The sequence below is a fragment of the Shewanella sp. P1-14-1 genome, from assembly GCF_001401775.1.
Classification (GTDB): Bacteria; Pseudomonadota; Gammaproteobacteria; order Enterobacterales; family Shewanellaceae; genus Shewanella; species Shewanella japonica.
Genome location: NZ_LKTL01000001.1, coordinates 1 through 115343 on the forward strand (window position 1 = coordinate 1; position 115343 = coordinate 115343).

The 115343-nt window shown below is 41.5% G+C and carries 92 protein-coding genes and 1 other RNA gene (1 of these 93 running past the window's edge); 47 read left to right on the forward strand and 46 right to left on the reverse strand.

The features are described 5' to 3' along the window. Nucleotides 1-501: 501 nt before the first annotated feature. The 5 genes from AN944_RS00005 to AN944_RS00025 all read right to left on the reverse strand — a co-directional run bounded on the left by AN944_RS00005 (nt 502) and on the right by AN944_RS00025 (nt 5259). Nucleotides 502-933, reverse strand: coding sequence for a GNAT family N-acetyltransferase (locus AN944_RS00005; protein ID WP_055022529.1), 432 nt, complete (start codon nt 931-933; stop codon nt 502-504). Nucleotides 934-1425: 492 nt separating this feature from the next. Then, nucleotides 1426-2286: a penicillin-insensitive murein endopeptidase gene (gene mepA, locus AN944_RS00010; RefSeq protein WP_055022530.1), complete on the reverse strand. Its 861-nt coding sequence runs from the start codon at nt 2284-2286 to the stop codon at nt 1426-1428. A gap of 197 nt (nt 2287-2483) precedes the next feature. Beyond that, nucleotides 2484-2876 (reverse strand): ribosome recycling factor family protein, encoded by a 393-nt coding sequence (locus tag AN944_RS00015; protein ID WP_055022531.1) that lies wholly within the window; start codon nt 2874-2876, stop codon nt 2484-2486. An 18-nt stretch (nt 2877-2894) separates the two neighbouring features. Further along, nucleotides 2895-3455 carry a sugar O-acetyltransferase gene (locus AN944_RS00020; protein ID WP_055022532.1) on the reverse strand — a complete coding sequence of 187 codons (561 nt, stop codon included), beginning with the start codon at nt 3453-3455 and terminating at the stop codon, nt 2895-2897. 250 nt (nt 3456-3705) lie between these two features. After that, nucleotides 3706-5259: an ammonia-forming cytochrome c nitrite reductase subunit c552 gene (locus tag AN944_RS00025; RefSeq protein WP_055022533.1), complete on the reverse strand. Its 1554-nt coding sequence runs from the start codon at nt 5257-5259 to the stop codon at nt 3706-3708. An 833-nt stretch (nt 5260-6092) separates the two neighbouring features. On the opposite strand from AN944_RS00025, the gene AN944_RS00030 reads away from it, so the two are divergent. From AN944_RS00030 to AN944_RS00055, 6 genes are all read left to right on the forward strand, one after another. After that, complete coding sequence (locus tag AN944_RS00030; protein ID WP_055022534.1) at nt 6093-6743, forward strand: DedA family protein; 651 nt, start codon at nt 6093-6095, stop codon at nt 6741-6743. Nucleotides 6744-6952: 209 nt separating this feature from the next. Beyond that, on the forward strand, nt 6953-7780 hold the full coding sequence (locus tag AN944_RS00035; protein ID WP_055022535.1) for a mechanosensitive ion channel family protein: 828 nt from the start codon (nt 6953-6955) through the stop codon (nt 7778-7780). Between the two features lie 207 nt (nt 7781-7987). Beyond that, nucleotides 7988-8695 carry a tRNA (guanosine(18)-2'-O)-methyltransferase TrmH gene (gene trmH / locus AN944_RS00040; protein WP_055022536.1) on the forward strand — a complete coding sequence of 236 codons (708 nt, stop codon included), beginning with the start codon at nt 7988-7990 and terminating at the stop codon, nt 8693-8695. Between the two features lie 571 nt (nt 8696-9266). Further along, nucleotides 9267-10016: a DAPG hydrolase family protein gene (locus AN944_RS00045; protein ID WP_055022537.1), complete on the forward strand. Its 750-nt coding sequence runs from the start codon at nt 9267-9269 to the stop codon at nt 10014-10016. Nucleotides 10017-10290: 274 nt separating this feature from the next. Further along, on the forward strand, nt 10291-10929 hold the full coding sequence (locus tag AN944_RS00050) for a TetR/AcrR family transcriptional regulator (protein ID WP_055022538.1): 639 nt from the start codon (nt 10291-10293) through the stop codon (nt 10927-10929). Nucleotides 10930-11492: 563 nt separating this feature from the next. Beyond that, nucleotides 11493-13925, forward strand: a complete 2433-nt coding sequence (locus AN944_RS00055) for a S8 family serine peptidase (protein ID WP_055022539.1) — start codon at nt 11493-11495, stop codon at nt 13923-13925. 102 nt (nt 13926-14027) lie between these two features. Here AN944_RS00055 and AN944_RS00060 read toward each other — a convergent pair whose 3' ends face one another. From AN944_RS00060 to AN944_RS00080, 5 genes are all read right to left on the reverse strand, one after another. Further along, on the reverse strand, nt 14028-15284 hold the full coding sequence (locus AN944_RS00060; protein WP_055022540.1) for a HAMP domain-containing sensor histidine kinase: 1257 nt from the start codon (nt 15282-15284) through the stop codon (nt 14028-14030). Continuing rightward, nucleotides 15281-15988 carry a response regulator transcription factor gene (locus AN944_RS00065; protein ID WP_055022541.1) on the reverse strand — a complete coding sequence of 236 codons (708 nt, stop codon included), beginning with the start codon at nt 15986-15988 and terminating at the stop codon, nt 15281-15283. Before AN944_RS00065 ends, AN944_RS00060 begins: the two co-directional genes overlap by 4 nt. A gap of 164 nt (nt 15989-16152) precedes the next feature. Further along, on the reverse strand, nt 16153-19347 hold the full coding sequence (locus AN944_RS00070; protein ID WP_055022542.1) for an efflux RND transporter permease subunit: 3195 nt from the start codon (nt 19345-19347) through the stop codon (nt 16153-16155). After that, nucleotides 19347-20645, reverse strand: a complete 1299-nt coding sequence (locus AN944_RS00075) for an efflux RND transporter periplasmic adaptor subunit (RefSeq protein WP_055022543.1) — start codon at nt 20643-20645, stop codon at nt 19347-19349. Before AN944_RS00075 ends, AN944_RS00070 begins: the two co-directional genes overlap by 1 nt. Then, nucleotides 20642-22042, reverse strand: coding sequence for a TolC family protein (locus AN944_RS00080; RefSeq protein WP_055022544.1), 1401 nt, complete (start codon nt 22040-22042; stop codon nt 20642-20644). The genes AN944_RS00075 and AN944_RS00080 overlap by 4 nt, the downstream gene beginning before the upstream one ends. Nucleotides 22043-22196: 154 nt before the next feature. On the opposite strand from AN944_RS00080, the gene AN944_RS00085 reads away from it, so the two are divergent. Next, a complete protein-coding gene (locus AN944_RS00085) occupies nt 22197-22805 on the forward strand; it encodes a hypothetical protein (protein WP_055022545.1) in 609 nt (202 codons plus the stop codon). Between the two features lie 178 nt (nt 22806-22983). Then, a complete protein-coding gene (locus AN944_RS00090) occupies nt 22984-24036 on the forward strand; it encodes an NAD(P)/FAD-dependent oxidoreductase (RefSeq protein ID WP_055022546.1) in 1053 nt (350 codons plus the stop codon). 194 nt (nt 24037-24230) lie between these two features. On the opposite strand, the gene AN944_RS00095 is transcribed toward AN944_RS00090, so the two are convergent. From AN944_RS00095 to AN944_RS00110, 4 genes are all read right to left on the reverse strand, one after another. After that, entirely contained in the window at nt 24231-24872 is a 642-nt protein-coding gene (locus AN944_RS00095) for a LysE family translocator (RefSeq protein ID WP_197495551.1), read from the reverse strand. A 235-nt stretch (nt 24873-25107) separates the two neighbouring features. Then, complete coding sequence (locus AN944_RS00100) at nt 25108-25356, reverse strand: DUF3297 family protein (RefSeq protein ID WP_055022548.1); 249 nt, start codon at nt 25354-25356, stop codon at nt 25108-25110. Between the two features lie 228 nt (nt 25357-25584). Beyond that, the gene (locus tag AN944_RS00105; protein ID WP_055022549.1) at nt 25585-26103 is read right to left on the reverse strand and encodes a hypothetical protein; all 519 of its coding nucleotides are present in this window, start codon (nt 26101-26103) and stop codon (nt 25585-25587) included. Between the two features lie 63 nt (nt 26104-26166). After that, nucleotides 26167-26916 (reverse strand): helix-turn-helix domain-containing protein, encoded by a 750-nt coding sequence (locus tag AN944_RS00110; RefSeq protein ID WP_055022550.1) that lies wholly within the window; start codon nt 26914-26916, stop codon nt 26167-26169. 496 nt (nt 26917-27412) lie between these two features. On the opposite strand from AN944_RS00110, the gene AN944_RS00115 reads away from it, so the two are divergent. The 5 genes from AN944_RS00115 (at nt 27413) to AN944_RS00140 (ending at nt 32797) form a co-directional block, all read left to right on the forward strand. Further along, nucleotides 27413-28237, forward strand: coding sequence for a cytochrome c3 family protein (locus tag AN944_RS00115; protein WP_055022551.1), 825 nt, complete (start codon nt 27413-27415; stop codon nt 28235-28237). 10 nt (nt 28238-28247) lie between these two features. Continuing rightward, complete coding sequence (locus AN944_RS00120) at nt 28248-28799, forward strand: hypothetical protein (RefSeq protein WP_055022552.1); 552 nt, start codon at nt 28248-28250, stop codon at nt 28797-28799. Between the two features lie 242 nt (nt 28800-29041). Further along, a complete protein-coding gene (locus AN944_RS00130; RefSeq protein WP_055022554.1) occupies nt 29042-29461 on the forward strand; it encodes a hypothetical protein in 420 nt (139 codons plus the stop codon). 114 nt (nt 29462-29575) lie between these two features. After that, the gene (locus AN944_RS21805) at nt 29576-30352 is read left to right on the forward strand and encodes a heavy metal-binding domain-containing protein (RefSeq protein WP_235530815.1); all 777 of its coding nucleotides are present in this window, start codon (nt 29576-29578) and stop codon (nt 30350-30352) included. Nucleotides 30353-30886: 534 nt separating this feature from the next. Further along, nucleotides 30887-32797: a methyl-accepting chemotaxis protein gene (locus tag AN944_RS00140; protein ID WP_055022556.1), complete on the forward strand. Its 1911-nt coding sequence runs from the start codon at nt 30887-30889 to the stop codon at nt 32795-32797. Between the two features lie 179 nt (nt 32798-32976). Here AN944_RS00140 and AN944_RS00145 read toward each other — a convergent pair whose 3' ends face one another. The 5 genes from AN944_RS00145 to AN944_RS00165 all read right to left on the reverse strand — a co-directional run bounded on the left by AN944_RS00145 (nt 32977) and on the right by AN944_RS00165 (nt 37128). Continuing rightward, on the reverse strand, nt 32977-33759 hold the full coding sequence (locus AN944_RS00145; protein WP_082419813.1) for a glycoside hydrolase family 11 protein: 783 nt from the start codon (nt 33757-33759) through the stop codon (nt 32977-32979). Nucleotides 33760-34361: 602 nt separating this feature from the next. After that, a complete protein-coding gene (locus tag AN944_RS00150) occupies nt 34362-34730 on the reverse strand; it encodes a DUF333 domain-containing protein (RefSeq protein ID WP_055022558.1) in 369 nt (122 codons plus the stop codon). A 73-nt stretch (nt 34731-34803) separates the two neighbouring features. Further along, a complete protein-coding gene (locus AN944_RS00155; protein ID WP_055022559.1) occupies nt 34804-35235 on the reverse strand; it encodes an HPP family protein in 432 nt (143 codons plus the stop codon). A 96-nt stretch (nt 35236-35331) separates the two neighbouring features. Beyond that, nucleotides 35332-36045 (reverse strand): YrhK family protein, encoded by a 714-nt coding sequence (locus AN944_RS00160; RefSeq protein WP_055022560.1) that lies wholly within the window; start codon nt 36043-36045, stop codon nt 35332-35334. 444 nt (nt 36046-36489) lie between these two features. After that, on the reverse strand, nt 36490-37128 hold the full coding sequence (locus AN944_RS00165) for a trimeric intracellular cation channel family protein (protein ID WP_055022561.1): 639 nt from the start codon (nt 37126-37128) through the stop codon (nt 36490-36492). Between the two features lie 487 nt (nt 37129-37615). Here AN944_RS00165 and AN944_RS00170 point away from each other — a divergent pair, with 487 nt between their 5' ends. The 16 genes from AN944_RS00170 to AN944_RS00245 all read left to right on the forward strand — a co-directional run bounded on the left by AN944_RS00170 (nt 37616) and on the right by AN944_RS00245 (nt 62344). Continuing rightward, nucleotides 37616-38590, forward strand: coding sequence for a methylenetetrahydrofolate reductase (locus tag AN944_RS00170; RefSeq protein WP_055022562.1), 975 nt, complete (start codon nt 37616-37618; stop codon nt 38588-38590). Between the two features lie 314 nt (nt 38591-38904). Continuing rightward, the gene (locus tag AN944_RS00175; RefSeq protein ID WP_055022563.1) at nt 38905-40428 is read left to right on the forward strand and encodes a DUF3360 family protein; all 1524 of its coding nucleotides are present in this window, start codon (nt 38905-38907) and stop codon (nt 40426-40428) included. A 486-nt stretch (nt 40429-40914) separates the two neighbouring features. Beyond that, nucleotides 40915-41367: a hypothetical protein gene (locus AN944_RS00180; protein ID WP_055022564.1), complete on the forward strand. Its 453-nt coding sequence runs from the start codon at nt 40915-40917 to the stop codon at nt 41365-41367. Between the two features lie 80 nt (nt 41368-41447). After that, nucleotides 41448-41948: a Na+/H+ antiporter subunit E gene (locus tag AN944_RS00185; RefSeq protein WP_055022565.1), complete on the forward strand. Its 501-nt coding sequence runs from the start codon at nt 41448-41450 to the stop codon at nt 41946-41948. Beyond that, entirely contained in the window at nt 41948-42244 is a 297-nt protein-coding gene (locus AN944_RS00190; RefSeq protein ID WP_055022566.1) for a monovalent cation/H+ antiporter complex subunit F, read from the forward strand. Before AN944_RS00185 ends, AN944_RS00190 begins: the two co-directional genes overlap by 1 nt. Then, nucleotides 42241-42582, forward strand: coding sequence for a monovalent cation/H(+) antiporter subunit G (gene mnhG / locus AN944_RS00195; protein WP_055022567.1), 342 nt, complete (start codon nt 42241-42243; stop codon nt 42580-42582). Before AN944_RS00190 ends, mnhG begins: the two co-directional genes overlap by 4 nt. Before the next feature lie 29 nt (nt 42583-42611). Beyond that, complete coding sequence (locus tag AN944_RS00200; RefSeq protein ID WP_268788254.1) at nt 42612-43604, forward strand: Na(+)/H(+) antiporter subunit B; 993 nt, start codon at nt 42612-42614, stop codon at nt 43602-43604. Beyond that, nucleotides 43585-43947, forward strand: a complete 363-nt coding sequence (locus tag AN944_RS00205; RefSeq protein WP_055022568.1) for a cation:proton antiporter subunit C — start codon at nt 43585-43587, stop codon at nt 43945-43947. Before AN944_RS00200 ends, AN944_RS00205 begins: the two co-directional genes overlap by 20 nt. Then, nucleotides 43947-45425, forward strand: a complete 1479-nt coding sequence (locus AN944_RS00210) for a monovalent cation/H+ antiporter subunit D family protein (protein ID WP_055022569.1) — start codon at nt 43947-43949, stop codon at nt 45423-45425. Before AN944_RS00205 ends, AN944_RS00210 begins: the two co-directional genes overlap by 1 nt. Then, on the forward strand, nt 45422-46912 hold the full coding sequence (locus AN944_RS00215) for a monovalent cation/H+ antiporter subunit D family protein (protein ID WP_055022570.1): 1491 nt from the start codon (nt 45422-45424) through the stop codon (nt 46910-46912). The genes AN944_RS00210 and AN944_RS00215 overlap by 4 nt, the downstream gene beginning before the upstream one ends. After that, entirely contained in the window at nt 46902-47252 is a 351-nt protein-coding gene (locus AN944_RS00220; protein ID WP_055022571.1) for a hypothetical protein, read from the forward strand. Before AN944_RS00215 ends, AN944_RS00220 begins: the two co-directional genes overlap by 11 nt. Further along, on the forward strand, nt 47239-48939 hold the full coding sequence (locus AN944_RS00225) for a Na(+)/H(+) antiporter subunit D (RefSeq protein WP_055022572.1): 1701 nt from the start codon (nt 47239-47241) through the stop codon (nt 48937-48939). Before AN944_RS00220 ends, AN944_RS00225 begins: the two co-directional genes overlap by 14 nt. Nucleotides 48940-49246: 307 nt before the next feature. Continuing rightward, on the forward strand, nt 49247-49720 hold the full coding sequence (locus tag AN944_RS00230; protein WP_055022573.1) for a Fur family transcriptional regulator: 474 nt from the start codon (nt 49247-49249) through the stop codon (nt 49718-49720). 494 nt (nt 49721-50214) lie between these two features. Next, nucleotides 50215-59199, forward strand: a complete 8985-nt coding sequence (locus AN944_RS00235) for a choice-of-anchor U domain-containing protein (protein WP_055022574.1) — start codon at nt 50215-50217, stop codon at nt 59197-59199. A gap of 258 nt (nt 59200-59457) precedes the next feature. Continuing rightward, nucleotides 59458-60138, forward strand: coding sequence for a response regulator (locus AN944_RS00240; RefSeq protein ID WP_055022575.1), 681 nt, complete (start codon nt 59458-59460; stop codon nt 60136-60138). Next, the gene (locus AN944_RS00245; protein ID WP_055022576.1) at nt 60107-62344 is read left to right on the forward strand and encodes a tetratricopeptide repeat protein; all 2238 of its coding nucleotides are present in this window, start codon (nt 60107-60109) and stop codon (nt 62342-62344) included. The genes AN944_RS00240 and AN944_RS00245 overlap by 32 nt, the downstream gene beginning before the upstream one ends. Nucleotides 62345-62930: 586 nt before the next feature. Here AN944_RS00245 and AN944_RS00250 read toward each other — a convergent pair. The 4 genes from AN944_RS00250 to AN944_RS00265 form a co-directional block, all read right to left on the reverse strand. Beyond that, a complete protein-coding gene (locus AN944_RS00250) occupies nt 62931-65045 on the reverse strand; it encodes a TonB-dependent siderophore receptor (RefSeq protein WP_055022577.1) in 2115 nt (704 codons plus the stop codon). An 805-nt stretch (nt 65046-65850) separates the two neighbouring features. Continuing rightward, complete coding sequence (locus tag AN944_RS00255) at nt 65851-66429, reverse strand: hypothetical protein (RefSeq protein WP_055022578.1); 579 nt, start codon at nt 66427-66429, stop codon at nt 65851-65853. Beyond that, entirely contained in the window at nt 66426-67352 is a 927-nt protein-coding gene (locus AN944_RS00260) for a hypothetical protein (RefSeq protein ID WP_055022579.1), read from the reverse strand. Before AN944_RS00260 ends, AN944_RS00255 begins: the two co-directional genes overlap by 4 nt. Before the next feature lie 459 nt (nt 67353-67811). Beyond that, nucleotides 67812-68792, reverse strand: a complete 981-nt coding sequence (locus tag AN944_RS00265; protein ID WP_055022580.1) for a hypothetical protein — start codon at nt 68790-68792, stop codon at nt 67812-67814. A gap of 522 nt (nt 68793-69314) precedes the next feature. Here AN944_RS00265 and AN944_RS00270 point away from each other — a divergent pair. The 7 genes from AN944_RS00270 to AN944_RS00300 all read left to right on the forward strand — a co-directional run bounded on the left by AN944_RS00270 (nt 69315) and on the right by AN944_RS00300 (nt 75440). Next, a complete protein-coding gene (locus AN944_RS00270) occupies nt 69315-69836 on the forward strand; it encodes a hypothetical protein (RefSeq protein ID WP_055022581.1) in 522 nt (173 codons plus the stop codon). 279 nt (nt 69837-70115) lie between these two features. After that, on the forward strand, nt 70116-70481 hold the full coding sequence (locus AN944_RS00275) for a hypothetical protein (RefSeq protein WP_055022582.1): 366 nt from the start codon (nt 70116-70118) through the stop codon (nt 70479-70481). A 69-nt stretch (nt 70482-70550) separates the two neighbouring features. Further along, nucleotides 70551-71108 carry a DUF2726 domain-containing protein gene (locus tag AN944_RS00280; protein WP_082419815.1) on the forward strand — a complete coding sequence of 186 codons (558 nt, stop codon included), beginning with the start codon at nt 70551-70553 and terminating at the stop codon, nt 71106-71108. A 92-nt stretch (nt 71109-71200) separates the two neighbouring features. After that, a complete protein-coding gene (locus AN944_RS00285; protein WP_055022583.1) occupies nt 71201-72508 on the forward strand; it encodes a hypothetical protein in 1308 nt (435 codons plus the stop codon). Between the two features lie 514 nt (nt 72509-73022). Further along, complete coding sequence (locus AN944_RS00290; RefSeq protein ID WP_055022584.1) at nt 73023-74342, forward strand: hypothetical protein; 1320 nt, start codon at nt 73023-73025, stop codon at nt 74340-74342. Further along, nucleotides 74339-74662, forward strand: coding sequence for a hypothetical protein (locus AN944_RS00295; RefSeq protein ID WP_055022585.1), 324 nt, complete (start codon nt 74339-74341; stop codon nt 74660-74662). The genes AN944_RS00290 and AN944_RS00295 overlap by 4 nt, the downstream gene beginning before the upstream one ends. A gap of 13 nt (nt 74663-74675) precedes the next feature. Beyond that, the gene (locus tag AN944_RS00300) at nt 74676-75440 is read left to right on the forward strand and encodes a hypothetical protein (protein ID WP_055022586.1); all 765 of its coding nucleotides are present in this window, start codon (nt 74676-74678) and stop codon (nt 75438-75440) included. Between the two features lie 316 nt (nt 75441-75756). On the opposite strand, the gene gcvP is transcribed toward AN944_RS00300, so the two are convergent. From gcvP to AN944_RS00330, 6 genes are all read right to left on the reverse strand, one after another. After that, complete coding sequence (gene gcvP / locus AN944_RS00305) at nt 75757-78660, reverse strand: aminomethyl-transferring glycine dehydrogenase (RefSeq protein WP_055022587.1); 2904 nt, start codon at nt 78658-78660, stop codon at nt 75757-75759. Between the two features lie 177 nt (nt 78661-78837). Continuing rightward, the gene (gcvH, locus tag AN944_RS00310) at nt 78838-79227 is read right to left on the reverse strand and encodes a glycine cleavage system protein GcvH (protein ID WP_055022588.1); all 390 of its coding nucleotides are present in this window, start codon (nt 79225-79227) and stop codon (nt 78838-78840) included. 253 nt (nt 79228-79480) lie between these two features. Next, the gene (gcvT, locus tag AN944_RS00315; RefSeq protein ID WP_055022589.1) at nt 79481-80575 is read right to left on the reverse strand and encodes a glycine cleavage system aminomethyltransferase GcvT; all 1095 of its coding nucleotides are present in this window, start codon (nt 80573-80575) and stop codon (nt 79481-79483) included. A gap of 231 nt (nt 80576-80806) precedes the next feature. Beyond that, nucleotides 80807-82018 (reverse strand): FAD-dependent oxidoreductase, encoded by a 1212-nt coding sequence (locus AN944_RS00320; protein ID WP_055022590.1) that lies wholly within the window; start codon nt 82016-82018, stop codon nt 80807-80809. 52 nt (nt 82019-82070) lie between these two features. Beyond that, nucleotides 82071-83411, reverse strand: a complete 1341-nt coding sequence (gene ubiH, locus AN944_RS00325; protein WP_082419817.1) for a 2-octaprenyl-6-methoxyphenyl hydroxylase — start codon at nt 83409-83411, stop codon at nt 82071-82073. Between the two features lie 76 nt (nt 83412-83487). After that, nucleotides 83488-84063 (reverse strand): UPF0149 family protein, encoded by a 576-nt coding sequence (locus tag AN944_RS00330; RefSeq protein WP_055022591.1) that lies wholly within the window; start codon nt 84061-84063, stop codon nt 83488-83490. Between the two features lie 542 nt (nt 84064-84605). On the opposite strand from AN944_RS00330, the gene AN944_RS00335 reads away from it, so the two are divergent. The 5 genes from AN944_RS00335 (at nt 84606) to AN944_RS00350 (ending at nt 91414) form a co-directional block, all read left to right on the forward strand. Next, the gene (locus AN944_RS00335) at nt 84606-84911 is read left to right on the forward strand and encodes a cell division protein ZapA (RefSeq protein ID WP_055022592.1); all 306 of its coding nucleotides are present in this window, start codon (nt 84606-84608) and stop codon (nt 84909-84911) included. A gap of 57 nt (nt 84912-84968) precedes the next feature. Then, a non-coding RNA gene (gene ssrS, locus AN944_RS21305) (6S RNA) lies at nt 84969-85151 on the forward strand. A gap of 328 nt (nt 85152-85479) precedes the next feature. Then, nucleotides 85480-86931: a glycerophosphodiester phosphodiesterase family protein gene (locus AN944_RS00340; RefSeq protein WP_055022741.1), complete on the forward strand. Its 1452-nt coding sequence runs from the start codon at nt 85480-85482 to the stop codon at nt 86929-86931. A gap of 58 nt (nt 86932-86989) precedes the next feature. Continuing rightward, nucleotides 86990-89473, forward strand: a complete 2484-nt coding sequence (locus tag AN944_RS00345) for a hypothetical protein (protein ID WP_055022593.1) — start codon at nt 86990-86992, stop codon at nt 89471-89473. A 54-nt stretch (nt 89474-89527) separates the two neighbouring features. After that, nucleotides 89528-91414, forward strand: a complete 1887-nt coding sequence (locus AN944_RS00350) for a hypothetical protein (RefSeq protein ID WP_055022594.1) — start codon at nt 89528-89530, stop codon at nt 91412-91414. A gap of 55 nt (nt 91415-91469) precedes the next feature. Here the strand turns inward: AN944_RS00350 and AN944_RS21585 are convergent, their stop codons facing one another. Further along, the gene (locus AN944_RS21585) at nt 91470-91619 is read right to left on the reverse strand and encodes a hypothetical protein (RefSeq protein WP_160319064.1); all 150 of its coding nucleotides are present in this window, start codon (nt 91617-91619) and stop codon (nt 91470-91472) included. Between the two features lie 257 nt (nt 91620-91876). On the opposite strand from AN944_RS21585, the gene AN944_RS00355 reads away from it, so the two are divergent. Next, nucleotides 91877-92452, forward strand: a complete 576-nt coding sequence (locus AN944_RS00355) for a 5-formyltetrahydrofolate cyclo-ligase (RefSeq protein WP_235530821.1) — start codon at nt 91877-91879, stop codon at nt 92450-92452. Nucleotides 92453-92548: 96 nt separating this feature from the next. On the opposite strand, the gene AN944_RS00360 is transcribed toward AN944_RS00355, so the two are convergent. The 7 genes from AN944_RS00360 to AN944_RS00390 all read right to left on the reverse strand — a co-directional run bounded on the left by AN944_RS00360 (nt 92549) and on the right by AN944_RS00390 (nt 101406). Continuing rightward, nucleotides 92549-93841: an O-acetylhomoserine aminocarboxypropyltransferase/cysteine synthase family protein gene (locus AN944_RS00360; RefSeq protein WP_055022742.1), complete on the reverse strand. Its 1293-nt coding sequence runs from the start codon at nt 93839-93841 to the stop codon at nt 92549-92551. Nucleotides 93842-94028: 187 nt separating this feature from the next. Further along, nucleotides 94029-94754: a dihydromonapterin reductase gene (folM, locus tag AN944_RS00365; protein WP_055022596.1), complete on the reverse strand. Its 726-nt coding sequence runs from the start codon at nt 94752-94754 to the stop codon at nt 94029-94031. Nucleotides 94755-94869: 115 nt separating this feature from the next. After that, a complete protein-coding gene (gene folE, locus AN944_RS00370) occupies nt 94870-95514 on the reverse strand; it encodes a GTP cyclohydrolase I FolE (protein ID WP_055022597.1) in 645 nt (214 codons plus the stop codon). A 67-nt stretch (nt 95515-95581) separates the two neighbouring features. Beyond that, nucleotides 95582-95938, reverse strand: a complete 357-nt coding sequence (gene folX / locus AN944_RS00375; protein WP_055022743.1) for a dihydroneopterin triphosphate 2'-epimerase — start codon at nt 95936-95938, stop codon at nt 95582-95584. A gap of 129 nt (nt 95939-96067) precedes the next feature. After that, on the reverse strand, nt 96068-99136 hold the full coding sequence (locus AN944_RS00380; RefSeq protein WP_055022598.1) for an efflux RND transporter permease subunit: 3069 nt from the start codon (nt 99134-99136) through the stop codon (nt 96068-96070). A 67-nt stretch (nt 99137-99203) separates the two neighbouring features. Then, nucleotides 99204-100319, reverse strand: coding sequence for an efflux RND transporter periplasmic adaptor subunit (locus AN944_RS00385; protein ID WP_235530816.1), 1116 nt, complete (start codon nt 100317-100319; stop codon nt 99204-99206). A 1-nt stretch (nt 100320) separates the two neighbouring features. Next, nucleotides 100321-101406, reverse strand: a complete 1086-nt coding sequence (locus tag AN944_RS00390; protein WP_055022599.1) for an efflux RND transporter periplasmic adaptor subunit — start codon at nt 101404-101406, stop codon at nt 100321-100323. 141 nt (nt 101407-101547) lie between these two features. Here AN944_RS00390 and AN944_RS00395 point away from each other — a divergent pair, with 141 nt between their 5' ends. Then, complete coding sequence (locus tag AN944_RS00395) at nt 101548-101937, forward strand: thiol-disulfide oxidoreductase DCC family protein (RefSeq protein ID WP_055022600.1); 390 nt, start codon at nt 101548-101550, stop codon at nt 101935-101937. 3 nt (nt 101938-101940) lie between these two features. After that, complete coding sequence (locus AN944_RS00400; protein WP_055022601.1) at nt 101941-102801, forward strand: SDR family NAD(P)-dependent oxidoreductase; 861 nt, start codon at nt 101941-101943, stop codon at nt 102799-102801. Between the two features lie 62 nt (nt 102802-102863). Here the strand turns inward: AN944_RS00400 and mdh are convergent, their stop codons facing one another. Further along, the gene (gene mdh, locus AN944_RS00405) at nt 102864-103799 is read right to left on the reverse strand and encodes a malate dehydrogenase (protein WP_055022602.1); all 936 of its coding nucleotides are present in this window, start codon (nt 103797-103799) and stop codon (nt 102864-102866) included. 316 nt (nt 103800-104115) lie between these two features. On the opposite strand from mdh, the gene argR reads away from it, so the two are divergent. Continuing rightward, nucleotides 104116-104586, forward strand: coding sequence for a transcriptional regulator ArgR (argR, locus tag AN944_RS00410; protein ID WP_055022603.1), 471 nt, complete (start codon nt 104116-104118; stop codon nt 104584-104586). Nucleotides 104587-104704: 118 nt separating this feature from the next. Here argR and AN944_RS00415 read toward each other — a convergent pair whose 3' ends face one another. The 6 genes from AN944_RS00415 to AN944_RS00440 all read right to left on the reverse strand — a co-directional run bounded on the left by AN944_RS00415 (nt 104705) and on the right by AN944_RS00440 (nt 111220). Then, a complete protein-coding gene (locus AN944_RS00415) occupies nt 104705-105643 on the reverse strand; it encodes a Dyp-type peroxidase (protein ID WP_055022604.1) in 939 nt (312 codons plus the stop codon). 109 nt (nt 105644-105752) lie between these two features. Further along, complete coding sequence (locus AN944_RS00420) at nt 105753-106781, reverse strand: ABC transporter ATP-binding protein (RefSeq protein WP_055022605.1); 1029 nt, start codon at nt 106779-106781, stop codon at nt 105753-105755. Nucleotide 106782: 1 nt separating this feature from the next. Continuing rightward, nucleotides 106783-108414 carry an iron ABC transporter permease gene (locus AN944_RS00425; protein WP_055022606.1) on the reverse strand — a complete coding sequence of 544 codons (1632 nt, stop codon included), beginning with the start codon at nt 108412-108414 and terminating at the stop codon, nt 106783-106785. Nucleotides 108415-108467: 53 nt separating this feature from the next. Next, a complete protein-coding gene (locus tag AN944_RS00430; RefSeq protein ID WP_055022607.1) occupies nt 108468-109487 on the reverse strand; it encodes a Fe(3+) ABC transporter substrate-binding protein in 1020 nt (339 codons plus the stop codon). Between the two features lie 322 nt (nt 109488-109809). Next, on the reverse strand, nt 109810-110559 hold the full coding sequence (locus tag AN944_RS00435) for a ferredoxin--NADP reductase (RefSeq protein WP_055022608.1): 750 nt from the start codon (nt 110557-110559) through the stop codon (nt 109810-109812). A 58-nt stretch (nt 110560-110617) separates the two neighbouring features. Beyond that, nucleotides 110618-111220, reverse strand: a complete 603-nt coding sequence (locus tag AN944_RS00440) for a DUF5610 domain-containing protein (RefSeq protein WP_055022609.1) — start codon at nt 111218-111220, stop codon at nt 110618-110620. Between the two features lie 292 nt (nt 111221-111512). Between AN944_RS00440 and AN944_RS00445 the strand changes: the two genes are divergently transcribed. Further along, nucleotides 111513-112994 carry an FMN-binding glutamate synthase family protein gene (locus tag AN944_RS00445; RefSeq protein ID WP_055022610.1) on the forward strand — a complete coding sequence of 494 codons (1482 nt, stop codon included), beginning with the start codon at nt 111513-111515 and terminating at the stop codon, nt 112992-112994. 213 nt (nt 112995-113207) lie between these two features. After that, the gene (locus AN944_RS00450; protein WP_231919181.1) at nt 113208-113408 is read left to right on the forward strand and encodes a hypothetical protein; all 201 of its coding nucleotides are present in this window, start codon (nt 113208-113210) and stop codon (nt 113406-113408) included. 97 nt (nt 113409-113505) lie between these two features. On the opposite strand, the gene AN944_RS00455 is transcribed toward AN944_RS00450, so the two are convergent. Both AN944_RS00455 and AN944_RS00460 read right to left on the reverse strand, forming a co-directional pair. After that, on the reverse strand, nt 113506-113754 hold the full coding sequence (locus AN944_RS00455; RefSeq protein WP_055022612.1) for a hypothetical protein: 249 nt from the start codon (nt 113752-113754) through the stop codon (nt 113506-113508). Between the two features lie 138 nt (nt 113755-113892). After that, on the reverse strand, nt 113893-115343 hold the 3' portion of the coding sequence (locus tag AN944_RS00460; protein ID WP_055022613.1) for an ABC transporter ATP-binding protein/permease. Its footprint extends 337 nt past the window's final position; the window shows 1451 of its 1788 coding nt (coding positions 338-1788); the start codon falls outside the window, past its right edge; its stop codon occupies nt 113893-113895.

Below are 115343 nucleotides of genomic sequence, written 5' to 3' on the forward strand. Positions count from 1 at the left end.
GATGTAGAGGTCTCTACAACCTTTTATCAATAACTTTAGATTCAACAACTTATCAAATAACTAGAAGTTTATCGAGCGTAAATCAGCCAATTTTTACTCTCTTTACTCAAGAATCATTCGTGTAAAATTATAACTGTATATCTATTTAGTATTTTAAAGTCAGATATAGTGTGCAATTGATTAGAAAATTTAAGGTGATATTTTCGCTCTCCGTCACATGAGTTTCTCTTGCTAACTCATCTTCTATTTCCAAACTGAGTTTGAAAATAAAGAGAACACCGCGACGTTAATCCAAACGGAGTTTGGAAATCCAGTGTGAAATCCATATGTCTAAAACTGATATTAACTAAGTGCCATGACGTTGATTTTTTGTTCAAAATAGCATACAAACCTTAGGGCAATTGTCAGTCAAATCATAACAACATTCGTGTATACGGAAACGCCCAAAGTTATTAGCTTTGGGCGTTTCTTCTTACAAATTTGGTTACAACAAACCGAGCTTTAAAGTGTCATATGCAGAATTGGAAAAGGTTTTCCCATATCATCGAGTGGCGATCGCGAAACGACTTTAAACCCCATATGCTCGTAGAAGCCTACTGCCTGTGGGTTTTGTTCATTAACATCGACCTTGGTTGCACCTAACTGCTCTAGTGCGTATTGCAGTAGCACTTTACCAACGCCTTGCCCTCTTGCCTCGTTTAAGATGAAAAGCATTTCAATCTTTGAGTCGTGGATACCCACAAAACCTTGTATTGAACCCGTTTCATTTTTAACACATCTTAACGTGACAGTAGGAAAAGCCTGCTCAATGATAATAGGTTTAAAAAATTCAATGTCTGCTTCTGTTATGAAGTCATGCGTAGCTCGGACTGAGTTTTCCCAAACATTAAGCATTTCTGCGTAATTTTCGGGAAGCACATTTTGTACAATCATTATGGTTTCTCTATCGTTGACTGAAATTTATGTGCAGCCGCGAGAGTGTATTTTATCGACAAAATAGATAACCGTCCATGTACTATCGACTTTGCTTGTGTCGACTTTGCTTTTATTCGGCAATAAACCAAGCATCATCGCAGCAGTGAATAGCAACGCTTTCACAGATTGAAGTGGAAACTGATTGAGGCAAAAACAGAATTAGCACAGCAAACAAAGAGCAAAGCTAAATACACCCTCACAGGAACTCTTTCGCCATCTTGTTCATTTCGTCTTGTCTATCTCTTCTTGCCTATTTCGAGAGTTGTTACTTTCGCCGTACTATCAATAAAGAGTGAAAAAGCCGAAGCGACATGGCTGATACAAAAAGGGGGAAGTTGGGTCACTCTTCGACGTACACTTAACAAAAGAGGGGGCGAAGCACTGCGACGTTGACTTGTTCAAATGGCCAATAAGGCATAACGCGCCACCATACATTGCTAAGCCTCTTTATTACGGCGCTGCCCATGTTAATGGTTCACACTGCTGGGGTTTAACTTGTAGTGGTTTGGGTTTGCGTGGTGAAGGTTTATCAAGCTCCTTTTTAGGCGCTGATTTAGCGGTGTAAAATTGTTGTTTCCACCAAGCGATATCTTCACACCCATGACCTGGGTTTATCGGCTTTTGCGCCTTACAGTCTGGATTATCTTTGGGGCAGTTAAGGCGAACATGCATATGTGCACTATGCCCCCACCAAGGGCGGACTTTATTAAGCCAAGCATCATCAGCTTGTGTGCGCTCATTACACAGCTGCTGTTTGATTGCACCATTAACAAATATTCGTGCAACTTGTGGATCTTGAGCAGCAACTTTTATCATCAGTTTATGTTGTGGGTTCCAAGCAGCGGTATCGATTGCGAACTCTTGGTTATCTACCACAGTCAGCGCACGCGGCGATTTAAGCTCAGCTTTACTAAGCGGCTTCTCAGTTAGTCTCAGCCAGATATCAACATCTAAACCAATCTGATGACTGCTATGGCCATAATCAAACTGGCCACCACGGGGCATCGACATATCCCCCACTAGAATTTGCTCAATCCCTTCACCTTGCAATTGAACAGCATATTGCTGCACAAAGTTCACCAAATTCGGATGACCATAATATCGATCTCGTTGCGGCCTAATCACTTGAAACCCTTTGCCTGATAAGGGCAAAGCTTCTGCGCCAGATAAACAGCCATTTGCATACTCGCCAATAGCTGCAGCGGGCCCTTCAAATGGTGTTTTAGTATGCTCCCAAGGATTAAAGCGTGCCTGAACATTTAAGCTCGCCATAAGTAGCATCAAAATAATAACAACAGAAAAATACCGCATAACGACTCTCTTTTATTTGGACATTAGGCAAGGTACTAGCAAGGCTCAAAGCTAGGTTAAACTTCAGTTTTATAAGTGTAGAGGGGAATCACAAGAAGGTGGATACTGTTTGATAAAAATTAATAGAAGATTGCTATAGCAGACCATAAAGCAAGTCGAAATAACAATGAAAAAAGCTGTCAAAACGTTTTGCGCAGTTACCAAGTATCCGCTTCAAATCTGGCAGTTCTAGCCTGCACTTCGGTACATTGCGTTTGCTGGATAAGCTCTGCAAGCGTAATACTAGGGGTTTCGGTGATTAATCGGATCAGTTTAGCTTCTAAAGGTTCCAGTTTATCGGCATGCACAATTAACGCCGCTGATATTTTCTTACTCAGGTAGGCAAAGGATTCTTGGCTTACTGAGTTAAGTTGACTATTAAAAGATTGAACCTTAATCGCCTCTCCTACTAGAGCCCAGTTTCTTGAACGGCGCACGCGCTTAAGCTCACAATGATGCTCAACAGCTATCACTTTTGCTTGATTAACACTCTCTCTGCCGATGCGATGAATAAGCGAAGGCAGTGAAATAGTGATAGCGTCTTTATGCATAGGATTTAGATTTTATTCTTAAGTGTTATTTTCAGATAAATGTCGAATTAACTTAGCAGGGGTGCCACCATAGAGGCAATCTGCAGGCACATCTTTTGTCACCACAGAGTTTGCAGCAATCACTGAACGAGCGCCAATTGTCACCCCTTGATTGATAATTGCATTACCACCAATCCATACATCATCTTCAACCACAATAGGTAAACAATGGGTCTGCCATTGCTGGCGCTGACGATAATCTAAATCATGGCTTGCCGAGTAAAACTGAGTATTCGGCCCGACAAGGACATTATTCCCCAGCGTGATAAAACTGCCATCAAGCATGGTGACATTAAGATTAATAAAGCTGTTATCACCTATTGAAATCGTTTTACCAAACTCACATGAAAAAGGTGAACGAATGACACTGCCTTCACCAAAGTGAGCAAATAAGCGCTTAAATAGCCCAAGGCGACTTGCGTCATCAACGGTCTGATTAAGCTCTACTAACATCAAGGTTGCATCATCACGCATGGCATTTAATTCTCTATCGCCACCATTAAATGCCTGACCCGATGTCATTTTTTTAAACTCGCTCATGTTAATCCTTCGTCAGTCAATTATTTACCTTTCATCACTTTCAAAGATAATACTTGGGAATGGGTCGAGATGCTTTCAGTTTGTGTGAATTTAGCGACATACCTAAACTTTTTGAGATAAGAGAATCGTGTTTTTGAAGATAAAAAAATGCCAGTCAATTTACATCGACTGGCATTAGGCTGTAACAGTATTTGATTTGAACGGTGATAGTGGAGTGTCTATGTATTCAAATCACACTGTCTAAACTTAATTACTTAAGTTCAGCTGGCCATTCTTTCTCAACGCGTTTTTCTAGGAACAATGCTTTTGACGCTTTCATTGCTTCTAAGTCTAAACCGACAAGAGGTTGAACCTTCTCTTTAGTGTCGTATTTAGTCGCATCGTACTTGTACTCAGGCGCATACTTCTTCAATAACGCATTTGCTTCAGTTAATGCTGCATCTAGGATGGCATTAGACTTCTCAAGTAGGCGAATTGCTTCTTCAGGGTTATGAGCATGGATACCATGAGAGGCTGTTGCGCTATCCCAGAACCATTGCGCATTTCTGACTTTAATCAGTAAGCTATTCATTTCACCTGCTAGTGGTGTTTTCGCTTTTAGCGCAGCTTCATAGTTCGCTTTAGCTTCAGCAATACCTTTATTCGCTTCTAAACCTTCAACGCCATTGGCAGCCCAAATAGCTTGTGCTTTGAAGTGAACTTCAGTCAAACGAGGGTCGGTACCGTCAGCTTCAAAACGTAGCTTGTTGATTTCAGCTTTACGCTCAGCAAAGATTTCTTTGAAGTCAGCACCATCATGACAGCCGATACAGCTTTTCGGTAATGTATCTGCTTCAAATGTCACTTTATGGTTCGAGTACTTAGTCCCTTTGTCGTTTGTTGCTTTTGGCATATGACACGTCGTACAACCAAACTCTAAATGGTTATCCATAGCGTGTTCGGTACGATCCATCATGTTCTCATACTCTGGATGTTGTGCTTTAAGCATTGGTGCACCAGATACGGCATTAGTCCAATCTTTAAAGCCACGGCTATCAAAGTAAGCGAGTTGCGCTTCAGCTGCAAAACCTTCATATAAACCGTCTGTTCCTGTGTAACCAACAAACTGTTTGTAGTCTGTTTTCTCACCTGGCACCCAGTAATCCATTGGGTATTTCACTTTCTTTTCATCAGTACCATCGAAGTAGTACTCAACATGACACTGGGCACAAGTTTGGCTTGCTTGCATCGTTGCATCTTGCTTAGAAAACTCTTTACCAATGGCTTTCATTGCACGGTCAGCATAAGGACGGCTAAGACGTAAGTCTTCTTTACCTAACTCATGACAATCCGCACAACCAATGGTGTTCGACATTTCGTGGCCCCAAGTAGACCATGCATTGTCTGAAAACTTGCCTTCACCCACTTCATCATACATGCGTGCTACATCAGGGGTTTTACATGACCAACAACTTGCAGCCATTGCTTCACCGACCATTTTTCCATCATGGCCGACCATTGGATGGCCTACACGTAAGGTTTTAATGATATCTGTTAGCGCAAAGTGATGACCACGTGCACGGTTGTAGTCTTTAGCGAAACCATACCCAGCCCAAGCACTCACGAGATTTGGATTACTGGCAAGTAAGTCGTCAAGTTTGCCTGATGCTGGCGTGCTTTCTTCTGTTTCAGCCCAAGTTTTATATTGTTCTGGGAAAGTTTTTTGCCAGTTTTCACTTTTATATAAATCAACTTCGCCAGCAACACTATAGCCAGTAAATGCGGTAGTAAGCATTACTGCAACAGCTAGTTTTCTTAATTTCATCATCATTCCTCATTAGGATTATTATATTTATGCTGGCATTGTTATCCCCTACAATTACCAAACACATTTTAAATACTCTCGTTAAAGCAATTAGTGCTCTTAGAGATTTTTTAAAATTTAAAAATCTAAAATATTTAAAACAATTATTATCATAATGAGCTAGGTGAAACAGGGCTTTGCTATATTAATGTGACTCCCTACAAACCAACGCTATTTACTTGTCTCAGTTCAAATTTTTACCTCTAAAAGAGATACCCCTTTAGGGGTAAAGTTTGCTGATAAATTCAAAATGGCCGTGCCTAACTTTCAACCTATTAAGGTAAAAAAACAGCAATAACGTTTAGCTGAAGCTGAAAACAAAATAAAACAAATTGAAAAAACATTAAAAAACAAAAGCTTAAATTTATTCAAAATAATATAATTAAAATTCACTCGAATCTTAAATGGCTAACAGTTAGCACATTTTTACCTCACAAAAATCATTTAAATATAATCAAGATCAAGTTAAACAACCTATCTAACTTGCATTATTTTCAGAAAATAAAATTACTAGATCACTAAGCTTAATTTAACCTTAAATATAAATTAATTATCATTTCAGCTTATATTATTAACAGCAAATTTAGCAAAAAATATAATAAAAGAACCTAATTTAGTATCAGTAAACAATAACAAAATGACACATTCGTTAATGGTTACGCTGTATAAAGATGACCGTTATTTAATATAAAAAAACGATATTGAGTGATACCCTAGACAATTAATATTTTCCCTAATATGCCAATGTCTTCACTATTTATTTGCTTGGCTTAAATATAATTTAAGGATAGTTAATGTTTGATGTACTGCTTTCAATTTGGCATCAAGATTTTGATGCTTTAATGGAAACTGTTTCGATATATCACTTAATGTTGATATTAGCGTTAATCTTATTTCTAGAATCAAGCTTTGTATTCTTACCCCTTCCCGGTGATGGTCTAGTGCTATTTGTTGGCGGCTTAGTCGGTTTAGGTGTTGTTGAGCTGCAATTGGCCATCGCATTACTGACCGTTGCTGCGGGTCTAGGCTCCTTTATTGCCTATATGCAAGGACGATGGCTGTCACACCACCCTATGGTCAACAAAATCGAGAAAGGACTACCAGACAATACCTTACAGCGGGCATCTGATTTACTCGAGAAGTATGGCTTCCTCGCACTGTTTTTTTCACGGTTTATACCTTTTGTGCGGGTACTCACTCCAATGCTAATGGGGATCAGAAAGCTTGGCGTTAAACGCACTGTATTAATGAGCGTTACCAGTGCACTGATATGGACTACAACCCTGTTATTTATTGGTCAATGGGTAATGAATAACCCCCTGTTGAGTGACTATCAAGAAACCTTAAATAAAGCATTTTTAGTGGTGAGTATGAGCTTAATGCTATCAGCTACTGCAGCCATGGTGTTTCGTTTTTCAAAAAAGTCTAAAAGTCATAATCAATGATTTCTACTGATTGTCTAAAGCAAAAGTATTAGCGTAAAGCGCTTGTCATCACATATAGCACAGGGTTGTGCTAAGCTTCATTTGATATCAATAATATCAAGTCATTAGCTTGAAATAACTTGCCTAACTAGCAGCTCAGTTATGTTCAATCCAATACCGCATATTTGTTGAATCTAAGGTAAGTATCCCTTTTATGCAGGAGGCATTAAATGCAAGACTATGTGAGTCAAATCGATATTAATCAATATTTGCCCATCATCATCGATGGCGGGATCAATGTATTACTCGCTGCGCTTATACTCATCGTTGGCCTATATGTCGCTAACAAAGCAAGCGCAATTATTAATAAAATTGGTGAGAGCTACGATAAACTCGACAACACCCTATTTCGTTTTTTAGGCAGTGTCGCTAAGTATGTCATTCTTGCATTTGTGGCCATTGCCGTATTAAACCGCTTTGGGGTACAAACCGCATCCATTGTTGCCTTATTAGGTGCAGCAGGTTTGGCAGTTGGCTTAGCACTGCAAGGGACGCTGTCTAACTTAGCTGCCGGCGTTATGCTGTTATTATTCCGCCCTTATAAAGTGGGCGACTTTATTAGTGCAGCCGATCGATTCGGTAATGTTCAAGAAATTGATTTATTCACAACCATTCTTAAAACCTTCGATAATCAGCATATTATTGTTCCTAACAGCCAAATTTGGGGTGCGCAAATCGTTAACCATTCATTCCATGATATTCGTGGTGTGGATATGCATTTTGGCGTGGCTTACAAAGAGAATACCGATGAAGTAAGAAAAGTGATTGATGCAGTGCTTGCCGCTCATCCTCATGTGTTACAAGACCCAGCTCCTTTTGTTGAAGTTGAAACCCTCAATAACAGTTCAGTGGATTTTCTCGTAAGGCCATTTTGTCATGGTGAACACTACTTTGACATCTTGTACTCGATCCCTGAGCAGGTTAAAAAAGCCCTTGATGAAGCGGGAATCGAAATTCCTTTCCCACACAGAAAAGTCATTATTGAGAAAGAAAAATAGTCAATTAGCGGTTATCATTAACGAGCAAGCGCCTATAGCCTTGCTCGTTTTCTATTTATCATAACTTGCTATTGTTACCCCTTGAGCCTCAATCCTTCGCTTAAAGCACATTTCAGTCGAGTTTATCGCCGTTTTAACGTTATAATCCCTGCGCAAAAAATCGTGATAACGATTCATCCTATTATTCAAAGAAGTAGAAATAACCCCATGACGCCAGAACGTTTAGCCCGCATCAATGAAATGCTTGATAACCGCCAAGTCGACCTCACTGTGTGTCTCGATAAGGTTCATAAAACCAATAATATCGCTGCTACAGTTCGCACTGCCGATAGCGTAGGTATTCATCAAATTCATGCTGTCATGCCAGAAGATTCATTATGGGTGTCGGGTAATACATCGTCAGGTAGTCACCGCTGGGTTAACACGATTAAGCATGTAACTTATCAAGAAGCGTATCAGCAGTTTAGAGCACAGGGAATGCAGGTATTAGCGACGACATTTTCAGACACTGCCGTGGATTTTCGTGAGATTGATTACACTAAACCGACGGTAATTGTACTGGGTAACGAACGAGATGGTGTTAGCCAAGAAGCAATTGACTCCGCCGATCAGCATATCATTATTCCTATGGTAGGCATGGTGCAATCACTGAATGTCTCTGTTGCTGGTGCTTTGATCATGTATGAGGCGCAGCGTCAACGCCAAGAGGCTGGACTGTATAATAACAGGCAATTAGACCATGAATATTGCCAAACTAAGTTATTTGAGCAAGGCCACCCTGTTTACGCTAAAGCCTGTCGAAGAAAGAATATTCCTTACCCAGCGATAGATGAATTAGGACAAATCAGTGCTGATGATGACTGGTGGGATCGCATGCGCGCTCCCGATCCAGAAGCGCTAGATACTGAAGCTTAAAGAATAGTGGTTTAAGCCTTATATTTTATGTTGAGTTCAGCTCACTCGAATGCAGCTTATTTTTATATGTCGATATCTCATAAAATAAGCTGCAGATAGTCACTGCCATAAAACCCGATTTACCTAGCCTTCTCATTTCCCTAATCTTGTCATTAACTTAACCTTGTTGCAGCTTTCTTCTGCATATTCAATATCAATCAACCTATACAAAAGAATACAACCCTTCACCTTAATTATGTAATTAGCTTAGGCTTTTCCGTCAGTGATGTTGAATGGGATTTACAGTAGTCGTTATGCTGATTTGATTTTCAGTAAATCTAGAGTGGTTAAATCTAAAGTTGCCAAATAACAAAAAGTAATAACTAACGTTTAATCAATAATATAAATCTAAATGTTGATTCATTCTATTAATATATGTCTTTCACCTTCCCTGTTTTTATTCTTTCAAAAACCTGATTTTGCGTTCACTTTGATTATGATAATGCTCATAAAAATAGCAACGCCCATTGATAACAATACAATCGTATTGCAAAATAACAATACAGTCGTATTGCTAATATTGAGGGCAAAAATGAAATACATTTTAATATCACTTGGGATCATCAGTTTTGTCATCGCAGTTTTTGGCTTTAACCCTTGGACCGCCAGCAATAAAAGTTCTAAGGTGCTATCTGATACTTATACTTCGCTAGAAACAGGTACTGAACGCAAAGCAAATGGTATTTATGAAGTTAGAGCCCTGACTAGAATGCCAAATGTTAGTGCTGAAATGGTGCGTTGGTGGTTTGCTGATTACCTGCAAACAACTGAGCAATATAAGAGGTGGCATCCTAACGCACATGTTTGGATGGACTGGGAAAACAAAGTTCCTGGAGAAGTGATAGGGGCCAGTCATTTAGTCCATGAATATCTCGGTACGACATTACACAAGTTACGTATTCAGTTTGTCGACCCTAAAGAAATACTCGATGATTATGAGCCTAGAAACGATCGTTTTGTTATTTGTGCCCGAGCTGGTTTACTTGAAAAGCCTCTCAATGCGACACACATGTGTCATGTCGTGCAAAATACTGAATATGGTGCCCAAATGCGTTCAGCTTTTTGGATGGGTTATGTTGAAAAACGTGATGGCAATGACACAGTAACCTCTATTGAAAGTGTTTTAGGTAATACGGCATTGGCGCGTATGTTTCTTATTAGCAAACAGGACTCAATTGACTTAATGACCCATGCCATCGAAGAAATGAATGTTCTAGCAAACTTTCTGCCTGATCTATATCAACAAGAAGTGCTATCAAAGCAAGTGTTACACTCTCATTAACTATTTATCAGATAAAGGCTTAATGACTGTAACAATGACAGTGATTATAACAACCACAGTCTCTATCAATGTCGGAGATACTTCATAGTCATTTTGAGATAAAAGGCTCAATATAAGGTTAAAGAATGCATCAAAATCTATGTATTATTCGGCTATTCACTTACTATTAATCACCATAGAAACTTGGCTGCTTGTCACTCTCATATATAGCCAAGTCATAGCTAACGATTAGTTAAATAATTGCCGAATAATACGTTTACCGAGGTCTATACATTTGAAACCCAACTTAGCCAATAGCGGGCGTAAAAATGCCGAGGAAGCAGAAAGAACCCGCGGACAAATACTCGCAAGTGCTTCAGAGTTATTCTCAACCAAAGGGTTTGATGCAACATCTTTACGTGAAATAGCCAATACAGCACAAGTCACGCACAGCACAATAACTCACCACTTTGGTGCCAAAATTGATATCTGGTATGCCATAGCCCATCGCAATATCAATAGTTATCGTAAGCAACTTGAAACTAAGCTAGGCCAAGCGATACGTCATGAAGTGGGTACACTTTGTATTTTTAAAACTGCTGTTGAAGTGCTAATCGACACCTTATTAAAGCACCCACAATTAGTCCGCTTAATGAGTATGGAACACGATACGGACAATAAAAGAGCATTGTTCTTAGCAGCTAAATTGAGTGAGTCACACCATTTAGTATCTGGCTTGTTTGAAGCCGCAAGAGAAAAAGAACCTTGCCTGCAAAAATATAATGCTGATACCTTTTTAGTAATGCTGCTTGGGCTTATTTCAGCACCTGCATTATTTCCTATTTTGCAGAAAACATTAACCCAAACTAATATCAATAGTGATGACTTTAGAGCTCACTATAAAGCACTGATATTATCGACATTATTTCATTAAGCCTAAGCTTTTTCACAATCGCCAACACATGAGCATGAATCTGCAATAATATTTAAGTCTTGGTCAATCTATGTCGTTGTCATCATCGCCGCTCTGCCATGTATTTGCCGGAGCGGATATTAAGCAAAACCGATATACGCCAAAGTTGAATGCCCTCTTGATTACCTAAGCAAAATAACGCTATTGCGACGGCCAATTTAAAAATAATTTACAAAAATAATGTACAAAAAATATAAACTAAATAAATCATATGGTTAGACAGTTACATTGACTTTAACTCAATATCTAAACCCGCTCCCCTTTTTCAAATAAAAACTGCATATCACTGAATATTAAATCACACACTTCGCAAAACAGAACAATAAACCTCATCTCAATTTGAATATTTATTCATCAAAAATTCATTTCATCGAGCACGACTCCTTCACTCAACTTCATTTACATTTATTTTACAACTGTAACAACTAAAGATACATTGAACGTCGCAGCGAGCTAAAACAGCTTTTTACGCTGCAAAAATTATAATAAACAATTTTTTACTCTGAATAACATGGAAGATAGTTATGACAAAAAATAAAGCCACAACAGTGCTAGGACTGTCTGTGTTGGCACTTTCGATCTCTGCCAGCATCAACGCAGCACCTGTTTTCACACCAAATGTGAATAGTAATTCACCTCAGTTCGACCAACAAAACCCACTGCCAAAGCGTTATATCGTTAAATTTAAAAACGCCAATGCTGCAGCTGCTGGCTTTTCAACATCTGTATCCTCCGATGCCATAAGTGATGCCCAATACGAACCTAGAAGCAATGAAGTCTTTTCTCACTTTCGCGCCATGAACAGTGTTTCAGCGAAAGAAATGAAGCGAATTGGGCGCAGTAATAGCTATAGCGTTAAGCTCGATAGTAAAAACCTACAAGCACTGAGATATCGTGCCGATGTTGATTACGTTGAAGAAGATGTACCACGTCGATTATTAAGTGAAAGCACTCCTTGGGGTCAGACTTATGTCGGCGCGACAGCTGTCAGTGATAGCCAAGCGGGCAATCGTACAATCTGTATTATTGATTCTGGATACGACTTGGGTCATAACGACTTAAACGCCAACAATGTCACTGGCACCAATAACTCTGGCACTAACAATTGGTATGAGCCAGGAGCTGGAAATGCCCACGGTACTCACGTTGCAGGTACCATTGCAGCTATCGCTAACAATGAAGGTGTTGTTGGTGTTATGCCAAATCAAAACGCGAACATCCATGTGATTAAAGTGTTTAATGCTTCTGGTTGGGGTTACTCATCCGATCTAGTCGCAGCTGTCGATACTTGTGTGAATAACAACGCTGATGTGGTCACCATGAGTTTAGGTGGTTCAGGCTCTAGTAACACAGAGAGAAATGCGCTCGCTGCCCATGAAAATAACGGTGTGTTATTGATTGCAGCTGCAGGTAATGATGGTAATTCAACTCTGAGCTACCCAGCATCTTATGACTCTGTCATGTCAGTAGCGGCGGTCGATAGCAATAAAGACCATGCGGCATTTTCGCAGTTCACTGCGCAAGTCGAAATCTCAGGTCCTGGTGAAGCAATTTTATCAACGGTGACCCGAGGCGAAGGTCGTTTAGCCGATATTACTATTAACGGTCAATCGTATTTTGATAATGGCGTTGTGCCGCATAACCGCTATGTCCTTTCTGGCTCAAACCATGTCAGTACTCCTTTTATCGGCTCTGCAACGGGTGAGTTGGCAGAATGTACCGTTAACGGCAGTAGTTTTAACTGTGGCAACATGAACAATAAAATTTGTTTAGTTGAACGTATTGGCAACCAAGGGACAAGTTACCCTGATATTAACGCTGTTAAAGCTTGTGAAGCCGCAGGTGCTAGCGCGTCAATTGTCTACAGTAATACCGCCTTACCAGGACTACAAAACCCATTTTTAGTCGACAGTAATAACGAAGCCCCTATTGTGTCTGTCTCAGTCGATCGCGCTACAGGTCTGGCACTGAGAAATCAAATCGGCGCAACTGCAACAGTCAGCAATACCGATAATGAAGATTACGAGTACTACAATGGTACATCTATGGCGACACCACATGTATCAGGTGTCGCTACTTTAGTGTGGAGTCATCACCCAGAATGTAGTGCGGCCCAAGTACGTGCTGCACTTAATGCAACAGCTGAAGACTTAGATGTTGCAGGTCGTGATAACCGAACCGGTTATGGTTTGGTTGATGCCCAAGCAGCTAAAGCTTATTTGGATGCTTCTTGTAATGGACCAACAGATCTTGGCACAGGTGTCGGTGATAATGAGCTGGTCAATGGTGTGGCTAAATCTAATTTAAGTGGCGCGACAGGTGATGAGTTATTTTACACAATTGATGTACCAGCAGGTGCTACAGACTTAAGCTTTACTATGAGCGGCGGTAGCGGTGACGCTGATTTATACGTGCAATATGGCGCAGCACCAACCACCACCAGCTATGACTGTCGTCCTTGGAAAGGCGGAAATGCTGAATCTTGTCCTATCGCTTCAGCGCAAACGGGTACATACCATGTCATGGTGCGAGGTTATAGTGCATTTAGTGGCGTGAGTTTAGTGGCTAACTACACTGATTCGACTGGCGGTGGCAGTGGCGGCACCGGCGGCGCTGCAACTTACTCAAACAATACTAGCTATAACATTCCTGATAACAGCAGTGTAGGCGCTAGTAGCACCTTATCTGCAACACGCACGGGTGACTCAGGTGAAATCACCGTCAGCGTCAATATTAGTCATACTTACATCGGTGATTTAAAAGTCGAGCTATATAGCCCTACTGGTCAAGTTGCTGTATTGCATGACAACAGTGGCGGCAGTGCCAATGACATAGTTAACACCTATACGGTTGATATGTCAGGTGTTGAGTCATCTGGAAATTGGACGCTAAAAGCGGTTGATAGTGCACGACGAGATACTGGAACAATAAACGCTTGGGAGTTAAGTTTTCAATAGCTCGACCCTGTCCGTAATGGGCAAGTTATAGTGCCTATGTTGCTGTAGCACTATATCTTTCTTATGCCTGCCAGCTCCCCTCTGGCAGGCATTTTTTATCAATCACTTACAGTTAAGTTCAACCTTGCGGCCGCCTTCGACTTCTGTCACTTGATAATGCCATCCATATTGATTCACTAATTTTTCAGTTAACTCTAACCCTAATCCAAAGCCCAAATCATCCGCTTGATTTTGATCATCAGGGTCAAGGTTATAATTGGTAATCGATAAGTGATCGTTTAACTGCTCAATCACCACCTTGCCGTTAAAAGTATGCTGAAATGCATTACGAATAAGGTTAGTAATAATGATCCGATATAAGCCTTCAGACATGGTTAATTCAGTATCGTCTGTACTCAAAGTGACTTCTACCGTTTTACCTTGTAAAAGATAATGTAACTCTGCTGTAATCGCTTCGACTAACGCGCCAACGGCCACATCACTGGTCGGTAATGACTTGCCTTCTTGACGGTTTAACCACAATAAGGTTTCAGTTAAATCAGTCATTGTTAGCCCTGCTCGCTCTATTCTATCAAGCACAGCCAGCTGTTTTTCTGCGGGTAATTGCTTCGTTATCATTTTACGTAATAGCTCAGCATTGGTACGAGAAACGGCAATAGGAGTGCGCAGCTCATGGCTTGCATAGCCTAAAAAGCGTTTTTCTCTGTCTAAGGTTTCCTGCACAGAGCTTAAACTTGACTGTACTATATCGGCTAACGTGTTTAGTTCACTGTAATGAAAATTAGGACGAGGCTGAGTTAGCTTGCCTTTATCAAGCGATTTAGCCCACTCTTTTAACTGTTCAACGGGATTGGCGACTTTACGCAGTACTAAAAAAAGCACTAATGAAAACAACATAATCGCAATCAGTCCGACAAGTAAAATATAGATAAATTGCGGTGGTTTATTACTGCGCTTTTGTTTGTCTTTCTTATCTAGCATGACAGAGGCATAACGCACTGTATCGCCAGATATTACCTTCATTGCAAACAAGGCTCTTTTGGGTTGATCGATTATCGGTAACCCATCGATTTTTTTGGTTAATTGATTAGGCTCTAGGTCATTAACATCAATGTTATCTTGGATCACTTGGGGCAATGACTCCCAACGAGTCGCGACGGTAAGTTCCCCTATCGTTAAGGGCTTGTCGCCCTCTAATGTTATTTCATTCGCTTGAGAGCGAACAAAGTTCGTCATCGCAACATCTAACCCAGAAAAAAAATAACTGACCGCAACAGCTGACATGCCGACAACGATAACAGTGCCAGTGAGTAACATGGCAAGTAAAAAGTATATTTTTATGCTGGGTCTTATCTTCATGATGTGGGCACACTCTTTTCAGATTCAACTTTAAGAACAAAGCCTTGGCCTGTTATCGTATGAATTAACTTATGCGCTTCTTCGCAGTTTCCATCTACGGCTTTACGTAAGTTAAACATGTGCACTTTAAGACTATTACTGTCTGGCTGCTCATCTCCCCACACACTTTGCATGAGCTTTTCTCGTGAAACAACTTTCGGACTTTCTCGTAATAAACACTCAAGTATTTTAGTCGCTGTGGGTGACAATTTAAGCGGCTGCTGTTTTCGTGTAGCCGTTTTGCTGTGCAGATCTAATGCTAAATCCGCTACCATAAGTTTACTTACCTCGCCGCTGCGTCTGCGTGATAGCACTTGCGATCGTACAATTAACTCTTCCATCGCAAAGGGTTTAATGAGGTAATCATCTGCCCCTTTTGAAAAGCCAACTAACTTATCATCTAAGGTATCTCGGGCGGTAAGCATTAGCACGGGTACATCAATGCCTTGAGCGCGTATACGTTCACACACTTCAAGACCATTCATTTTCGGCAGGTTTAAATCCAACACCACAACATCGTATTGATTGGTTTCAATTAAATTAACACCGACAGCGCCATTGGCTGCGTGATCGCACTGAATATCTTCCAGTTCAAGGTAGTCAATAATCGCTGTTGCTAGGTCAATATCATCTTCAACCAGAAGTAACTGCAAATGATCAGACATTGTTTTCCCTCTTAGATTCCATATCAGTGCGAAGCTTTATCGCCCGCGTATAATTGTGTATTCAATAGCCGTTACGCTGCACAAAACGAGCATCATTCACTGAGCAATAAGTTCACATACTCAGTCTAACCGAATCGAACGATGCGTTACATTTCATTCTGCTATCATTGCGTTTGCAAAGTATTAGCTGAGCCAAACAAACGTTGCTTTAACCTTTTAATGCCGCTTTCAGCATCGGCTTGAATCATCAGCAACGACGGTGTTAATACTAAGGTTATCACTGTAGCAAATAGGATACCGTAACCTAATGCCGCTGCTGCAGGAATTAAGAACTGCGCTTGCATTGAGGTTTCACTTAATAGCGGAGCAAGACCTGCAAATGTGGTAATCGAGGTCAGTAACACAGCACGTAAACGTCCTGTACAAGCTTGCTCAATAGCATCGCCAATCGGCATCGACTTCTCACGTACTAACTCATTAAAACGCGATACCAGTAGTAGACTGTCATTCACCACCACGCCACTTAACGCCAAAATACCATTTAGCGATAAGATACTGATAGTTAAATCATTCCACCAGTGCCCTAAAATCGCCCCCACAATACCAAATGGAATCGCTATCATAATGATCATTGGCTGCACGTACGATTTAAGCGGTATCGCCAACAGCGCAAAAATTAATATTAGCGCCAATACAAAGGTCGCTTGCATTGAGTCTGTGGACTCTTTTTGCTGCTCAGCTTCACCTGTAAAGTCAATTTTTACCGTTGGGTAGTCAGCATTTAATTGTGGCACCATGCTTTGCTGCAATTGCGTGACCAACTCATTGGACGCAATCACTTCTTTATCAACCACAGCGGTAATGTATACCGCGCGCTGGTTATCAATACGGGTGATTTCTGACTGCTGATAATCAGAGTAAACGTTGGCGACCGAAATTAACGGCACAACAGTACCATCGGCGGTTCTGACATTGGCGGTCGTGACATCAGCAAACGTCTGACGGTTTTCCTCAGGGTAACGAACACGCACTTTCACTTCATCTTTACCACGTTGAAAACGCTGGACAATATCACCACCAAACGCTTGCAATACTTGCTTGGCTAAGTCAGCGGTATCCATCCCTAAAGCGCGCCCTTGAGGTGTTAACTCAAAACGGTACTGCGGCTCACCTAAGTCAAGGTTATCATCGATGCCACTCACGCCGTCTATGGTTTGCAGTTTTTGCTTAAGTTTATTGGCCGCTTCAGTTAATAAGCCATCATCATTGGCTTTAAGCTCAACTTTAAAGTTATCGACCATTTCCTGCATCGACAATACTTTAAGCTTACTTACCCCTTCCATTTGCGCTGACATATCTGACCATGCATTGGCAAAATCACGCGCGGTATAAGCGGCATCACTGTCTAATTCGATGATTACCGAACCTGACTTATCGGCGCTAGCGGTAACCTGAATGCTGCTAATATCAGAGTGTGAATCAGCACCAAAATCACTTGAAAACTCCGTCTCGCCTGCGGCTAAACGCAAGGTTTTATCAAGCTCAATGGCATTGGCTTCCAGTGTCATCAAATTGGTTTGAGTTTGGCCGTAGCTGCTGTCGTTAACCATGCGTATTTCAGCTCGCACTGTATCGCCTGCAATTTCAGGGAAAAAGGCCACGCGAACGCCACCGGTAAATGGCATACCAATCACTAACAAAAACAGTGCGATAAATACCATCACCACCGCATAACGCAACTTAAGGGCTTGGCTAATGACCTTTTTATAAACATGGTTGTTAAACCAATCTAGGCTATTATCAGCGCCTTGTTGAATCGTATTCCAAAAGGTTTTTTTATCACTGCGCTGTGTATTCACATGCGCTAAATGGGCAGGCAAAATCAATTTAGATTCCACCAAAGACAGCAACAAACAGATGGTCACAATCGTGCCAAACTGTGCGTAAATTTCCCCTAGCTTACCTTCAATTGCGGCTATCGACATAAAGGCCACAACCGTTGTGAGTACGCCAAAAATCGTCGGTGCGGCAACTTTATGGGTACCGATAATAGTGCTTCGGATTGAGTCGCCTTGTTGCTTACGTGTGGTATAGATACTTTCACCAATCACTACCGCATCATCAACCACGATCCCAAGGGCCATGATAAAACCAAAGGTGGTCATTTCATTTAAGGTAAACCCAGCAAAGGTGTCCGTCATAAAAAATAACGTGCCGCTGAAGACAAACGGTAAGCTGGCTGCCACCCAAAATGCGACACGGATATTTAAGAATAACGCCAAAATGATAAAGACTAACGCAATACCACTTAATGCATTTTTCGCTAACAGCGATAGCCGTTCAGTGATCAGATCACTCTTGTCATACCAACTTTCAATCTCAACATTTTCAGGTAATAGGTTGCTGCTACGCCATGTTTCGATAACCTGTTTTGCTTGTGCAACGATATCAACCACATCACTGTATTCATCCATGACGACCTGAATACCCATCGCGTTTTGTTGGTTATAACGAGATAAACTAAATGTATCTTCTTCAAACGTATCGGTAACCACGGCAATGTCAGACAGTAGAATATGACTGCCATCAGCATAGGTTAATACTGAGATATTTTTAAAGTCTTCAACTTCATAAGCTTGCTCAGACACCTTTAGGCGCACGGTTTTATCGGCATTACGTAAACTGGTCACGATACTGCTTGATGACTCAGCATTAATGGCATTAGAGACATCGGTCAAAGTCAGGCCATATGCCTGTAGTTTGACCTCATTCACCTCAACTGAAATCATTGGATCAAGTTTGGCGCTAATCGATAAGTCACGAATAGCACTTTGACTTAACAAATCAGATTTAAGCTGCTCTGCTAAATCTTGTAGGGTTTTGCGGTCAGCATCACCGTATAGTTGCACCCATATGGCATGCTCTTGACGACGGGCTTTATCAATAACCGGATTGTCAGCATCGGTTGGTAAGTTATTGATCGCATCAACTTTGGTTTTAACGTCAGTTAGCAACGTATCTAGGTCATAGTTAGTTTCTTTTTCGATTGAAACATTACTGCCTGATGCATTAGACGTTGAAGTAATACGCTTAACACCCGAAACGGTTTCAAGCGCTTCTTCAATCTTCATCGCAATACTTTCTTCAGCACGAATCGGGTCACCACTGTCGTAACTCACCGATACTGTGACTAAGTCTGGTTCAAGGCTTGGAAAAGCTTCTTTGCGAATATCATTGAATGAAAACAGGCCGACAATGATCACGCCCATCATTAATAAGTTTGCCGCTACTGAGTTTTGAGCGAACCAAGAAATAATGCCTGATGGCAATGGCGCTTTGTCATTTACATGCTGACTCATTATAGCTCCTCAGTTGTTGGTACAACTTTCATACCCGCTTTAAAGTTGCTTAGTGGACGCTTAACCACTTGGGCTAATTCAGCCTCTTCTGTTGGGGTGACATAGATTTTATTCTGGCGCTCGAACAAGGTATGTGCTGTTGATTTTTGCAATAATCCTTGGGCATCAACCGTCCAAATTTCTCCTTGCTGTGAACGAGCTGATGAAGGCAGCTCCCATAGATAATCTAGTGTCATTCCTTCAATGGTTGCTTCAACAAAGGTGCCAGGATAAAGCGGCGCACCTTGCTCAAGTGGTTTCTCGACCACTAACACTAATGAACGTTGACGTGTGTCCTTGGCAACATATTGATGAGTACGTTCAACATAGGCAGACCACTGTTGCCCTTGCGTGGTGTCGCTGCCTGTTGCTTTTATTGTTGCATGCCATTGCTGCGCACTATCACTATTGTCAGTGTCAGTGGCGGCATCAGTGCCATTACCCGCATTCATTACAGCTTGCGGTAAGTTAGCCCATTGCTTTTCGGATAACGGGATCTCAATCTCTATGCGGTCAACGCTATACAGCATCGCAACTTCACCACCGACATTAATAAAGCTGCCTAATTGCACATTACGGCTGACAACAACCCCATCAAACGGGGCTTTTATTTCTGTATACTGAAGATCACGCTCAGCTTTTTCTAACGATTTTTGCGCATTCTCTAACGCAGCTTCAGCGCTTGCCAGTTGCGGCTCTCTAAGCACTAACGGTGAACTGGGTTCTCCACTTAACCCTGAGCGTTGCCACTCACTTCTTGCCTGTTCGCCTTCACGTTGCTCTTCTAGAAGTGCAAGTCTTGCTGTTGCGACATCGGCTTTAGCCTGTGACACTGCTTGCTGAAAACTGGTGTCATCTAATCTTGCTAACAGTTCGCCTTTTTTGACAACTCGACCAGACTCAAAGCTGTCAGCTAACCAAGTAATTCGACCACTGATTTCACTGGTATAGCTCAGCTCAAAGCGTGGTTTGGTTTCGCCATATCCGGTGACTTGCGCCTGATAAGATTGAGCAGCCGTCAGCTGTACCGCCACTTGAGATAACAAGGTGGTATTTGACGATGAAGCGGGTTTACCTTCGCCGCGCTCAGGTTGGTGCGCTTGAGTCGATGCTGCAGGCCCCTTCTCTTTCTCACTAGGTCCCGGTCCCATTTGACTGCCGTTATAAGCCGCGACGACAAATATTGAACCAGCAGCAGCTAAAGTGATCGCAATCGTTAAGGCATTCTTTTTTAATTTACGGGTAATGATTTGCTTCATGCTGATACTCCTAAACCTAGTGCTAGACCTAATTCGATTCGGTTTAATAATCTTTGATAAGTGGTGTTAGTTAATTGCGCCTCGATATCGAATGCCTGTTGCTGAACAGTCAATAAATCCAATATGTCGACTAAACCTTGGCGATACTTTTGCTGGTAACTGACGATGCTGCGCTGTGCACTTAAAAACGCATCGTCAAGATGGCTTTGCTGCAAGGTTAAAGCGCTTTCTTGGCCAATCGTATTCTCAACTTCGTTGACTGCAGTCAACAGGGTTTCTTGATAAGCCCAAAAGCTTTGCTCTGTCGTCAGTTGCGCTATTTCAGCTTGTGATTTAAGTTCACCACCTTGAAATAACGGTGCCGACATTTGTCCTAACACACTCCAAAGTGGGTTAGTCAGTAATGCTTCACTTGGGGTTTGAGCAATATCAGTTAAACTTGCCGACAAGCTAAATGAAGGCAACATTGCTTTATAAGCTGCGTCAGTGCGCAAGGATTCAGCTTCAATATTAAAGAAGGCTTGTTGTAAATCGGGGCGGCCTGCCATATTTTGCACAGGCACAGCATCGAGCGGGTTAATGACATGGGGAAACTCACTGACAACATCAAGCGTTGGCATCTCACTTTCTGGCTGCCACTGACCAGTGAGTAACATCAAGCTTCGCTTGCTTTGGGCGACACTCTCTTGGTATTGAACCACTGTAGCGCGAGTTGAAGCTGTACTCGTTTTAGCATTATCCAACTCTTCTAATGAGCCTAGGCCAGCTTGGTAACGTTCAAGCACTAAGGTTTCATTTTGCGCAAGGATGACTAAACGGCGCTGTTCAATATCTAATAATTGTTGGTTAACACTGATCTCAAGCCAACCTCGCATGATATTAGCTGCAAGCAGATTTTTAGCCGCATCTAAACTGGCTTGAGTCGCAGCAATATCTTTTGTGGCTGCTGCAGAGCTATCAGCCAACTTTTGCCAGATATCCAATTCCCAACTGACGGTGACATCAGCGCTATAAGATTCATCGCTGTCTTCGGCGTTTTGGGCATCAAATCCAGCACTCACACTTGGCAAGCGACTAGCAGAGGTCACCCCTTGTTGTGCATAAGCAATCTTAAGGGCAATGATGCTTTGTTGTAAGCTTGGACTATGGTTTAACGCCGCCTCAAGGTAGGTATTCAATGCGGGTACACAGACTAAATCAGTCAATAACACATTGGCGTTAGTTGTATGTTGCACACCCGCATGACTCCCCGTACTTTCATTGACTGTTTTAATCAACTTTTCAATAGTTTGAGTACGATTGTCTGATGCTTGAGTCGCAAAGTTTGCACTGTCATTGGCAGCACAGCCGACTAGGCTTGTTAACACGATTGCAATGATGGAATGTCGAAACGTCATTGATGCTCTCCCACTAATATTGGGATAAGCATAATGAAGTGTGGGTTAAGGCAGGGTTAACGTCGATAAGTTCGAAGTAACACACGACAAGGATTGAATAATGACTTCAAACTATTTAGGATCTTGCTATCAACATTCATTTAAGAAGTAACTCATGACCACCGAGCTTTATTTTATCTACGACTCACACTGCCCTTGGAGCTATGCTACCACTCCGATAGTGAATGCCTTACAAGATGCCTACCCAAAAATGAAGGTACACCTGCTGCACACAGCACATTACATGGGCAAAGACAGTGCAGGCGAAGAGCAAATGGAAGCGGCAGCCAGAGCCAGTGGCCTTAAATTTGGTCGTGAGCACATTCGTTATGTGAATAGTCCCAAAAACTCTGTCAAAACAGCAAACTTAATGGGCTGGCTGCAAAGCAAACAAGCCGACAAGCAATTACCTGTACTTAATGCATTGCAAAGAGCCCATTTTATTGAAGGTAATCCACTGGATACCAAACATGATTTTATGGACATTGTCGCCGAATATAAGCTGTCTCCATCAAACAAAATATTTAGAGATGAGCTAAGTGTCGATGCTGAATGTGTACTAGAAGCGATTGCAGAAATTCAGCAGATGTTAGGCACAGCAAACTTTCCTGCGTTAGTGATGACAGTTGGTGACAACGCGATTTTCATTGACCACTCAAAATACATCAGCACGCCACTTGCCGTTGTTGATGCCGTTAAAAAAGAAATTGCAGCTTTTAAATAACGCCAATATCAATTAAAAAAACACGGTTTATACCGTGTTTTTTTATGCCGATAACACCGGCTTTCTGCACAGGTTTACACAGCCTGAGGCAATTGATTTAGCCAATAATCAATTACCGCAGGCTGGTTCTGTTAGAATGTCGCCCATAATAATATCAAAACGCAGTAGATTGGATTTCATGAAAGAATTTATCATCATTGGCGCTGGCCAATCTGGGCTATCTATGGCTTACAATTTAAGCCAACAAAATAAAGATTATCTGATTCTCGATGCTAATGATTGTATTGGTGCCCCTTGGTTAAAACGTTGGGATTCGTTAACCCTGTTTACCCCCACTGAATATAACCATTTGCCCGGCATGAAATTCCCCTTCCCTAAGGGCTATTACCCCAATAAATATGAAGTCGCTGACTACTTGAAAAGCTATGTAGAACACTACACTATCCCTATCGAGTTTAATCAAAAAATCACTGCCGTCACTAAAGTAAATGGGATTTTTGAAATCACCAGTGCCACTACAAAATATAAAGCTAAACAAGTAATTATTGCCACGGGGCCTTTTCACACGCCCTATACGCCACCATGTCATGTCGATATCGCTGAAGGGGTAACTCAACTGCATAGCGAGAATTATAAAAACCCTTCACAGCTTCAAGACGGTGATTGTTTAGTTGTTGGTGCGGGTGATTCTGGTGTGCAAATTTTATCGGAAATTGCAGATACCGGCCGAACGGCATATTTTTCAGGTACCGATCAAATTAAGGCAATACCGCAAACTTTTTTGGGTAAAACCTTATGGTGGTGGTTTACTAAAATCGGATTTTTATCGGTCAATCGCTACAGTAAAATTGGCCAATGGTTAAGTAAAGGGGTTCAGCCCGTTATTGGTACAGATGTTAAGTCCCTACTCGCTAAAGAGAATGTCATCCACATGGGGCGAACCTTATCAGCAGAAAAAGAGACAATAACGTTTCAAAAAGGCAGCATCAGCACAATTAAAAACATTATCTGGGCTACGGGTTTTAAACCTAATTTCTTTTGGATTGATGGTATCTCATTTGATGAAATGAATTACCCCAGTAATTATCGCGGCGTCAGCAATGATGTTGAGGGCTTATATTTCATCGGCCTACCTTGGCTTTACACCCGAGGGTCTGCCACCCTTGGCGGTGTATACAAGGATGCTGATTACCTAATGAAATACATTTCTAACAACAAGGTAGCGGCGTAAAATCACCTTGGCTGCTGACTTTCCCAATAATAAAGCGAAATAAGATAGTCCTTATTTCGCTTTATTATTGAACCTCTATGATGCCTTATCAGCAATAACCGCTTTACTTGAATTCACTCAACTGACTTAACTTGAGCTCTATTTAACTCAGTCTCTAGTTAACTTGGGAGCGACTAATTGAAAAGCCAACTCGTTTAGCTAAGGCTTTGCACTTGTGAAGCCAACAGCCAAATCGCTAACGCGAAAAATATTAACCCCATAAACTTGTTTTGGTAAGTGCGAAACTTTTCATTTTTAAGTAATGGCTTACCTAAGCTGCCAACGAGTGCCACCAGCAATAAATTGAACAACAGCCCCATCACATTAAGCAATAATCCCAGTGCTAGCATTTGTTCGCCAGAGCTGGCTGTAAGCTGAGTAGACACAAACTGAGGTAAAAACAGCACAAAGAAGATCAGCGCTTTTGGATTAAGTAGATTACTAAAAACCGCACGGCGATAAAGTAACTTGGCTAAGTTATTTTGCTGCTCAATTTCAGGTGCATCCGCTGCACTGCTGCGCATACAGTCCCACCCCATCTTTAATAAGTAAGCGCCGCCCAGAACTCTTAATACTTCTAACGCTATTGGGTTCATCGCCACTAATGCTGATACCCCCATTGCCGCAAGTAAGGTTAAAATTAACCCTGAAGTCGCATTACCAAAGCTTGCATATACGCCAACTTTTCGGCCATAACTCAGACTTGAACTGGCAATCAGCAGCATGTCAGGCCCAGGGATCAACAATAAAGCGACCACAGTGGTTAAATAAACAGGGAGTAAAGCCAAGTCGATCATGATGAATTAGATAAGTGATTAAACAAGGCGCGGATTTTACAGCTATCCAACATGAATAAAAGTCATGTTGTTTTTAAATGTGAGCTACAGTCGGCAAAGTTTGTTTACGCAAGCTACGTGCTCATTACTAAGTGACACTCAATTAAGTGACACTCAATATAGACACACCCTAGTAAACCAAAAAAGGCTTAGTGATTATCACTAAGCCTTTTTTAAGCAAGTTATACCAAGGTGTTTAACGGTAGAACGCTTCCACGGTACCTTTAACAGTCATAAGTAAAGGTTGGCCACGACGGTCTAATGCTTTACCAGCTGGAACTTTAACCCAACCTTCGCTGATACAGTATTCTTCAACATCAAAACGTTCTTTGCCATTAACCTTAATGCCAATATCAAATTGAAAAATCGCCTCAACATGATGTGGGCTGCGTGGATTAACAGATAAGCGATCAGGTAAAGCGGGTTGTGAAGTTGTATCGTTCATGGTCATGCTCTGTAGTAATAAGATCTAGTGCTATTGTAGGCAATACCAACTCTTTGCTCAATGAATATATCTTTTGGTGTATCGCAATTTGCGGTTAATGAGACATTAACAACGCCATATTCAAGTATTATTCTGCTATTCGACAACACAATTATTGCCAAGCCGGCGTTTACAGATAAGTAATGACTAACCCACTAGGAAATCGCAACGACAGTGCAGTATTGTAGGCTAATTGACTAAGCGGCAACCACAGACGGTATTACTTGGCTGAAACAAGACTACAGCAAAGTCTTTGGCATCATCTTGTTCAAGAACTTGTAAGCTCAGATTATGCATACCGTCTCGGCTTAAATTTAAGTTACTGACGTAGGAAAGATAACGATAATGCTCTGGCGGCTGCTGATCTTCAGCCAGTGGGCTTTCTTGCTTAGTATTCACCGAAATATCATAAATCCGATTTTGATTATCTATATGATTTACTTGGCCTTGCATAGAGACAGTGCCCGCAGTGGTGCCATCGATATTAAAATAGCGATAATGCACTTGTACTTGACCATCTTTTGATAATAAATCCACCAAAAGATAATGATTGCTGTCTTGTGTTTCATTATTGCGATTGTATAACTCAGAACTGCAACTCAACATAAAACTTGGGCTAGTTGTGTTCAATTGATACCCGCCAGCGATCCCCGTTGTGAAGAGTAATATTGCCACCAAGCCTAATAACCAACGCCATGAAAAACTCATTGGTGTCCCTCCTGCTCTTGAAGCCAAGCCATAAATCGATAAATGTCAGTCATGGCAATTACGTTAATCACAAATCTCAACCCCTTTTAGCCATTGTTGGCTGACAAACTTTTTGGGTTGTCTCAGGTCACTTATTTTGAGGTTACGAATAACAGATTGACCAATAAGCTCACCACGTAATGTAATATTAAGTACTTGCTCATCGTGTGACAGTGACAAATAAACACTTTGCAATGAAGACTGCTTACACTCAGCTAAACTTTGCTCTAATTGGGCGCCCTGCTCTTTTAGTAAGGCATTATTTGTTTTCGATGATGAGTACAAAATCACATCAACAGTTTTGCCTGAGGCCAATGTCACCGTAGATTCACTAAACGGCTGCGCTGGCGATGTCGCTGTTTGCGAAAACTGTCCCCATAATATGATCGTTGTCATTATGGAGACGATGACAAAGATGCCAATGCATGTCGCCAAGATGATCACATTAGTGGGTAAGCGCTGAGATTGATGTTTGCGACTTCGGTGAGGTTTTAATAGATACCCTTGCCCTTTGACTGTCTCTATTAGCGTTTCATATTGCGGGCCTAAAAATGCTCTAAGCGTGAAAATCGCATGAGTGACTGACGCATCGCTTAATGGTGGCGCTTGTTCGTCCCCTTTTTTCAGCAAAGGTTTAGCCACAACTTGCCCTTGATAATCAATCAATAAGCTCAACACTTGTCGTTCAGCTCGAGGAAGATGCCACACATCTCCTGTCTGTTGGTTAGTTAGCTCACCCTTAGCTTTATTAAACCGGCAATGCCCTAAATGCATTCATCTTTTCCCAACCACACTTCTATAAATACAGTGTAAAAAGAAAGTATAAATTTTTCTGTGATCCTGATTAATTTAGTGGCTTTTTTGTAACAAGCTAAAGGGCTTTTATTTACCTTTGCACAACAAAGTGAGAGGCAAGTCACTTAAATTCATAATGTAAATAAAACCAATTAACCGTTAATAGTGCCGTTAATCTTGATTAATCTCATTAATAGCGTGATCCCCCTCACGAAAATTAGCACGTTGCCTCAAAAAATCATCAGTGAGTAACGGAGTTAACGCTCCCAAAAGCCGTTTTTCTTACCTCCACATTAATTGGCTAATCATCACAAAATTTATCTGCACATTGCTTACATTAACTCTATCGAGCAACGCCTACCAAGATGATAAAAGCCAGTAAGCCACTGACTCGAAGAGATGAACAATTAACAACAAAACAAGCATGACAAGCTTGAACTTAATCAATAAGAAAACAGCAAATAGGGTGATTATTATGAGCATAACTAGACGTCAAGCCTTAACCCAAATTATTGGAATCAGTAGTGTCGCAGCAGGTGCTACTTTAGTGGGTACTTCAGCATTTGCAGCCACTGATGCCGATGGAAATTTCCGTTTAGAACTCGGTGATAAATTAAAGTATGTACCATTAGATGCGATGGCCACAGCAAAACTCGCCTACGAAACAGGTGGGGGCTGTATGCATCAAGTTTTTCACGCCATTATTACTAAACTTGCAGAGTCATCAAGTGCAGATGCGGCTAACTTTGCCTCAATCCCTACAGCATTAGCTGGTTACGGCTGGGCAGGTATTGTCGGTCAAGGCACCATTTGCGGCAACTTAAATGCCGCAGGGATGCTGATTAATATCCTTGATGATATTAACGATCAAAATTCAGCGGTCATCAGCGCATCATTTAGATATTACGAAAGAGAAGATCTTCCACTTTCTTCTGATGAGTTTGTTGCTGGTATTGGATCAACTGCGGAAAAAAGCCTATTAGTCGGCCTTACTTCTATCGCCAACAGTCCATTATGTCACTCATCAATCAGTAACTGGTCAGCAATCAATGGCGGCAAACCTTTTGTTGAAAAAGGCGAACGTTGTAAACGTCTATCAGCGAGCATGGCCTACTACATCGTCGATTTGCTCAATCGTGCATACGCTGGAGAAGATATTGGCGTATTACCAGAATCTATGGCATCAGAAGCAACAGCCAGTTGTCAATCTTGCCACGGCACAAGTGACACTATGGGCTCAGCAGCGAGTGTTAAAGGCGATTTAGAGTGTGAAACTTGTCATACCGGACATTTCAATTAAGGAGCCCATCATGAAACGCAAACTTTTGAGCGCCTTATTAACGAGCTCACTGCTACTCATAGGTTGTAGTGATGATGACAATACAACTGAACCTGTCGATCCGCCGGTAGTTGAACCACCGGTAACTGATCCTGTTGATCCACCCGTCAGTGAATCTGTAGCCATTGATGAAGCAGAAGCGGTAACGTTAACATTAGAAACATTCGACACCGACTCTGGCACACTCACTTTTACTTTGACAAATGATGCAGACAAAGCAATAACCGATGCCTCTAATTATCAGATTATGTATTTTGGTTATCCTATTTCTGGGTCTAACAATGCTAAAGCATGGAAGCGTTGGCATGTGAGTCAAAGTTATAGCTGCGATACGAGTACTGAAGATGCATGTAATGGGGTATTAACCGAAACAGATATTGCTGGGCAATATACCTTTAATGCCACTGACTTAGACCTTGATAGTAAAGCTGCAGCCGGCGCTGTCGAGCAATATAAAGTGGCCATTTTGATTCATGGGGCTAAGGCGAGTAATGAGTTCGAGCTAATTACAGCCGAAGAATAATCGTCGCCCAGCCTGATACCAATCCCCATACAAAGGCATTAGGCATTTATAGCCGTAGCGTGTTGCTACGGCTTTTTTTGTGTCGATTTTTGCGATGATTTTTTGCAATAAGAGTGATCAAGGTAACAAATTGAATCGATGTTTATACCTTCACTGTCACTGTGTTTGTAACTGTGAATTGGGTCAGATTCCACGTAAAAAAATGGTGATAAGCTCCAAACATCTTTTTTTATGGAATTGATATGCATACCCTTTTACGTCATCCGTTGATATACCTTGTTACTTTACTGACGCTCTTCAGTCAGCTGGTATTTGCTAATCCAACAACAATGACACCTAAGGGCAATACCCCATCAACTCAAACATCAATTTCAACGTCAGTAATAACGTCTAGCCATCATCAAGAGGCAAGCGACACATCATGCCAAGCTTGTTCAAACTGTCAGCATGAACATGAAAAAAACCAACAAACAGTTAGTTGCCAAAGCAATAATACTTGTCAATTCAATTGTGAAAACTGCTCATATATCAGCCTAGCAGATACCTTATCCATTCAAACGCCTTGGCATTTCAATCAAAATCTGGGACATGTCATCGCCACTACCCTGCCTTACTTTCAATCAATCGATGCGTCGCAAGCATTTAAGCCGCCTATCAGTTAACGCTATATAACCGTTTTAGTAACAACGACTAATAACACTTTTATATCTACAAAAACGACAATTTACGGACGAAACGACGCTGATTATCGTCCGACTATTTCATGGAATTAAGCAATGAAAAATATTATCTATATCGTACTGAGCCTCTTTTTAATTAGCTCTACTGTGCAAGTAGCCACAGCCGCACATCACGTTAGCGAGCAGCATCAATCACATGTTTGCCCTATGCATCCCGAAGTCACAGGTAACGCTGGAGATACTTGTCCTAAATGCGGAATGAACTTAGAACAAGCCCATAAAACCGACGGTGATCACTGCCCTAATAAAGGCCACTGCAAAGGTTGTGATGGCAAAGCCAAATGCGAAAACTGTAAACAATGTGAAAACTGCAAAGGCTGTGATGGCAAAGCCAAATGTGAAAACTGTAAAAAGTGTGAAAACTGCAAAGGTTGTGACGGTAAAGCCAAATGCGAAAACTGTAAAAAGTGTGAAAACTGCAAAGGTTGTGACGGTAAAGCCAAATGCGAAAACTGTAAGCAATGCGAAAACTGCAAAGGCTGTGACGGTAAAGCCAAATGCGAAAACTGCAAGAAATGCGAAAACTGCAAAGGTTGTGACGGTAAAGCCAAATGCGAAAACTGTAAAAAGTGTGAAAACTGCAAAGGCTGTGATGGTAAAACCAACTGTGATAACTGTAAAAAGTGTGCTGATAAAGCTAACTGCAAATGCTGTTCAGCAAAACATGCACACAAAGATCATAAGACCAAGCAACATACTCATGCTTGCCCAATGAATGCCAGTATTACAGGTGTTGAAGGTGATAGCTGCCCTAAATGCGGCATGAAACTAATGCCAATAAGCGCCGAAAAAACTGAACACGCTCACCATTAGTCATATCTGATACCGCTAATTAACGATTAATTAGCGGTTTACATTTTGACTATAGATACTTTTTAAAAGCCTTACATATACATCTGACTATCGTAAGGCTTTGATGACTTTCTTCGCCCAACGCCTTCTGCTTTATTCTGTTCAACTGACTCTGCTCAACTGACTATGTTCAACGGGCTATTTTCAACGAACTATATTCAACAGCCCCTGCTCAACGGACTTTGTTTAAATCATCTTACACTTAATCAAATTATTATTTTTGCCAATAAAATGATTGTCACGAAACGTACAAAACGGCTTTTTATTCAACAAAAAGTAACCGTTAAAAAATCGTATCACGGCCACCAACTGAACAAAGTCTAACCAATTGGCGCACAAAAACACCGCGCATTGTTAGATTATTATATTTAATTGTGAAACTTCCTCATGTTTTTAGTATAAATGCCGTTATAGTCAGCACCCTTGATTAGGTTAGCCAAAGGCAGCCTAGATGTATCAACACACCCAGTTAATCGGTGTGTAGGAGTTATGTTAATGAGCTTTTTATCTACATTATCCATTCGGAATAAGTTAATAACTGCGATGTTATTTGCTGTCATTGTATCCACCAGCGTCGTTGCTTATGTGGGCCAAAATAGCGCTAAAACCTTATTATCAGAGCGATTAGAACAGTCGGATATGCCTAACCTAGTCCAGCGTATTCGTAATGCTATCGATGGCGAAATTAACCAGATGAAAGTCGTCACTCGGACTATCGCAAATAACAGCATGATCCAACTTTGGATAGACCAAGGTGAAAGTGTTGAAGGTGAGCAGTACTTAATCGATTACTTAGCGAAAACAGCCAGCGATAACGGCTTTAGTAATGCCTCATTTGTCGATAAAAACAGTCACAAATATTGGAATCAAAATGGCTTTTTACGCGTACTAGATCCCGGCCATGATAAGTGGTTTTTTCGCTTCACTGAAAGCGGCAAAAACGAGTCGACGAGTATTTACCATGACAGTGTTGGCCAAACTGATATTTTCATCAATTACCAGCAAGAAAATGGCCAAGGCCTAAGCGGTGTGTCTAAATCTTTTGATGAAATGGTTGATTACCTCAACAGTTTTCAAATCGAACAAACGGGTTTTGTTTACCTCGTTGATGGTGACGGTGTCATTAAAGTTCACCGCAGTATCGATTATAAATCGGGTAAAACATTAGCTGATATTTATCCGAGCATTAACAGTCGTCAATTGTTAAACCAAAACAACTATGCTTTTGCAATGGCTGATGAGCAACTCATTGCTTCAAGTTATATCTCAAGTTTAGGCTGGTATGTCATCGCTGAAGTCCCTCAAGAGGAGCTATACGCTGGCTTAGATACTTCACGTAATAATATCTTAATTACGTTCTTTATCATTGCCGTCCTCTTTATTGCGATCAGTATTTACCTTGGCAACAGCTTAGTGCGTCCACTAAATCAATTAGCTGATACCTTTAAAGAGCTCGGCGAGGGTGAAGGTGATTTAACTCAGCGTATTAACGAAAATGGCAATGAAGAAATGCGCCGTTTAGCTCAAGGGTTTAATGCCTTTATTAGTAAATTGCACTCTGTAGTTCAAGAGCTAGCTGCAACCTCAAACAAGGTGAATGACGCTTCTCAACATGTCTATAGCGATGCCCAACATTCTAAAAAATCTGCGGATATCCAAAGTGATGGAGCGCATCAAGTTTCTGTAGCCATTAACGAAATGGGCAGCACAATTGCAGAAATAGCAAACAGTGCCTCCATTGCAGCTCAAGCCACTAATGATGCGACCATAAAAGCGCAACGGGCGCAAACCGTGGTTGAAGAGTCAAACACGACCATCACAGATATGGCGTCTAATATGGAAAACGTCTCAGAAAATATTGTCACTTTAGCAGAAAAAAGTGACTCAATATCGAGCGTGTTAGATGTGATTCGTGGGATTTCAGAACAAACCAACTTGCTAGCATTAAACGCCGCTATTGAAGCTGCTCGCGCTGGTGAACAAGGCCGTGGTTTTGCCGTTGTTGCAGATGAAGTGAGGAACTTAGCCCAGCGCACCAGTGAATCAACTGATGAAATTCACGCTATGATTTCTGAGCTACAAAACGGCGCCAAAGCTGCCGTAGCATCAGTCCACGAAGGCCGTGAGCATGCAAAATTAGGCGTTAAAGCGTCAATGCGAACGCATCAGGCGCTGGAAGAGATTGCAGGTAATGTTCAGCATATCTCAGATCTCAATACCCAAATAGCCACTGCGACTGAAGAGCAATCTGTGGTGATTAACGAAATTAATCAGCATGTGGTCAACATTGGTGACAGCAGCCAAAGCAGCGCCCAAGCTTCAGCCAGCATTGAAAGCTCAAGCAATGAGCTAAAATCAATGGCAAATGATTTAGACGGACTTGTGGGACGATTTAAATTAACCTAACTTCGCCACCATTTAACAGTAAGCAAAATAAAAAAGCCAAACACATTGTTTGGCTTTTTTGTTGCACAACGCTTGATTTATCTACCTATCAATTGCTTATTATGCTGAGTATCACTCACCACACAAAAAGGATTCAGATTAACCTAACGAGTGCTATCAAACCTGTTAATGTAAAGGGCCTAGTTATTTGACCAAGCATTTAAATTGACAGAACCTCCGCCACCAATCAGCTCAATCGCAAAAATTTGATAACCCCAATTGCCAATATACGGGTATTTTTCATGCTTATATTCTTGCGGGTTTATCCACATTTGAAAATGCTGACCGACATTAATCTCACCGTTATCACGCTGATTGTAATAGTCACGAATTGCCCAGTATTGTTTAAATGTTGTTAGCCCAGGCCCATAGGCGTGAGGCTTATCGGTGCGTGTTGAAACATAGTAGTCGTACTTAGCACCATCTACATTTTTAGTTCCTAACCAACGTGCACCATTGTCTTTGCCATCATCATTCTGATGCTCGGGATACCAACCATTGTGCTTATCAATAATGTAGTATTCGGCCATACCGTCGTAATTGGTGTTATTGCTTTTAGTCCAACCATACAATGCAAAAACTGACTTTTGGCTGCTGTTATCAGGATAGTAATTTTCAATACTAAAGTTGACTTTTCGCCATTGATGCCCTGTTTGCCAACCTCGACCTGACACCACGTTTTGCGAGTTTCCAGACATTTTTATATAACTTGCGGTATAGCTAGTGGTGTAAAGATAAGTATTTGGATCGTTGTTCAATTCATAGTGGCTGGTGAAGTACCCTTGCTCAGTATTTGGAAATCTGGCTTCGGAAGTTTGAAACGTTTCAGCGGCCTGTATACTCCCAGAGGTGACACAAAAGGCTGCGGCAACCCACAATGCCCTTATATATGTATATGTATTTCTATTTGTATATGAGTTCATAGTTTCCCCATTTATATATCTAAATATATTAAAAGGTGGTGTTATCTCAAGTACCGCATGAGGTTATTTATCCTCATAAATCAATGCTTAATAACGACACCGTGTTCTACAAACAGAAAACAGGGTTTACCTATGACGCCAACCTAGATTGTAATAATCTCGTCTGTTAAAAAGCAAAATTACATTACCTTGCCCACCTAAAAATTGATGATTATCGCCAATGAATTTATTTACTTAATTAAGACAACAAAATAGACCTGCTTCATTACTCGATGACCTATTAGTACATATGACTATAAGGCATGTCAATATAAGCAATGGTGAATATACATCAAAAGTATGAATACAACCGGCTAGGTGTAGGCGGCTAAAGCTGTGTTAATAACGAGGCGACAAATACTCGTCAAAATTAACTTAAGAAGTTGAAATAAATAACGTTATAGAGGGTAAACAAAGCAATATAGGAAGGGAGATGACCAGCCAAAATAAAGCGCTTAGAAATCAACAAAAAATGATGTAAAACATGGCGAGTCAATAAGCAAGTAAAGTTGGCGAATATAAATAGGCTTTATACTCACCATGATTAATCTGTCATCGGCTATTTATTTACTGCTTTGCTGCTTAAAGTAATCCCAAGCGTTAACAATACGGCCATCAGCGAACTTACATTCGCTAGTGTTGATATCGTATTCTCCTTGGGATGATATGCAATAGGCCGCAGCAGGATTTTCTAGCCCTACAGATTGATCTGCATGATATTTTCTATAAAAATCCCAAGCATCCACTTGGGTATTGTCTTCAAGCATACATTGCCCAGAAGAAATATCATACTTACCCCGCTCTGCACAAAATACAGCGGCAGGATTGGCAAGTTTTTGCTGGCTTGATTCAACCTGACTTTGTTTATTGTCACTGCAAGCAGACATTATGCAGAACAAGCCAACCAGCCCTATGATTTGATAACGTTTCATTGTTGTTCCATCCTTGAAAATTAATGTGTTCACATAAGTTGATTAAGCAGCGTTTAGCAAAGGTTTTCAACGCTCATGATAACTGCTGAGTGACTAATAAACGCTGACAGAGTTTAATAAAATCAGATGATGTGACAATCCCTAACACTCTGTTATCTCTGTCTAAAACAGGTAAACAACCTAGTTTATTGTCGATAAAATATTGCACGACAACAGGAAGCGGCTCATCTAATCCTAATTTATCGACTTGGGTATCCATAATATCGGCGATAGGGGTATAGCGCTCTTTTCTATCTAACGCTCCTTGGCCGTACTTATTGAGCACACTTAGCACAGTTGCAATCATTTTTTTATGGGTCAACATGCCAACAAATTTGCCATCGGATTCAGAAATAACAGGAAGATGACGCACATTACGGCTTTGCATTAATTGGTGAGCGTCTTTCAGGCTGGCCTCATTACTAATACAAATAGGATTAGGGGTCATGATATCGCTTACTTTCATCGTATTATTCCTTATACAGATTATGTATAAATTCTAATCAAACCCGTCATGAATAGCGAGTAATTAACAAGCAAATCAGCCAAATATCAATGATGACTATAGCTGCTTTTTCGCTATTTCACCTTCTACCAACAAATATGCTCGCCAGTAGTTAAATACACCACCCAATAAGAATAACAAGCTGCCAATCATGTACTGCCAAGCAAGAAAGTTAAGAATAAGTAAGTGATCATTTGGTGACTCAAAAGCCCATAAATATGGCACGGAAGCCAAGCCATAAAGAACTGAACCAACGATGAAGCAAATCGAAGTAAGGTTCATCAACTGAAGTAACTGCACTGAGTCTGCTTTGACGATCAAAAATACGTTAGCCGCTGCGCCAACAACAAATAACGTGCTGCCAATAATAAACAACCAGGTGCTGATTAACGGCCAATCCACTTGAGGAAAACTCGCTAACCGACCAAATACAAAACATAAGGTGCCAAACAGGTATGTCGCCCCTGCAAAATACTCAACAACCTCGTCTACTTGGTGGGATGTATGACTTTTCCAATAACGCCGGATCTCAGCCATATCGTGAATATTAACCACTAAATAAGTTAACGATGCAGCTAGAAAAATCCACCCACCAATATAAGCGTATTCAGCTCGGCTAGGAAAAAAGAAGAAACTGCCAATAACAAATAAAATGCCACCTAATTTATAGGCAATAGCATTGATCGTTTCCCAGCGAAACTGAGATCTTAAGGCTTTTTTATCCGCGGTTAAATTTAAGATACGGCGACGATTTGAAAAAGCATGTGGCATAGGTTTGATATCTCAGTAGGTTTTGTCTTTGCTCAATTCAGCACTAACGCCAGTGATTAATGCTATCGTCATCGATAATAAGGATTAGTGCGAATCTTATATGAAGGAGCGAACCCTACAAATAACCGTATTTGATTAGCACTCAACCAAGACAACGTTGGCTTAATCACAAACAGAGATGTAGTTTGAAAAGAAATAGAAAAACCAGAATGGGGTGAAATACACCCCACTGATGACGAATGACTGTTCTCGTTGATGGCAAATCTTATAAATGACAGCTCTTGTAAATAATAGGCCTTGTAAATGACAGTTCGTGCAAATGACGGCCCTTATAGATGGCAGCTCTTGTTAATGACACCTCTTGTCAATTACGGCTCTTGTCAATGACAACTCTTGTTAATAACGGCTCTTGTCAATGACAGCTCTTGTAAATAACGGCTCTTGTTAATGAAGGCTATCTGAAGGAGTCTGGTAATCAAACTTGGGCATTGACCACTCATATCGAATCGCCAGCATTCTGAAACTAAAGCCAAACATCACAGCAATTGATAAGCTTATCCATTCAACAACACCGCTGAATTTCATCACCACATACAAGGCAGCAGTTGCGAGAGCAACAAGTGCATAGAGCTCTTTTTTAAAGATAAGCGGCACCTGATTACATAAAATATCTCGAATGACGCCACCAAAAACCCCCGTCACAACCCCCATAACGATCGCAATTTCAGGACCATAACCAAGCATCAAGGTTTTTTGTGCACCCACAATAGAAAATACCGCTAGCCCGACAGCATCAATTGCCAAGAATAGGCGCGAAAGGTAACGCATTAACGGTGCTATCATCACCGTCAGTAAAGATGCGGTAGCGATGGCTAACAAGTAGTGCACGTTTTCAATCCATATAATGGGATAATTTCCCAGTAACATGTCTCGTAATGTGCCACCACCAATGGCAGTAACACAGCCAATGATAACGACACCAAACAAATCCATTTGTTTTTTACCTGCGGCCAACGCGCCTGTCATCGCTTCAGCTAGGATACCAACTAGCCATAAGGCACTGATCACTTTAACTTCTAACATAACACGCACTAACAAATAAAAAAGGAAGCAAATATTGCGCTCATCCCCGCTAAAAATACAGATATAATTTCTAATTTTATCATTATATTTTCTAATGCTTTTACAGTGAAAATTTATACAAGCACCTACAGCTATATGGTTGAAAGATTTAAAACCAAAATTTAGTAATTAATAAAATAGCTAACACAGTATTTATGCAACCAAAACAAATAAGGACTCTATATGCACCAAAAGTTACATTAACCTTATCCTATTCGCTATTATTATGTTGCTGTGTATTCCAACTGCCGCCATTCAACACACTGAATTACTATTAGAGTCGACAGTAATATCAGTCAGTGTTTGGCAACACAAAACGATTAGGCTTTTATCATTTAGCCGCTAAATGACGATGACCTTAGTTATATCTAAAAATTATCTTATTGAGCCTTAACAACCGCCCTGATTTAAGACACAATGTAGATAACATCCATCTAGACGGCTAAACATGAGAAAATCATTAAAACAGCGATCGTCAGATCATCACCGTGGAATATACTTTATTGGTACTACCCCACCGAAAATCGATACTGATTTTGAGTCGGTCAGCATTATTGCTGATAAGTTACTCGCTCGCCTTGATGAGATAAGTTTTGACGGTTTGATCATTTATGACATTCAAGATGAAACCAGTCGTACTGACACCCCTAGACCTTTTCCATTCAAAGCCACCCATGACTCTGGCACCTATGCACAATTAATCAACCAAAAGTCAGGTAAGCCTGTTATAGCCTATAAGAGTGTTGCAGGGCTGGATGAGCGAGGGTTTAATGAATGGTTATCTCGCGCTTGGTATCAAAACAATGTCAGAGATCTCGTCTTGGTGGGCTCCCCCTCTACTCAGGTAAAAAGTTCATTACCACTTAATGATGCTTATAAGGTCTTAGCTTCGCACTCTCAGGACTTCTATCTTGGTGGTGTTGCCATTGCAGAGCGCCACTTAAGCAAAAAGAATGAACACATTCGTTTATTAGGTAAGTCGACTCAAGGCTGCGAGTACTACATTACTCAAGCGGTATATAACGCCCAAGCGACAATTGATATGCTAACCAGCTATGCTCAAGAATGTGAGTTAAACAACATTAAACCCAATCGAGTTATCTTAACTTTCTCACCTTGTGGCAGCGCCAAAACCCTAGAATTTATCAACTGGTTAGGGGTCTCAGTACCAGAAGAAACCAGTGAGCGTATTCTATCTGCAGCCGATCCTTTATATGAGTCGATTAAAATAAACCACAGTAATCTACTGCAAATTTTAGATGCGGTGATTCAGCTAAATATCCCGTTAGGGTTAAACATTGAAAGTTTAACCAATCGCAAGACTGAAATTGATGCATCTATTTTGATGTATAAATTACTGAAAGGCACCATGGATCAAGCGTTAGCACAAAATCAAATTGATCAATTTGTGCTGAATAAGTGATCACACAGAAACTATCATTCTCTATGGTGCTGATGCGCCATAGAGACTCCTTTAAGTTTCATCTAGCTAACACCTTTATTAACAGGCTTCTTGCTAACAAAGCATCAAACTCCCCTATATATCGCTTTTTTACCTCACAACGCTAGCGACACTGACTTCACCCAAACCTATTTTACTAATGTAAACAAATATTTACCTACGACTAATGTCTGAGGTTAAAACGCCGATTATTACTCGCTATGGCTATAGGGTTCAGATAAGGTGCTTCTAATTTAAAGCAGTAGCACTTTTAGTGAGTTAGCAATAGGAATGATATGAGCAGTAATTCAAAATCCATACATGAACAGAAAAGTGAATCTCCCCCCAGTCAATCGCAAACGAATCCATCCAACAAACAATATCAACAGCAACATAAACCCAGTTCTGCCTTTAACTCTCGAGATGAGTATTTAGAGCATGAATTAACGATTATGGATCCAAAGCGCTGGCGCCCTAATCTACCAGGCAAAGACTATCGCTTTGAACTGGAAGACACCATTCCAGCAATGGCTGCAACCATAGGTAAAGTGGTCATGGTCGGCGCCATTGCCACCACATTTGCAACCTCACTTGGCCTTGAAGAAAGCTTTATTCTGGAAAATGTCCGTTACGAACTCATTATTGCCGCTTTCTTCATTGTCATTTTCTCAGGTTTTTTATTGCCTACAGCAAACTTAGCTGGCACCCACGGACCGCTTATTCCCATTATTCCAATTGTGGTTGCAGCAGGCGGCCACCCAATGGCATTTGGACTACTCATTGGCGCCTTAGGCTTAATTCTTGCCATCAGTAAAGGCGGGAGTATGCTCGCCAACCTCACCAGTAAAGGGGTTTGTGGCGGACTCTTGCTGTATCTGGGGTTTGTTGGTACTGCATCACAAGTAAAAAAGCTGTATGCATGGGCCAACAGTATCGGTATGGAACACATCGCATTTATCGTGATTTTCTGCACCATTATTTTATATGCCTTACTAGAGCACTGGCGAAAACGTTGGCTAGCCGTGCCATTAAGTTGCTTACTCGGTGGTACGTTAGCCTTTGCCCTCGGCGCGCCATTTGAGTTTCAAACTGCGCCAGGTCTACCGAACATGAGCCCAATGTACTGGTGGGGAGAAAGCTCAGGTTGGATGCTTGGCTTACCGACTCTTGAAAGTTTTATCGTGGTTTTGCCCTTCGCTGTGCTCGCTGTCGCGATGTGGTCGCCAGACTTTTTAGGTCATCAAGTATTTCAAAAGATTAACTACCCGCAGCGCACTGAAAAAGTGCATATGAATATAGATGACACGATGACCAGCGCTTCAATTCGTCAAACCTTTGGTTCAATGCTTGGGGGGGCCAACTTCACTTCATCTTGGGGCACATACATAGTCCCTGCGGCAATTGCTAAACGCCCCATTCCTGCAGGTGCGCTACTGACAGCCTTGTTCTGTGTTATTGCCGCACTTTGGGGTTATCCAATGGATTTAGCCATTTGGGAGCCCGTATTGTGTGTTGCCTTAGTCGTTGGGGTATTTATCCCACTTCTTGAGGCTGGTATGGAAATGACCCGAGAAGGAAAAACCACTCAATCAGCTGCGATTGTGGTGTTTTCGTCTGTATTAGTTAACCCTGCTTTTGGTTGGTCACTGACAATGTTATTGGATAATTTAGGTTTAATAGGCTGTAAAGATCGCAGTGCTAAACTCACCAAAATGAACCGCTGGATAGCCCCTAGCGTTATGTTTATCATTCTTACAGGGGTGATGGCATTAGTTGGCTTACTACCAGGTATTCCAGCCATCATTTCAGGATTAAACTAACGGTTCATTCGCCAAAAATTTAAGCTAGCTGAGCGCTAATGACATAACTGAGCAATAAATAGACAGAGGCTTGAACCTACAAGCCTCTGTGAATAAAGCCGCCAAACTGCTTTTGCAGATCCAAATATTAACAATAACCGCCAATCCCCCAGCTTATCGAGCTTACTCACCAACTTGAAAAATATTCGACATTATAAAAAAACAGTCTATTTACACTTACTTAGTATTTAAATTAAAACAAACTGTGTTATAAACGAATAACAGGGTTAAATAAAAAACAATTCGATGTTAATTTAAAAAATCTTTGTGTTAAATCAATGTTAATCACAAACTTTTATGGTTTGCTTGAATAGTGTCGGCATATATCGCCTTAAAACGAGCAAAGAATAACCATATAAAGTAAACCAAAGGTACCTAAAGCGTATTGCGCTGATACCGTTCAATTTATGAATGTGCAATCAATAGAATTATAAAAAAGGGGTTCATATGAGGATCATCCAACTCTTAGCGCTATTAACGTTCACACTCACTTTTTCACTATCAGCAGTTTCGAGTAACGCTAAAAATGAAGAGCAGCTCGTTCTTTCATCTTGTTTATCAGTTAATAAAACCGCATCTGAGATGTCGACTCAAGCATGTTCCTACTATATTCAAGGCTTTCTTGCTGGCTCATTCAACACCAGTCAACAGTATGAACTAAAGAACACATCGGGAGGATTCACCGATAGAGCCTATCGCACCCGAGTCGGTAAACAGACATCAAAAATACTTCCAACTGAGGTTTGCATACCTGCAAATGAAACCAAAGAGCAGTTAGTTGGGCGTATCGTCGATAGAACAATTGAGCAATTGTCACCGACTACAGATTCATTACAAGGGCTGCACAGTCAGATTTATCAAGCAATCGCCAACGAATCGTCGTGCGAGCAGCAAGATTAACGGCAACAGAAATTAAAAAATAACTTTTACCGGCAGGCTAAGTTTTAGCTAGCAATAACTCACACTAAGTATTGATTAATATGACACAAGAAATTAAACGCAGCGTCGTGCCAAGCCATCGGCTTAGCTTGATATTAACACTGGCGCTATTTTGGTGGATTAACTCCAATTACAGCAACCCTTTATTATTATCTTTAGGGGCTGGTTCAATCATGCTGGTGCTCTATATTGCGCAAAAAATGGATGTAATCGATCAAGAAACTCATCCTATTCGTCTTAATGCCCACATGCCCAGTTACGCACTATGGCTAGTTAAACAGGTCATTTTGTCGAATATCAGTGTGGTTAAACATATTTGGATGGGTAATAAAAGTATTACCCCCGTACTGACCACCATAGACACGCAGCAATGCTCAGATATTAATAAAGTGATCTACGCTAACTCCATCACCTTAACCCCAGGAACCGTAGCGATAGACTTAATTGATGACCAACTCACCGTTCATGCTTTAGATAATGCTGATATCGACACACTTAAAACCGGAGAGATGGATCGCCGGGTAAGGGAGCTTGAAAACTAATGTTAGCCGCTGCCACAATCGCCATTCTAGTTGTTATGTTACTTGCGATCATTCGCTGTATCGTTGGTCCCACCCTTTACGATCGAATATTAGCGTTCAACTTTTTTGGCACTAAAGCCATTTTGTTGATTTCCGTTTTAGGGTTTTTAATGGGTCGCCCAGAGTTTCTCGACATCGCCCTCGTCTACGCCCTCATTAACTTTATCAGTGTTATCGGCGTATTACGTTACTCAGATTCTGCCGAATTTAAAGTCGCTCCTTATAAATCTCATCCAACCAAGGAGACTAAAGAATGAGCTTGTTACTCGAAATCAGCAGCGGTATATGCCTGCTAATAGGGAGTTTTTTATGCTTTTCGGGTGGGATAGGAATTATACGTTTCCCAGACTTTTACACCCGCATGCATGCTGCAAGTGTTACCGACACATTAGGCGCAGGCTTAATTCTCATTGGCCTTATGCTGCAAAGCCCCAATGGTATGGTCTTAATTAAACTGATATTGATTTTAATTTGTACGCTGTTCATTAACCCATCTGCCAGTCATGCATTAGCAAAAGCGGCACTACATAATGGCTTAATACCAAAAGAAGCTAAGCGTGCAAATCTAGGAGGGAACAAGTCATCGAAGCTTTAGTTGATATCATACTATTAGTATTTTTAGTGGTGATTGCCATTGCAATCGTGCGCATGACTGACCTATTAGCCGTTGTCATGTTAAGCGGTATTTATGGCTTATTATCTGCCTGTTTCTTTGTTGTACTCGATGCAGTAGATGTGGCCTTTACCGAAGCATCTGTTGGTGCGGGAATATCGGGGTTACTCATGTTAGCGGCCATTACAATGACAGGCCGAAAAGAAGCGCCAAGGCGTCATAAGCCTCTTTTATCATTATTTGTCGTACTGGTTACAGGTGGCATGTTGATATATGGCACGATGGATATGCCTTACTTTGGCGCCGTTGATGCTCCAGTTCACCAGCATGTGGCCCCTCGCTATATCCATGACTCTATGGAAGAAGTCGGCGTTCCTAATATTGTGACCTCAGTGTTAGGCAGTTACCGTGCCTTTGATACGTTAGGCGAAGTTGCGGTTATTTTTACCGCTGGTATTGGTGTGCTGTCATTACTCAGATTACCACGTCGTCGTAAAAATCCTCAATCAGATGAAGCGACTGAAGAGCAAATGCACGAACGTCATATGGTCGTGCGTATTGTCAGTAAAGCCCTCATTCCTTTCATCTTATTGTTTGCACTCTATGTGCAGTTCCATGGTGATTTCGGCCCTGGTGGTGGTTTCCAAGCAGGGGTAATTTTTGCTGCTGCGATTATTCTATACACCATGTTATTTGGCTTAGAAACCGCTCAAAAGGTATTTAATCCAGCCCTCATTCAACTTCTTGCCGCTGTTGGACTATTGCTTTACGCCTCCGTTGGGGTTGTTTCAATGATTAATGGCGCAAACTTCTTAGATTATAACGTGTTAGCCGAAAATCCACTCGATGGTCAACATATCGGGATTCTATTGATTGAACTAGGAGTCGGTATCACGGTTGCATCGGTCATGCTGAGTATCTTTTTTAATTTTGATGCCCGCAGACAAGCCCAGCAAAACAATAACAAGCAAAAAGGGGAGCAAGATGTTTCTCGGACTCTATAACTACTGGATTGTAGTCCTGTTGATGATGATTGGTTTTTATATCGTCATCGCCCACGGTAACTTAGTGAAGAAGTTAGTCGGACTCACTATTTTCCAAACCTCGGTGTTTATCTTTTATATCAGTGTCGGCGTTGTCGAACGAGGCAGTGCCCCCATCCTAGCTGAAGGGATCAGTGATTACTCTAATCCTTTGCCCCATGTTCTGATCCTAACCGCGATTGTGGTTGGTATTGCAACCACAGCACTTGGGCTTGCGCTGGTCATCAGAATCAAAGAGTCGTATGGCTGTATTGAAGAAGATGAGATCCAAAAACAAGATCAGCTAAACGAGGAAAAATCATAGTGCTAGCTCACCTGCCTATTTTACAAGTCGTGCTGCCGCTAATGGCGGCCCCACTATGTTGGTTTTTAAACCGTTCAAAACTGGTGTGGATATTTGCCTTATTGGTCTGTGCTGCAACTTGTGTCAACAGCATACTATTGCTGATAGAAGTGATGAAATCAGGGACCATCATCTATGAACTCGGAGGTTGGGAAGCCCCTTGGGGGATTGAATACCGCATAGATAAGCTGAATGCCTTATTGTTGCTCATTATCTCAACCATTGGCACTGTCGTCCTGTTTGCCGCTAATACCAGCATACAAAAAGAATTGAGCGAAGATCGCCACACCCTGTTTTATAGCCTCTACCTATTATCACTAACAGGTATGTTCGGGATTGTTGCAACCGGCGATGCTTTTAATGTCTTTGTCTTTTTAGAAATTTCTTCACTCTCTGCCTATGCGTTAATTGCTTTAGGTAAAGACAGACGCGCACTGTGGGCTGCATTTCAATACCTGATTATGGGGACGATTGGTGCCACGTTTATCTTGATTGGCATTGGTATGTTGTACCAAATGACTGGCACATTAAACATGAGTGACCTTGCTGTTCGCTTAGTTGATGTTGGCCATACCCGTACTGTGTTTGCCGCCTTTGCCTTCTTGATTGTTGGCATCTGCTTAAAACTGGCGCTTTTTCCGCTTCATCTTTGGTTACCAAACGCATATGCCTATGCACCTTCAATTGTAACCGCCTTTTTAGCAGCAACCTCAACCAAAGTGGCAGTGTATTTATTAATTCGGTTTACCTTTACCGTATTTGGCATCAGCTTCTCATTTACCAGTTTGCCTTTACAAGACATTCTAATGGTACTTGGACTCGTAGGTGTTTTTGTTGCTTCTACCACTGCGATTTATCAGCAAAACGTCAAACACATCTTAGCTTACTCAAGTGTTGCTCAAGTCGGTTATATGATTATCGGTTACTCCATCAATACCAGCACGGGTGTCATGGCAAGCTTACTGCACCTGTTTAACCATGCGTTGATGAAAAGTGCATTATTTTTAGCATTAGGCGCCGTCATGTACCGCATTGGTAGTGTTCAACTAAGCCAATTCCAGGGGCTAGGCCGACAAATGCCATTAACCATGTCTGCAATTGTCATCGGTGGATTAAGCCTTATTGGTGTGCCATTGACGGTCGGTTTTGTCAGTAAGTGGTATTTGCTCATCGCCAGTGTTGAAGCAGGTATGTGGCCAGTTGCCGCCCTGATCCTCTTAGGTTCGTTATTGGCCATTGTGTATATCTGGCGCATTGTTGAAATGGCCTACTTTAAGCCGCCATTACCTGGACGTGAAACGGTTAAAGAAGCTCCTTGGACTTTCCTTGGTCCTATTTGGGCTCTTGTCATCGCTAATATCTATTTCGGTATCGATACTCGCCTGAGTGTGCAAGTTGCACAGGCGGCTTCTCAAAGCTTGTTTGGAATAAACCCATGAATCCATCTTTGGCGCTGATGTTACAGCTAACTATATTATTACCTCTGCTGGCAACACTTGCTATTGCAGCAACAGGCAGTAAACCTAATCTTCGAGAGGCTGTTACCATCAGTATCAGCCTTGTGGTGCTTTACTGCGTTGTTAACCTCTATCAAGCACTTAAAGCTGGTGCGAACATTGAGGTGTCATGGTGGGAGCTCATGCCTGGCTTAGAGGTCAGCTTTGTGATTGAGCCGCTTGGCATGCTATTCGCTCTGATTGCCAGCTTCCTTTGGTTAATTACCACCATTTATGCCATTGGTTATATGCGTGGTCATAATGAAGATAACCAAACCCGCTTTTATATCTGCTTTGCTTTGGCGATTAGCGCAGTAATGGGGCTCGCTTTTTCTGCGAACTTATTTACTCTATTTATCTTCTACGAAGTGTTAACCCTATCAACTTATCCGTTAGTGACCCATGCTGGCACAGATAAGGCTAAACAAGGTGGTCGTGTTTATTTAGGGATCTTACTCAGTACCTCTATCGCCTTCTTTTTGCTAGCTATTGTATTAACTTGGTTAATCAGCGGCACACTTGAATTTACCGCTGGCGGCGTATTTGATGCCAATGTAGATACCACAATTGCTGGCGCCATCTTAGTGTTGTTTATTTTCGGAATTGGTAAGGCTGCAATGATGCCGTTTCATCGCTGGTTACCTGCAGCGATGGTTGCTCCGACCCCAGTCAGTGCACTACTCCATGCGGTTGCTGTGGTAAAAGCTGGGGTATTTACTGTACTTAAAGTTTGTATCTTTATTTTTGGTCTCGACCTACTACCGACATTGCCAACCACTGAATTTTTACTTTATCTAGCGGCTATTTCAGTATTGTTAGCCTCAATCGTAGCAATGAGGCAGGACAACTTAAAAGCCAGACTAGCTTACTCTACGGTGAGCCAACTCGGTTATATCACCATAGGAGCACTCCTTGCCACACAGTCGGGAGTGATCGGCAGCTCAATGCATATTGCCTCTCACGCTTTTGGCAAAATCACCTTGTTCTTCTGTGCTGGCGCCATTTTGGTGGCCAGTCATAAATCTAAAGTCAGTGAAATGCGTGGGCTAGGTTTTACCATGCCTGTCACTATGGCCGCTTTTTTCATTGCTAGCTTGAGTATTATTGGTGTGCCACCAGCTGGAGGGACCTGGAGTAAATGGTTCTTGCTAATGGGCACCATCGAAACAGGTTACTGGTTCGTGATGGTAACCTTAATGCTCAGTTCTCTACTCAATATTGCGTATTTACTGCCTATCCCTTATCACGCATTTTTCCCTGGTAAAGGTGAGGCACCTGAACATCGCGGCATAAAAGAAGCGCCTTTACCTTCTTTGATCGCATTAACTATTACTACGTTAGGCTGCTTGATTATGTTTATCCATCCTCAGCCCTTTTATGAATTGGCGAAAGCTATCTTGACTGTATCTGGAGTTAGCCATGGACAATGAGAAGCAGTATTTTTTCGATAAACCCAAAAACATTCAGCTTATTTTATATCTGCTATACGCATGCTGCGGTGTGCTTGTGGTGCTTGATTTTGTGATCCATCGCCACGTTTATCATAGCTGGGAAAACCTCCCCATTTTCTATCCTATTTATGGCTTTGTCGGCTGTGTCATTTTGGTATTAATCGCCAGCTGGATGCGTACCTTTTTGATGCGACCTGAAGACTATTATGGCCCCGTTGAAGCGCCTGATAACAGCAAGATAGAAATTATCGACGTCAGCGATGGCCATGCCAAAGAAGCTAACAATAACAATGAAGGTGATCGCAATGTGGATGCTTGAGTTACCGCCGTTTGTACTCTTTTTGATTGGCGGATTAATCGCTGCAACGACGCGAGGAAAGCTTCGTGGCGCATTGATGATTGCGATTCCAATCATCAGTGGATTGCATTTATGGACAGTGCCAGAAGGCATCCACCTGCAATTAACGTTTTTAGACTATGAACTCATCCCCTATCGAGCGGATAAATTAAGCCTGATGTTTGGCTATATTTTCCATATCGCCGCATTTATTGGCATAGTTTACTCATTGCACGTTAAAGACACAGTGCAGCAAGTTGCCGCCATGCTTTATGCGGGTAGCGCCATCGGCGCGGTGTTCGCCGGTGACTTGCTAACCCTATTTGTGTTTTGGGAGTTATTAGCCTTTACCTCAGTCTTTTTGATTTGGGCTCGTAGAACCCCTGCTGCCTATAGCGCTGGGATGCGTTACCTCATTATGCAAGTTCTCTCGGGCGTCATTTTACTGGCTGGCGCACTGTTTTATATCAGTGAGACTGGCAGTATCGCCTTTGACTTTATCGGCTTAGACAGCATAGCGGGCTGGCTTATCTTTATCGCTTTTGGCATCAAGTGTGCTTTTCCTTTTGCTCATACTTGGCTTACCGATGCTTATCCAGAAGCGACACCAACAGGCACTGTACTGCTTAGTGCGTTTACCACTAAGGTAGCCGTTTATGCACTGGCTCGAGCCTATCCTGGCACAGAGCTACTTGTATATATTGGCGCTGCGATGACCTGCTTCCCAATTTTCTTTGCCGTCATTGAAAACGACCTACGTCGCGTACTGGCTTATAGCTTGATTAACCAAGTGGGCTTTATGGTGGTCGGTATTGGTATCGGCACCTCGCTTGCATTAAATGGCGCGGTATCACATGCCTTTAATGATGTGATATTCAAAGGTTTACTGTTTATGAGCATGGGCGCAGTGCTGCATATGACAGGGCGAATAAACGGCTCTGATCTTGGTGGTCTTTATAAAACCATGCCTAAGACCACCATACTGTGTATTGTGGGTGCGGCCTCTATTTCAGCATTCCCTCTGTTTAGCGGCTTTGTCAGTAAATCGATGGTGATGACGGCTGCAATGGAAACGGGCCATGATTGGGTTTGGTTAATGCTATTGTTCGCCTCTGCAGGTGTGTTCCATCATGCTGGTATTAAAATTCCTTATTTTGCCTTCTTCGCCCATGATTCAGGCATTAGAGCAAACGATCCGCCAAACAACATGCTATTGGCAATGTTCATTGCTGCATGCCTGTGTATTGGGATTGGTATTTACCCAGCGGCGCTTTACTCATTATTGCCATATGATACGGGTTATAACCCTTATGATGCGACCCACGTACTCGCACAAACACAGCTGTTATTGTTCTCGGCGCTGGCCTTTGTGTGGTTAAATCTTAAAGGTAAATATCCGCCAGAATTGCGCTCAACTCACCTTGATGTCGATTGGGTGTATAGACGTTTAGTCCCTAATATATTGCAACGTATGTTTGCGGTTATTTGGAGAGTCGATGCTGATGTACGTCAGTCAGTTCGTGGCAAACTAAGTCAATGTCAGGCATTTTTAGCCCGCCAATACAAAGAAGGTGGTAGCTTTATCTCAAGCGACTATCCGTCTGGCAACATGGTGCTTTGGGTTGCTGTTATTCTTGCAACCTATCTGTTTATTGGCTTTGTAAATTAACCTAACTGGTAGAGCTGATTTAAAAAAAGAACACGCTAGCCTGTTTTGCTAACAAGAGTTACATACAGGCTAGCGCACTTGTCATTTTTCATTTGCCATTTTTCAATTAGCATATCCTTAAGCCTTTCGTATTTTTAGCCTCTGTTTTGAACATTGATCTTACGCCGATTAAGTCGATATCAGTTAATCTGCTCACACAATTTCGATTCTGGTTGTGCTTTAGAAGCAATGTTTCACTCTTTATCATTTACAATGTCATCACGACAATAAATAATAACGCCAATTATGATTTCTCTTGAGCTGAACTATGTCTACTACTAATAACGCTGAAATTTTTGCTAAGGCAGAACAAATATGTCACAACAAAGGCGTTAAACTTACAGCGAAAAGAAAAAATGTATTAGGTGTGTTACTTGATTCTAGTAAGCCATTATCTGCTTATGAAATTGTCGATATATATCGCACGACTCATAATGAATCATTAGCGCCAATGTCTGTTTACCGAATGCTGGATATATTGAGTGAATTGGCATTGGTTCATAAACTATCATCAGAAAACAAATACCTTGCTTGCTCACACATCACTTGTACTCATGAGCATCAAGTCCCGCAGTTTTTAATCTGCAAAAGCTGTGGCAAAGTTGCAGAAAAAGGCATTCAAACCAGTGTAATCGAAGCATTAAAAGAAAGTATTAACCAAGCCGACTTTCAGCTTCTTAACTCTCAAATAGAATTACAGTGCCTCTGTAATGACTGTGCTAATCCAAGCGAGAAAGGCTAATTCTTCACAAGGTAGCATTCTGCCAGTCATACTAAAAAACAGTGATGACCTCGTTACATTGATAATAACTGTATAAGGGTTAACGAGGCTATTACCTCGTGAGCCCAACGATTGCTTAACGCTTGTGTCAACGTCCAAATTAAACAAACATATAAGCTAATCAAGCCTTAAGCTGGCAATTTCTAAACAAAAAAGTAACTAGAGCTTACCCAAGCCTAGCTGAATCCCCCTTTCTTTCGTTGACTTAATTGCCCCTCTATTTAACTGATTTTGCCCTTTAACATCGTTCATATTTTCCTGTTCATTGACTCCTGTCACAATTGCTCTTCCCTATAAAAACGCGCTTGCTCCCATGGACAACACAGATTCATGTGGTGTTAAAAAGTTAAAATACAACCAACTTGCATATTTGTTCCTTATTTCTTCCTCATTTGTTAAATACAATCAAAATAACCCAACATTTTTTCAAAATAATTATAACCTTGGTGTCAATTATGCAGTTCAAATTATCCCTTCTGTTAACCACTGTCTTTGGTGTTATTAGTTTAACCTCACCTGTAAAAGCCAGTGGAATCGACTCTGACGATGATGGTGTAGCCGACGCAGTTGATGTGGACATTGATGGCAATGGGTTAATCGAAATCAATAGCCTTGAGCAATTCAACAATATCCGTAATAACTTAGCGGGCACAGCTTATGACAACGGTATTAGTGAGAACACAACAGGTTGTGGTAATAACGACGACATTATTGCTTGTTTTGGTTATGAGTTAACCACTAACTTAGATTTTGATGAAAATGATGATGGTGTTAAGAACGACACCTACAATACGGGTGAAGGTTGGACACCTATTGGCACCCTCGCTGCACCTTTTACTGGTACGTTTGACGGTAATCATTTCACGATTGCAAACCTGTACATCAACAATACGTCTTTAACAGGCGATGACGACAGTCTTGGCTTATTCGGTCATGCTGAAAATACCACTATCGAAAACCTTCATGTTAATGGTCAGGTAACAGCTAGCGGTTATTACGTTGCCGGCCTAGTTGGTTACATCTATGGTAGCAGCCCAAGTGTCATGGCTAACATCTCATTTACCGGAACAGTACAAAGCAATCAATCTGGGGCTTATGCCGGCGGTATTGCTGCTCGTGCGAGCCAAGCAACGGTTAAGCAATGTTTAGCCACTGTTGATGTAACAGGACAAGGTGATGCTGGTGCATTTGCAGGAGAGCTCGTAAATGGTAGCGTTGAAAACTGTCTAGTCAATGGCTCTGTCATTACCTCTGGCACTGTCGGCGGCGGTTTTATTGGTAACCTTTCAAGTGCAGACGTCACTAATGTCGCCTCTCATGCTAGAGCCGAGGCGAATAATGCAGTGGGCGGCTTAATTGGCAGCGTTGCTTCTTCATCGTCAACCATCACAAATAGCTTCTCAACAGGCTCTGCTAAGCAGGCATTTAATAAAGGCGGGCTAACAGGCTCTGCACTTGGCACAGTGACAAATTCATACTGGGATACCGAAGCTAGCAATTTGGACACAAGCGGCTCAGGTACAGGCTATACAACCGCTGAATTACAAACTCCGGTTGCTAACGTTGGTATCTATGTCAATTGGGATGAAGCCTATTGGGATTTTGGTACATCTAGTCAGTACCCTTCACCTATTATCAACGGTGTTGCTTTTCACGATAGAGATAATGATGGCGTTCCAGATTCATTAGACGCTTTCCCTGATGACGCCACAGAATGGTCAGATACTGATAACGATAATGTCGGTGACAATGCTGATGCTTTTCCTAATGATCCAACAGAATGGTCAGATACTGACGGCGATTTAATTGGTGATAATTCAGATCCTGATATTGATGGTGACAATGTTGCCAATGAATCAGATCTATACCCATTTGATGCGACAGGATCAACTGCTGCGCACGATGTTGATATTGACGATGATGGCTTAATTGAAATCTCAACATTGGCCCAGTTACACGCGATGCGTGATGACTTAGCAGGTAATAGCTTAAGTGGTGTTACCGCAGGTTGTGCCGGTTTAACTGACGGTACAGGTTGCATAGGTTACGAATTAACCACAGATTTAGACTTCGATACTAATTCTGACGGCGATCTGTCAGATGAAACCTACTATAACGCAGGTGAAGGTTGGCAGCCTATTGGTACTTCTGATGACCGCTTTGCTGCAAACTTCAACGGTAATGGTTTCACCATTCATAACCTATTTATCAATCGCCCAGATGAAGACTATCAAGCACTATTGGGTTATGTAGCCACGGTGAGTGTCACGAATATTAATATCGACGGTGATTTAACTAGCGTCACAGGCTTGAACAACTCAGCATTCTTAATTGCCCGAAACAGCAGCGATGATTCAGCGGTGCTGAGCAATATTAACGTGCAAGGTACCATCCTTGGTAATGATGACAGCGGTTTAGTTGCAGGTCGACTTTATAACTTAGATGCGGATCAAGTTCATGCACAAGGTAATATCACGTCGATTTCTATTACTGATGACGCAGGTTCTGATACCGGTGGTTTGTTTGGTCAATTATCAGGGACCAACACCTTAGATAACGTGAGTTTTGAAGGCGATATTCAGGCCGTGACGTCTGCAGGCGGCTTAATTGGTGATGCTGAAAGTGTCACTATTAACGATAGTTACGCGATTGTAGATATTACCCTGATTGATGAAGCCGGCATTGAGACAGATATTGAAGTCGCAGGCGGTCTTATCGGTAAAGTTGAAGGCACAAGCGTGTTAACTCGAGTGTTTGCCCAAGGCAGCATTACTGCCCCCAAGATTCTAGGTGGTTTAATTGGTGATATTGATGGTGCGACAGAGGTGGTTGACTCATACGCTAATGTTTCACTGTTAGGTGACTCGATTATTGGTGGTATCGCAGGTGACTTAAATGCAGACTCAACATTTGAGCGAGTCTTGGCATATGGTGCTATTAACACCAATGATGATCAAAATACTGATACAGGTGGCCTTTTAGGTTACAGCGCATCAAATACATTATCTGTTGTGTATGCCCTTTGGGATACCGAAGCAACTGGCATATCGAGCACATTCAACAATTCAGGCGCGGGTTATACATCTGAAGAACTGCAATGCCCTACAACACCTGTTGATGTTAATTGTAACAGTACCGCTTATACAAATGACTGGTCTTCAGCCAACTGGGATTTCGGCACGTCAGAACAATATCCTGCATTATTATTAAGTGGCAATTTATACCGCGATGCTGATGCAGATGGCTATTGGGCGTTTGAAGATGCATTTGATGACGATGCGACTGAATACCTAGATTCTGATAACGATGGCCTGGGTGATAACGCAGACGCCTTTCCAAATGATCGTAATGAACAATACGATACCGATGCTGATGGTGTTGGTAACAACAGCGACCTTGATGATGATGGCGACGGCATTTCTGATAGCGATGAGCTTCTTTATGGATTAGATCCTCTAGATGACAGCGACGCTTTCGCTGATCTTGATGGGGACGGTATTATCAATATTGATGAATTACAACAAGGTACCGAACTTAATGATGCAGACGATTATGTTAACGTCTTAGATGAAAACTTTAATCATGGTGAAGTGTCCTACTATGACTTAAATGATGGCTCAACTGATGACTTTGAACTACATGGTATTGCTCAAGACGGTAATCAGTTATTACTGACAGGTTATTATTATGATGAATACTCAGATGAAGATTATGGCGCAATTGGTCGAATTAACGCCACCAGTGAGCTAGATAACAGCTTTAGTGATGATGGTATTTATTCCGGTAGTGAAGATGACATTGGCACCTACATAGAAAATATCATTAAGATCAGCAACGGTGGTTATTTAGCAGGTGTAAGCTACTACGGAAGCAATGCGACCATCGCGGCTATCACCTCTGACGGTCAGCTCGATACTAGCGTTTTCTCTACTGAAGCTAACCCTGGGTTTTATTATGCAACCGGCAGCAAAAGACATGCCCCGATTGTATACCAAACAAGTCAAAATGAATTCTACATTGGTAGCCAGAGTGACGGTTCAAACACTAAATTTTACATCGAAAAATTAACCGCTGATGCCATCTTAGATGAGACTTTTGGTATCAATGGTAAGCTCACCTTCAACTATGCTGGTAATTATAACGTTGAATCCGTTAGGCATTTTTTCGAACAAGCTAATGGTAATATTCTGATTGCTTTTTCCATAAATAGTAATTTACGTTTTATTGAAATTAGCCCATCAGGTGAATTGAATACTGACTTTGGCGAAGATGGCTTATTAAACCCAGAGGTAAGCTATAACGACGTTATCCAGTTAGCCGATGGCCGCTATATCATCCTATTCGACGGCAATTATAATAATGAAGCTGGTCTTCATTTGGTTATGTATACGGCAGAAGGTGAAATAGATACCAGTTTTGGTCTTAATGGCTACTTTAGCTTCACTGAAGAGTTATCAAGCTTTGAAGCACTTAACGTATTTGAACAAGCTAATGGCACATTATTAATTGCCAGTAAATTTAATTACAGGGGCAATAATTATGGTACACAACTCGTACAGGTAACCAGTGATGGTCAACTTGATACGCGCTTTTATGGCTCAGGTTATGCTAGAGCCGTTTATAGCGAAGATATTTCCATCGATTTTGCAACCAAGCTAGACAACCATAGCGTGATTTTTGCAGGAGAAGATGATGAGACTGACCATCTTGTCGCCACGATAGCCATGGCGAATCCTTACGATCATGACTTTGATGGTGTGCCAGATAGTGAAGATGCCTTCCCTGAAGATGCAAACGAAAGTGTTGACTCAGACAACGACGGCTATGGTGACCAATCAGATGCCTTCCCTTATGACAGTAATGAATGGCTAGATACTGATAACGATGGCGTAGGTGATAACGCAGACGCCTTCCCTAATGATCGTAATGAACAATACGATACCGATGCTGATGGTGTTGGTAACAATGCTGATAACGATGATGCCGGTGACTTAGTCACTACTTATGGCTTAAACGGTATTGCTTCAGCTTATGTGCATAACGGCGATAGAGAAATTTATATTACTGACGCCATTGCTCACGATAATGGTCTGTACCTTGTCGGTAGTGCATATTACGACGCCCATACTGATGATAGCGGTGTAATCATTGATATGGATAATTCAGGTGGCATTAACACAGACTTTGCTGAAAGCGGCGTTCTTTATGCATTAAATCAAGGTCTAGCAACTCACTTTAAACTAGCACTAACAAATAAAAGCGGTATTAAAGTCGCAGGTGATAAAGACAATCAAGTATTTATCGCTCAGTATGATGCAACTGGTGCTTTAGATACTAGCTTCAATGAAACGGGTATTTACGATAATGAAGATGGCTTCATTACTCGTGGTGTTGATGTTGCCTCAACTTTATCTGATGGCAGCACGGTAATTTACGGTAAGTACACCTACCAAAACTTCGCACATAAGCTCAGCAGTGACGGCACTTTTGATACCAGCTTTGGTGATGCGGGTAGTTTATCTATTGGTGCTACTGAACTTGGTAGTTACGTCTTTTTCATAGATGCGTTAGTGCTTGATGATGATAGCCAAGTGTTAGCAATGCAGAAACAAGATCGCACTTTCTATCTGACCAAAATTGACGTTGATGGCAACATTGATACTAGCTTTGGTACGGATGGCGAGCTCGCACTTGATAGCGATATGTTTGCCCGTTCTATTAAATTAGCTAAAGACGCAGAAGGCAATGTTTACGCTGCGGGTACAACATCAAACGTTGCTAAACGACTCAGTGTGCTGAAAATTGTTGATGGCCAACTTGACAGCACATTTGCAGACAATGGTTATTCGGCCAACGATTTTGACGAAGATGTTAGCGTCTGGAATATTCAAGATATTCAGATTCAACGTGACGGCCGTATACTCGTATTGAGTGGTGTAACGGCTGATTATGCCCACGTTGTTCGCTTTACTGAAAATGGTGAATTAGATAGTCAATTCAATACCGTAGGCTATGTTCGCTTAGATGTACAAGATTACGACCCAATCAAATTAATCCTTCAAGACGATGGTAACTTGTTAATCGCCGGTTCTGACTGGAATGGTTTTGGCATTCACCTAGTCAACATGCTTAATGACTTTGACCTAGACGGAGATGGCTTAACCAACGCTAATGATCTCGATGATGACGCTGATGGCGTTGAAGACATCAGCGATGCCTTCCCTCTTGACCCAACTGAAACGTTAGATTCAGATAACGACGGTGTCGGTGACAACGCGGATGCTTTCCCATTTGACTCAAACGAAAGTATCGACTCTGACAACGATGGCTATGGTGACCAATCAGATGCCTTTCCTTACGACAGTAATGAGTGGTTAGATTCAGATAACGACAGTGTCGGTGATAATGCAGATGCTTTCCCGAATGACGCATCTGAAACCTTAGATACGGATAACGACGGTGTCGGTGACAATGCAGATGCCTTCCCGAATGACGCATCAGAAACCTTAGATACGGATAACGACGGTGTAGGTGACAATGCAGACGCATTCCCGAATGACGCATCAGAAACCTTAGATACGGATAACGACGGCATTGGTGATAACGCGGATGCATTCCCGAATGACGCCTCTGAAACGGTAGATACTGATAACGATGGTGTCGGTGACAACGCGGATGCTTTCCCAAATGACGCCTCTGAAACGGTAGATTCAGATAACGACGGCGTGGGTGACAACTCGGATGCTTTCCCAAATGAAGCCTCTGAAACGGTAGATTCAGATAACGACGGCGTGGGTGACAACGCGGATGCTTTCCCAAATGACGCCTCTGAAACGGTAGATACTGATAACGACGGTGTTGGTGATAACACGGATGCTTTCCCGAATGACGCCTCTGAAACGGTAGATTCAGATAATGACGGCGTTGGTGACAATGCAGACGCATTCCCGAATGACGCATCAGAAACGGTAGATACTGATAACGACGGTGTCGGTGATACCGCTGATGCATTCCCGAATGACGCCTCTGAAACATTAGATTCAGATAACGACGGCGTGGGTGATAACGCGGATGCTTTCCCGAACGACGCCTCTGAAACGGTAGATACGGATAACGACGGCGTCGGTGATAACGCGGATGCGTTCCCAACGGATCCAACTGAAACGTTAGATACGGATAACGACGGTATTGGTAACAATTCTGATAATGACGATGATGGTGATGGTGTTATTGATGCAAATGACCCTAACCCGCTAGATCCTAATGACTCAGACACACAAGCACCTTTGATTAGTCATGTTGAAAGTATGACATTTGAAGCAACAGGTGAGTTAACTCAAGTGCAAGTACCTCAGCCATCAGTGGTGGATGATAACGATGCTTCACCTGAACTAACAGTGGATACGGATAACTTCACCTTTAGCTTAGGTGAGCATGTCATCACTTGGACTGCGACTGATATGTCAGGCAACCATTCAAGTGCTGAACAAGTTATCACCATTGTAGACACTACAGCGCCAAGCTTTGACGATTTAATCGATATGTCAATTAACGCTCAGGGGCGTTTAACTAATATTGCCAACTTAATGTCGCTATCTGCAACTGACTTGGTCGACGGTGACATAAGTGTAAATATTATGGGTGACACTTTACTGACTTCAGGAAGTCATATTGTCGAAGTAGAAGCAACTGATGCCCTTGGTAATATGGCTGTATCGTCATTTAATCTCGACATTGTGCCAATGCTAACCTTGCCTTCTCAGCGCCCTGTTGAAGCTGGCGGCGAATACACTATTAATGCTTACTTAAATGGTGAAGCGGCGAACTACCCAGTGCAGATTTCATATAGCTTACTCGTTAATGGGTTTGTTAATAATCAACTGGTTGCAGATATTGAAGCAGGTCAAGTTGGGCAGCTCGACATAGCGATTCCTGAAAGCGTGACTAACGAAGATCAATTACAGCTTCAGTTAGATTATGGTGTAAATGCATTTATTGGTGATGCCAACATAACTGAATTAACCCTGATAGAACGAAATGTTGCGCCTAGAATGAACCTTACTCTGCGTCAAAATGGCCGAGTAATTAGTGTTATCGATGCCAATAATGGCATGGTTACCATCACTGCAAATGTGCGTGATATTAACCAAAACGATACTCACAACCTCACCTGGTCAAGTATTGATGGACTCGTTGATGCTGCCATTGACGAAAACCTAATGACATTCGAAATAGACCCAAGCTTATTGCAGTCTGGTGTTTATCAAGTTAATGCTATTGCTACTGAAACCAATACTTCTGATGTCTTCTCAGTCTCTCGCACGGCGCAATTGGTGATTGCCGACTTGCCAGCGTTAGGCAATGATGTTGACTCAGATAATGATGGTATCCCAGATAGTGATGAAGGATATGCTGATAGTGATGGTGACGGTATTGCTGATTATTTAGATAATGATGCTAACGACACCCGCTTACCGACGCAGAACGATGCAGAGCCAGCTCACACCGAAGACGGCTTATCAATGACGCTTGGATTGTTTGTGTCTCGACTTGGTATTACCGCAGATTCAGCAAGCTTTTCAATTGAAGACTTAATCGCGTTATTACAAGCTGGCGATGCCGATCCTCAAGATGCGTATTTTGAGACTATCACGCCTGTTTATAACTTCATCGTTAATGGATTAAGTGAGCAAGGTGAATCTGTTGCAGTAGTGATTCCATTAGCAGAAGGTCAAACATTACCAGCTGATGCTATATACCGTAAGTACAACCCATCACTAGGCTGGTATAGCTTTGTTGTTGATGCCAATAACAACATCAGCTCTGCATTGGCGGATGAAAACGGTAACTGCCCACTTGTTAATGATGCAACTTATGCTCAGGCCTCGGCGCAAGGATTAGTCGAAGGTAACAACTGTATTCGATTACTCATTGAAGACGGTGGTCCTAACGATATCGACGGTCTCGCCAATGGCTCAATTGAAGATCCCGGTGTGGTTACCGTGCAAACAGGTACACCTCCTGTGAATACTGCGCCATCACTAGTGCTTGAGAGCCACAACAGTGAAGTTGAAGAAAACAGCAGTATTACCCTGATAGCTGTCGGTAGTGATGCAGAGGATGACTCACTGAGTTATCAATGGCAGCAGTTATCAGGCCCAGCTGTGATACTTGAAAATCAAACAACCAATCAACTGACTCTGACAACACCAGCAGTCAGCACTGATGAAGTGATTGAGGTTCAAGTCACGGTATCTGATGGCGAACTCAGTTATTCAGTAACAACCAGTTTAACCGTTACCAATAAAACTGAGGTAGAAACTGAAGAACCTACGCAGCCCGAGCCTGAGCCAGAGTCAAACTCGAGCAGTGGTGGTGCCTTTGGTATTTGGTTTATGTTATTGATGCTAATCAGCTTCAGTCGCAGAAGGTACAAATAAGAAAGTACAAATAAGCTAAGGCAAGCCGACAGACCTGCATAAAACCTAGCGGCTCGCCTTAACAACGTCGCCATCTTCTTTATTACCGCAAAAGAAGATGGTGACACAACAAATCAACAAGATAGCAATAAGTTATTTACTATGGGAGAATGAAATCTAAACTTGTAATAGCCATGGACGTTTTACAATACTTAGCTGTTTTGTAATAACTAAAAGGGGTAGTGCTGGAACAAGGAACGACCAGCTGCGGTATACCACATGAACGAAACACAAGAAAAACAAAAAATTTTAATTGTTGAAGATGATCTTGATATTGCCGAAAGCTTGGCATTATTTTATCACCACCATAACTTAGAAACGCTTCATATTGATGATGGTGCTAATGTGATTCAAGCGGTTTCAACATACCAACCTGACCTTATCGTCTTAGATATCATGCTACCCAATAAAACAGGGATAGAATGCTGTGAAGAAATAAGGCAATTTAGCAATGTGCCCATCATCATGCTCACCGCCAAGGTCAATCAATCTGATAAAAATATTGGCCTTAGCACGGGTGCTGATGACTATCTGTGCAAACCTTTTGACACGATGGAACTTATCCTCCGCTCAAAATCACTGTTAGCCCGCACTCACGGAACGGTTAGCTTTTCAAAGCTCACCGTCGACCCAGAAAAAGGCAAAGTGGTTTATCAAGACAAAAAGGTCGAGCTATCTACTCTTGAGGCAAGCTTATTTTCACTGCTATATAACAAACCTGACAGGATCTATTCACGCGATGAAATATTAGATCTGGCCTACCCTCAATATCGTCATATCACAGATAGAACGATCGACAGTCACGTAAAAAAAATTCGCAATAAGTTTAAAGAGGCTGGCATTACTGAAAATCCTATAGAATCGGTTTATGGAGCAGGCTATCGCTTCTGTCTTCGCTAAAACAAGCACTATCCAACTCATCAGCAGCACTTTAAGTTTATTCATTAAAGTGCTGCTGGTTGTTGGCTGTATTCACAGTATCAGTATTGTGCAAGCACAAGGTCAGCCTATCTCCACCTCTGATATCGAAGCTCAACTAAATGACATTACGTCATCATCTAAAAAGGCAGAGTGGCAAGTTAAAGAAATCATCAAAACCGCGACAGGCGATGATCTTGTGCGCGCTCAATTAAAATTGGTCTCCATTTATCGTAAAAGCGGCCAACAAGCCAAATCGGAACAGTTACTAAATGAGTTAGTTACAGCGCTTCCCACTTATCACGATGAACTTAAAATCAAAGTACTGATCAGCGCAGCATTTTTTGAAAGGCGCAAAAATAACTATGCCAAAGCCGCTGATATCATCGTCAATCAGGCCTTGCCTATCGCGTTACCTGAGGCCATAGAACTAGGGCGTTTATATCAACTCGCTGGCGTATTTCTTCGATTGCAAATGAAACTTAAAGAAGCGAAAGAATACTACTTAATTGCACTAGAGATTTTTCAGCAAAACGAAGACTACAACAGTGAAGCACAGATATTCAGCCAACTAGGCGTGTTGTACGAATCAGAAGGTGATTTAGTGTTAGCCGCAGAATATCAAATTAAAGCCATGCGCTATTTTGAAAGAACAAACGACATTGAAGAACTCGCTGGCAACTATTTTAACCTAGGTGAATTATATTACCGCGCTCACGACTACACCAAGTCACTGAGCTTTTACCTCAAAGCGCTGGATTACGATAAACAACTTAATAGCATTCAAGATATGGGGTTCGATTACCACCGAATCGGCAGCATCTATCTTGAAACCAATGACTTTGATAAAGCAATTGACTACACCGATAAAGCCATCGCTATTTTTACAAGCGAGTCTGCCAATCAATTGCTGTCTCGCTCTCACCTGCAAATGGCTAAAATCTACAACAAACTTAACGACAATATTCAACGTTTTAAGCATTTAACCATAGCGGTAGATACCGCCCAACTGGCGCCAACAGACCATCAATTAAGGCAGGTCTGGCATGACTTAGGCGCTTATTATTTAGAAAACTTTGATTACCCTAGAGCAAAACAATATCTAGAAAAATCACTCGTTATCTCAAATAAACTTGGCCTGCTAGATCATCAACTCAGTGACAATGAATTACTCAGTAATATTCACCACGAACTAGGTGAATACGATGATGCCCACCAGCATCTAGAGTCAGCGTTTAAGATAAAACTCCAGCTTCATTCGGAGCAAAGAATTAGAGAAATCGAGAAACATAAGCGTGATATTGACCTGCTCGAAGAACAGATTAAAGTCGCTAAATTACAGGAAGAAAATAAAGCGGTTGAAGCGGAAGCTGAGGTCCATAAAACCATCTCTCAAGGCGTGATATTTATCGCCTTAGTGTTGCTTTTTTTGTTTACGGTTCTGATTTACTTTTTCTATCAACGCCGTAAATTGGCAATATTAAAAGCCAATCTTTACCAAGATGCCTTAAATCAAAAAAATCAGATTCTAGCGGATGTTTCTCACGAGCTGCGTACCCCGTTAACCGCACTCAAATTACAGGTAGATGCACTAAAATATCAACTGGTTGATGATGTTGACTTAAGTTATCAAAAACTCGGTACTAAAATCGATGATTTAAACCACCTGATCAGCGATATATACGAGCTCGCCTTGTCTGATGTCAATGGTTTATCGTTTGAAGCAAGCCAAGTCGACTTTGTCCCTATCTTAATGAACTGGGGCGAAGAATTTGAACACTACGCTAGCGCCAAAGGTTTTGAGTGGCATCTGGCTATTAACGCCAATACAGCGCTGGTGAATATCGACACAGACCGCATCAAACAAGTGCTATCTAACTTGCTCACTAACAGCATTAAATACACGGATGCACCCGGTCAAATTTCATTGAGTCTAGCGGTTAATTCAAACAACTTAATACTAGTATTAAAAGACAGTTCCCCTGGCGTACCAGATGAAGAACTCGAAAAGATATTTGAACGACTCTACCGAGTGGAGAAGTCTCGCAATAGACGCACAGGCGGCTCAGGCCTTGGCTTGTCTATCAGTCAAAACATCATCGAAGCTCACGAAGGCACTATCTTCGCCTCCAAAAGTGACCTAGGCGGCCTAGCCGTCACTATTCGCATTCCACTTTGTCAGCAATAATTTTACTCAGATTATCACTGAATAAACCCACTCAAGCTTTATAAAATTCCAGCCAAGAAAAAAGCGACTCGACAGTCGCTTATTAATAACTTTACATTGATTGCGTCGCGGGCAAACCCAACCCTAAGCAGTGTTAATGTCGAAAGTAAAACAAAAAAGCCGCTGTTTTTGGCCACGGAGTTGACTGATGTCAAACTCCTTATTTCGAGCTATGCAAAAAGTAGCGGCTGATGCAGTCTTACTAGCTAAACACCTGAAATTGCGTCGCTGGTGCCTACCCAATTAACCCGAATAGCGTTACTGCCGATAGTAAGACAAAAAAGACGCTGCTTTTGGCCACGGAGTTGACTGGTGTCAAACTCCTTATTTCGAGCTATGCAAAAAGTAGCGGCTGATGCAGTCTTACTAGCTAAACACCTGAAATTGCGTCGCTGGTGCCTATCCAATTAACCCGAGTAGCGTTACTGCCGATAGTAAGACAAAAAAGCCGCTGCTTTTGGCCACGGAGTTGACTGGTGTCAATGAGTAGCAAAAAGTAGCGGCTGATGCAGTCTTACTGAGGTTAAGTAGCTACTTAACCTATAAGTTAGAACTGATACTTAACACTCGCCGTAAAGTTAATCGGCTCACCCGGCATAGTCCACAACTTATGATACGAGCTTTCAAAATACTGCTCATTAAATAAGTTGTTCACATCGATCATTAGACTAAATCGGCTCGTTAGATCAACTGCTGCTGACAAATTCACTAATGTGTATGCAGGCAAAATGTAGTCTGGATCAGTGGTCTCACCCAAACGATCGCCAACATAGTTTACCGTCGCACCAAAGTAAGCTTCTTTACCCATGATGTCAGTGTAATGTCTTAATGCAACATGACCGACATGCTCTGCAACGTTAATTAAGCGAGAACCTTTAGGAATAGGCACGCCCCAATCGTTATCAATTAAGTCTTTGGCAGTTCTTGCATCCGTATAAGCATAGGCGAGTTCAATGCTGGTATCGGCGGTGAGTGCCGTGGTTAATTGAAACTCAACGCCCTGACTTTCTACTTCACCTAGCGTTGCAGATAAACCAGTGTCTGGCTCAGCTGTTAGCATGTTGGTTTTACTCGCATCATACAGCGCTAAGCTACCTGAAAACCTGTCCGCCACATCTTGCCACTTAAGGCCCACTTCAAACGATTTGGTTTGCTCTGGCTCGAATGGGTTTCTGTCTGAATCTAAACCTGGATTGGGTCTGAAACCTTCTGCATAGCTTGTATATAGGTTGATATTGTTATCTAACTCATAGACAAAGCCAAAACGAGAAGACACTTCTGTTTGATCTTGTTCTTGTGATTCGTTATCAATCTTATTCAAAATATGTTGGTTAAATTTATCTACCCTAAAGCCAAGTAACAGTTTGGCTCTATCAGTTAACTCAATCAAATCTTGTGCATAAAAGCCCAAGCCTTTTTGCTCTTCAGAGGTCAAAGTAGTTGGTGAGGTTTCAGGTTGATCCATTGTGTAATCAGGATTATTCGGATCGATGGCATAAGTCGTATCACCCGATCCCCAAGCCGTTCTCCACACTCGGTAATCAGTATCAAGTTGGAAATTATAGTAATCTAACCCGATTAATAGATTATTCTTAACGCCGCCTAATGTAACGTCGCCGCTAACTTCAAAGCGAGCTGAAAAATCCTGCGCTTGATAATCTCGCTCTCGTCGCTGTCTTGATAACAGGTCTGGATTGGTATAAATCAGCTGTCGGCCGTCAGATAGCTCTGTATCAGACGATTGGCCTTTAAAAGATGAATCTCTGTACGCTAAGCCCGTTAATAAATGCCACTGGTTATTGAATTGATGGTTTAACAATAACTGATGACCTAAGGCTTTCACTTCATGAGCGCCGTCACGCGTGTCGCCATAAAAAGCCGATGTATCAACAGAATCAAAGTCGTTATCTAGTACATACACGCCGCGATCTAATGGTTTGCTTTGATCTAAGATTTCCATTTCGTAGCTTAGGCTTGTCGCATCAGAAATATTCCACAATAAAGATGGGCTTAAGTTTAAGCTTTCAACATCAACATGGTCACGGAATGTCTCTGAATCTTCATAGAAACCATTAATACGGTAAGCAACATCATCGCTTATCCCTTTGGTATGGTCGAACTCAACTTGCTTGGTATTGTAATTACCTAAAGTACCTTGAATATAACCCTGCTCAACAAACTGAGGCTTTTTGGTAATAATATTGACAGTACCACCTGGCTCACCTTGACCATATAACGCTGACCCTGGCCCTTTCATCACTTCAATAGTTTCGATGTTAGCCGTGTTTCGATTACCGTTGTAGCCACGTGAATTAAAGCCATTCACTAAATAACCCGTTGGGTTATTCTCGTCACCAGAGAAACCACGGATAGCAAAACTATCAAACATACCGCCAGAATTGTTTTGTCTTACCACACTTGGCGAGTAATCTAAGGCATCCATAAAACGAGTAATGCCCTCGTTTTGTAAGGTTTCTGCATTAATTCTATCTACGGCTTGCGGCGTTTCAATCAATGGCACATTACCTCGGTAAGGCTGCCATAATCTGTTCACCTCAATACGCTCAATGTCATCTTGGTTTTCTGACGTTGGGGTTATATTATCTTGTGCAATTGCACCATTAGAAATGATAAGTATTGAGTATAGAAAATGCTTTTTCACGTGCTTTTCTCGATGAGGGCTGATTAAAAAAACGCAATGTTACAACATATCATTACCTTCGTCAAAGCCAAGTCTCACAACAAATCGTCAAAATAAGATCAACCGCAATATTGGGCAATAAACCTTTTAGCACACTTAATTAAGGTTAATTTTATAAATCGCTCTATAACGTTCACAGAGCAACTTAATGGCTTACTCGCACATATGCTAGTATTTGAAGGTCATAAAGGCCACCAAATTAAAACATTAACTTTTGACTTTTTTAGGTGGGTATTTGAACAAAAAATAAAAACAGTCAACCGTCTAGCACGTGAAGCTTTAAGCTAATCTTTGATTTAATAAGCCAATAACTGCAAACAGGAATTGGCTTTATTGTTCTAACACCGCAAAACATCCTCAAATACCAAACCAGCAGCATTTGTTGATACGAGTAAATTTATCGATATACGGATATTACAAGGGGAGTGCCAATGGAGTAATGGCAATACGAAATTGACCTTTATATTTAGCAAGAGCAGTGATCCATGAAATTGGTATTAATCAGCATCAATAATCCAACCACCTCATAGCACTTATCTTTGAAAATGATACAAATACAAACAGACAATGACTAAAAGGCTAGACCCGAATGGGTCTAGCCTTTTCAATTTAGTTGAGCTTGAGCTTACAAAAAGCCTGCTGAACGTTTGTTGAAAATGCAGACAACAAGCAGATAAACTTACCTGTAGACTATGAAAAATTGTTTTTTACGGCACAAATATGAACAGTTTGCTCTTTCTAATTAGCCAGACCTTTGATGAAATAATCAATTAAACTTTCGCTGAAAATCATCTAATAATTGCTGTTGTTTTTTCGACACCATTTCAACTGAGACTTCCGTTCCAGTTCGATATTGTTGCTCAAACCAATCTAAAAGATCGATACGAACTTGGTAACCTTCTTTAATACAAAACTGCTCGTTTAACACCATGACTTGGGGGGCACCAAAAGACGCTCCAGAATACCAACCACACTCGCTATAACCATGTGTTTCGAGTCTGTCAGAGAGTTGTAGTGAAAAAATAAACCAAGTCATTAGAAATAATGGGAAACTAGCAAAAATGATGACAAGCCCGACCTTCTGACGCTTCGCTGTCATTTTATTTAATAAGCGTAAAACAATCCCTGCGATGAGTACCATCAACGCAGGAACCATGACTAACAATGCCGGTGTTGAAGGTCTAACCTTAACTAAGGCAGCCCCTTCCTCAATGCGGCTTAACATACTTATTTCTTGAATCAATCCGTAGAAATAACCAAGGATAAATAACAGTAATACAGCAATAAAGAATAGGCCTTGCGTAGGGCTAATTCTGATTTCATTCTCTTTCAATGTTTTGCTCATCGAAACTGGTTACCAAAATATGGGATACCAAATAACCTATACAGAAAGCCTATAGGATCTGAATTATAAAGCCGTTCAGCTTGGTTGATCTCTTGGCGTATATTGTTGAGTCCTGATTCGCAGTTATGTTCTATTTCACGTAAACCGTCAGCCATTTTTTTTACTAAACTGTCTGAATCAATAAAAGCTGTGGTCATTACCGCTAAAGCTGTGCCAATAACAACTACAGCTAAAATAGGCCCAACTGCAGCCATTGCAGCAGCACCGCCCACATAGGTAGCAACGGCTCCCCATGCGATTCCAGAAGCAGCTGCTGCAATACTTACATCTACAGCCATTCCGCCAACAAAGTCATGCCATGTTGCTTGATCATTTAGCATCTGTTCAAAACCATAAAATGTAGCGGAAATTATAACAGTAACCACAAATCCTGATTTTATAGCCTTAGTAACGCCAGTTTTCCCAATGCCAAATGAAATCACTTTAGGGTTATTAGCCAGATATTTGGTACCTGTTAAGTGTTTTCTTAAACCTGAATATCCAGAAAATATTATACTGGGCTTTCCTTGGTAATATTTAATTGAATATTTACCAAATACATCACCACTTCTTTTCATCTCGAGAGCAATGGCACCTAATGTTGCTCCATCTAGACTAATAGGGATTACTGTAGCGCCTAGTTTTATTCTTGCTTTATATTGCTCCCATTTTTGAGAGATTATACCTTTACGGCTTAAAATATCATCTACCCAATAGACTGATTCAGATTGATTTATTCCTTCTAGATGCTTAACTGAAAAGACATACTCTATGAACTCTACAGGATTCATCTGCACCATTGTATATTGATTATCTTTGAGGGCGTTTTGAATTTTTTGATGACGTTCACGTTGGTTTATCGCTCTGCGTGCATAAGCTGACATATCTCATTCCTTTGAGTTTTGTATTTCAATCTTTAATATGAAGTAGTAACAAACAATAAATTTAGAATTATTTCAAAAATTCTTTATGTGACAATTCTTAACTGACTACTAATAAAATAACATACCCACATTATCATTTTTTTCAAGGTAGTAGGGACTCTTTTCTTAAAATTGAAGCTACATTTCGAGCTTAATTTTCAGGCTCTTTATCAGGATTCAACACCACTTCATCGTTAGCTTAACAGCTTCTAATACCATTAGGGTTCTAGCCCTTACCTCTTCCTGTACCAGTTTACGTTTAGATAAAACTACCTTATCTTGCATCTTATGAGGCACCCTTGGAGATACATGTAAGTGGGGGCTGTAGGTGGTGTAAGTGGGGACAGAGTCTGACGAATCCCCACACTTATTTCTTATGTCCTTATCTTTTTCATATCTTTTTCATAAATCGACTTTCTATTATTTGATTTTTTTTAATGCACCAAGCCGCATTTCTCTTCTGGCTTTATTAACAATATCTTTAACGTTACCCTCTTCTTGCCATGGGAAACTAGTATAGAGGTGTCTTATTTTTAAGAGATGCTTATTAGCTAGCAGCCGTATTTTAGTTTTATACCCTACAAAAGCATATATATTACTTGCCTGTAAGCTGAAATATCTAGTGCCTTCTTGAATACATAAATCGCCTTTCTCTATAATCGGAGCTTCTTGTCGAATATCGTCACCCAAAAAATAATAAGCAGCCATTGGAGTTTCATCAAGAGTGTCGTATGACCACTTATCAATATGAGCACAAAGAATGATGGAATTATAAAAGGGATCTTTTTCAGCTAGAGAATAAGCAAAATTAAACATGCTTCTTTCGCTACCATGCCAACGTTCACTCAATGCAGAAAGCGTATAAATAGCCGCAGGTAAGTGCCTGTCCTGTAAAGCCAATACCTTATTAAAAGTATCAATAATGGCCTGTTCACTTGGGCATCCTCCTACAAATGTCTGAATAATACCGACATAAAGCTCAGCATCTTCAGCGCCTTCAATAATCGCTTCTGAAAAATAATCAAAAGCTTTCATAAAGCCTTGGGTGTAAGCCTCCATTTTGTCATCTGGGATATATTCAGCCCAAGTATTGCCCCGTGCTAGCCATGCGTTATGAATTTCTACTGCACCGCTAAATTGCAACGCTAAGTACGATTGACTGTAATAGCGCCAATCAGCAAATAAGTCGGGATTATTAAGCTCTTGAGGAATTGCAGTCATCAATAAATGCCGTTCGTCATAAGCCAGTGCCTTATATCCATCCTCGAAAGCAGACCACTGCTTACGTTTTAGGTAACCTATAAACTCATCAAAGCGGCTAAAGCCTAGCGACTCATCCACGGGATCAAAAAAGAATTTATTCTGAAGTTTTGCAACATGGTAAAGTAGCTTCTTTAGCATTAAAGTCCCTTTAATTTAGCTAGTTAACTGTATTTTATCATTAAATATATCATCATTTACTCTTATAAAAAACGAGAAATAAAAGCTCTTTTTTTAATTTGAAGTAAGAACTGAACAACAATTATGGGAGGCCATGCACCCGAGCCGAGCAGGTAAGTTGTGTAATCAATTCATCCTAACGTCGATGCAAAACAACAGCGAAGACTTATAGAAACAAAAAGAAACCGCATGTGCGCAAGTGAAATAGCAATGGTAACTAACACATTATTTTTAAATGCTTTTATGTGATTTAGTATTGCATTAAACAGAAAAAGTAGCGTAATGTATAATCAATAAAAGCAAACGCAGGCCAAGCTCTTAATCCAATAAGAGAACGCCTTTCAGGGAAGAAGAAGCCAATCATTCGCTTGTAGATTACAGTTCATTTGAACCATACAAGCACAAAGTGAAAAATTTGCTCTGCTCCTGACGGATCCCCACTTATTTGCGTACTTTTTTTGAATAAATAGTTGGTAAATACCTATGATTAGTTATTTTAAGAGATTAATTGTTCTTGGTGGACTTTTCAGTTGTTCACTACAAGCTCTCGTGTTCGACCACAACCACAAATATATTTCTGTAGATATCCTTCCTTTATGTACAGATAATGGCCAAATTATACTCGAATATACAAATACGTCAGATCAGGATTTACTTGTTGACCCTAGATTTTTGGATAGTGAGCTATTTGATGCTCATAATGCGGGTATATCCATCGGCTACTATGATGGGAAGTCAATAAGAACAAAACGCTTAAAACCAGAACATTATTATGGTTCTAATTGGTTCCCACTTTCAGTTGGACAATCAGTTAGACATGAAATTGATTTAAGGGATTATGCCGAAGATTCTATTGATTATGGACAGCCTGTTTATCCTGTTTATAGTGGTTACAACATCAAAATAATTACAGTTGATGAAGGTCAAGAAGTTTACCTAAGTGTAAACACTTATGACGATTATGAAAATGATGCTATAGAGCCGGAGTGCTTTTTAATCAAATGATGCAATCTGTATACAGAGCAATATCTAAGGCTCTGTAACTACTCACTCATACAAAAGCACTAATAGCTCAGATTAGGATTGAGAGAATTAAGTGAGTGTGATTATGATTAAGTGGGATTAGAGTATGTCCCCACTTACTGCAAAACGAAATCAGCGTAGCCATTACAAGATAAGTTGTGTAATCAATTTATCCTCACATCAATGCAAGGCAACAGCGAAAACATACAAAACAACAGGAAGCCAATCACGCTTGTTTCACTTAAAGGATTATGTGATTACATGATGTTAAGAACCTTCTGTACCTTATTTCTCTTTTTCAGCCCAATAGCACATTCAGAAACTGAGCTTGAAATTGAAGAAGGCGTTAGCGAAAAAGCAGTAAATGCAATAGTCAGCAATTTCGAACAAGGCTTTACACAATATTATTTAGGCATGTATGTTCGCACATTGAAAAAGGCAACTGTATGTAGAATTGGACGTGATAAAGATGGGGTATTTTTAGTTCGTACTGGTTGCCATGATTATGGCTACAGGAGTTACGAAGTTAGATATCGTTGCCCACATATTGATGAAGCATGCTTTTGGGAGCTTGGCAGCAAAATGGCTATAGTACATACAGGACGACCATCTATTCGAAAGCGATAGCATTATGCCCCTTTCAAAGATTAAAATTTAGCTCGCTCTGACCACTTATTTTCAATTCAAGGATGAATAATGGATTTTACCTACCTCGTTTTAGCATTGGTATTTATCGTACTTATCAAGCTATTTACCGCCTTTATTAACCGTCCTCAGCAGTTAAGCTATCGTCAAAAAAGTAAATTATTCTCCCCTGCCGAACGCTCATTTTTAGGCGTTCTTGATACCGCCTGTGCAGATCAATATCGTGTATTTGCAAAAGTGCGTGTTGCCGATGTGCTTACGCCTGAAAAAGGCTTAAATCGTAGCAACTGGCAAACGGCATTCAATCGAATTTCAGCCAAGCACTTCAACTATTTACTGTGTAAACCCAACACCATGGAATTTATTGCAGCCATAGAGCTAGACGACAAAAGCCACAACAGCAAACGGGCTCAAAAACGTGATGCACTCATTAACGATGCTTGTGAAAGCGCCCAGCTGCCACTCATACGATTTCCAGCCAAAGCAAGATATTCAGTGCAAGAAGTAAAGCAAGTCATAGAGCAGTCTTTAACGCCTGAAATCAAAGGTCGCCATCAGAAATGCCAGAACCTAACTCCACTATGTAACAAAATGAACAAAAGGATTTAATTCTAAATATTAGCACTCTTTTATATTCAAATTTTAAATGCTAACTTAAAGGGTGTTCAAAAAAGCACCACTTTATTTTTAGGAGTTTTCAAATGGATTTGATAATTAAAATTTTACTCGTAAGCTGGGTTTTATTTACAGTCTCAGGATGTGCCACAAGCCAGAAAATTGATGCTGGTACAGGTAAAGAAAATTCTGGAAATTCAAATACTGATATTCAAATGAAGTTTCTTGATGTATTGCAATTTACAACGATTAAAGAAATCAAAGAAAAAACGCCTTCAACAATACCAATGAACGGCTTATATACTCGCATTAAAATTTTACCTATTCTTTCACAAAATGATTGTGTTAATAGCAACTGCACTATAATTCCATACCCTTACAAACAGCGAAATTGGCTTTCTAGATTTTTTGTAGATAATAAAATGTCTATTAATGCCAGCATTATGTTTTCAGCAGGCAACTATAAGAGCACTATTCCCTTAACAAGTATCGAAAACATAAGCACATGGAGTGAAGGTAATAGTTGGCTGAGAAATATAACTTTTTCAAATACTCATGAACCATTATTCCTTGTGCCAAATGGTATAGCCTCAGCAAGCACAACTTTTCGCTTACAATCGATAGAAGAAAATGCACCACAGTCAGGGGCTATTTTAGATCTTGCCGTAAACGCTATCGGCTTAGTCGCTCCAACTGCTGGAATTCTAACGAGCATAAATGAAAATGATTTTAAAGCAAAAGCAGCAGCTATTGACTCAACTTTAAAAGGAGTTTTTTCAAAAAATTTAACTGAAGACGTAACCTTTTCGATTAACCTATCCAATTGGTCAGATGAAAGAAAATATCGCGCAAGTCTTGTGCTACCTTACCAAGGAGAAGATTGGGACAGTGTCAACAAAGGCATTGTTGGCGTTTGGGAAATCTCTGCTGAAGCCCCAAAACCAAGTATTTTTTACGATATTCATGTTTGTCCAGAAGATAAGCCAACAGGAAAGACATGTAAATCTACAGTCGATGCTGCCGTTAGTGAAGTATTCACTAACTTCAAAAAAGCACCTAAGTATGCAGAGGTACTTGGCAAATCACTCGGTTCTAAAAGCACAGATAAATTTACCTCGATTCAAAGCATAATCATTCAACTACCTGAAGTTGTAAAGCTTCAATCTAGCGATTACGCATCCAACTTATCCGCGATACAATTAGCTAATGTTAATGCTGCTTGTGCATCAATACAGAATCAGATTAATTTGCTAGGTTTATCTCAATTTGACAGTCAATTGGTCATTTGGTCTGCATTTAACGGAATACCGAGCATTCCATTACAGCCCAGCGAGATTATAAAACATCAAGCAACTTTAAAATCTTGCCAAATGACGATTACAAATCTCACTTAAACAGATTATAGCGCCTCAACTAATAGCTAAATTCATAAGTGACACAAGTGGGGACAGAGTCTGACGACACCCCACTTATTCACTCCCCTCACCTACAAGCCTATTCGCTCAAATCAGTCAACCTAAAGCGAAAACTCCGCAGCAGTTACAAGATAAGTTGTGTAATCAATTCATCCTCGCGTCGATGCAAGACAACAGCGAAGACTTACAGAAACAAAAAGAAGGCGCATGTGCGAGTGTAAATTAGCAATGCTGCAACTAACATATTATTTTTAAATACTTTTTATGTCAGTTTTATGCACTAAAGCATTGCATTTAACAAAACAAATAGCGTAATGTATAACCAATAAAAAACACACGCAGGCCAAGCTCTTAGTCCAATAAGAGAACGCCTTTCAGGGAAGAAGAAGCCAATCATTCGCTTGTAAAAGTTCAGCTCAATTGAGCCACACAAACACAAGATGAAAAGTCAATTCTGTCTCCAATAATTATTGCTTCACAAATGAAATAACTAATGAAGATAAATAAAAATTCAACAACCTTCCTTCAGCTTAAAAGAACTTATTTGTTTTTTAAAAGAAAATACAAACAGAAACTCAATAAAGCTAGAAAAAAAGAAAATAACTCATATATAACTACTCATTTTTACATGCGTAAAAAACACATCTCTGCATATCAGAGTATCGGTGGTAAGAGTGCTAGAGTTAAAAGTAATCGAAGAAAGCATACTCTATTGATACCTAAAGTTTTTACTTTATATAACGCACCAGAAAATGTTTTGATGATTACAAAAGAAGTTGCAGACCTAATAAATCATAAGCATATAAACCACTTACATATAGATCATCGAAAATGTGAACAACATGATTTATCGGCAGAGTTATTACTGGCAAATGCAGTCCGCAGTTTAGATGCTTTAAAGACAAAAAATGGAGCTAGATTTAAAATTTCTGGCAACTTCCCTGAAAATGAAAAAATGAAGCGTTTGCTTAGTTCTATCGGAGTCGTTAAAGAGACTGCAGCAAAAAGGTATCACCTAAACAACAAGAATGACTTAAAATTATATAAAAAAATCAGTGACCCTAATGAAAAGGAAAGCTTATTTTCAAATAATAGAAAAAAAGATGCAACCACTGAGTTTGTCCCTTATATAGATGATTGCTTGAGCTTTATTAATGCAAGAATGGATAGAGAAGAGTCTACAAAGCTTAACCATTACCTTGGCGAGGTCTTGGGAAATGCTGAAGAACACTCCGGAGAAAAGCTGTGGACATTACTTGGATATTTAGATGCCAAAAACCCTGATGATCTTTATTGTGAAATCGTAATCTTAAATATTGGCAAAACTATTTATCAAACTTTTGATGAAAAGAGAAATGTAGAAATCGTGAACGGTAGTTGGCAATCTTATCTAGCCAAGCATTTAGGGAAATTAAATGAAGAACAACTTACATTAGTGCACTCTATGCAACAGAATATTTCTAGTAAGCTAGACGAACAAATTGATAGAGGGCAAGGTTCAAAGCATTTAATAAACCTATTTCATCACTTAACGGAAGAGTGTAATAGATTAAATCTTGAAAACAATGTAACAAGTAGCTCTAAACCTCAAATGCTAATTTTGTCAGGTGGTGCTATGCTTAAGTTTGACGGAACTTATAAACCAAGTGAAGACTCTAAAGGTCTAATGCGGTTTGCATTAAATTCTGAAAACAGTATAGAAATTGAACCAGATGAATGTTATATTCCAAGCCTTCGTCATGGAGTAGCATTCCCTGGCACTACTATCTATATAAGGTTTTCATTACAGCAATCAGAGTTGGTTTCTTTATGAAAACAAATAGGAAAAGTCCTGTGATAAATTTTGAGAAGTTAGGTGGACGCGTATACGTAGGTCGACCAGACGGCGTATTAGCAAGAAAATACTTCAAAATTGATGAGTATGAACAAGAGAAGAATTTCCCTGTAGAAATATTCTTCCCTGATAATGCTAGAACACTTACGAGTTCATTTTTTCTAGGAATGTTCGGTAACAGTGTAAGAACTGCTGGCAGTAAAGAGGGGTTTTTAACTCGCTTCAAATTTACAGCAAATAGCCAAATTATGGCAGAAGTAGACGCTGGAATTTCAGAAGCCTTATCAGCTAGGAAATAAAATTATCTACAAAATGTTCTTCATCTTTGTACTATTTACCTCTTTTGTTCAAGCTGATGAATACGAAGAGGTAAATTGTTTCTTAGATAAAGAACTGCACGATTGTTCAATTGAAAAAGCATCTAAAGGTAATATCAAAGTTAATTTAACATTAAGCCCACCGACAGCCTCACCTCCGAAAATATCTATAACACCAGAATTAAAGGCTACTGTAAATCAAGAAACTGCCCTGTGGAAAGATATAACCAGAATTATTATCGCAATAGGTGCAATAGTTGGTGTTTTCTTAAATTTATATAATATTTGGCTATTAAGAGTTAATCGGGCAAAGGACAGTAATAAAGACAAGTTCAGTTTTTGGCTTAAAGAAATAATCTTCCCTGAGTATTTGACACCAATACTCGAAAAACTGAAAACCTTGAATCTTAAATTCAAGGATATGACCACAAAGCCAGACATATATAGCGACGCTCAGAAGGATGATTTTCATCAAGTTTGGGTAGATTCAAAGTTAGAGCTTTCCCACTTGTTTACTAATGGGAAACAGCTACCATATCTCTCAGATTTATTTGATAGCTTGAATACTAAGTTGAATAAATTAGATGAACAATTAGTAAGACTCTTTTATTCTAGCGAGGTAGCAGTTGTTCCTGACTCTGAAAGCTGTAGCGAAATTAAAGAAGAAAATCAACAAAACTTCAAAGGTACTGAACTATCAGATTTAATGAGTGATATTTATACAAGAATCAACACGGAACAACAGAAGTACGACAAATAATATTACCTCAAGCTACTGTCCTAAGTCATACTTCTAGTAAAGTAGCCATAATATTAACTAAACTAACTTTCCAACAGCATCTAAAATTCGCACTTGATGCCGTATTACAGAGAACCAGTTTCCTATAAAAAAGCGAACCAATCGGTTCGCTTTTTTCGTTATAAATAGTCTAACTTCGATGACGTCAGCTACCTCGATAATTGCGTCGCTGGCGATGCTAGTAAAAGGCGAACCGAAGGCTCTAGCGCGGAGTTGACTGGTGTCAATGAGCACTGGAGCCGAGGTTCAACGCAGTAATAGCGAGCCCAAGCAGCAATTATTCGTAATCAGAGATAGGTACGCAAGAACACATCAAATTACGATCCCCATAAACATCATCAATACGATTAACCGTCGGCCAGAACTTATTCGCCTTAACCGCTGCACTTGGGAACACGGCTTCTTCACGGCTGTATGGGCGTGAGTCAAACTCGCTGTCCATAATATCAGCGAGGGTATGCGGTGCATTGTGCAGTGGGTTGTTGTCACTTGGCCACTCGCCTGCTTCGACTTTAGCGATTTCGCCGCGAATTGAGATCATTGCTTCTACGAAACGGTCTAGCTCAACTTTTGACTCTGACTCTGTTGGCTCAATCATTAAGGTGCCCGCTACTGGGAAGCTCATGGTTGGCGCATGGAAACCATAGTCATTAAGACGCTTAGCGATGTCCATTTCGGTCACGCCAGATGTTTCTTTAAGTGGGCGCAGGTCGATAATACATTCGTGAGCAACACGGTCATTACGGCCAGTGAATAATACTGGGTAATGGCCTGATAGCTTTTTCATCACGTAGTTGGCATTTAATAGTGCCATTTGCGTAGATTGTTTCACGCCTTTAGTACCAAGCAGCTTAATGTACATCCAGCTGATTGGGAGGATGCTAGCACTGCCGTATGGCGCGGCAGAGACTGCGCCGTTGTTGTCGCTTTCACGGCCTGGTTTAACGATTTGATGACCTGCAACAAATGGCGCTAAATGCTTTTTGATACCGATAGGACCCATACCTGGTCCGCCGCCGCCATGTGGAATAGCGAAGGTTTTATGCAAGTTAAGGTGCGATACGTCTGCGCCGATAAAGCCTGGTGACGTTAAGCCAACCTGTGCGTTCATGTTGGCGCCGTCAAGATACACTTGACCGCCATGTTGATGCACGATTTCACAGATCTCGCTAATTGATTCTTCATACACACCGTGAGTCGATGGGTAAGTGATCATGATGCACGATAAGCTGTCAGCAAGCTCTGCGGCTTTTGAACGTAAGTCTTCTAAATCAACGTTGCCGTCTTTATCACACGCTGTCACAACCACTTTCATGCCTGCAAGCTGGGCTGACGCTGGGTTGGTACCGTGAGCAGATTGTGGGATTAAACAGATGTCTCTGTGTCCGTCGCCACGTGACTCGTGGTATTTCTTAATCGCAAGCAGACCAGCGTATTCGCCTTGTGCGCCTGAGTTAGGCTGGATGCATACTGCATCGTAACCTGTGATGTTGACTAAGAAGTCAGATAATTCGTTGATAAGCTGAGTGTAACCTTCAGCTTGGTCAAGTGGACAGAATGGGTGCATGTTAGCAAATTCTGGCCAGCTTACCGGTAGCATTTCAACAGCCGCGTTCAGCTTCATCGTACATGAGCCTAACGAAATCATTGAATGGTTAAGGGCTAAATCTTTGTTCTCAAGACGCTTGATGTAGCGCATCATTTCAGTTTCGCTTTGGTAGCTGCTGAATGTTGGGTGAGATAAGATTTTGTCGTGACGGATAAGCTCAGCAGGGATTGAACCTTTGCCTTCGCCAAATGCTGCGCCATTAATGATGTCGGTGTCGATGGCAGTCACAGCAAGCTTGTGCCCTTCACCTAAAATGACATCAAATAACTGTGCAATATCTTCACGGGTGGTGGTTTCATCTAAGCTGATACCCACAATGCCGTCAGCATCGATACGTAGGTTCATTTCGGCGGCTAATGCACGTGCATTAACGGCGTCAACATCAAGCCCTTTTAATGAAACCGTGTCAAACCATGTGTTGTTAACCAGCTCAACACCTTTGGCTTTAAGACCCACGGCTAAAATGTCAGTTAAACGATTAATGCGGCTGGCGATATTTTTAAGGCCAACTGCGCCATGGAATACAGCGTAAAACGACGCCATATTTGCCAGTAGGATTTGTGCGGTACAAATGTTTGAGTTGGCTTTTTCGCGGCGAATGTGTTGCTCGCGCGTTTGCATTGCCATACGCAGTGCTTTGTTGCCACGAGTGTCTTTTGATACACCAATAATACGACCTGGCATTGAACGCTTATGTGCGTCACGAGCAACGAAAAACGCGGCGTGTGGCCCGCCGTAGCCCATTGGTACGCCAAAACGCTGTGCGCTACCAAATACGATGTCTGCGCCCATTGAGCCAGGTGATTTAAGCAGCACCAGTGACATGATGTCAGCAGCAACGGTGACAATAGCTTTCTTTTCAGCAAGCTTAGCAAACAGTTCTGTGTTGTCGGTGATTTCACCATGGCGGTTGGTGTATTGGAATAATGCGCCAAATAGTTCGTAGTTAGCGGCTTCTTCAGCTGGCCCTACAATCACTTCAAAACCGAAACATTCAGCACGGGTTTGCACAACATCTAATGTTTGTGGGAACACATCATCTGCCACAAAGAAGATATTCGCTTTTTTGGCTTTAGAGACACGCTTAGCCATGGCCATTGCTTCAGCAGCGGCGGTCGCTTCATCAAGCAGTGACGCTGATGCAAGGTCAAGACCGGTTAAGTCCATCGACACTTGTTGGAAGTTTAAAATTGCTTCTAAACGGCCTTGAGCGATTTCTGGCTGGTAAGGGGTATAGGCAGTGTACCAACCCGGATTTTCAAACACGTTACGTAAAATGACGTTCGGTACTTCAGTACCGTAGTAGCCCATGCCGATGTAGCTTTTGAATACTTTGTTTTTATCAGCAATGGTGCGGATGTAGGCTGTGCCTTCCGCTTCGCCACATGAATCACCAATGGTTAACTCTTGCGGTAAACGAATTGACCCAGGCACAGTTTGTGCGGTTAAGTCTTCAAGCGACTCAGCGCCAACGTAGTTCAACATTTCTTGTTGTTGAGTTTCGTTAGGGCCAATGTGTCGGCTTAAAAATAATTCGTGTTGCTCTAATTGAGTTAGGGTTTGCTTTGTCATGAGAAGTCGTGTTCCAAATCTGCCAGAATCAAGCTGTAGGGCATTAAACTGGTCTAGGGAAAAATGTTGTTGTGCAATACTTTAAAGGTGAGCGGAAGGATCGCTAAAACCTTTAAAAAAAGTTAAAAGGCAAAACAAAAAGAAGCTCCCAAGGGAGCTTCTCGTTAGCGTCGACGATTATTCTTCGTCGATCACTTCTTGGTAACCGTCAGCGTCTAACAAGTTAGCCACTTCAGCTTCATCAGATGGCTTAACGCGGAAGAACCAACCTTCGCCAAACGCTTCACTGTTTACTAATTCTGGTGAATCTTCTAATGCTTCGTTTACTGCAACAACTTCACCAGAAATAGGCGCGTAAATGTCTGATGCTGCTTTAACTGACTCAGCTACAGCGCAATCTTCGCCAGCCGTCACAGTGTCGCCTACTTCTGGTAATTCTACGAATACCATGTCACCTAATAGCTCTTGTGCATGCTCAGTGATACCCACTGTGAAGGTGCCGTCTTCTTCTTTACGGATCCACTCATGAGATGAAGCATATTTAAGTTCAGCTGGAATGTTGCTCATTGTCGTAATTCCTATATCTATAAATTTAAAGCGCAATTATTAGTATTATTTGGGTTAATGGGATAAGTGCTTAATCAGCACCTCTTTAACGATTGACTGATATTATCTAAATAAGTGCTTATACCAAAATATGTTAGTCGCAAAATGCGCAGAAAAATCGATTAAATTTGAGGAGCCTGCACGGAGTTGATAAGCATCAATGAGTACAGGCGACAACAAAGTTAAACTATTTAGCCAGCATTTAGCACTAACATTAAAATGCTTGTTTACCGTTTCTTACAAAACTTGGTGCGATAACTTTAACCGCTACGCGTTTTTTGCGCATTTCAACTTCTGCGGTGTCGCTAATACCCTTAGGTACGCGTGCCATGGCAATAGAATAGCCTAAAGTTGGCGAGAAAGTCCCGCTGGTGATCGAACCTTCATGTTCAACACCGTCTGCGTCAGTGAAAAACACTGGCATGCCATGACGAAGAACACCTTTTTGCTCCATCACTAGGCCGACTAATTTGTCTGGGCCCGCTGCTTTAATCGCAGTTAATGCTTCACGACCGATAAAGTCACGGTCTTCTGGCTCCCACGCAATCGTCCAACCCATGTTGGCAGCTAATGGGTTAATGGTTTCATCCATGTCTAAACCGTAAAGGTTCATGCCTGCTTCTAAACGTAGGGTGTCACGTGCACCGAGTCCACATGGCTTAACGCCTGCTTCTAATAGTGCTTGCCATAAAGCTTCAGCTTCAGCTTCTGGGACGATAATTTCGTAACCTGCTTCACCGGTGTAACCTGTAGTCGCAATAAATAATGACTCAGACTGCACACCAAAGAACATTTTCATGCCTTCTACTGCAGCGTTTTGCTCAGCAGAGAATACTTCAGCCGCTTTCGCTTTAGCATTTGGGCCTTGAACGGCAATCATTGCCAGCTCTGGACGCTCTGTAATCGTCACATCAAAGCTTGCTGATTGCTTGTCCATCCAAGCTAAGTCTTTAACACGCGTCGCTGAATTAACCACCACGCGGTAATGAGTATCGTTAAGGTAATAAGTAATAAGGTCGTCGATAACACCTGCGTTGTCATCAAGCATGCCACTGTATAGGGCTTTGCCAGGCACTTTAAGCTTAGCAATATCATTTGCTAATAATTTACGTAGGAATGCACAAGCCTCAGTACCTGTCACATCGACAACCGTCATGTGTGATACATCGAACATACCTGCGTCTTGGCGCACAGCGTTATGTTCTTCAATTTGAGAACCATAGTTAAGTGGCATATCCCAACCGTGGAAATCGACCATCTTGCCATTTGATTCTAAGTGCTTGTTAAAGAGTACAGTTTTATTAGCCATTATTATCTCTTTTTTATGAGCCTTCTGGAGGTGAAACGAATGAAGGCATTTTATAAATGCGCCAAAATTATACCCATAGGGTTAATTTTGTATAGTAGGAAATTTTCTAATCCGAGGGAATTAACATTAGTTTAACTAATGCGAAGGGTGTAGTTTTTTTACAAGTATTTCATCCACTTCGGCCGATCCCCTGATATATAACAAGTTTTAGGCCGAAGGGAAGGTGATATTTTAGTCACGACATAACTTAGGAAGTTTGAGTTTATTGCCTATAGCCTGTTTGATGAACACTGTTTTTAGTCCAGCGGCATTATCAATTAGGTTTAAGCCCAGATCACGAAAGGCTTTTTTGAATGGATTACTGCCAGCAAAGAGTCGTTTAAACCCTTCCATCGCGGTTATCATTTCAATGGCTTCGGCTTTACGGTATCGCTCCAGTGCTCGTAAATTGGCGTAGTCACCAATATCTTTACCTGCCTCATGCAAGTTGGTGACAGTGTCAACAATGCTCGCGGCATCTAAAAAGCCTAGGTTCACCCCTTGTCCAGCTAATGGATGAATGGTGTGCGCCGCATCGCCAGCTAACACCAAACGATGGCGGGCAAAGTGGCGAGCATAGCGCATACGTAATGGATGTGATTGACGCTCGCTAACCAGTTCACAAATGCCTAAACGACCATCAGATGCGGCAGTTAATGCTTTCGAAAATTCTGCAGGCGATAAAGCAAGGAGCCTTTCAGCCTCTTGCGGTGATACTGACCAGACAATTGAGCACAAGTTATCTTCATACAGCGGCAGTAATGCTAACGGGCCGTCGGCCAGAAAGACCTGACGAGCGGTATCTTCGTGGGGCTGTGCGGTGCGAATGGTTGCCACAATGGCATGATGACCATAATCCCAAAATGTCAGTGGAATTTGGCATTGACTGCGCACCCAAGAGTTTGCACCATCAGCTGCAACCACCAAGGCTGCACTTAAATTATCGCCATTATCTAGCGTCAGCCAAGATTCACGTTCACCAAAAGCCACACGTTCTAATCGCTGGCCTTCAAGGTGGGTGATATTGGCAAGCTCCGCGGTGCGCTTAGCTAAGGCGTAACTAATAGCCTGATTTTCGATAATAGCACCCAGAGAAGGCTCACTAATACTCGCTGCATCAAAAGCAATTTTGCCTAGACCGTCTTTGTCCCAAACGGCCATTTTTTGATAAGGGGCCGTACGGGCTGAGTCAATGTATTGCCATGCACCTAAGTTAGTAAGTAATCGCTCACTGGCTTTGTTAATCGCGCTTACTCGAAGGCGTGGCTCACCTGTTACGGCCTGTGTTTGGCCAGCATCTATCACCACGACGTTTAAGTCGGCCTCAGCTAAACCAATGGCAGTGGCTAAACCAACCATACCGCCACCAACAATGGCTACATCATAGGTCTGAGTTTGAAACATGTTAGTCCTTCATTTGATTCAGCGAGTGTAAACCCAATATACGTTAACTGGCTTATGCCGTTTTATAGCCCATGGCTTTATGGGCAATTGGCGTTTTCAACGGTGGGCACCATGATAATAATCTTAACCCTAAACTGCGCCCTGCCACTAATGGCCAATACTGATTTGAGAAGCCACGCACTAAAAATTCAACATTGTTAATGGTATTACGGCGATCTTCTTCACGCAGATTCAAATAATGATGGATCAGCGAATGTTGACCAAGATCTAATGCTTGTTTAGCTGTGATGCTGTCACAAATAACCGTTTCGATGGCATCGATTAACCCAACCACATCACGTAAACCTAAGTTAAAACCTTGACCTGCTATTGGGTGTAACGTTTGCGCAGCGTTACCAATAAATACACTGCGATGGTAAATCGGCCTTGGCATATACGATAGGGTTAATGGGTAGCTGACTCGCTCTCCTACATCGGTAAAACGCCCTGCTCGATTGCCAAAGGCACTTTGCAGCTTGGCTAAAAACTCAGCTTTAGAGACGGTTTTCATTGCTTGCGCTTGCTCACTATCAAGCGCCCATACTAAAGAAAGCCTTGGCTGTTGTGCATTTGACTCAAGCGATACGGACGACATTGGCAGTAAGGCTAATGGGCCAGAGCCTGTGAAGCGCTCGTACGCCCAGCCATCATGTGGCTTATCAGTTTGCACATTGGCAACCAAAGCAACTTGCTCAAAATCCACTTTCTCGATGTCTTGCTTTAATGCTTGGCGCACTTTTGATTGTGCACCATCAGCAGCCACCAGCAAGGCGGTACGAATTTTCTGACCGTTATTTAATGTTAGGGTATGGCCACTGGTATCTGTTTCTAACTGCTCAAGCCTTGCAGGGCAATGCAGTTGAATATCCTGCTGCTTTAACTCATCAAACAGTACTTTGCCGACTTTAGCCAGTTCCACCACTTGTCCCATTGAAGGCAAAGAAAACTGCGCAGCATTCAGTTCGGTCATACCAAAATGACCACGGTCTGAGATATGAATGTTTTCGATACTTGTGCCAAGACTGGCAAGCTTTGGCCAAATGCCTAACCGCATTAACTCAAACACGGAGCCATGCGCTATTGCAATTGAGCGAGCATCAAAACCTGGGTGCTGTGAGTCTGGTTGCTGGGCTTCAATGATGGCGATAGATAACGGACGCCCTAATTGCTGTTGGTATTTAGCCGATAGCTGCGCAAGTCCTAAAGCTAAACTGGCGCCTGCCATTGCGCCGCCAACAATGGTGATATCAACGTGCGTTACTGCGGGTGCTGAATTAGCGCGACGCTCGGTACTAGAACAAGAATGGGATAGCTCAGTAGCATCGTTGTCAGCTTGGTTTATTGACTGGGTCATAACACGAATTCTTTTTATTATTAGGGCGTACTTTTAGCAATAAAAGGCATAGGTTATCTATGCCTTACTCGCACCATTAATGTAATGGTGAGGTCGCGTCTGTTTCATCAAGTGGTATTTCTGGACCAAATTCTGAGTAACATAATACCGCAGCCATTCTGACAAATTCGTGTAGCTCGATGAAAGCGGCTTCTGATTCATCATCATCACTGACATCAAATTCAACTTGGGCAATTGCACCTAAGTCCTGAATGATTTCACGTACATCAGATGATGCGCCATTGAGCTTTGGCTGAATAAGTGCAATGGCAGTTAAATAACTTTGAACCCATAAAGCTAAACATTCTAAACGTTGGCTTAATGGCTCTTCTTCTTCAGGTAGTAATGGCGAAAAACCAAATTCAGCATCACTTAAACGGGTTGCAGTATCTTTAAATAACTCGCCAATTAATTGCTGCAGCTCTGTGGTTAAAGGTTGGCCGTCATTCATCAGTTCAAGTAACGGTGATAACCAAGCCGTATTCGCTTGCTCTACCCCACCACAAATTAATCCGACTAATGCGCCATGCACCTCAACTGGGTGCTGACCTATTTCTGCAGAATCTAGGGCTTTTTTTAGTTTTTCGATACATAAAGAAGGAGGGGTTGCCATGGTATTTTTCCAATAAATAAACAATCTGCTGCAATGCTAGCAGAGTTAATAACTGCCACCAAATGCTACAGCGAAAGTCGTTAAAATAATTCGTCAATCTGTTAAGTATAAAGCACCTTAAGCCAATTAGCGTAATTCAGGCTCGTTTTACAATGCCGCCAAGAATCAGCATTTGACTAAAAGGGATTTAATAAATCAAAAGCTAATATTAACGGTCTCAAATATAACTCGATGAACTAAACGATTTTCAATAAACAACGTATCCTTAATAGTGTCTAAAACAAAAGCGCTTGGCGGCTAAACGAGAGTGAACAAACAGTAAATGCTCATTCATCAAGCAAATAGCGCTAAAGCGGGCAAGTTACCTTGCACTTTTAATATGGGCGCTATATAGTCCGCAAACAGGCTAGTTCCTCTGTTAGTGATGCAAAACAACTGTTGGATCACACCGATAAACGCTTTCATGCTAAAGCGTTACAGTCAGAGGGAAGAGTAAACTGCTACAATTTTTATTTTAGACAAATAAGGATCTTCAGCGACTTATGAGTAACAGTGCTATTGATATTTCCCTATTAGGGCGCACCTACTCTATCGCTTGCCCGAAAGGACAAGAGGAAGCGTTGCGCTCAATTGCCAAAGGCGTTGAGCAACAGCTAACCAACTTGAAGGCACGTACCAATAATTTAAGCCGTGAAGAATTAGCCATTATGGCCGCGCTGAATATTGGCTACGAGTTACATGAAGAGCAGCAAAAAAATAAACAATACATGGCGCAAATGGATGAGCGTATTTCTTTACTTCAGTCAACGTTGGAAAACTCGTTACTGGAACGTACCAAGGAAGATTAAATAAATTTTGACTTGTGTTGCTAGTTTGATGACTAACAACATGATTCGCACTGGTTTTGCTCCCTGGGGTATGCGCTTGTAGGTTATGTCCCTGTGCCGATATTTACAAACCCAGGGTGAATGTTTTCATTGACATTGTGTATGCTCGGCTTGTACCGAGAAACCTTAGGAGATGAACATTTTCCCGCCTTGAACCTACGGTTCAAGGGCTACACCGACGGTCGGTATTCTGGGGAGCATCCTAATAAAACAAGCCACCTAACTAGGTGGCTTTTTTATATCTGTGGTTAGCCAAGCGAATCAATGTTTGCCCTAACGAGATACGATAGTTCGCTTCACCTGCCCTAATCTGTCATCTATAAAGCCAATCATAAAACACCGATTAACATCGCTTATTAAAACACCTAGCTTGATAATAAAATGTATCAAAAGATAAAGCCTATGTGAGACAAAGTAAGCAACTTGGAATGTACTTTTAAATACACTTGTTAAAGTTAAGGTTAATATTGTTTTACATAAAACAATGCGGTATAAAGTTTTCAAAATTAATAACTTGCACTTAGGGATTATGACAAGTCGCCTCTTAAATTCTGCCGTTCTTTATTCACTTTTAGTTTCAACGTTGTTTTTAACCGGATGTAAGTCAACGCCAGAACCTCAACAACCCGCTTATGTTATTCCTGCTGCAATCTCGCATTTACCCCTTGATGCTGCAAATCAAGGCTTAGACATTGTCGACATACAATTAGCCCTTGGCGATCGCAACTTATACCTTGCCGCAAACGGTAACATCAAAATGATATCGACGGCGCAATGTCCGCTCGATATTTCAGCCCATCGCGGTGACTTTCGTCAACCAGAAAGTAGCTATAATGCGATAGCAGCGGCGCTTAATGACAATTTTAACAGTGTCGAAATTGACGTCATGCTGCTTAAAGATGGCACTTGGGTCAATCATCACGATAGCCAAACTGGGCGTGCAACAGTGCATTATACAGGTGAGCGATACAAGATTGAGCGCATGAACCGCAAAGAGTTCGGCCAATTAAAATTGCGTGATAAAAACACTAACGCGCTTTTAAATGAACGCCCGATCACCGCAGCTGAATCATTTAAGGTTTTTGCGGCATACCGTGCTCCATCACAAAAGCTAAATGTGGAAATAAAATCCGACGCTAACGGCCAAGCGTTAGTTGATCTTGATAACATGTTGCGTAAGTACATTGGCTTGAGTGGCTTTTACTACTCCGCAGCAGATAAAGATACCTTATACAAACTACGAGGTATTAACCCATATGTTTACCTTGGCTTTGTCCAAGGCGGTCACCCAACTAGCGTAGAAAAGCTTCGCAGCGATTTACGCAAAGGGGTCAAAAACGATGCTTACTACTTAGATAATCAAGACGATCTTGAATTAGCGGGTCGATACGGAACGAAGCGCTATCGCTCTCGTTATCAAGATTATACAAGCACAAGTGCGCTTAAAAAGCTGCAAAGTAAGTTAGGGACTAATTCAGGCTTACACCTTGATATTCGTAGTTATATGCAAAGCCCTGGGGTAAAAAGTCGTGCTAAGGGTTTAGGTATGAAGGTGTATACCTACTCGATTAATGGCACCGATTATCATCAACAACAGCTTTTAACACTTAGCCATAACACTTTGCCTGACGGCGTCATTGTTGATGCTACGCCATACAAAATTTGTCAGCGACTATTTAAGGCTTCTGTCCCCGCTAAACGCTACCAACCATTAAGTAATATCGGCCGTTATATTGCCTCGTTGCCACAAGATGCTGATTTTGATCGCTTTGAAGAAATGTTGGGCTACCAACAAGAAGGGTATTATTTATCACTCAATTCGGGGCTTAAATCCATTGTTAAGGCCAAGAAAGTGACCACTAAAAACACCACACCAACACCGCTATTAGAGCATGGTTTTCCAACCATTACAGATGAAAAGCTGGAACACAAAACAGGTGAAACCATTATTTTAACCTTGCCTGAAAATGGCACTCAATAGCCGTTTAGCTGTTAGATAAACAACCAATAAAAACAACAAACAATAATAAAACTAAAAAATGACTGACAATAAAAAAAGCCCATTTGCGACGAGTTTACTCGACCAAACACCAACACAGCAAAAAATGCAGGCTGCTGAAAAACAATTAAAAAAAGTACAAAAGAAACAGCATTCTCAGGCAACAAAAGCGGCAATCCATAAAGAGCGTGAAGCGCAAATCACCAAATTAGGTAAGCCCTTTTGGTGGATGCTTTTCATGTTTATTTGCTCAATCCTGTATCTGTTTCCCGAAGCTGTGTTCAATGCCGCTTTAACCGAAGTCGCAGGCGGTAAAAACTCGTCAGAAGAAGACTTACGCGCAGTGGAGCTATTTGGTCGTACTATCAGTGGTATTGGTGTCACATTATTACTCGCCGATATGCTGCTCAAGGGTAAGCGTGTCGCTCGAGTCGGTAGAGCCTTGGGCCACTTTGCATTGATTGCGATTTTGGTGTGGCCGACAGTATTTTTTGGACAAAAGTGGTTGGTTGATCATTTTATCATTGATGCCTCAACCCCTGCTGAACGCCAGCAGGCTTATTTGTCGCAAATACTGCGTAGCGCACTCATTGAAAAGTCGATTCAATTTGAAGGGATTAATTACGATCCCGATTCAGAACATAACGCGACCGAAAAAACCTTCTTATCGGTTTTTGGTGGCCTTGTTTATGCTGACGATAAGTTAGTTGATGATATCAAAGAAAAGAAACGGATGATCATGGAGAAATTTGTCCGTGATCGTGCCCTGTCTCGATTTGATGAACACTACGCAAACTACGATGATTTTCGTCAAACCCTACGTAGCCACTATAAAGAATATGCTCAAGGTTCAAACGATTATAACCAAGCTATAAGTACCGCTCCAAGCCGCTCTGATGAATATTGGTTAGATACCCAAAACCAAGTTAAACAAGGTTGGGAAAAGTATCAAAAAGGCGTCAGTGCTTACGAAGGAAGAGTCGAGTCGAGAGCGCAAAAAATTGCCCCTAAAATGTATGACTTTTTTGAGCGACGTAATAAATGCGCTGACATGAAAAAAGGCAGTCGCAAAGACAATTGTTATGAACGTCTACAAAACGGTTATGACAAGGAAATCGCCAAATACAGCATTCCTTATATTCCACCTGATGATTGGTTAATCCGAGAGGAAATATCAACCTCTGAAAACGTAGGTAATTCTATTATCACTGGCATTATGACCTTTGGTCTATTCACTGCAATGCAAGCCGCTGATGCTGCAACGGGCGGTGATGGTGGCTTTAAAGATCATCGCATGGTGTATACCAATGATGTTAACCATTATAAAAATGTCTTAATGGTCAAAATGGAGCCTGATTTTGTTAAAGAATCTGGCGGCTACCCGCTAGGTATCAGCACTATTCATGAATTTAGACATCATCAACTGACTAGCACTAAGGTCAATAACACCCTAAAACAAAAAGGGCTGACATTACCATCAACTTGGGTGATGGCAGACCGAACAAGCTTTGATAATGCCGTAGCAAACAAAGTCCGCCAAGAGGCGGATAATCGCTGGCGCTCGACTATGAAAAACAAAGGCTTGGATATGCCACCTAATTTAAGTTGGCAGCAATTCCAGCAACAAGGAGATATTCAAAAACGTATTGAGCGCCAAATGAAAGAGCTGTATATCAGCCCAACGCTTGCTGACTGGAATAACCGAGAATTTAAACAGCGCATTATTGAGCCCAATATTCAGCGTAAAACCACTGAATATCTCAATGTACTTGAAGCCCAACAAGCCGAATTTGCAGATGGCGGCGCCTTTGAGTCCACAGGTAAGTCGGCATTACGTGCGACCATAGTGCCGCCAATATCGATGTCGATTAGTTTAGCCTTGGTGTTGTTAACCGTGTTAAAGCTGCCAATGAAAGCTGCTGAGTTAGTACAAGCTAGAAGAAAAACCAAGGATGATGGTGAGTCGCAAGAAGGCCAAAATAAAGTCAAAGCTGGCTATATCAAAGCGGGGATTTCTGCTGCGCTACTGTTATCGATTTTTGTGGTGCCAGTTACCCTAAGTAGCAATCAATACACAGTAAAAGACTCTGCTATGCATTACTTTTTTGAGCAAATGGAAAACAATGATTCAGCCGGTATTTCTTTTGCGCTTAAATGGTTACTGGTCACTCAACCGATAGTGCAACCTATTGGTGCCAGCATTGATGAATACCTGTTAATCACCAAAGGTTTTGATGCGATTAGCGAACCAATTAATCGATTCGATTTAGCCATATTACCTGAGCATGACACGAGTGCTCAGTCTAGCCCTGCTTCAGCAGCAAAAGCCTTATTACCATTAACCATTAATACCAATGTGGCTAATGCCAACATCGCAGTAATGAATATTAAACCCAAATATCAAACAGGCATGATGCTGCCACCAGGAGGCTATGACATTAAAGTCTCTGCCAGTGGTCATCAAGCTATTCGAACCTGGGTTTATTTAAAACCCGAAGAAACCGAATTCACGATTAATTTATAACGTATTTAACTGAGTTAAATCACCATTCACGCATTGATTGATAGGAAGTATTACGTGAGTAAACTAACGCAATTCCAGGACTTTATACGAAGTAATGGTAAAGACTTAACTGGTGTTGATGTACCAGTTGTATTGAGTAATGAAGAAGCTAAGTTACCAGAGCTTAACTTTACCTTTGGCTGGACCATTGAGATTGGTGTAAGCGAACATGAACATGGCGGGCATTGTCCATCAGGCATCAAGTGTGGCAGCGCCTCGAACGCTTACGACGATGCTAACAATAAAGCAAAAGAGTATGTCAGTGGTCAAAATTCATTATTTAACGATCGTTTCATCAAAATACTTGGCCCTGACGTTGCTGAAAACTTTTTAATCAAAGATCGTGGCTTAAAGTCTGCGCCAGAAACCTATGTCGGTAGCAAGGTTTGTTATAACTGTAGTGGCTCTGGGAAACAAAACTGCGGCAGTTGTCATGGCAGCGGTAGCACTTCCTGTAGCGGTTGTAGTGGCAGTGGCCGAAATCATGTGACTCGCTACGAGAATAACCGCACGGTTCATACCACTGAGACATGTTCATCATGCTGGGGCAGTGGTAGTAAAACCTGCTATAACTGCAGTGGTTCAGGCAAGGTGACCTGTCGTACCTGTGATGGTGGTGGTTACCTCTATTTCAGTTACACCATTGATGGTGAAGCTAAACGGAGTACAAAGTGGGAATATAACACCAGTGATTACCATGAGTGGACGTCTGATTACGTCAAAAAGACGGGACTTAAAATCGTTCACCACTTAGATGATATCACCGAAGTCGATGTTAAAGGCGCTTTGGACGGTTGCACCTTTATTTATGCTTTTAAGGCCAAATTACCGACTTTACAATTTACTGCCAACATCGATAACGTCGACACGACGTTGTGTTTTGGTGGTAACAAAAACAGCACGCATGATGCAGGTGGGGTATACGATCCTGCGGTATGGAGCGTGGCACAAAAACTCGCTGGCGGCAGTAAATCTAATGATAAAGCAGCCCTTTCAACACCCGCGGTTAAAAACATTATTGAAGCCAATGAAACTAACACCTCGATTGCATTATTAGAGGAGAACTGGGTTTCAAGTGATATTAAAGATGCGGTTGTTTCTAATTATCAAACCTTAGTGACTCAGCTTAAAAAGCAAAGTGTGAAAGGCATTGCGCCTAAAATGATTGGCAGTATGTTTAAATTCGCCTTTCTATTCCTAACAATAGGAATATTGTTTGCAGTCATGTACCCAACGTTTGCCCAAGAAACGGCTTATCGTATGAGTGTGACTCAAATCCCTGAATGGATGCTAGCATTAGTCACCATGAAGTTTGGCTTATTTGGCTTACCTGCATGGTGTAACTATCTGTTCATCATCGGTTTATTCTGGTTAAGCTATAAAGGTATTCAAAAGTGGTATTGGAAGAACATTGGTCAGGGCAAAATATGGCTTTTGGCGCTCAGTTTAACCTTATTGGTACCTCATATTGGATTCACCTTGTATTACAACGGTATTGAAGTGATTCAACATACCCTAGAAATCACCAATGCATTGATGGCTGCATCGTTATTAGTCGGCCTATATGTTGTCGTCATTGGCACAAAATTGCCGAATAAGTGGTACACAAAAGTAGCTGGATTTATCGCTGGTATTGGCGTGTATTGCGGCTTGCACTATGGCCTATTTATTCTCAATTCACGTATTGGTTTTATCGAAAACCATGACAGATACCCGTACGAGATGTTGCAGTCCTTACGCCCTGGCACCCTGTTTATGGCGGAAAACCTGATTGAATGGGCAATGTTGACTGTCATTTTTGCCTACTTCTTAACTCGTCGTCAGTTCTGGTTAAAAGCAAAAACTGAAGTCGCTGATTACGACAGCCCTGTATTATTAAAATCAATGAACATGGAAAAGTAGCGAGAAACACGGTTTGAGTGGCGAGCTAACTTACCGCTTTCAATACAAACCTGAGTTACAGCATGTGATATAAGACAACGCCGATGATGGTTATCATCGGCGTTTTATTATCATACCAGCGGCTGATTTTTCCCCATTTACACTCAAGCTGGTCAATCCATTGATTATCTTCTTTGATATTTTCACATATCAGGATAATCTGCATCTTGTAACATCATTTGTTCATATCGCTATTTTATCTTTCATTTGTAAGTGATGGAGAACTTCTCACCGATGAGCATGACGCGCTTTATGACTGGTTCGAGCCAATATCAGTCTGCCACAACAGCGAAACAACCTTCAATAACGTATTTTTCATCAGCTAGCCCAGCATCTGCAGAACCATCAGCATCTGCCGAGGTCATTTATCCGCATTCTTTTAATAGCCCAAGGGATGCTGAACCGTTATTCGACAGTCGAAATATGAGCCGAGATAGTATTCGTCGCCATATTCGTCAAGAACGAAATAGCATGGACCAAGCAGAGCAAAATCAGTTAGCGTTAATTGCCAGTCGCCATTTATTGTCGGAAATACAGCAAATTTCAGCCAAAAGAGTGGCCATTTATTTGGGGTTTGATGGCGAGCTTGCCACCAACAAATTAATTGAAGCATTGTGGAAACTAGGTGTAGAAGTGTATTTACCTCGTATACATCCTTTTGCTAAAGGGCATTTATTATTTGTCCGCTACAGCCCTGATACCGTAATGGTGAATAACCGCTTTGATATTGCCGAACCTAAACTGGATATTCGCCATATTATTACGGTAGATAAACTAGATATGATCGTCACGCCTTTAGTCGCGTTTGATGATAAAGGCAATCGAATGGGAATGGGCGGCGGCTTTTATGATCGCACATTAGCTCAGGTAAAAGGCAATAAACCATTAGCAGTGGGCTATGCCCATGATTGCCAACAGGTGAGTTATTTACCCGTGGAGTATTGGGATATTCCATTACCAATCATCATTACCCCAACCAAACGTATCGCCAACGACTGACCAATGGCTGCAGTTCACATAAAAAAACCGTTATTTTCATAACGGTTTTTTATTTTCAGCTAATCGCCAACTCAGCGAATATTGATGGTTAACGGCCTATTGCGTTGCTGCCGCTAATGCTTGAGATACGTCAGCAATAATATCGTCAATGTGCTCAATACCGACAGAGATACGAACTAAGTCTTCAGATACTCCCGCTTTAGCCAGCTCGTCTGAGTCTAACTGTCGATGTGTCGTCGTAGCAGGATGGCATGCCAATGACTTAGCATCACCAATATTGACCAAACGCAAAATCATTTGCAGTGCATCAATGAATTTTCCACCAGCAATTTTACCCGCTTGTGCATCACTGGCCTTAATACCAAAACTAATGATACCCGAGGCTTTACCTTGGGTAATCTTTTGACAGCGTTCGTGTTGGGGACTGTCGGTTAAGGCGGCGTAATTCACCCAACTAACCGATGGATGATCCGCTAGATACTCAGCAAGTGCCAATGCATTTTCACAATGGCGCTCCATTCGTAAGCTGAGTGTTTCAAGCCCTTGAAGTAATAAAAATGCACTTTGCGGTGATAAGGCTGCGCCAGTATTGCGTAAGGGAACTACACGGCATCGACCGATAAAGGCTGCAGGCCCAAAAGCTTCGGTATACACCACACCATGATAGGAAGGATCTGGCTCATTCAGTAAAGCAAACCGCGCTTTATTCGCTACCCAATCAAACTTACCCGAATCAATAATCACCCCACCAATGGTGGTGCCATGACCGCCAATGTATTTGGTTAATGAGTGAATAACGATATCAGCGCCGTGATCAATAGCACGACACAGTACTGGGGTTGCAACGGTATTATCAACGACTAAGGGTACACCGTGCTTATGCGCAATTTCTGCTAACCGCTGCAGGTCAACAACGTTACCTGCAGGGTTACCAATAGATTCACAAAAAAGTGCTTTAGTATTGTCATCAATTAATGCTTCAAGCCCTGCATAATCATCGTAAGCAGCCATCCGCACGTCAATGCCTTGGCGAGGTAACGTATGGGCAAATAAATTATAGGTGCCGCCATAAAGCTGGCTTGTACTAACGATGTTATCACCCACTTGTGTCAGCGCCTGAATCGCATAGGTAATGGCTGCCATACCTGATGCTACAGCTAGAGCTGCTATGCCGCCTTCGATTGCTGCAAGTCGCTGTTCTAGCACATCTGTAGTGGGGTTCATAATACGAGTATAAATGTTACCAGGCACTTTTAAATCAAATAAATCAGCACCATGCTGGGTATCATCAAAGGTATAAGAAGTGGTTTGGTAAATGGGCACTGCGGCGGCTTTGGTGGTGGCTTCTGATTGATAGCCGTGGTGTAAAGCCAGTGACTCCAGTTTCATCCCTTGAGCATTATTGTCTGCTGCCATGATAGACCCCTTCTAATCGTTCATCGTTGATAACGGAAAATTGATTGAACATTGCTGATTGTTTATCGCAGTGCTCAATCAAATCTGTATCCACATTAGCAATTAGCCATCTAGAAGTCTAAAACTTTTTTTAATTAGTGCTAACAGTGCCCGCAATCCATTATTTTAGTTGTCTGCCACCATCAACCGCATAGCTTCGGCCTGTCACATAATGACTGGAGGTTAAATAATCTACCAGCGATATCATTTCATTATTACCGGCCTCGACAGGCAAAATCGCTTTTGCTAAAGCTTTCACTTTATAGTCGTCATCATCACCTTCGTTAAATAAAATCATCGCAGGGGCAATAGAGTTCACTTTAACTTCAGGCGCAAGTTTTGCCGCAAAAGATAGCGTCAAATTATGCAATCCCGCCTTACTGGCCGCATAAGCAATATGCTTTTTACTGCCCTTTTCGGCGACATAATCGGTGATATGAATAATATTACTGGCACCAACTTGTTGCTTAGCACTGGCAGTTAATAATGGCGCTAAAGCAAGGTTAATTTGATAAGGTGCGCTCACATGAATATTCATCATTCTTGTCATAATATCCGCAGAGCTCACCTCATTTGAGGTTTTATCATTATGCCAATCAGATGCATTATGGATAATGCAATTTAGCTCGCTATATTGCGCAACAATGCGCTGTAACATATCGTTTATTTCTTCAGGGAGAGTTAAGTCACACTGGTATAAATCGGCCCCTAGTTCAGCCAACTCATCAATACTTGGGTAGTGTGTTCTAAAGGTGCCAATCACTTGATGGCCTTGGGCAATAAAATGCTTTGCTAACGCATAGCCGATACGTTTACCAACCCCTGTAATCAATATGGTGTGTTTCATTTGAGTTCTCTTATTCTTGTATTGAGCCAGTAGTTAAACTCACATAATAAAGGTCATTAGCAGCGACTAATGACCTCGTGTCTGTTATCCATCATTCATGAGTTAGCTGAGTGAATCAAGCCTTTGAGTAAAACTCTGCTCGGGTCGCAGGGTTGCTTTTGAAGCAACCACCTAATGCTGATGTGGTGGTGTGCGACTGGGTGTCCATGATGCCACGAGATTTCACACAATAATGAGTGGCATTCATACTGACTGCGACATCTTCAGTTTCTAAAAGCGTTTGCAATGCGACTAAAATTTGTTGCGTTAAACGCTCTTGTACTTGGGGGCGCTGAGCAAAGAAGCGCACAATCCGATTGATTTTAGACAGACCAATAATCTTTGATTTAGGCATATAAGCCACATTGGCTACGCCATCTATGGTGATAAAGTGATGCTCGCAGGTACTCACAACACTGACATCGCTGACTTTAACCATTTCTTCAACGCCCATTTTATTATCGATTTGGGTCACTTTAGGGAAATGCTGATAGTCGAGCCCCGAAAAAATTTCATTCACGTACATTTTGGCAATTCGATGTGGTGTTTCACACAAACTGTCATCGGTTAAATCCAGACCTAATGTTGAGACAACTTCAGTCATCAATCCTTGAATGCGTTCTATTTTTTGGTCACTGGTCATCTGATTTTCGACCAATGGCGTTTCAAGACCTCGCTCAATAAGAACTTGCTGCACCTTGCGTGCTTCATCTGAAATCATGTGTTTTCCTTATGGCAACCCGTGCCAAATAAAACCACACTATTACGTGATAGCCAGCGGCTACCGATTATTTGCGTTGCTCTAAAGACAGCGAAACAGAGTCGGCAAAACGTAAAGCATGAGGTTTATCAATTGTCACCCGTGACATCGTGATTGATGGGTGCTCACTACAAATAGCCAACACATCTGCCACCAACTTTTCGAGCAGTAAAAAGCGCCCTTCTTCAACATGTTGGATAACTTTTTTAGTAATGACTTTATAGTTAAGTGCATCTGCAACATCGTCAGTTTCAAATGACTTGTCGGCGGGATATTGGATTTCAATATTAATCACAACATCTTGCTGCTTTTCACGTTCGTCAGGATTAAAACCAATAAACGTTCGTAAACGAAGATTGGTCACTTTAATGATTGCTTGGCTAATGGACATAGTGAGCCTCTTATAAATTCACTGGGTAGTACGTGACAATGAGCAAGTTAGATCACATAAAAAAGAGTCAACCGTTAATGGCTGACTCTTATAGTTATAGCGATAAAACGCCAATTTTGCTAACTAAAACTCTTTATAGTTTCGGTACTTAACTTTGAAGAAGATGATATAAAACACTGGAACAATGATCAGAGTCAGCATGGTTGCTACCCCTAAACCGAACATGACTACTGCTGCAAGCGACTCAAAGAAAGCGTCGGTTAACAGTGGCAACACACCTAAAATCGTGGTTATGGCGGCCATACAAACAGGTCGCACACGACTCACCGTTGAGTTAAACACGGCTTCAAAGGTTTCTATTCCTTCGTTGATGTCAGTGTTAATTTGATCCAATAAAACAATCCCGTTTTTCAGTAGCATGCCCGATAAGCTGAGCATGCCTAACAACGCCATAAAGCTAAATGGTTTATCAAGGATTAACAATCCAGATGTAATACCGATAATAGCTAATGGTACACAAGCCCAGATAACCAGGGGTTTTCTTACCGAATTAAACAAGAACACGGTAATCAAAAACATGAATAAAAAGCCTAATGGCAAGGTCGCAAATAATGACTCTTGCGCATCTGTCGATGATTCATATTCCCCTCCCCATTGCAGCTCATACCCTACTGGTAACTCGAGTGCCTCTACTTTAGGTTTGATTTTGGCAAACAGTTCAGCTGGGAGAATACCGTATTCAAAATCGGTATCGGCAAATACAGTTAAGGTACGTTTACGATCCCGACGTTGAATAATCGGATCTTCAAACTTCACCTCAAAACCATCAACCACTTGTTGCAGAGGTACAAAGGCACTTAGCGCTGGGCTCCAAATACGAATACTCTCTAAGGATTCGATATCAATGCGCTCATCTTCAGGCAAGCGACCGATAATCGGCAGCAAGGTGGTGCCTTCACGGTAAACCCCGATTTGTAAGCCTGTAAACGAAAATTTTAATGCATCATCGACTTCACTTTTTACAATACCTAGACGGCGAGCTTGGGTTTCATTAAACCGTGGGGCAATGTATTTCACCCGCTCACGCCAGTCGTGACGTACATTGACTGTGGCTGGCGTGGCATTAAATATCTCCATCACTTGCGCTGCAATACTCCGCAATACATCAGGATCGGCGCCGCTGATCCTTGCTTCGATTTTGGCATCCGTTGATGGACCAATTTCTAAGCGCTTAAATTTAAGCTGTGCTTGCGGATAACTGCGCTCTACGTCCCTTCGAAAGGTCACCATCACATCAGATAAGGTTTCAAAATCTGATGTTCTTAACGCAATTTGCGCATAGGATGCGTAATTTTTCTCAGGCGAATAAGTCAATAAGAAACGAGGAAAACCTTTACCTATGGTAGATGCCACATACTCGACATTATCAAGGTTAAACGCGATGGCCTCCATCCCTTCAACGACGGTTTGAGTTTCACGAATATCGGTCCCTTCTGGCATCCACACATCGACTAAAAATATAGGTGTGGTAGACGGCGGGAAAAACGATTGCTTAACGTAAGCAAAGCCATAAATAGAGGCGCAAAACGCAATAACAACGGCAACCACACTGACCCAACGAAAGCGCATACACACATCAAGTAGTGCCTTGTAATACATGAAGAAGGCACCGCCATACGGATCTTTTGGTTCACCTTCCACTTTTTCAGCTTCCGAGCCAAAAAATAATTGCGCGAAAAATGGTGTAATCGTGATCGCAGTAATCCAAGATAAAAACAGCGAAAACAGTAATACCCAAAATAACGACCCCGCAAATTCACCCGTCGAATCTGGCGAGAGCCCAATAGGTGCAAAAGCTGTAATCGCAATGACAGTTGCGCCAAGTAATGGCCACATTGTTTGTTTAACGATGCCTTGAGCTGCCTCTAGGGTTGTTTGTCCACGTTGCCGACCGATGAGTATGCCTTCAACAATCACAATGGCATTATCCACCAGCATCCCTAAGGCAATAATTAATGCCCCGAGGGAGATACGTTGCAGTTCAATCTCAGCCTGCAACATCAGCATAAAGGTGCCCAAACAGGTTAAAAATAGGATTAATCCAATTAATATCCCTGATTTAAAGCCCATAAATACCAGCAATACCCCTACAACAATCACCACTGCTGCAATGAGGTTCCACACAAAGCTGCCGACGGAGGCATCAACTTCATTAGGCTGGTTGTACATGGTTTCAATCACCATACCTGCAGGGCGTACACTTTCAATGCTGGCAAGTTTTGCGTCAATGGCTTTACCCACCTCAACAACATTGACCCCAGTCGAAAACGATATACCTATGTTGATGGCGTCATGCTGATTAAACTTGAGTAAATTGGTCGGGATATTTTGAAAACCACGAGAAACAGTAGCGACATCTTTTAGATAAATTAGCTTGTCACCTTGGGTACCGGGAATGATTAACTCTTCAAGCTCACTGACAGACTTAAAGCCGCCACTGGTACGAATTTTTAAGTTATCGGCAGATACCCGAATATTACCCGCATCTGACACCATGTTTTGCGAGTTAAGTAGATTTTGAATCAATGAGGGGTCGATGTTAGAACTCGCTGCTTTGTTCAACGACATTTCAACAAACACCTGCTCTTGCTGGTTCCCTGCCAATGACACTTTACCGACACCTGGTACCAATTCGAGCTCACGTTTTACATAGTCGACGTAATCGAGAATATCTCGATAACTGTAGTCCGTGCCGCTCACCATCAACATGATGCCGTACACATCGCCAAAATCATCATTGACGATAGGCGCTTGTACTCCCGGCGGTAAACTTGATGACATGTCGTTAACTTTACGGCGCAATTCATCCCATATCTGTGGCAATTCTTCAGGGCCATAGATGTTCTTCATGGTTACCGTAATTTGCGACATACCCGAGGTACTGAGTGAGCGAATATAGTCGACATAGGGCAATGCTTGAATTGCCTTTTCAATTGGGTAGGTGACTTCTTCTTCCACCTCTGTGGACGTTGCGCCAGGATATAAGGTGACAACCACAGCATCTTTAATGGTAAAAGGCGGATCTTCCAATTGGCCTAGTCCAGTAAATGCCATCAATCCGCCAATAAGCAGTATTAGGGTAAACATCCAACTGATCACAGTATTTTTAACAAAGTAGCCTGCTATATTCATTACACACTTTCCCTTGTATCAGTTGAGTGATTGGCGTTATTAAGGAGTACTTTTGGATACTGAGTCATCATGCTCCCTCCTCTAGTAACTGTACTTGCTGGCCTTTAACTAAACGGGCTGCGCCTGTTGTGATAATGGTTTGGCCATCATCAAGGCCACTGATCACTTCAATTTCATCACCGACAATAACCCCCAGTGTTACTGGTTGATACTGAATCGAATTATCGGCAGCGTTGTAAAGCCAAACACCACTATTTTGTGCATCAATATCACTACCATCTTGCATAACAACCGCTTCGATTGGCACTAAATATTCTCGATGATAGGTGTAAGTCATGTCGCTCAAGTTAACTTGTACTTTTGCTGGCATGCCTTCTAACACTTTATATTTGGGGTCTAAGTCCACTGCAATGGTGGCAATATAAGTTGATGTCGTGGGATCTTTTTCGGTGTTGACCTCTAATAAACGGCCGCTAAATTGAGTATTAGGAAAAGCCTCAAAGCTGACATTCAACTTGGCTTGACTCTCTCTGTCTTCTTGCTTTTTTGAAACAGCAATCAGCATATCTGGAATTTGCACATCCACTTCAATACGCTCAACTTTTTGAATACTGAGTACAGATACACCCGGCTGCACATTTTCAAAAGACTCTAAAAATACATCACTGACAATCCCTGAAAATGGCGCGCGCAATTCTGTGTATTGCAAGTTTAACTCAGCTTGGCGCTCTTCTGCTTTTGCCACTAAATATTGGGCATTCATTTCATCATAGTCAGATTGTGCCATTAACTTGCTTTCAACTAACTGCTTGCCTCGTTGGGCCTGTTTATAACTGACTTCTAAACGTGCTTGACGATCGCTTAGGGCAATGGTGTAGTCACGTTTTTCAAGTACGGCGAGTAACTCACCTTTTTCAACCGACTTGCCTTTTGTTGCTGGTATACGCTCTATTCGTCCCTCAACTCTAAAAGACAGGTTCGTTAAATCTTGCGCTCTAGCCACACCATTAAATTCACGCATCACTTCATTATTAGCATGAGGCAAGGTATAAGTTTTCACTAAGGTTTTTGTTGGCTCAATGTCTACAGTGCGCTCACAGGCGGATAAGCCCAATAGGCCTAAGGCAACGCCCCCTAGACGATTAATGATGGAACTCATTCTAGAATGTTGAATCCGTTGCATATTATAAGCCTCGCTCTTTAATCCACTTCACCGCTGCTTGGCCATCTTTAAGCTCAGCGGCTCCTGCGACGACAAGCCAATCACCATCATTTAGCCCTGACATCATTCGAGTTCCCTGTAGGGTAACAGGTACCTTTTTGACTCGTTGCTGAGTCGGTGACCAAGTAAATACATAGGCTTGTTGGTTTTCTTTGACCACTGCGCCTTTAGGGATTTTCGGATGGGCATCGGCCGTTCTTGCGGGCAACTTTACTTTTACTCGTGCTGACATGCCAGGTAGAACATTCAGTTCATCTGGCATTGGTAAAGTTAATATAATGGTGTAACTACTGGTTGTAGGGTCGGCAACGGTATTAAGCTCTTTTAAGCGAGCGACATACCATTGATCGCGGCTATCAAACTTAACTTCTATGTTGTCTATATCTTCTAAGCCTTTATCAGATTTTTGTAAAAAACCTATAAATTGCTCTGGCAATTGGAAACTAATATCTGCAGATGCATCAGTTCGAATCCCCATGACTTCTTCTTGTGCTTGGACAAACTCAAACTCACGCTTACTGCGTTTAGAAATCACCCCTTGATAGGGGGCACGCAACTTAGTGTAGGTCACATCGGTTTTGGCTTTATCCAGTGCAGCTTGAGCTACGGTAAAATCACTTTTAGCTTGGTCATAATCGTTACGTGATACCACCCCTTGCTCAACCAAAGACTCATTGCGCTCAAACAACACTTTAGCTAACTCGAATTGTGCTTGCGCCATGGCTAAGTGTTGCTGATAAATATCACTATCGAGTGTGGCTAATATATCTCCTGGTTCAACGGCATCTCCAGGTCTAACAAAGATTTCAGCAATTTCACCTGAGACTCGAAATGACAATGCCGCTTTTTCTGAGGCTTTAACTTCGCCTGGTAAAAAGCGCTCACGGTATTCAGAGCCCACATCAACTTGCAGCACTTTGACTGGACGAGGGATATCACGACTGGTGGCTTCACTGCCTTCTTCTGCGTTGGCAACACTGAGTAAAACACTGGAAATTATCGAGGGGAATATAACTAAAAAAGAACTAAACTGGCTGAGTTTCTTCATGTTTTGTTCCGTCAAAAGTGAGCAATTAGTACGATACTAACATTCAATGACACCCCATAATAGGTGCACTAGAGCACAAAAAAGATCTAACTTGTGACAATCGACGTATTGATTTTTAACCCAAACAGGCTGAGGTGCACTATGGAGTTACGAATTTTTTACGATAGCGCTTGTCCATTATGTTCTAACGAAATGGCGCAACTTAAGAAGCACGATCGATTACACAAAATTGAATTGGCTGATTTAAACCAAGACAATTTCGAAGAAAAATACCCCCATATTGATTTATCTGTGGCCAATAACATCCTGCATGCAGAAACAAATGACGGCACAATTCTAACGGGATTAGATGTGACAGCTAAAGCTTGGGCATTAACAGGTAAGCATAAGTGGATTCAATTATTACGCTTACCTTGTGTTAAACCTTTTGCTGATATCGCTTATCGTGGATTTGCGAAAAATCGCTACCAACTTTCTTATCTACTCACAGGACAGCAACGTTGTGAAGACGGTAGCTGTAAGTTGAAGTAGCCTATGGATATCTGTCGTGTTCAAGCCGTTAACACTGCCATTGTTATCGGCGCATCTTCAGGTATTGCAAAAGCGATTTTCACCGAGCTCGCTGATAATGCTGAGATTGAGCAAATCATTACCATCAGTCAAAAAGAACTGGTTTTTAATGTTAGCAATAACATTCATCACCACATTTCCTGCGATTACACCATGAATGACTTTGGTAATAGCGCCAGTAATGACGCTAACGAAAACATAGCAAGAGTGTGCCTTGCTCTATCATCAATTAAAGGGCGTATCACCAAGGTGTTTATTTGTAATGGCAGATTGCATTCATTAAACAATCAAATGTCAGTCCATACACATAATCCACAGACCTCAAAGAGTCCAGAAAATCAACAAATTGAGCCATCAACTGTTTTATCGCCAGAAAAGCGCCTTGAAGATATTACCCCAGCATCTATGCTGTCAGTCTTTCAATCCAACACATTAGTGCCAATGATGTGGCTTCAACATCTCGTTAAAATCGTAAACGGCAAGCAGGCATGCATCATCAGTGTGTTAAGTGCCAGAGTTGGCAGTATCAGTGAAAATCAGTTAGGAGGCTGGTATAGCTACAGAGCATCAAAAGCGGCATTGAATATGTTAATAAAAACCAGTGCAATTGAGTATGCACGCCGAGCTAAAAATACAAAATTGATTGCGTTTCACCCCGGTACAACCGATACCGAGTTATCTAAACCTTTTCAGGCCAACGTTCCCGAAGGGAAATTGTTCACCGCAGACTTCGTCGCCCAGCAATTACTCACAATTCACCAAGGTATTGAATTTAACAACCAAGCAGAGTTTCTTGATTGGCAAGGTAAAACAGTGCAGTGGTAACTGCAGATTACAGACACAAAAAAGCGAAGCCTAGGCTTCGCTTTTTGTCGTAAACGATGAGCTTACTTAACGAATTCAACACCTAGGTCGATATCGCCTTTTAACGTATCAAGCATTGCATCACGTGCGTTTGCTTCAAATGCGCTTACTTCACCGTATGGAAGTACTTTTTCTACGCCGTTTTTACCTAATACAACAGGCTGTGCGAAGAATTCAGCGTGCTCGCTGCCGCCATCTACGTATGCACATTCAACAACGTTTGCTTCACCTTGTAGGCCGCGAACTAAAGATAGACCGAAACGACATGCCGCTTGACCCATTGAAAGTGTCGCACTACCGCCACCGGCTTTAGCTTCAACAACTTCTGTACCAGCGTTTTGGATGCGAGTTGTTAGTGAAGCAACTTCTTCATCAGTAAAGCTTACGCCTTCAACTTGTGAAAGAAGTGGAAGAATAGTCACACCACTGTGGCCGCCGATAACGTTAATGTTAACATCAGCAACATTTAGGCCTTTAAGCTCAGCGATGAAAGTTTCAGAACGAATAACATCAAGTGTCGTCACACCGAATAAACGATTCTTATCGTAAACACCCGCTTTTTTAAGTACTTCAGCTGCAATAGCAACTGTTGTATTTACTGGGTTAGTGATCACACCAATCAATGCTTTAGGGCAAGTCGCAGCGACTTTTTCAATAAGGTTACGTACAATACCCGCATTGATATTAAATAGATCTGAACGATCCATTCCAGGCTTACGTGCAACACCAGCAGAAATAAGAACAACATCAGCGTCAACTAGCGCAGGCGTTGGATCTTCACCAGCAAAACCAGCCACTTCAACATCTGTTGGGATGTGGCTTAAATCGACAGCAACACCTGGTGTTACAGGAGCAATGTCATACAGAGACAACTTTGAGCCTGCAGGAAGTTGAGTTTTTAATAGTAAAGCTAGGGCCTGGCCGATACCGCCAGCAGCACCAAGTACAGCTACTTTCATAATTATCTCCAATAACGTTCTTATGTTTGACTTCTAAGTTTATGATTCTCAGTCTGTGACATAGATCATATTTCTTGTGGCGTCACATTACTGCATCAGCGAGACAATTTCAATTATCCCTTAGTGGAGTAAAGCAATTAACTTATTCTATGATATATATATCAATAATCCCTGATTTAGCACTTACACTGTAAAGTGAATTTTTATTCACCGATTTAGCTTATTTCTTGACTTGTGACGTTTATATATTCAAAATGAACCCGTTTTGTGAATATATTGTATTCAATTTAAAAATTACTATAAGACGAAAAAAAATATGCCAGCGACCAAGAATCAGGATGAACTCGTTAAAACGTTTAAGTCGATATTAAAGGAAGAGCGCTTTGGTAGCCAAAGTGAGATCGTCAACGCACTACAAGCAGAAGGTTTTGGCAACATAAACCAATCTAAAGTATCGCGCATGCTCAGTAAGTTTGGCGCGGTGCGGACTCGAAATGCTAAGCAAGAAATGGTGTACTGTTTGCCCGCTGAATTAGGTGTACCGACAGCAGGTAGCCCAGTTAAAAACTTAGTATTAGATGTTGATCATAACCAAGCTATGATTGTAGTGCGTACCAGTCCAGGAGCAGCACAACTCATCGCGCGATTACTTGATTCAATAGGTAAGCCTGAAGGCATTTTAGGTACCATTGCTGGTGACGACACGATCTTCATTTGTCCATCAAGTATTAAAACCATCGATGATACGTTAGAAACGGTTAAATCACTGTTTAACTACAGCGAGTAAAACAAGCGTCATGTTGAGCCTGTAGTACGGACGAAAACGCAATAAAAAAGCAATGCCTTGGCATTGCTTTTTTTGGTTTTAATCTATCCAAGCATACAAGAACGCGTATCTTGTAAAATTAGTCGTTAGCAAACTGCGCTAAAAAATCTAATGATGGCGCAAAGAATGATGACCCTGTCAGCGCTTTAGTAAACTGCATGAGGTGGTCGTGATTACCATGACCGTCACCATAAATCATGCTGCGTAGCATTTCTTCAAAATGAGTTGGATTATGGCAGGTCGAGATAAACATCAACCCTTGCTCTCTTAACGAGCCAAAAGGCATGCTCTGACGTAAAATCTCCATCGACTTGCCATCTGCATCTTTTAAATTAACTCGCTTGATATGGCTGGTTAATGGCTTATCTTCAGAAGCGTACTCAATATCATCTTGCTTAGTACGGCCAATGATATCTTCTTGTTTCTTCTGCGGTAGGCGATTCCATTTACTCAAGTTATGGGCATATTTTTGCACATGAACATAACTACCGCCTTTAAATGAGATATCCTCATCAGCCACTAAAGCAACTTCTTGACGGCTGCGCCCTTTCGGGTTTTCTGTACCATCGACAAAGCCAGTTAAGTCACGGCTGTCCATAAATCTAAAGCCACGTTCTTCTTCAATTAACTCAACCAAACCTTCAAACATTTGGCTAATTTCATTGGCAACTAAATGCAAAATGTCATAACGATCGCAGCGGATATGCATGAATAAGTCGTATTCGATTGCTGGTGCATCTCGATTACCTTCATTCATCGCAGGAAAAGGGCGTAATTGAGCAGGTCTTTGTCCGTCAAAAATGGTATCCCAATAATTCGCACCAATAGCAACAAAGCCATTAAATGCACTATCTGCATATTGGTCAGATAATTCATAAATATATTGGGCTACATTGGCTAAACATGGGCGAAGCTGATCTTCGACACCATCATTTGCATTAAACATCAAATAGACGCTATGCAGATTTCCTTCAGCACAAATCCCTAACTGTTCGCGAGGCATATTCTGTGTTTCCATGTTGGAATCAATCACCTTTAACAATAATAAGATATAAAGAGTTTAAGGCAATTGAGCAATTTATTCCTTACTGCTCTATGCAATATTTAATCAATTTAGACTTAGGTCACTAAAAAATCACTAGCGGATGCGCTGATATGGACAAATTAACTTTCTGGCCTAATGTCAGTTCGGTTAACTGACTTCTCACTTCGAGCGTCTGTTGACCTACTTTAACCCAATAATGACAAATTGTACCCAGAAAACGTCGCTCGACAATTTCACCTTGCCCCTGTGCTGCAGGTTGAATCTCGATTTGCTGCGGTCTGAGAAGTAATTGCCCCTGAGTATTAACCACGTTTTTTATCAGGCTAGTGCTTTCTATTAAGCCTAATATGGAGGCGACTTGCGTGGCGCTTTTAATGGTGACGGTAATGTAGTTGCCCTCACCAAGAAACTCTGCAACGTAACGATCGTTTGGCGCACCGTACAAGTCTTCTGCAATACCATGCTGAACAATTCCACCTTCTTTAAATAAAGCCAGTTTATCTGCAAATACAAATGCTTCATCTTTACTGTGAGTGACAAAAACTGCACTGACATTACGCTGCTTTAAGATCTGTCTGATTTCCAGCATCATCTCACTACGCACTTGAGAATCGATATTAGAAAAAGGCTCATCGAGAAGTAAAATCTCGGGTTGATACGCTAAGGCTCTGGCAATCGAAACACGTTGTTGCTGGCCACCTGATAACTCATGAGGGTAACGTTTCCCTAAGCCTTCAAGCTTAACTAAAGCGAGCATATCCTCAAGGCGGTCTTGGCGATCTTTTTCAGATAACCCCTTAACACCAAACAAAATATTATCACTGACGGTTAAATGGGGAAACAATGCATAATCTTGAAAAATCATCCCAATGCCACGCTTTTCGCTGGGAACAAATACGCCATCAGCACTCAGCGATTGACCATTTATGATAATTTCACCTTCACTGATCGCTTGAAGACCAGCAATAGCACGTAATAACGTGGTTTTACCGCAGCCACTAGGCCCTAACAGCGCAACGATTTCTCCCTGCTCTAACGTTAGATTGAGTCCATTAAGTATGACCTGCCCTTGGTAGTCACTTTTAACATTTTTAATGGTCAGTGTGGACATATTAGCTCTCTTGCTCCAGCGAACGATTAAGGTAAATCAATGGGATAAGTCCAACGATTACGATGACAATTGCAGCCAAAGCACCATGCTCTAGTTGCTCATCAGAAACAAACTGAAAAACATGAGTCGCAAGGTTTTCAAAACCGATAGGACGCAATAGTAACGCTGCTGGCAGCTCTTTCATGCTTTCAATAAATACTAACAGTGCTCCTGCAAATATGCCTTTACGTAACAAAGGTAAATGCACACGCCATAGCAGCTGTCTTGGGGTTTGCCCCATAGTAATACTTGCCATATCTAACGAAGGAGACATTCGCTTATAGCTATTTTCGATACTGCCAATTGAAATCGCCACAAAGCGAACGCAAAAAGCAAAGATAAGCGCAATGACACTGCCCGTAAATAATAAGCCTGGTCCTCTGCTATCAAAGTAGGCATAAACATCATTAATAGCAAAATCGAGATAAGTCAGTGGAACCAAAACGCCAATTGCCAGTACCGTGCCAGGTATTGCATAACCCGTGCTGCTTAATCGTGAGGGTAGCAAATCACTTTTACGTGGGCTAACACGGCGAACAAACATCATAATTAATGCCAGTACAACACAGATAAAACTCACTACGGCTGCGATATATAAACTATTAAAACTGTATTGCCAAAAGCGGCTATTCCAGCTTTCGTCAAAGTAGTCGATTGCATAGCCTGCAAGCACCATAAAAGGTAATAAAAATGCCAATACAATCAATAAAGCGCAGTAAGCAAATGAGCTCCAAGCTTTAAAGCCTGTTAAATAATAACGGTCTGACTCTGTCAGTTTTGATTGCTTTTGAAATAACTCTTGTTTACGGCGAGCAAAGCGCTCTACCCCTACCATGGCAAAAATCACCAACAACATGATTGCCGAGAGTTTTGCTGCGGCAGATAAACTGCCATAGCCAAGCCAAGTATCATAAACCGCAGTCGTTAATGTCGGCACAGCAAAGTAACTTACCGTGGCAAAATCAGCAGCGGTTTCCATTGCCACTAGCGCCATTCCCACCGCTAAGGCTGGCCTTGCCATGGGTAAACCTAAGCGCCAAAAGCTTTGCCATGGATTACAACCCATAATGCGAGAGGCATGTAATAAGCTAGACGATTGCTCCATAAAGGCTGTACGGGCCAACAGGTAAATATACGGAAATAACACTAAAGACAGCATGATAGCTGCGCCTGTTAGCGTACGAATATCGGGGAAGTAATAATCTTGTGGGGATGACCAACCAAAGACTTGCCTTAGCATACGTTGCACAGGCCCAGCATAATCAAGCATGTCGGTATAAACATACGCGACGATATAGGCAGGCATTGCTAAAGGTAGCAGTAGCGCCCATTGGAAATAGCGCCGTCCAGGAAAGTCACAACGTGCTACGAGCCAAGCCGCAGGCACAGCAATGACCAAAGAGCCGATGCAAACCTGTAGCATGAGTAACAAGCTATTGCTGATATAGGTTGGTAAAACAGTATCAAATAAATGACTAAATACTGCTTCGTCAGGAATTGTTGCTTGTACTATAAGTGCAAAAAGCGGCAATATTAATATTGCCGCAATCGCATAACCAGTGAGCGACCAGCTTCTGGTTAAGCCTAAAATCATAAATACATTCCAGTTAGCACCGCATAATGACTATGCGGTGAAATGCTGCATTCTTATAGGTCAAATTTAACTTCATCAAGTAGTTTAACTGCTGCTTGATGATTTTCTGCTAGCTTGTAAATCGGAAGGTCATCAGCTTTAAAACTTCCCCAAGATGCAACCATTTCAGAAGGTGCAACATCCGCTTTTACTGGATATTCCATGTTCACTTCTGCATAAGATTTTTGCGCAACATCAGATGATAAAAATTCCATTAATTTTATAGCATTATCTTTGTTCGGTGCAAACTTAGCGAGAGCCATACCTGAAACATTGATGTGTGAACCGCGATTCTTTTGATTCGGGAAGTTGATGTAAACCGCATCAGCCCAGCTCTTTTGCTTAGGATCTGTCAACATTTTACCAAAGTAATAACTGTTACCAATGGCCACATCACATAAGCCTTCTTTAACCGCTTTCACTTGTGCGCGGTCATTTCCTTGAGGTTTACGTGCTAGATTAGCTTTTACGCCTTCAAGCCAAGTCTTAGTTTCAGCTTCACCATGGTGAGCAATCATTGAAGCAACTAGCGCAATATTATAAGGATGCTTGAAACTACGAGTACAAATCTTACCTTTGTACTGTTCTGATGCTAAATCTTCATAGTTTAGATCCAGCTTACCCACACGCTCTTTTGAAGAGTAAACATTACGAACACGCATGGTTAACGCATACCAGTCATTGTCTGGAGAACGATATTGCTCAGGGATATTGCTGCTTAACGTATCGCTTTTAACGTCAACAACCAAATCTTTTTCAACCAATTCCATTAAACGTGAAAAATCTGATGTAAGAACAACATCAGCAGGAGAAAGACGACCTTCACGGGCAATACGCTCAGCAATGCCATCTTTAGCAAATACGACGTTGACCTTAATGCCAGTGTCTTTAGTAAATTGTTCTAAAATCGGCTCAACAAGAAACGCTTGTCGATAAGAATATACAGTAAGATCATCTGCTGCTTGTGCTGCGATAGAACCCATTGAAGATACAGCTGCAAGACCTAACAGCGCAAAACTCTTTAACGATTTCATTCCAACTTCTCCTTGCCCTTACGGCGCTTTTTATTATTGCAAAAACCTGATTTAAGCACTTTTCTTAACCAGTAATTAAGATATTACTTATGTAGCATTAGGTTATTACCTATGGAAATGATAATAATTATCAATTGCGGAAAGGATAATAGATCGGCGCTTTTTGAGCAAGTATTCTTTAAAGATTACTGACTGTATTATTTGGAATAAGTAAGTTGATTAGTGAGTAACACAAGGATTTTTGAAGGCTGTATTAAGGATAAATACAGCCTCTAATAGTGAGCGGGAAATAACCGTTATCAACGCAGGCTACCACTGCGTCTTACCAGTATTTCTCTACCGTAATTTGCCCAGGAGCTCGGCGTAAGTTCTTAACTAATCCTTTTTCAGTTAACGTTGATTGCGCATCCACAATCATTTCAGGATTACCACAAATTAACACTTGAGAGTTATCGGCACTAAGCGCGATGCCTGCTGTTTGTTCAATTAACCCACTTTGTAGGCCATCGGGAATTCGACACGACAACCCCTCGGGATAATGCTCTCGTGTCACTGACGGTATAAAAATAAATTGCTGCGGGTACTTTTGTTGTAACGCCTTAATTTGCGGTAAATAAGCTAAATCTTCGATTAACCGAACGCCATAAACCAGCACCACTTTTTCAAATCGTTGCCATGGCTCATCAGTTTCCATCATTGAAATGAAAGGCCCTACTGCAGTACCTGTTGCCAAAAACCAAAGATGCGGTCCTTGTATTGCCCCTGTGGGAATTTCTTCAAGCGTCATAAAGCCTGCCGCTTTGGTGCTGACTTCGATTTGCTCTCCTACTTTTAATGCTTGTAAATCTGGCGATAACTGACCATCTTCAACTGCGACGGCAAGCACTTCGATGTAAGGTTTTCCTGGCGGATTGACCAGTGAATAAGCTCTTGCGATACGTTTTTCATCCCGAATTTGGCTGAGCTTGATAAATTGCCCAGCTATAAATGGCTCAACATCGGCTTCGATGCGTAACGAAAACAATTTATCGTTCCATTCAATACGTTCAATAACAGTACCTGTTGTCCACATAAGCTGTTCCTTAGAAAATCAGTTCTCTATGTCAATTCGCTAACTTTATGCGCTAATTCTATGTTAGTTGCTCGCTTTCTACGTCCGCTTGTTTTGCCGTATCTTGCTTGAAGGTTTCAAGCCCAGCTTGTATCAAGCTATAGGTTTTATCCACGCCAGCTTCAATGTCACCTTCAAATACATTCAGACCAGTTAAAATCTCAGTGGCCTCACTAAAACCTTGATCAATTGCACCAGAAATAATGTCCATAAAGCTATCTAATTGCTCATTAAACTCCATGCCACTGTTTTGCTGCTGGTGCACCGAAAAAAAGTTAGTCGCAAAACTGACTATACGCTCTGCAGTGGCTTCTGGCGAATAATCCACTTCATTTTCAGCATTTTTTTGAATGACATTTTCGCCTAAGGTTGGAGCCAATTCACTGTTAATTGAATCAATAGCTGCTCGATAAAGAAGTGCCATGGATTTATCGCCAGATTGAATACTCACTTTTTCTTGCGCAGCCAAAATACTGCTATTTTTTAAATCTCTACTTATCTCGCTGATTGATGCTTTACTCCCAGAGACATCGTTGTTGCTGGGAATATCTTTAGCACCATCACTAGGCTGTTGATTTTTAGCAGCCTGAGCATTTAGCTGCGTTGGGTTATAAATTTCCATCAGTGTATCCTCATAATCACTTTTACAATGGGTATCAACCTTTGGTATACCGATGTCAAAAATGATGTGATAAAACGAAAAACGCTTGCGAGTTTATCGACCAAAAAACCTGCAGCTTTATGGTGGCGAGTTATTATTTCCATTTGTCGCTATCGGTACCTTTAAATTACCTAGAACAAAAACCGACCTTCATTCATAATGATGATAGTCAAAAAATAAACAATTTAGCGAATATCAATCACTAATAACTGTTATCTACTCAATATCAATCGATCATTTTTAAGGAACAAAAATGCAGCCACATTGGTTTATCGTCGGATTAGAGATATTTACAGGGTTATTTCTCGCCTGTATTGCCATTTTATTTATCTCAGTGATTTATATGTACATCGCAGATAAATTGCAGACTAAACAAGCTATTCGTCACAATTACCCCGTAATAGGTCGATTTAGATATTTGTTTGAGAAACAAGGTGAGTTTTTTAGGCAATACTTTTTTGCTCAAGATAGAGAAGAGTTGCCCTTCAATCGTGCTGAGCGTAGCTGGGTATATCGCGCTGCAAAAGATGTCGATCGCACCATCTCATTCGGCTCAACCCAAGTGCACGACAAAACTGGCACGGTAATGTTTCTTAATGCCGCATTTCCTAAATATGATTCAGATGAACATCAAGACAGCATTATTACTGTAGGTGAGCACTGTAAAACCCCGTATAGGACAGCAACAGTTTGCCACATTTCTGCGATGAGTTTTGGTGCATTATCTCGCCCTGCCGTGACAGCATTATCCCATGGTGCAGCACAAGCTGGTTGCTGGCTTAATACTGGCGAAGGAGGCTTAAGCGAGCATCACCTTAAAGGCAACTGTGATTTAGTGTTTCAAATCGGTACTGCTAAATATGGCGTACGTGATGAGCAAGGAAAACTTGATGACGACAAGCTCTGTAACATTGCAGCCCATGACAATGTCAAAATGTTTGAGATTAAACTAAGCCAAGGTGCAAAACCTGGTAAAGGCGGCATTTTACCTGGCGTTAAAGTCACTGAAGAAATTGCAGCTATCAGAGGGATCCCGGTAGGGCAAGATTCCATTAGTCCAAATGGCCATGCTGAGTTTAATAGCGTCGTGGATATTATTGACATGATTTGCCATGTTCGTGACATCACAGGAAAGCCCACAGGCATAAAAGCTGTGCTTGGTGATGAACAGTGGTTAATCGATTTATGTGAAGAAATAAAACACCGAGGCATTGAGAGTGCACCAGACTTTTTTACCCTTGATAGCGCTGAAGGCGGAACAGGCGCCGCGCCTCAAGCATTAATGGATCATGTCGGCTTACCGATTAAAGAAAGCTTACCTATAGTCATCAATCTATTTAAACAAAAAGGATTGAAGCAACGAATCAAAGTGATTGCTAGCGGCAAAATGATATTGCCCTCTCAGGTTGCGTGGGCCTTGGCGACAGGTGCCGATTTTATTGCCTCTGCACGGGGAAATATGTTCGCACTAGGCTGCATACAAGCTTTACAGTGTAATAAAGATACTTGTCCAACCGGCATCACTACCCATAATAAGCATCTTCAACAAGGGTTAGATCCCCATAACAAATCTGCAAGGGTGGCGAATTATAATCGATCTTTGCATCATGACTTGAAAATTATTGCCCATTCATGTGGAGTAAGTGAAGCAAGACAGTTAACACGGCACCACGCCAGAATTGTCACAGAGAGCGGTATATCGGTGTCATTGGACAAATTTTATCAACAGTATTGAGTACATTGATCGCAAACTAAGTCGTAACCTAATAGCATAATCACTGTAGAATGATAAACTTAATCAGCATTGCCACTCATTAGAAAAAACTATTAGACCAATTGCTAATATATTGACAAGGTAATACTTTGAACTATCTTTAGATTAAGTATAAAATTGTGACTTAAACCACACTTTTAATCACGTTAAGCATATTGGCGAAGGGATATAGATTTGAAAGAGACAAATTCAATCATGGCACATAATGATACCCATAAAGCAATGTCATTAACTTGTACCAATTGTGAGCGCCTTTCAGAAATCGAAGGTGAAAAAGTCTGCTTCGATCATGGCAAGATTACTCGTCTAACGGAATTAAATACTAGCGATGCAATAATAAAAATGGTGTGTAACAGTTGGTCTAAAAACAGCTAACCGACTCAGTTTATCCAATAAAAAAGCAATCATTATGATTGCTTTTTTATTGGATAAATACCATTCACTTTGCCTTTCATTAAGGCATAAAGTGCCATTACACTAAGATATCGGCTGCGCTATCATCCGCTTTTAATAAACTGTCTTCGCTTTCATTGTCATTAATTTTAGCTAATGTCAGTCCACGGGTTGTCACAATTAATCCTGCACATAGTTCATCATAAACAGCCTGCAGTTCATCTTGGTTCATTTCTCGCTTTTCAAGCGTAGCCATAATCGCAAACCAATCGGTGGTCACTTTATGTTGTGTCCCCTCTAGGGCTGCTATTAAAGAAATGTTTTGCACTAACGACCTCCATACTTAGGCTTAATTACCCGATAATTCCCTATTTACCTAAACGATCTCAATCCTTTCCAGGCAATTAAAGTTAATTATACACAAAAACTGCACTTTCAAAGAGAGAAAACACACACAAGCATGCGATCAATGTGTGATAGTTTGCTCATTTTGGATTCGCCATAACTTTGCATACACACCATTTTGCGATAATAACGCTTTATGCGTCCCCTGTTCTGCAATTCGACCTTCACTTAACACCACGATTTTATCAGCATCAACAATCGTAGATAACCTATGAGCGACCACCAAACTGGTGTGCCCTTTTGCCGCCACTTTTAGGGCAGATAAAATGGCTTGTTCAGATTGGCTATCTAGTGATGACGTTGCTTCATCAAACACTAAAATGGGGGCTGCTTTTAGAATAGCTCGGGCAATGGAGACTCTTTGTTTCTCACCGCCTGATAACTTCAAGCCTCTCTCCCCAACTTTAGTTTGCCATTTTTGGGGTAATGACTCGATGAAATCAGTCAGATTAGCCAAGTGTACCGCCTCTTTGAGCGCTTCATCAGTTGCTGTTGGCTGGCCATAAAGAATATTGTTATAGATGGTGTCATTAAACAGCACAGTATCTTGTGGCACGATGGCGATTGATTGACGCAGCGCCTGCTGAGTTAACTGTCTAATATCTTGCCCATCAATGGTTATTAAGCCACTATCAACGTCATAAAATCGAAATAACAGCTTTATAAGGGTAGATTTACCCGCGCCACTTTCTCCTACAACTGCCACTTTTTGACCTGCTGGAATGCTAAAACTGACATCTTTTAGGATCGGCCGCTCATCATAGTTAAAGCAAATATGATTAAACGCTAGTTCACCTTGAGTAGGCGTCACATTAGACGCTGACGGAATATCTTGGATGGCTGGTACTTTATCTAACAAAGAAAACATTCGCTCAATATTGGCTAGTGCACCTCGAATCTCTCGATAAACAAAACCTAAGAAATTAAGTGGGATAAACAGCTGCATCATAAATGCGTTAATTAATACGAAATCACCTAATGTCATATTGCCTTCAGTCACTTCATAGGCAGCAAGCCCCATCATAGCTGTCATCGCGACCGCAATTATCAGTGCTTGGCCAGCGTTTAAAGCAAATAGCGATAACCTGTTTTTACGTTTGGCGACTTCCCATTGATCCAATGCTTCATCGTAACGCTGTGATTCATAGCGCTCATTATTGAAATACTTAACCGTTTCATAGTTAAGTAAACTATCAACTGCCCGTGTATTGGATAATGAATCTGCATTGGCAGCATCACGAACAAAACCGGTACGCCACTCAGTCGCCACTATTGAATAGCCAATATACGCAACGACCGAAATCAAAGTGATTAACGCAAAACCGATTCCATAGTTAATAAAAAAGATAATGATGACCAGACTGATTTCTAGCAAGGTCGGAACAATATTGAACACCATAAAGCGCATCAAAAAGCTAACACCACTGGTGCCACGCTCTATGTCCCGAGACAATCCACCAGTCCGCCTATCTAAATGGAAATCCAAGTCAAGACGATGCAGATGCTCAAATA

Coding starts and splice junctions, on each gene's coding strand:
- AN944_RS00005 (WP_055022529.1), bottom strand. CDS start 933: ATGATTGTACAAAATGTGCTTCCCGAAAATTACGCAGAAATGCTTAAT.
- mepA (WP_055022530.1), bottom strand. CDS start 2,286: ATGCGGTATTTTTCTGTTGTTATTATTTTGATGCTACTTATGGCGAGC.
- AN944_RS00015 (WP_055022531.1), bottom strand. CDS start 2,876: ATGCATAAAGACGCTATCACTATTTCACTGCCTTCGCTTATTCATCGC.
- AN944_RS00020 (WP_055022532.1), bottom strand. CDS start 3,455: ATGAGCGAGTTTAAAAAAATGACATCGGGTCAGGCATTTAATGGTGGC.
- AN944_RS00025 (WP_055022533.1), bottom strand. CDS start 5,259: ATGAAATTAAGAAAACTAGCTGTTGCAGTAATGCTTACTACCGCATTT.
- AN944_RS00030 (WP_055022534.1), top strand. CDS start 6,093: ATGTTTGATGTACTGCTTTCAATTTGGCATCAAGATTTTGATGCTTTA.
- AN944_RS00035 (WP_055022535.1), top strand. CDS start 6,953: ATGCAAGACTATGTGAGTCAAATCGATATTAATCAATATTTGCCCATC.
- trmH (WP_055022536.1), top strand. CDS start 7,988: ATGACGCCAGAACGTTTAGCCCGCATCAATGAAATGCTTGATAACCGC.
- AN944_RS00045 (WP_055022537.1), top strand. CDS start 9,267: ATGAAATACATTTTAATATCACTTGGGATCATCAGTTTTGTCATCGCA.
- AN944_RS00055 (WP_055022539.1), top strand. CDS start 11,493: ATGACAAAAAATAAAGCCACAACAGTGCTAGGACTGTCTGTGTTGGCA.
- AN944_RS00060 (WP_055022540.1), bottom strand. CDS start 15,284: ATGAAGATAAGACCCAGCATAAAAATATACTTTTTACTTGCCATGTTA.
- AN944_RS00065 (WP_055022541.1), bottom strand. CDS start 15,988: ATGTCTGATCATTTGCAGTTACTTCTGGTTGAAGATGATATTGACCTA.
- AN944_RS00070 (WP_055022542.1), bottom strand. CDS start 19,347: ATGAGTCAGCATGTAAATGACAAAGCGCCATTGCCATCAGGCATTATT.
- AN944_RS00075 (WP_055022543.1), bottom strand. CDS start 20,645: ATGAAGCAAATCATTACCCGTAAATTAAAAAAGAATGCCTTAACGATT.
- AN944_RS00080 (WP_055022544.1), bottom strand. CDS start 22,042: ATGACGTTTCGACATTCCATCATTGCAATCGTGTTAACAAGCCTAGTC.
- AN944_RS00085 (WP_055022545.1), top strand. CDS start 22,197: ATGACCACCGAGCTTTATTTTATCTACGACTCACACTGCCCTTGGAGC.
- AN944_RS00090 (WP_055022546.1), top strand. CDS start 22,984: ATGAAAGAATTTATCATCATTGGCGCTGGCCAATCTGGGCTATCTATG.
- AN944_RS00095 (WP_197495551.1), bottom strand. CDS start 24,872: ATGATCGACTTGGCTTTACTCCCTGTTTATTTAACCACTGTGGTCGCT.
- AN944_RS00100 (WP_055022548.1), bottom strand. CDS start 25,356: ATGAACGATACAACTTCACAACCCGCTTTACCTGATCGCTTATCTGTT.
- AN944_RS00105 (WP_055022549.1), bottom strand. CDS start 26,103: ATGAGTTTTTCATGGCGTTGGTTATTAGGCTTGGTGGCAATATTACTC.
- AN944_RS00110 (WP_055022550.1), bottom strand. CDS start 26,916: ATGCATTTAGGGCATTGCCGGTTTAATAAAGCTAAGGGTGAGCTAACT.
- AN944_RS00115 (WP_055022551.1), top strand. CDS start 27,413: ATGAGCATAACTAGACGTCAAGCCTTAACCCAAATTATTGGAATCAGT.
- AN944_RS00120 (WP_055022552.1), top strand. CDS start 28,248: ATGAAACGCAAACTTTTGAGCGCCTTATTAACGAGCTCACTGCTACTC.
- AN944_RS00130 (WP_055022554.1), top strand. CDS start 29,042: ATGCATACCCTTTTACGTCATCCGTTGATATACCTTGTTACTTTACTG.
- AN944_RS21805 (WP_235530815.1), top strand. CDS start 29,576: ATGAAAAATATTATCTATATCGTACTGAGCCTCTTTTTAATTAGCTCT.
- AN944_RS00140 (WP_055022556.1), top strand. CDS start 30,887: ATGAGCTTTTTATCTACATTATCCATTCGGAATAAGTTAATAACTGCG.
- AN944_RS00145 (WP_082419813.1), bottom strand. CDS start 33,759: ATGAACTCATATACAAATAGAAATACATATACATATATAAGGGCATTG.
- AN944_RS00150 (WP_055022558.1), bottom strand. CDS start 34,730: ATGAAACGTTATCAAATCATAGGGCTGGTTGGCTTGTTCTGCATAATG.
- AN944_RS00155 (WP_055022559.1), bottom strand. CDS start 35,235: ATGAAAGTAAGCGATATCATGACCCCTAATCCTATTTGTATTAGTAAT.
- AN944_RS00160 (WP_055022560.1), bottom strand. CDS start 36,045: ATGCCACATGCTTTTTCAAATCGTCGCCGTATCTTAAATTTAACCGCG.
- AN944_RS00165 (WP_055022561.1), bottom strand. CDS start 37,128: ATGTTAGAAGTTAAAGTGATCAGTGCCTTATGGCTAGTTGGTATCCTA.
- AN944_RS00170 (WP_055022562.1), top strand. CDS start 37,616: ATGAGAAAATCATTAAAACAGCGATCGTCAGATCATCACCGTGGAATA.
- AN944_RS00175 (WP_055022563.1), top strand. CDS start 38,905: ATGAGCAGTAATTCAAAATCCATACATGAACAGAAAAGTGAATCTCCC.
- AN944_RS00180 (WP_055022564.1), top strand. CDS start 40,915: ATGAGGATCATCCAACTCTTAGCGCTATTAACGTTCACACTCACTTTT.
- AN944_RS00185 (WP_055022565.1), top strand. CDS start 41,448: ATGACACAAGAAATTAAACGCAGCGTCGTGCCAAGCCATCGGCTTAGC.
- AN944_RS00190 (WP_055022566.1), top strand. CDS start 41,948: ATGTTAGCCGCTGCCACAATCGCCATTCTAGTTGTTATGTTACTTGCG.
- mnhG (WP_055022567.1), top strand. CDS start 42,241: ATGAGCTTGTTACTCGAAATCAGCAGCGGTATATGCCTGCTAATAGGG.
- AN944_RS00205 (WP_055022568.1), top strand. CDS start 43,585: ATGTTTCTCGGACTCTATAACTACTGGATTGTAGTCCTGTTGATGATG.
- AN944_RS00215 (WP_055022570.1), top strand. CDS start 45,422: ATGAATCCATCTTTGGCGCTGATGTTACAGCTAACTATATTATTACCT.
- AN944_RS00220 (WP_055022571.1), top strand. CDS start 46,902: ATGGACAATGAGAAGCAGTATTTTTTCGATAAACCCAAAAACATTCAG.
- AN944_RS00225 (WP_055022572.1), top strand. CDS start 47,239: ATGTGGATGCTTGAGTTACCGCCGTTTGTACTCTTTTTGATTGGCGGA.
- AN944_RS00230 (WP_055022573.1), top strand. CDS start 49,247: ATGTCTACTACTAATAACGCTGAAATTTTTGCTAAGGCAGAACAAATA.
- AN944_RS00235 (WP_055022574.1), top strand. CDS start 50,215: ATGCAGTTCAAATTATCCCTTCTGTTAACCACTGTCTTTGGTGTTATT.
- AN944_RS00240 (WP_055022575.1), top strand. CDS start 59,458: ATGAACGAAACACAAGAAAAACAAAAAATTTTAATTGTTGAAGATGAT.
- AN944_RS00245 (WP_055022576.1), top strand. CDS start 60,107: ATGGAGCAGGCTATCGCTTCTGTCTTCGCTAAAACAAGCACTATCCAA.
- AN944_RS00255 (WP_055022578.1), bottom strand. CDS start 66,429: ATGAGCAAAACATTGAAAGAGAATGAAATCAGAATTAGCCCTACGCAA.
- AN944_RS00260 (WP_055022579.1), bottom strand. CDS start 67,352: ATGTCAGCTTATGCACGCAGAGCGATAAACCAACGTGAACGTCATCAA.
- AN944_RS00265 (WP_055022580.1), bottom strand. CDS start 68,792: ATGCTAAAGAAGCTACTTTACCATGTTGCAAAACTTCAGAATAAATTC.
- AN944_RS00270 (WP_055022581.1), top strand. CDS start 69,315: ATGATTAGTTATTTTAAGAGATTAATTGTTCTTGGTGGACTTTTCAGT.
- AN944_RS00275 (WP_055022582.1), top strand. CDS start 70,116: ATGATGTTAAGAACCTTCTGTACCTTATTTCTCTTTTTCAGCCCAATA.
- AN944_RS00280 (WP_082419815.1), top strand. CDS start 70,551: ATGGATTTTACCTACCTCGTTTTAGCATTGGTATTTATCGTACTTATC.
- AN944_RS00285 (WP_055022583.1), top strand. CDS start 71,201: ATGGATTTGATAATTAAAATTTTACTCGTAAGCTGGGTTTTATTTACA.
- AN944_RS00290 (WP_055022584.1), top strand. CDS start 73,023: ATGAAGATAAATAAAAATTCAACAACCTTCCTTCAGCTTAAAAGAACT.
- AN944_RS00295 (WP_055022585.1), top strand. CDS start 74,339: ATGAAAACAAATAGGAAAAGTCCTGTGATAAATTTTGAGAAGTTAGGT.
- AN944_RS00300 (WP_055022586.1), top strand. CDS start 74,676: ATGTTCTTCATCTTTGTACTATTTACCTCTTTTGTTCAAGCTGATGAA.
- gcvP (WP_055022587.1), bottom strand. CDS start 78,660: ATGACAAAGCAAACCCTAACTCAATTAGAGCAACACGAATTATTTTTA.
- gcvH (WP_055022588.1), bottom strand. CDS start 79,227: ATGAGCAACATTCCAGCTGAACTTAAATATGCTTCATCTCATGAGTGG.
- gcvT (WP_055022589.1), bottom strand. CDS start 80,575: ATGGCTAATAAAACTGTACTCTTTAACAAGCACTTAGAATCAAATGGC.
- AN944_RS00320 (WP_055022590.1), bottom strand. CDS start 82,018: ATGTTTCAAACTCAGACCTATGATGTAGCCATTGTTGGTGGCGGTATG.
- ubiH (WP_082419817.1), bottom strand. CDS start 83,411: ATGACCCAGTCAATAAACCAAGCTGACAACGATGCTACTGAGCTATCC.
- AN944_RS00330 (WP_055022591.1), bottom strand. CDS start 84,063: ATGGCAACCCCTCCTTCTTTATGTATCGAAAAACTAAAAAAAGCCCTA.
- AN944_RS00335 (WP_055022592.1), top strand. CDS start 84,606: ATGAGTAACAGTGCTATTGATATTTCCCTATTAGGGCGCACCTACTCT.
- AN944_RS00340 (WP_055022741.1), top strand. CDS start 85,480: ATGACAAGTCGCCTCTTAAATTCTGCCGTTCTTTATTCACTTTTAGTT.
- AN944_RS00345 (WP_055022593.1), top strand. CDS start 86,990: ATGACTGACAATAAAAAAAGCCCATTTGCGACGAGTTTACTCGACCAA.
- AN944_RS21585 (WP_160319064.1), bottom strand. CDS start 91,619: ATGCAGATTATCCTGATATGTGAAAATATCAAAGAAGATAATCAATGG.
- AN944_RS00355 (WP_235530821.1), top strand. CDS start 91,877: ATGAGCCGAGATAGTATTCGTCGCCATATTCGTCAAGAACGAAATAGC.
- AN944_RS00360 (WP_055022742.1), bottom strand. CDS start 93,841: ATGAAACTGGAGTCACTGGCTTTACACCACGGCTATCAATCAGAAGCC.
- folM (WP_055022596.1), bottom strand. CDS start 94,754: ATGAAACACACCATATTGATTACAGGGGTTGGTAAACGTATCGGCTAT.
- folE (WP_055022597.1), bottom strand. CDS start 95,514: ATGATTTCAGATGAAGCACGCAAGGTGCAGCAAGTTCTTATTGAGCGA.
- AN944_RS00380 (WP_055022598.1), bottom strand. CDS start 99,136: ATGAATATAGCAGGCTACTTTGTTAAAAATACTGTGATCAGTTGGATG.
- AN944_RS00385 (WP_235530816.1), bottom strand. CDS start 100,319: ATGCAACGGATTCAACATTCTAGAATGAGTTCCATCATTAATCGTCTA.
- AN944_RS00390 (WP_055022599.1), bottom strand. CDS start 101,406: ATGAAGAAACTCAGCCAGTTTAGTTCTTTTTTAGTTATATTCCCCTCG.
- AN944_RS00395 (WP_055022600.1), top strand. CDS start 101,548: ATGGAGTTACGAATTTTTTACGATAGCGCTTGTCCATTATGTTCTAAC.
- AN944_RS00400 (WP_055022601.1), top strand. CDS start 101,941: ATGGATATCTGTCGTGTTCAAGCCGTTAACACTGCCATTGTTATCGGC.
- mdh (WP_055022602.1), bottom strand. CDS start 103,799: ATGAAAGTAGCTGTACTTGGTGCTGCTGGCGGTATCGGCCAGGCCCTA.
- argR (WP_055022603.1), top strand. CDS start 104,116: ATGCCAGCGACCAAGAATCAGGATGAACTCGTTAAAACGTTTAAGTCG.
- AN944_RS00415 (WP_055022604.1), bottom strand. CDS start 105,643: ATGGAAACACAGAATATGCCTCGCGAACAGTTAGGGATTTGTGCTGAA.
- AN944_RS00420 (WP_055022605.1), bottom strand. CDS start 106,781: ATGTCCACACTGACCATTAAAAATGTTAAAAGTGACTACCAAGGGCAG.
- AN944_RS00425 (WP_055022606.1), bottom strand. CDS start 108,414: ATGATTTTAGGCTTAACCAGAAGCTGGTCGCTCACTGGTTATGCGATT.
- AN944_RS00430 (WP_055022607.1), bottom strand. CDS start 109,487: ATGAAATCGTTAAAGAGTTTTGCGCTGTTAGGTCTTGCAGCTGTATCT.
- AN944_RS00435 (WP_055022608.1), bottom strand. CDS start 110,559: ATGTGGACAACAGGTACTGTTATTGAACGTATTGAATGGAACGATAAA.
- AN944_RS00440 (WP_055022609.1), bottom strand. CDS start 111,220: ATGGAAATTTATAACCCAACGCAGCTAAATGCTCAGGCTGCTAAAAAT.
- AN944_RS00445 (WP_055022610.1), top strand. CDS start 111,513: ATGCAGCCACATTGGTTTATCGTCGGATTAGAGATATTTACAGGGTTA.